The 115,343-nt window shown below is 66.0% G+C and carries 92 protein-coding genes, 1 tRNA gene and 5 pseudogenes; 64 read left to right on the forward strand and 34 right to left on the reverse strand.

From position 1 onward, the window contains the following. Positions 1–119: 119 nt before the first annotated feature. From murG to DQP57_RS07255, 10 genes are all read left to right on the forward strand, one after another. The gene (gene murG, locus DQP57_RS07205) at positions 120–1,346 is read left to right on the forward strand and encodes an undecaprenyldiphospho-muramoylpentapeptide beta-N-acetylglucosaminyltransferase (RefSeq protein ID WP_112632360.1); all 1,227 of its coding nucleotides are present in this window, start codon (positions 120–122) and stop codon (positions 1,344–1,346) included. Continuing rightward, positions 1,343–2,809, forward strand: coding sequence for a UDP-N-acetylmuramate--L-alanine ligase (gene murC / locus DQP57_RS07210; RefSeq protein ID WP_112632361.1), 1,467 nt, complete (start codon positions 1,343–1,345; stop codon positions 2,807–2,809). Before murG ends, murC begins: the two co-directional genes overlap by 4 nt. Further along, a complete protein-coding gene (locus DQP57_RS07215; RefSeq protein ID WP_112632362.1) occupies positions 2,806–3,771 on the forward strand; it encodes a cell division protein FtsQ/DivIB in 966 nt (321 codons plus the stop codon). The genes murC and DQP57_RS07215 overlap by 4 nt, the downstream gene beginning before the upstream one ends. Before the next feature lie 273 nt (positions 3,772–4,044). Next, positions 4,045–5,202: a cell division protein FtsZ gene (ftsZ, locus tag DQP57_RS07225; protein ID WP_007770764.1), complete on the forward strand. Its 1,158-nt coding sequence runs from the start codon at positions 4,045–4,047 to the stop codon at positions 5,200–5,202. Positions 5,203–5,281: 79 nt separating this feature from the next. After that, complete coding sequence (gene pgeF / locus DQP57_RS07230; protein ID WP_112632364.1) at positions 5,282–5,989, forward strand: peptidoglycan editing factor PgeF; 708 nt, start codon at positions 5,282–5,284, stop codon at positions 5,987–5,989. A 5-nt stretch (positions 5,990–5,994) separates the two neighbouring features. Next, the gene (locus DQP57_RS07235; RefSeq protein ID WP_112632365.1) at positions 5,995–6,768 is read left to right on the forward strand and encodes a YggS family pyridoxal phosphate-dependent enzyme; all 774 of its coding nucleotides are present in this window, start codon (positions 5,995–5,997) and stop codon (positions 6,766–6,768) included. Between the two features lie 66 nt (positions 6,769–6,834). Further along, positions 6,835–7,482, forward strand: coding sequence for a cell division protein SepF (locus DQP57_RS07240; RefSeq protein WP_066873504.1), 648 nt, complete (start codon positions 6,835–6,837; stop codon positions 7,480–7,482). Positions 7,483–7,649: 167 nt separating this feature from the next. Further along, positions 7,650–7,940: a YggT family protein gene (locus tag DQP57_RS07245; protein ID WP_007770770.1), complete on the forward strand. Its 291-nt coding sequence runs from the start codon at positions 7,650–7,652 to the stop codon at positions 7,938–7,940. Between the two features lie 286 nt (positions 7,941–8,226). Next, positions 8,227–9,030 carry a DivIVA-like cell division protein Wag31 gene (wag31, locus tag DQP57_RS07250; protein ID WP_112632366.1) on the forward strand — a complete coding sequence of 268 codons (804 nt, stop codon included), beginning with the start codon at positions 8,227–8,229 and terminating at the stop codon, positions 9,028–9,030. A gap of 91 nt (positions 9,031–9,121) precedes the next feature. Next, on the forward strand, positions 9,122–9,466 hold the full coding sequence (locus DQP57_RS07255; RefSeq protein ID WP_112632367.1) for a phage holin family protein: 345 nt from the start codon (positions 9,122–9,124) through the stop codon (positions 9,464–9,466). A gap of 26 nt (positions 9,467–9,492) precedes the next feature. On the opposite strand, the pseudogene DQP57_RS07260 reads toward DQP57_RS07255, so the two are convergent. The 5 genes and pseudogenes from DQP57_RS07260 to DQP57_RS07275 all read right to left on the reverse strand — a co-directional run. Continuing rightward, positions 9,493–10,179: pseudogene (locus DQP57_RS07260) on the reverse strand (phosphoribosyltransferase); the annotation flags it as partial. 142 nt (positions 10,180–10,321) lie between these two features. Next, entirely contained in the window at positions 10,322–10,474 is a 153-nt protein-coding gene (locus DQP57_RS26825; protein ID WP_165821768.1) for a hypothetical protein, read from the reverse strand. A 238-nt stretch (positions 10,475–10,712) separates the two neighbouring features. Further along, entirely contained in the window at positions 10,713–11,291 is a 579-nt protein-coding gene (locus DQP57_RS07265) for a carboxymuconolactone decarboxylase family protein (protein WP_112632369.1), read from the reverse strand. Between the two features lie 33 nt (positions 11,292–11,324). Then, on the reverse strand, positions 11,325–12,425 hold the full coding sequence (locus tag DQP57_RS07270) for a zinc-dependent alcohol dehydrogenase (RefSeq protein ID WP_112632370.1): 1,101 nt from the start codon (positions 12,423–12,425) through the stop codon (positions 11,325–11,327). Next, positions 12,422–13,915: an acetyl-CoA acetyltransferase gene (locus DQP57_RS07275; RefSeq protein WP_205869063.1), complete on the reverse strand. Its 1,494-nt coding sequence runs from the start codon at positions 13,913–13,915 to the stop codon at positions 12,422–12,424. The genes DQP57_RS07270 and DQP57_RS07275 overlap by 4 nt, the downstream gene beginning before the upstream one ends. Positions 13,916–14,139: 224 nt before the next feature. On the opposite strand from DQP57_RS07275, the gene DQP57_RS07280 reads away from it, so the two are divergent. The 4 genes from DQP57_RS07280 (at position 14,140) to DQP57_RS07295 (ending at position 16,738) form a co-directional block, all read left to right on the forward strand. Then, positions 14,140–14,664, forward strand: a complete 525-nt coding sequence (locus tag DQP57_RS07280; RefSeq protein ID WP_240631701.1) for a TetR/AcrR family transcriptional regulator — start codon at positions 14,140–14,142, stop codon at positions 14,662–14,664. Positions 14,665–14,717: 53 nt separating this feature from the next. Then, the gene (locus tag DQP57_RS07285; protein ID WP_112632372.1) at positions 14,718–15,155 is read left to right on the forward strand and encodes a PaaI family thioesterase; all 438 of its coding nucleotides are present in this window, start codon (positions 14,718–14,720) and stop codon (positions 15,153–15,155) included. Next, entirely contained in the window at positions 15,155–16,066 is a 912-nt protein-coding gene (locus tag DQP57_RS07290) for an alpha/beta fold hydrolase (RefSeq protein WP_112632373.1), read from the forward strand. The genes DQP57_RS07285 and DQP57_RS07290 overlap by 1 nt, the downstream gene beginning before the upstream one ends. A 90-nt stretch (positions 16,067–16,156) precedes the next feature. Beyond that, positions 16,157–16,738: a TetR/AcrR family transcriptional regulator gene (locus DQP57_RS07295; protein WP_205869064.1), complete on the forward strand. Its 582-nt coding sequence runs from the start codon at positions 16,157–16,159 to the stop codon at positions 16,736–16,738. Between the two features lie 16 nt (positions 16,739–16,754). Here the strand turns inward: DQP57_RS07295 and DQP57_RS07300 are convergent, their stop codons facing one another. From DQP57_RS07300 to DQP57_RS07310, 3 genes are read right to left on the reverse strand one after another with little or no spacing between them, the layout of a single operon-like run. Further along, positions 16,755–17,954, reverse strand: coding sequence for an NAD(P)/FAD-dependent oxidoreductase (locus DQP57_RS07300; protein ID WP_029644203.1), 1,200 nt, complete (start codon positions 17,952–17,954; stop codon positions 16,755–16,757). Further along, complete coding sequence (locus DQP57_RS07305; RefSeq protein ID WP_025239363.1) at positions 17,951–19,339, reverse strand: cytochrome P450; 1,389 nt, start codon at positions 19,337–19,339, stop codon at positions 17,951–17,953. Before DQP57_RS07305 ends, DQP57_RS07300 begins: the two co-directional genes overlap by 4 nt. A 30-nt stretch (positions 19,340–19,369) precedes the next feature. Continuing rightward, entirely contained in the window at positions 19,370–19,690 is a 321-nt protein-coding gene (locus DQP57_RS07310) for a 2Fe-2S iron-sulfur cluster-binding protein (protein WP_005086615.1), read from the reverse strand. Positions 19,691–19,805: 115 nt separating this feature from the next. Here DQP57_RS07310 and DQP57_RS07315 point away from each other — a divergent pair, with 115 nt between their 5' ends. From DQP57_RS07315 to DQP57_RS07370, 11 genes are all read left to right on the forward strand, one after another. Further along, complete coding sequence (locus DQP57_RS07315; RefSeq protein WP_112632375.1) at positions 19,806–20,810, forward strand: helix-turn-helix domain-containing protein; 1,005 nt, start codon at positions 19,806–19,808, stop codon at positions 20,808–20,810. A gap of 281 nt (positions 20,811–21,091) precedes the next feature. Next, a complete protein-coding gene (locus DQP57_RS07325) occupies positions 21,092–22,258 on the forward strand; it encodes a thiolase family protein (protein WP_112632376.1) in 1,167 nt (388 codons plus the stop codon). After that, positions 22,255–22,692 carry a Zn-ribbon domain-containing OB-fold protein gene (locus DQP57_RS07330; RefSeq protein WP_112632377.1) on the forward strand — a complete coding sequence of 146 codons (438 nt, stop codon included), beginning with the start codon at positions 22,255–22,257 and terminating at the stop codon, positions 22,690–22,692. Before DQP57_RS07325 ends, DQP57_RS07330 begins: the two co-directional genes overlap by 4 nt. After that, positions 22,689–23,732: an LLM class flavin-dependent oxidoreductase gene (locus tag DQP57_RS07335; RefSeq protein WP_043410103.1), complete on the forward strand. Its 1,044-nt coding sequence runs from the start codon at positions 22,689–22,691 to the stop codon at positions 23,730–23,732. Before DQP57_RS07330 ends, DQP57_RS07335 begins: the two co-directional genes overlap by 4 nt. Then, on the forward strand, positions 23,725–24,183 hold the full coding sequence (locus DQP57_RS07340; protein WP_011560595.1) for an FAS1-like dehydratase domain-containing protein: 459 nt from the start codon (positions 23,725–23,727) through the stop codon (positions 24,181–24,183). The genes DQP57_RS07335 and DQP57_RS07340 overlap by 8 nt, the downstream gene beginning before the upstream one ends. After that, a complete protein-coding gene (locus DQP57_RS07345) occupies positions 24,180–24,605 on the forward strand; it encodes a dihydroxy-acid dehydratase (RefSeq protein WP_011560594.1) in 426 nt (141 codons plus the stop codon). Before DQP57_RS07340 ends, DQP57_RS07345 begins: the two co-directional genes overlap by 4 nt. A 32-nt stretch (positions 24,606–24,637) precedes the next feature. Then, on the forward strand, positions 24,638–25,129 hold the full coding sequence (locus DQP57_RS07350) for an FAS1-like dehydratase domain-containing protein (RefSeq protein ID WP_017205330.1): 492 nt from the start codon (positions 24,638–24,640) through the stop codon (positions 25,127–25,129). Beyond that, positions 25,126–25,596 carry a MaoC/PaaZ C-terminal domain-containing protein gene (locus DQP57_RS07355; RefSeq protein WP_011560592.1) on the forward strand — a complete coding sequence of 157 codons (471 nt, stop codon included), beginning with the start codon at positions 25,126–25,128 and terminating at the stop codon, positions 25,594–25,596. The genes DQP57_RS07350 and DQP57_RS07355 overlap by 4 nt, the downstream gene beginning before the upstream one ends. A 43-nt stretch (positions 25,597–25,639) precedes the next feature. Then, positions 25,640–26,407 (forward strand): enoyl-CoA hydratase/isomerase family protein, encoded by a 768-nt coding sequence (locus DQP57_RS07360; RefSeq protein ID WP_112632378.1) that lies wholly within the window; start codon positions 25,640–25,642, stop codon positions 26,405–26,407. 1 nt (position 26,408) lies between these two features. Further along, positions 26,409–27,221 (forward strand): TIGR03084 family metal-binding protein, encoded by an 813-nt coding sequence (locus DQP57_RS07365; protein ID WP_067330705.1) that lies wholly within the window; start codon positions 26,409–26,411, stop codon positions 27,219–27,221. After that, on the forward strand, positions 27,218–28,939 hold the full coding sequence (locus DQP57_RS07370) for an acyclic terpene utilization AtuA family protein (RefSeq protein WP_430918385.1): 1,722 nt from the start codon (positions 27,218–27,220) through the stop codon (positions 28,937–28,939). The genes DQP57_RS07365 and DQP57_RS07370 overlap by 4 nt, the downstream gene beginning before the upstream one ends. On the opposite strand, the gene DQP57_RS07375 is transcribed toward DQP57_RS07370, so the two are convergent. The 6 genes from DQP57_RS07375 to DQP57_RS07405 form a co-directional block, all read right to left on the reverse strand. Then, positions 28,936–29,529, reverse strand: a complete 594-nt coding sequence (locus DQP57_RS07375) for a TetR/AcrR family transcriptional regulator (RefSeq protein ID WP_011560588.1) — start codon at positions 29,527–29,529, stop codon at positions 28,936–28,938. The two genes, DQP57_RS07370 and DQP57_RS07375, sit on opposite strands and share 4 nt — an antisense overlap. A gap of 219 nt (positions 29,530–29,748) precedes the next feature. After that, positions 29,749–31,302, reverse strand: a complete 1,554-nt coding sequence (locus DQP57_RS07380) for an acyl-CoA synthetase (protein WP_112632379.1) — start codon at positions 31,300–31,302, stop codon at positions 29,749–29,751. 26 nt (positions 31,303–31,328) lie between these two features. Then, positions 31,329–32,483 carry an acyl-CoA dehydrogenase family protein gene (locus DQP57_RS07385; RefSeq protein ID WP_043410090.1) on the reverse strand — a complete coding sequence of 385 codons (1,155 nt, stop codon included), beginning with the start codon at positions 32,481–32,483 and terminating at the stop codon, positions 31,329–31,331. A gap of 54 nt (positions 32,484–32,537) precedes the next feature. Next, positions 32,538–34,571, reverse strand: a complete 2,034-nt coding sequence (locus DQP57_RS07390) for a biotin carboxylase N-terminal domain-containing protein (RefSeq protein ID WP_205869061.1) — start codon at positions 34,569–34,571, stop codon at positions 32,538–32,540. A gap of 5 nt (positions 34,572–34,576) precedes the next feature. Continuing rightward, on the reverse strand, positions 34,577–36,178 hold the full coding sequence (locus tag DQP57_RS07395) for an acyl-CoA carboxylase subunit beta (RefSeq protein ID WP_112632381.1): 1,602 nt from the start codon (positions 36,176–36,178) through the stop codon (positions 34,577–34,579). A 346-nt stretch (positions 36,179–36,524) separates the two neighbouring features. Further along, complete coding sequence (locus tag DQP57_RS07405; RefSeq protein ID WP_011560584.1) at positions 36,525–37,199, reverse strand: TetR/AcrR family transcriptional regulator; 675 nt, start codon at positions 37,197–37,199, stop codon at positions 36,525–36,527. A gap of 69 nt (positions 37,200–37,268) precedes the next feature. Here DQP57_RS07405 and DQP57_RS07410 point away from each other — a divergent pair, with 69 nt between their 5' ends. After that, positions 37,269–38,138 carry a metal-dependent hydrolase gene (locus tag DQP57_RS07410; RefSeq protein WP_011560583.1) on the forward strand — a complete coding sequence of 290 codons (870 nt, stop codon included), beginning with the start codon at positions 37,269–37,271 and terminating at the stop codon, positions 38,136–38,138. Positions 38,139–38,320: 182 nt separating this feature from the next. Here DQP57_RS07410 and DQP57_RS07415 read toward each other — a convergent pair whose 3' ends face one another. Continuing rightward, positions 38,321–38,884 carry a TetR/AcrR family transcriptional regulator gene (locus DQP57_RS07415; RefSeq protein WP_005131302.1) on the reverse strand — a complete coding sequence of 188 codons (564 nt, stop codon included), beginning with the start codon at positions 38,882–38,884 and terminating at the stop codon, positions 38,321–38,323. Positions 38,885–39,081: 197 nt separating this feature from the next. Here DQP57_RS07415 and DQP57_RS07420 point away from each other — a divergent pair, with 197 nt between their 5' ends. The 15 genes from DQP57_RS07420 (at position 39,082) to DQP57_RS07490 (ending at position 56,677) form a co-directional block, all read left to right on the forward strand. After that, positions 39,082–39,936 (forward strand): SDR family NAD(P)-dependent oxidoreductase, encoded by an 855-nt coding sequence (locus tag DQP57_RS07420; RefSeq protein WP_005086595.1) that lies wholly within the window; start codon positions 39,082–39,084, stop codon positions 39,934–39,936. Positions 39,937–39,949: 13 nt separating this feature from the next. Continuing rightward, entirely contained in the window at positions 39,950–40,873 is a 924-nt protein-coding gene (locus DQP57_RS07425) for a hypothetical protein (RefSeq protein ID WP_005086594.1), read from the forward strand. Beyond that, positions 40,870–42,363, forward strand: coding sequence for a flavin-containing monooxygenase (locus tag DQP57_RS07430; RefSeq protein ID WP_005086592.1), 1,494 nt, complete (start codon positions 40,870–40,872; stop codon positions 42,361–42,363). Before DQP57_RS07425 ends, DQP57_RS07430 begins: the two co-directional genes overlap by 4 nt. A gap of 44 nt (positions 42,364–42,407) precedes the next feature. Then, a complete protein-coding gene (locus tag DQP57_RS07435) occupies positions 42,408–43,925 on the forward strand; it encodes a flavin-containing monooxygenase (protein ID WP_011560579.1) in 1,518 nt (505 codons plus the stop codon). Next, positions 43,922–44,887, forward strand: a complete 966-nt coding sequence (locus DQP57_RS07440) for an alpha/beta hydrolase (RefSeq protein WP_012296509.1) — start codon at positions 43,922–43,924, stop codon at positions 44,885–44,887. The genes DQP57_RS07435 and DQP57_RS07440 overlap by 4 nt, the downstream gene beginning before the upstream one ends. A 76-nt stretch (positions 44,888–44,963) precedes the next feature. Next, the gene (locus DQP57_RS07445; RefSeq protein WP_011856019.1) at positions 44,964–46,493 is read left to right on the forward strand and encodes a flavin-containing monooxygenase; all 1,530 of its coding nucleotides are present in this window, start codon (positions 44,964–44,966) and stop codon (positions 46,491–46,493) included. Positions 46,494–46,608: 115 nt separating this feature from the next. Beyond that, complete coding sequence (locus DQP57_RS07450) at positions 46,609–48,066, forward strand: cytochrome P450 (protein ID WP_112632417.1); 1,458 nt, start codon at positions 46,609–46,611, stop codon at positions 48,064–48,066. Beyond that, positions 48,063–48,716 carry a transglutaminase-like domain-containing protein gene (locus DQP57_RS07455; protein WP_011560574.1) on the forward strand — a complete coding sequence of 218 codons (654 nt, stop codon included), beginning with the start codon at positions 48,063–48,065 and terminating at the stop codon, positions 48,714–48,716. The genes DQP57_RS07450 and DQP57_RS07455 overlap by 4 nt, the downstream gene beginning before the upstream one ends. A 26-nt stretch (positions 48,717–48,742) precedes the next feature. Beyond that, positions 48,743–50,362, forward strand: coding sequence for a fatty acid--CoA ligase (locus tag DQP57_RS07460; protein ID WP_112632383.1), 1,620 nt, complete (start codon positions 48,743–48,745; stop codon positions 50,360–50,362). A gap of 38 nt (positions 50,363–50,400) precedes the next feature. Continuing rightward, on the forward strand, positions 50,401–51,546 hold the full coding sequence (locus DQP57_RS07465) for an acyl-CoA dehydrogenase family protein (protein ID WP_005086582.1): 1,146 nt from the start codon (positions 50,401–50,403) through the stop codon (positions 51,544–51,546). 49 nt (positions 51,547–51,595) lie between these two features. Then, positions 51,596–52,654, forward strand: a complete 1,059-nt coding sequence (locus DQP57_RS07470) for a BtrH N-terminal domain-containing protein (protein ID WP_005086581.1) — start codon at positions 51,596–51,598, stop codon at positions 52,652–52,654. A gap of 91 nt (positions 52,655–52,745) precedes the next feature. Beyond that, positions 52,746–53,156, forward strand: a complete 411-nt coding sequence (locus DQP57_RS07475) for an SCP2 sterol-binding domain-containing protein (protein WP_005110592.1) — start codon at positions 52,746–52,748, stop codon at positions 53,154–53,156. A 148-nt stretch (positions 53,157–53,304) separates the two neighbouring features. Beyond that, the gene (locus tag DQP57_RS07480) at positions 53,305–54,411 is read left to right on the forward strand and encodes an NDMA-dependent alcohol dehydrogenase (protein WP_005086578.1); all 1,107 of its coding nucleotides are present in this window, start codon (positions 53,305–53,307) and stop codon (positions 54,409–54,411) included. Positions 54,412–54,570: 159 nt separating this feature from the next. Then, entirely contained in the window at positions 54,571–55,770 is a 1,200-nt protein-coding gene (locus tag DQP57_RS07485) for an acyl-CoA dehydrogenase family protein (RefSeq protein WP_112632418.1), read from the forward strand. Between the two features lie 370 nt (positions 55,771–56,140). Then, positions 56,141–56,677 (forward strand): HD domain-containing protein, encoded by a 537-nt coding sequence (locus tag DQP57_RS07490; RefSeq protein ID WP_005116484.1) that lies wholly within the window; start codon positions 56,141–56,143, stop codon positions 56,675–56,677. A 10-nt stretch (positions 56,678–56,687) separates the two neighbouring features. Here DQP57_RS07490 and DQP57_RS07495 read toward each other — a convergent pair whose 3' ends face one another. Further along, positions 56,688–57,155 (reverse strand): NUDIX hydrolase, encoded by a 468-nt coding sequence (locus DQP57_RS07495; protein WP_005086575.1) that lies wholly within the window; start codon positions 57,153–57,155, stop codon positions 56,688–56,690. A 5-nt stretch (positions 57,156–57,160) separates the two neighbouring features. Beyond that, positions 57,161–57,961: a hypothetical protein gene (locus DQP57_RS07500; RefSeq protein WP_112632384.1), complete on the reverse strand. Its 801-nt coding sequence runs from the start codon at positions 57,959–57,961 to the stop codon at positions 57,161–57,163. Positions 57,962–58,215: 254 nt separating this feature from the next. Here DQP57_RS07500 and DQP57_RS07505 point away from each other — a divergent pair, with 254 nt between their 5' ends. The 4 genes and pseudogenes from DQP57_RS07505 (at position 58,216) to DQP57_RS07525 (ending at position 63,425) form a co-directional block, all read left to right on the forward strand. Beyond that, entirely contained in the window at positions 58,216–58,560 is a 345-nt protein-coding gene (locus tag DQP57_RS07505; protein ID WP_005086573.1) for a hypothetical protein, read from the forward strand. A 104-nt stretch (positions 58,561–58,664) separates the two neighbouring features. Next, positions 58,665–60,110: an FtsK/SpoIIIE domain-containing protein gene (locus tag DQP57_RS07515; protein ID WP_112632385.1), complete on the forward strand. Its 1,446-nt coding sequence runs from the start codon at positions 58,665–58,667 to the stop codon at positions 60,108–60,110. After that, a pseudogene (locus DQP57_RS07520) lies at positions 60,103–61,592 on the forward strand (replication initiator). The gene DQP57_RS07515 and the pseudogene DQP57_RS07520 overlap by 8 nt, the downstream one beginning before the upstream one ends. A gap of 186 nt (positions 61,593–61,778) precedes the next feature. Beyond that, positions 61,779–63,425 (forward strand): recombinase family protein, encoded by a 1,647-nt coding sequence (locus DQP57_RS07525; protein WP_112632386.1) that lies wholly within the window; start codon positions 61,779–61,781, stop codon positions 63,423–63,425. On the opposite strand, the gene DQP57_RS07530 is transcribed toward DQP57_RS07525, so the two are convergent. Further along, positions 63,407–63,492 (reverse strand) — tRNA-Leu (locus tag DQP57_RS07530). The genes DQP57_RS07525 and DQP57_RS07530 overlap by 19 nt on opposite strands. 112 nt (positions 63,493–63,604) lie before the next feature. On the opposite strand from DQP57_RS07530, the gene DQP57_RS07535 reads away from it, so the two are divergent. The 3 genes and pseudogenes from DQP57_RS07535 (at position 63,605) to DQP57_RS07545 (ending at position 67,028) form a co-directional block, all read left to right on the forward strand. Beyond that, on the forward strand, positions 63,605–64,978 hold the full coding sequence (locus tag DQP57_RS07535) for a M20/M25/M40 family metallo-hydrolase (RefSeq protein ID WP_430918405.1): 1,374 nt from the start codon (positions 63,605–63,607) through the stop codon (positions 64,976–64,978). A 36-nt stretch (positions 64,979–65,014) separates the two neighbouring features. Next, positions 65,015–65,545 (forward strand): YbhB/YbcL family Raf kinase inhibitor-like protein, encoded by a 531-nt coding sequence (locus DQP57_RS07540; RefSeq protein WP_112632387.1) that lies wholly within the window; start codon positions 65,015–65,017, stop codon positions 65,543–65,545. Between the two features lie 125 nt (positions 65,546–65,670). Beyond that, positions 65,671–67,028, forward strand: a pseudogene (locus tag DQP57_RS07545) (HNH endonuclease signature motif containing protein). Positions 67,029–67,194: 166 nt separating this feature from the next. Here the strand turns inward: DQP57_RS07545 and DQP57_RS07550 are convergent. The 6 genes from DQP57_RS07550 to DQP57_RS07575 all read right to left on the reverse strand — a co-directional run bounded on the left by DQP57_RS07550 (position 67,195) and on the right by DQP57_RS07575 (position 72,863). Further along, positions 67,195–67,734 carry a GreA/GreB family elongation factor gene (locus DQP57_RS07550; RefSeq protein WP_112632388.1) on the reverse strand — a complete coding sequence of 180 codons (540 nt, stop codon included), beginning with the start codon at positions 67,732–67,734 and terminating at the stop codon, positions 67,195–67,197. Positions 67,735–68,025: 291 nt separating this feature from the next. Beyond that, positions 68,026–68,553, reverse strand: coding sequence for an Rv1733c family protein (locus DQP57_RS07555; RefSeq protein ID WP_240631698.1), 528 nt, complete (start codon positions 68,551–68,553; stop codon positions 68,026–68,028). A 282-nt stretch (positions 68,554–68,835) separates the two neighbouring features. Next, positions 68,836–70,359, reverse strand: coding sequence for a PucR family transcriptional regulator (locus DQP57_RS07560; RefSeq protein ID WP_112632390.1), 1,524 nt, complete (start codon positions 70,357–70,359; stop codon positions 68,836–68,838). 67 nt (positions 70,360–70,426) lie between these two features. Beyond that, positions 70,427–71,497: a quinone-dependent dihydroorotate dehydrogenase gene (locus DQP57_RS07565; RefSeq protein ID WP_112632391.1), complete on the reverse strand. Its 1,071-nt coding sequence runs from the start codon at positions 71,495–71,497 to the stop codon at positions 70,427–70,429. A 32-nt stretch (positions 71,498–71,529) separates the two neighbouring features. After that, positions 71,530–71,799: a DUF5703 family protein gene (locus tag DQP57_RS07570; RefSeq protein WP_112632392.1), complete on the reverse strand. Its 270-nt coding sequence runs from the start codon at positions 71,797–71,799 to the stop codon at positions 71,530–71,532. Then, positions 71,796–72,863, reverse strand: a complete 1,068-nt coding sequence (locus DQP57_RS07575; protein WP_112632393.1) for a YncE family protein — start codon at positions 72,861–72,863, stop codon at positions 71,796–71,798. Before DQP57_RS07575 ends, DQP57_RS07570 begins: the two co-directional genes overlap by 4 nt. 132 nt (positions 72,864–72,995) lie before the next feature. Between DQP57_RS07575 and DQP57_RS07580 the strand changes: the two genes are divergently transcribed. The 6 genes from DQP57_RS07580 (at position 72,996) to mshC (ending at position 77,815) form a co-directional block, all read left to right on the forward strand. Then, the gene (locus DQP57_RS07580; protein WP_112632394.1) at positions 72,996–73,298 is read left to right on the forward strand and encodes a hypothetical protein; all 303 of its coding nucleotides are present in this window, start codon (positions 72,996–72,998) and stop codon (positions 73,296–73,298) included. 40 nt (positions 73,299–73,338) lie between these two features. Then, on the forward strand, positions 73,339–74,100 hold the full coding sequence (locus DQP57_RS07585; protein ID WP_112632395.1) for a histidine phosphatase family protein: 762 nt from the start codon (positions 73,339–73,341) through the stop codon (positions 74,098–74,100). A 72-nt stretch (positions 74,101–74,172) separates the two neighbouring features. After that, positions 74,173–74,760: a DUF3090 domain-containing protein gene (locus tag DQP57_RS07590; protein ID WP_007770786.1), complete on the forward strand. Its 588-nt coding sequence runs from the start codon at positions 74,173–74,175 to the stop codon at positions 74,758–74,760. After that, positions 74,744–75,559 carry an SCO1664 family protein gene (locus tag DQP57_RS07595; protein WP_346427294.1) on the forward strand — a complete coding sequence of 272 codons (816 nt, stop codon included), beginning with the start codon at positions 74,744–74,746 and terminating at the stop codon, positions 75,557–75,559. Before DQP57_RS07590 ends, DQP57_RS07595 begins: the two co-directional genes overlap by 17 nt. 196 nt (positions 75,560–75,755) lie before the next feature. Further along, positions 75,756–76,460, forward strand: coding sequence for a 3'(2'),5'-bisphosphate nucleotidase CysQ (locus DQP57_RS07600; protein ID WP_430918428.1), 705 nt, complete (start codon positions 75,756–75,758; stop codon positions 76,458–76,460). 119 nt (positions 76,461–76,579) lie between these two features. After that, positions 76,580–77,815, forward strand: coding sequence for a cysteine--1-D-myo-inosityl 2-amino-2-deoxy-alpha-D-glucopyranoside ligase (mshC, locus tag DQP57_RS07605; RefSeq protein WP_112632397.1), 1,236 nt, complete (start codon positions 76,580–76,582; stop codon positions 77,813–77,815). A 22-nt stretch (positions 77,816–77,837) separates the two neighbouring features. On the opposite strand, the gene DQP57_RS07610 is transcribed toward mshC, so the two are convergent. The 3 genes from DQP57_RS07610 to DQP57_RS07620 are packed head-to-tail and all read right to left on the reverse strand — an operon-like array spanning position 77,838 to position 79,961. Next, positions 77,838–79,082 (reverse strand): DUF6545 domain-containing protein, encoded by a 1,245-nt coding sequence (locus DQP57_RS07610; RefSeq protein ID WP_112632398.1) that lies wholly within the window; start codon positions 79,080–79,082, stop codon positions 77,838–77,840. Next, positions 79,079–79,591, reverse strand: a complete 513-nt coding sequence (locus tag DQP57_RS07615) for a hypothetical protein (RefSeq protein ID WP_240631699.1) — start codon at positions 79,589–79,591, stop codon at positions 79,079–79,081. Before DQP57_RS07615 ends, DQP57_RS07610 begins: the two co-directional genes overlap by 4 nt. Continuing rightward, on the reverse strand, positions 79,560–79,961 hold the full coding sequence (locus DQP57_RS07620) for a helix-turn-helix domain-containing protein (protein ID WP_240631702.1): 402 nt from the start codon (positions 79,959–79,961) through the stop codon (positions 79,560–79,562). Before DQP57_RS07620 ends, DQP57_RS07615 begins: the two co-directional genes overlap by 32 nt. A gap of 1,178 nt (positions 79,962–81,139) precedes the next feature. On the opposite strand from DQP57_RS07620, the gene DQP57_RS07625 reads away from it, so the two are divergent. From DQP57_RS07625 to DQP57_RS07645, 5 genes are all read left to right on the forward strand, one after another. Then, positions 81,140–83,815 (forward strand): helix-turn-helix transcriptional regulator, encoded by a 2,676-nt coding sequence (locus DQP57_RS07625; protein WP_240631703.1) that lies wholly within the window; start codon positions 81,140–81,142, stop codon positions 83,813–83,815. 460 nt (positions 83,816–84,275) lie between these two features. Continuing rightward, on the forward strand, positions 84,276–86,888 hold the full coding sequence (locus DQP57_RS07630) for a LuxR C-terminal-related transcriptional regulator (protein WP_112632423.1): 2,613 nt from the start codon (positions 84,276–84,278) through the stop codon (positions 86,886–86,888). Positions 86,889–87,515: 627 nt separating this feature from the next. Next, positions 87,516–89,246, forward strand: coding sequence for a thiamine pyrophosphate-binding protein (locus DQP57_RS07635; RefSeq protein WP_112632400.1), 1,731 nt, complete (start codon positions 87,516–87,518; stop codon positions 89,244–89,246). Between the two features lie 74 nt (positions 89,247–89,320). Then, positions 89,321–100,450, forward strand: a complete 11,130-nt coding sequence (locus tag DQP57_RS07640; RefSeq protein ID WP_112632401.1) for a non-ribosomal peptide synthetase — start codon at positions 89,321–89,323, stop codon at positions 100,448–100,450. Between the two features lie 27 nt (positions 100,451–100,477). After that, positions 100,478–101,416 (forward strand): alpha/beta hydrolase family protein, encoded by a 939-nt coding sequence (locus DQP57_RS07645; RefSeq protein WP_112632402.1) that lies wholly within the window; start codon positions 100,478–100,480, stop codon positions 101,414–101,416. Here the strand turns inward: DQP57_RS07645 and DQP57_RS07650 are convergent. From DQP57_RS07650 to DQP57_RS26570, 3 genes are all read right to left on the reverse strand, one after another. After that, positions 101,312–102,643, reverse strand: coding sequence for a cytochrome P450 (locus DQP57_RS07650; RefSeq protein ID WP_112632403.1), 1,332 nt, complete (start codon positions 102,641–102,643; stop codon positions 101,312–101,314). The two genes, DQP57_RS07645 and DQP57_RS07650, sit on opposite strands and share 105 nt — an antisense overlap. Before the next feature lie 57 nt (positions 102,644–102,700). Further along, positions 102,701–102,913, reverse strand: coding sequence for an MbtH family protein (locus DQP57_RS07655; protein WP_112632404.1), 213 nt, complete (start codon positions 102,911–102,913; stop codon positions 102,701–102,703). A 65-nt stretch (positions 102,914–102,978) separates the two neighbouring features. After that, positions 102,979–103,446, reverse strand: a complete 468-nt coding sequence (locus tag DQP57_RS26570; RefSeq protein ID WP_133259226.1) for a hypothetical protein — start codon at positions 103,444–103,446, stop codon at positions 102,979–102,981. Between the two features lie 316 nt (positions 103,447–103,762). On the opposite strand from DQP57_RS26570, the gene DQP57_RS07660 reads away from it, so the two are divergent. Continuing rightward, positions 103,763–104,641 (forward strand): SDR family oxidoreductase, encoded by an 879-nt coding sequence (locus DQP57_RS07660; RefSeq protein ID WP_112632405.1) that lies wholly within the window; start codon positions 103,763–103,765, stop codon positions 104,639–104,641. Here DQP57_RS07660 and DQP57_RS07665 read toward each other — a convergent pair. Both DQP57_RS07665 and DQP57_RS07670 read right to left on the reverse strand, forming a co-directional pair. After that, positions 104,638–106,119 (reverse strand): amino acid permease, encoded by a 1,482-nt coding sequence (locus tag DQP57_RS07665; RefSeq protein ID WP_112632406.1) that lies wholly within the window; start codon positions 106,117–106,119, stop codon positions 104,638–104,640. The two genes, DQP57_RS07660 and DQP57_RS07665, sit on opposite strands and share 4 nt — an antisense overlap. Before the next feature lie 80 nt (positions 106,120–106,199). Continuing rightward, complete coding sequence (locus DQP57_RS07670) at positions 106,200–107,102, reverse strand: PAC2 family protein (protein WP_205869062.1); 903 nt, start codon at positions 107,100–107,102, stop codon at positions 106,200–106,202. A 496-nt stretch (positions 107,103–107,598) separates the two neighbouring features. Here DQP57_RS07670 and metH point away from each other — a divergent pair, with 496 nt between their 5' ends. Beyond that, positions 107,599–111,402, forward strand: a complete 3,804-nt coding sequence (gene metH / locus DQP57_RS07675; protein WP_112632408.1) for a methionine synthase — start codon at positions 107,599–107,601, stop codon at positions 111,400–111,402. Here the strand turns inward: metH and malQ are convergent. Together malQ and DQP57_RS07685 are read right to left on the reverse strand one after the other, a co-directional pair. After that, on the reverse strand, positions 111,384–113,387 hold the full coding sequence (malQ, locus tag DQP57_RS07680; protein WP_112632409.1) for a 4-alpha-glucanotransferase: 2,004 nt from the start codon (positions 113,385–113,387) through the stop codon (positions 111,384–111,386). The two genes, metH and malQ, sit on opposite strands and share 19 nt — an antisense overlap. Positions 113,388–113,500: 113 nt before the next feature. Further along, positions 113,501–113,596, reverse strand: a pseudogene (locus DQP57_RS07685) (mannan-binding protein); the annotation flags it as partial. Between the two features lie 20 nt (positions 113,597–113,616). On the opposite strand from DQP57_RS07685, the pseudogene DQP57_RS07690 reads away from it, so the two are divergent. The 3 genes and pseudogenes from DQP57_RS07690 (at position 113,617) to hisG (ending at position 115,311) form a co-directional block, all read left to right on the forward strand. Then, a pseudogene (locus DQP57_RS07690) lies at positions 113,617–114,117 on the forward strand (TetR family transcriptional regulator). A gap of 55 nt (positions 114,118–114,172) precedes the next feature. After that, on the forward strand, positions 114,173–114,454 hold the full coding sequence (locus tag DQP57_RS07695) for a phosphoribosyl-ATP diphosphatase (protein ID WP_112632410.1): 282 nt from the start codon (positions 114,173–114,175) through the stop codon (positions 114,452–114,454). Positions 114,455–114,456: 2 nt separating this feature from the next. After that, complete coding sequence (gene hisG, locus DQP57_RS07700; protein WP_112632424.1) at positions 114,457–115,311, forward strand: ATP phosphoribosyltransferase; 855 nt, start codon at positions 114,457–114,459, stop codon at positions 115,309–115,311. Positions 115,312–115,343 lie beyond the last annotated feature (32 nt).

The raw sequence follows: 115,343 nt of genomic DNA on the forward strand, positions 1-115,343 counted from the left end.
ACTGGGGGCAGCGCTCGATCACGGGCGAGGCATCATGGATCTGGCCAGCGCCGCGTCAGCCAGGCGGCCGGCCAGCGTCAGCCACGACGCGCACGCGCACTGGAAGGTCAGCGTTACGGGTGAACGACACGGTCAACAAGCCGACCGGCGGGCGGGGGGCAGACCCCTTGCCCGCCGGTGCCGCGTTGCCCTCTTTTAGGCCCCTGTCGGTCGTGCTGGCCGGCGGGGGAACGGCCGGTCACGTCGAACCCGCGATGGCCGTCGCCGACGCGCTGAGCGCCCTGGATCCGCAGGTCAGGATCACCGCGCTGGGCACCGCCCGCGGGCTGGAGACCAGGCTGGTGCCCGAGCGCGGTTATGACCTCGAGCTGATCACGCCGGTGCCGCTGCCGCGCAAACCCAGCGGCGACCTGGCCCGGCTGCCCTCGCGGGTGTGGCGGGCCGTCCGCGAGACCCGCGCCGTGCTCCGGGCGGTCGACGCCGACGTGGTGATCGGCTTCGGCGGGTACGTGGCGCTGCCGGCCTACCTCGCCGCCCGCGGCGTCTCGCCGCGCCAACCCCGGGTCCCGGTGGTGATCCACGAGGCCAACGCCAGCGCCGGACTGGCCAACCGGGTGGGCGCCCGCAGCGCCGTGCGGGTGCTTTCCGCGGTGGCCGATTGCGGCCTGCCCCGCGCCGAGGTGGTCGGGGTGCCGGTGCGCGAGGCCATCACCTCGCTGGACCGCGCGGCGTTGCGCGCCGAGGCGCGCAGGTATTTCGGCTTCGCCGACGACGCGCGGGTGCTGCTGGTGTTCGGCGGCTCGCAGGGCGCGGCCTCGCTGAACCGGGCCGTGTCCGGCGCGGCCGCCGAGCTCGCCGCCGCCGGCGTGGCCGTCCTGCATGCGCACGGCCCCAAGAACACGCTGGAGTTGCGCGACCCTGCGCCGGGCGACCCGCCCTACGTTGCGGTGCCCTACCTCGACCGGATGGATCTGGCCTATTCCGCCGCCGACCTGGTGATCTGCCGGTCCGGGGCCATGACGGTCGCCGAGGTGTCGGCGGTGGGCCTGCCGGCCATCTACGTGCCGCTGCCGATCGGTAACGGCGAGCAACGGCTCAACGCGCTGCCGGTGGTCAACGCCGGCGGCGGCATGATCGTCGCCGACGCCGACCTGACGCCGGAGCTGGTGGCCCGCGAGGTAGCGGGGCTCATGGGCGACCCGCCGCGGCTGGCGGCCATGACCGCCGCCGCCGCGCTGGTGGGGCATCCCGACGCGGCGCGCCGGGTGGCCCAGGCGGCGCTGGACATCGCCAGGAAGGCGCAGCTCGGCCGCCCGAGCGACCGGCCGGCCGGGGGAAGCCGGTGAACACCCCGCAGCTGCCCCCCGAGCTGCAGCGGGTGCACATGGTCGGCATCGGGGGGGCCGGCATGTCGGGCATCGCCCGCATCCTGCTCGACCGCGGCGGCCTGGTGTCCGGCTCGGACGCCAAGGAGTCGCGCGGCATCCACGCGCTGCGCGCCCGGGGCGCGCAGATCAACATCGGCCACGACGCCTCCGCCCTGGACCTGTTGCCCGGCGGCGCCACCGCGGTCATCACCACCCACGCCGCCATCCCGAAGACCAACCCCGAGCTCGTCGAGGCCCGCCGGCGCGGCATCCCGGTGATCCTGCGGCCGGCCGTGCTGGCCAAGCTGATGGACGGCCGCACCACGCTGATGGTCACCGGCACCCACGGCAAGACGACGACGACGTCGATGCTGATCGTGGCGCTGCAGCACTGCGGACGCGACCCGTCCTTCGCGGTCGGCGGCGAGATGGGGGAGGCCGGCACCAACGCTCACCACGGCAGCGGCGACTGCTTCGTCGCCGAGGCCGACGAAAGCGACGGCTCGCTGCTCGAGTACACCCCCAACGTCGCCGTGGTCACCAACATCGAGACCGATCACCTGGACTTCTACGGCAGCGCCGACGCCTATGTCGCCGTGTTCGACGCCTTCGTCGAGCGGCTGGCCCCGGGCGGGGCGCTGGTGGTGTGCGTCGACGACCCGGGGGCCGAGTCGTTGGCCAGGCGCACCGCCGAGCTGGGCATCCGGGTGCTGCGGTACGGGTCCCCGCGCTCCGGCGACGAACTCGCCGCCACGTTGTTGTCGTGGCAACAGCAGGGCACCGAGGCCGTCGCGCAGATCCGGCTGGCCCCCGAACTGGACCCGGAGCAACACCCGCGGGTGATGCGGCTGTCGGTGCCCGGCCGCCACATGGCGCTCAACGCGATGGGTGCGCTGCTGGCGGCGCTCGAGATCGGCGCGCCTGCCGACGCCGTGCTGGACGGCCTGGCCGGCTTCGAGGGCGTGCGCCGCCGGTTCGAACTGGTGGGCAGCGCGGCGTCGGTGCGGGTGTTCGACGACTACGCTCACCACCCCACGGAGATCGTCGCCACGCTGGCTGCGGTCCGCACCCTGCTCGAGCAGAGCGGTGACGGCCGCAGCATCGCGGTGTTCCAGCCCCATTTGTATTCGCGCACAAAGGCTTTCGCGGAGGAGTTCGGGCGAGCTCTGGACGCCGCGGACCAAGTCTTCGTTCTCGACGTCTATGGCGCTCGCGAACAGCCCCTGGCCGGCGTCAGCGGGGCCAGCGTCGCCGAGCACGTCACCGTGCCGGTGAGCTATCTGCCGCACTTCTCCGCGGCCGCCGAACAAGTGGCCGCCGTGGCCGCGCCCGGTGACGTCATCGTCACCATGGGCGCCGGCGACGTGACCCTGCTCGGGCCCGAGATCGTGACGGCGCTGCGGGTGCGGGCCAACCGCGGGGCGCCCGGGGCGTTGCGATGACCGAGCCCGACGACCCCGTCCCGACCGACGTGGCGGGCGAGCGGGCCGAAGCCCAGCCCGACGGCGACGACGCGGTCACCGAGCCGCTCGTCACCGACGCGGCCGGCCCCCAGCCCGATCAGGGGGCCGATCAGGCCGAGGTCGAGGGACCACGCCGGCGCGCCCGTCGGGAACGGGCCGAACGCCGCGCCGCACAGGCCCGCGCCACCGCCATCGAAGAGGCGCGCCGCGAGGCGAAGCGCCGGGCCAGCGGACTGGGCAGCGAGCCCTACCCCCCTAAACAACCGGCGCGTGGCGTCGTTCGGGGCCTGAAGATGCTGCTGGCCACCGTCCTGCTGGTCATCGTGGGCATCGGGCTGGCCCTGATCCTCTACTTCACGCCGGCGATGTCGGCGCGCAACATCGTCGTCGTGGGCACCGGGGTGGTCACCCGGGAGGAGGTCCTGGACGCGGCGAAAGTGCGGCCAGGGACCCCGCTGTTGCAGATCAACACCAGCCAGGTGGCCGACCGGGTGGCGGCGATCCGGCGGGTGGCCAGCGCGCGGGTGCAACGCCAGTATCCGTCGGCGCTGCGGATCACCATCGTGGAGCGAGTTCCGGTGGCGGTCAAGGACTTTCCCGACGGCCCCCATCTCTTCGACCGCGACGGCGTGGACTTCGCGACGGGGCCGCCGCCCCCGGCGCTGCCGTACCTCGATGTCGCCGACCCGGGACCGAACGATCCGGCGACCAAGGCCGCCCTGCAGGTGCTGACCGCGCTGCGGCCCGAGGTCGAGGGCCAGGTCGGCCGGATCGCGGCGCCCTCGGTGGCCTCGATCACGCTGACGCTCGGCGACGGCCGGGTGGTGATCTGGGGGACCACCGACCGCACCGACGAGAAGGCCGAGAAGCTGGCCGCGCTGTTGACCCAGCCCGGCAAGACCTACGACGTCTCCAGCCCGGACCTGCCGACGGTCAAGTAGCGATCTTCGTCACGTCGCGCGGCACGATGCGCCGTCGAGCAGCGCTCACGCCGCCCCGGCGCTGCAAAATTGCCCAAAATTTGCGGAGCGCGTGTCGGCGCGCCTGCGGGGTTAGGGCGCGCCGTACCCATACCGTTCTGGTTGCGCGTTACTACTTGACATAACTCTAACTCTATGGTTGAGGTTGAGGGTTTGCCGGGAAGGGACGCGAACGTCCGGAGGAGCCCACCGCCGGGAGAGCTGAGCCAAGCCCATCAGGGAGGAAGACGAATGATGACCCCCCCGCATAACTACCTGGCCGTGATCAAGGTCGTGGGTATCGGTGGCGGCGGCGTCAACGCCGTCAACCGGATGATCGAACAAGGCCTCAAAGGCGTGGAGTTCATCGCGATCAACACCGACGCACAGGCGCTGTTGATGAGCGATGCCGACGTCAAACTCGACGTCGGGCGCGAGTCCACGCGCGGCCTCGGAGCCGGGGCGGACCCCGAGGTCGGCCGCAAGGCCGCCGAGGACGCCAAGGACGAGATCGAGGAGCTGCTGCGCGGCGCCGACATGGTGTTCGTCACCGCCGGCGAGGGCGGTGGCACCGGGACCGGCGGCGCGCCCGTCGTCGCCAGCATCGCGCGCAAGCTGGGCGCGTTGACCGTCGGCGTGGTCACCCGGCCGTTCTCGTTCGAGGGCAAGCGGCGCGGCAACCAGGCCGAGAGCGGCATCTCGGCGCTGCGCGAGAGCTGCGACACCCTGATCGTGATCCCCAACGACCGGCTGCTGCAGATGGGCGACGCCGCGGTGTCACTGATGGACGCCTTCCGCAGCGCCGACGAGGTGCTGCTCAACGGTGTGCAGGGCATCACCGACCTGATCACCACGCCGGGCCTGATCAACGTGGACTTCGCCGACGTCAAGGGCATCATGTCCGGGGCGGGCACGGCCCTGATGGGTATCGGATCCGCGCGCGGCGAGGGCCGCTCGCTCAAGGCCGCCGAGATCGCCATCAACTCGCCGCTGCTGGAAGCCTCGATGGAGGGCGCACATGGCGTGCTGATGTCGATCGCCGGTGGCAGCGACCTCGGTCTGTTCGAGATCAACGAGGCGGCCTCGCTGGTGCAGGACGCCGCCCACCAGGACGCCAACATCATCTTCGGCACCGTGATCGACGACTCGCTGGGCGACGAGGTGCGCGTCACCGTCATCGCCGCGGGCTTCGACGCCGCCGGCGCCGGCCGCAAACCCGTCATCGGGGGCAGCGCCGACAAGGAAGAAAAGGGCGGCGCGCACCGGATCGAGTCGGCGAAGGCGGGCAAGCTCACCTCGACGCTGTTCGAACCGGTCGACGCGGTCAGCGTGCCGGTCCACACCAACGGCTCGACCCTGAATATCGGCGGCGATGACGACGACGTCGACGTGCCGCCCTTCATGCGCCGCTGAGAACATGCCGGTGACCCTGGACCCCCGGCCGCGACGGTCGGGGCCGCCTGGCCGACACGGAATTTCGGATACTGGTCACGTGAGCGTTCGCATTCGGCGGGTGACCACCACCCGCGCCGGTGGGGTCTCGAAGCCGCCCTTCGACACCTTCAACCTGGGTGACCACGTCGGGGACGACCCCGCGGCGGTGGCCGACAACCGGGCCCGGCTGGCCGCCGCCATCGGCCTGCGCGGCAGTCGCGTTGTGTGGATGAACCAGGTCCACGGTGACCGGGTCGAGGTGGTCGACGGGGCCCGCGACACCGCGGTCGACAACACCGACGCGTTGGTGACCCGCACCGCACGACTGGCGCTGGCGGTGGTGACCGCCGATTGCGTGCCGGTGTTGATGGCCGACGCGCGGGCCGGTGTGGCCGCGGCGGTGCACGCCGGCCGGGTCGGCGCCCAGCGCGGGGTGGTGGCCCGCACGGTGGAGACGATGCTGGGGCTCGGCGCGCGGCCCGAAGACATATCGGCCCTGCTGGGCCCGGCGGTCAGCGGCCGCAACTACGAAGTGCCTGCGGCGATGGCCGACGAGGTCGAGGCGGCGTTGCCGGGTAGCCGCACCACCACCGCGGCGGGCACGCCCGGACTGGATCTGCGTGCCGGAATCGCTTGCCAGCTAAGGGATTTGGGCGTAACGGCCATCGACATCGATCCGCGATGCACGGTGGACGACCCGGCGTTGTTCAGTCACCGCCGGGACGCGCCGACCGGGCGGCTGGCCTCACTGGTCTGGATGGAGTGACTGCGATGGCGGCCCCGGACACTGGAAGCGACCGCGAATCGGAATTGACTCACGCATTGGCGTCGGTGCGCTCACGCCTTGCCGCGGCGGCCGAAGCGGCGGGCCGCAATGTCGGCGATATCGAAGTTCTGCCCATTACCAAATACTTCCCAGCAACCGATGTGGTGACTTTGTCGCGATTGGGTTGTCGCGCCGTCGGCGAATCGCGGGACCAGGAAGCGACGGCGAAAGTGGCCGAAGTCACCCGGCTGCTCGCGGCGCCCGCGCGGGCGGGCGTGGGAAATCCGCGTTGGCACATGGTGGGTCACATCCAGCGGAACAAGGCCCGGTCTGTGGCGCGCTGGGCGCACACCGCGCACTCGGTCGACAGCACGCACCTGGTGACCGCGCTCGACAAGGGGGTGGCCGCGGCGCTTTCCGACGGCCGTCGCACCGACCCGATGCGGATCTACGTCCAGGTCAGCCTCGACGGCGACGAGTCGCGCGGCGGCATCGACATTTCCCGGCCGGGAGCCGTCGATCAGGTGTGCGACCGGGTCGAGGATTCCAAGAACCTGGACCTGGTCGGGCTGATGGGGATTCCGCCGCTGGACTCGGACCCCGAAGAGGCGTTTGACCGGCTCCGATCCGAGCATCGGCGGGTTCTCGAGTCCCACCGCAACGCCGTCGGGCTGTCCGCCGGCATGTCGAACGACTTCGAAATCGCCGTCAAACACGGTTCGACATGTGTGCGTGTCGGTACCGCGCTAATGGGCCCGCGGCGGTTACCGTCACCGTAAGTAGTCACTGCAGTAACAGCTTTATCACTAACACCAGTACTCCCAGGGGCTAGAAGGGTCAACGCAATGAGCACACTGCACAAAGTCAAGGCCTATTTCGGTATGGCCCCAATGGACGACTACGAGGACGAGTATTACGACGACCACGCCCCCTCCCGTGGTTTCCCGCGCCCGCGATTTGACGACGGATACGGTCGTTACGAGCAAGACGACTACGACGATCCGCGCCGCGAGCCCGCCGACTACCCGCCGCCCGCCGGCTATCGCGGCGGCTACGGAGACGAACCGCGCTACGGCGCCGTCCACCCCCGCGAGTTCGACCGCGCCGAGCGGGGCGGCGGCCCGCGCTTCGGGTCGTGGTTGCGCAACTCCACCCGCGGCGCGCTGGCGATGGACCCGCGCCGGATGGCGATGATGTTCGAAGAGGGCCACCCGCTGTCGAAGATCACCACGCTGCGGCCCAAGGACTACAGCGAGGCCCGCACCATCGGCGAGCGTTTCCGCGACGGCACCCCGGTGATCATGGACCTGGTGTCGATGGACAACGCCGACGCCAAGCGGCTCGTCGACTTCGCGGCCGGCCTGGCCTTCGCCCTGCGCGGCTCGTTCGACAAGGTCGCGACCAAGGTGTTCCTGCTGTCGCCCGCCGACGTGGACGTGTCCCCGGAGGAGCGCCGCCGGATCGCCGAAACCGGTTTCTACGCTTACCAATAGGCGCATCCGCCGCCCCGATCCGCAGCGGTCGTTCGGTTTCTCGAGGGACCGCAGGGGCGACGTGAGCTAAGGACTCTTACTCGGAGTCGGTACGCTGGCAGGCGCCGCGCTGATCCACGGCGCTTGGCATCGCTTAGCTTCTCATCGGTAAGGTCGGGGCACTTCAGTTGGTGTTGTTCTTTCAGATCCTCGGGTTTGCGCTGTTCATCTTCTGGCTGCTGCTCATCGCCCGGGTCGTCGTCGAGTTCATCCGCTCGTTCAGCCGGGACTGGCATCCCACCGGCATCACCGTCGTGGTGCTCGAGATCATCCTGTCGATCACCGATCCGCCGGTGAAGTTGCTGCGCCGGCTGATCCCGCAACTCACCATCGGGGCGGTCCGCTTCGACCTGTCGATCATGGTGCTGTTGCTCGTCGCGTTCATCGGCATGCAGCTGGCGTTCGGCGCCGCCGCCTAGGCCACGGGACGCCTCGGTCGAGGCCGCGCCTCCGGCCCGTCGGGGTCAATCCATTCCGCCCCGGAGACGGTTCGGACACGTTTTAGCGTCGGTGTGGTACCCGCCATTTAAAATTTCTAAGGTTTCGGATTTTATTGCCCTCAATGTTTGAAATTGGCTCTTATTTATTGGGCTAATCAGCAACGGTCGCGCCTGGTGTGACAGGATGGACGGCAGTTGCACTACGGCTACCACTGCGTTCTACACTTTCCAGAACGTTCGACAGGGAACTTGAGGGGACGAAACAATGCCGCTTACACCAGCCGACGTCCACAATGTGGCGTTCAGTAAGCCACCGATCGGCAAGCGGGGCTACAACGAAGACGAGGTGGATGCCTTCCTCGATCTGGTGGAAGCCGAGCTGACGCGGCTCATCGAAGAGAACAGCGATCTGCGCCAGCGCATCGAAGAGCTGGACCACGAGCTGGCCTCCGGCGGTGGCTCGGCCACCCCGGCCGCGGCCGCCGCCCCCACCCAGGCGATTCCCGTGCGCGAGCCCGAACCGGAACCGGCCAAGCCGGCGCCGGCCGCGGCCCCGGCCGCCGCGGTCAACAACGAGGAACAGGCCATGAAGGCCGCTCGGGTGCTGACGCTGGCGCAGGACACCGCCGACCGCCTGACCACCACCGCCAAGACCGAGTCGGAAAAGATGCTGGCCGACGCCCGCGCCAATGCCGACCAGATCCTCAGCGAGGCCCGCAGCACCGCCGAGACCACCGTCGCCGAGGCCCGGCAGCGCGCCGACGCGATGCTCGCCGACGCGCAGACCCGTTCGGAAACCCAGTTGCGGCAGGCTCAGGAGAAGGCCGACGCCCTGCAGGCCGACGCCGAGCGCAAGCACTCCGAGATCATGGGCACCATCAACCAGCAGCGCACCGTCCTGGAAGGCCGCCTCGAGCAGCTGCGCACCTTCGAGCGCGAATACCGCACCCGGCTCAAGACCTACCTGGAATCGCAGCTGGAGGAACTCGGGCAGCGCGGATCCGCGGCACCCGTGGACTCCAGCGCGGACGCGGGCAGCTTCGACCAGTTCAACCGGGGCAACAACTAGCCGTTCGGGCGTGCCGGTCGCTCGCCGAGCTTCGGGGTTGGCACACTAGGTCATGAAACCGCGGTCCCGCTCGTCGCTTGGAGGATGACTGATGCTCATCATTGCGCTGGTCCTGGCCCTGATCGGGCTCGTCGCGTTGGTGTTCGCGGTCGTCACGAGCAACGAGCTGGTGGCCTGGGTCTGCATCGCCGCCAGCGTGGTGGGCGTGGTGTTGTTGATCCTCGACGCGCTGCGGGAACGCCAGCGGGGTGAGTTGGGCGGCGGCGAAGCCCAGGACGCCGACGAGGCCCCGGTCGACGACGAAGGCTACGTCGACTACCCCGAGGAGGCCCCGGGCGAGGGCGAACCGGCGGCGACGGGGGAGCCCGCGCAGGCCGCGCAGACCGAAGAGTCCAGGGTCCCGTCCGACGGCCACGGCGACGAGCCCGCCAAGTAACTTCCTGTCCCGGCCGCGGTTGCGCGTTACCGCGCTCCGCCGGTCGGCGTGCCCAGCAGCTCGCGCACCTCGTCGTCGCTGATCTGGTGGAAGTCGTCGTAGACCTGGCCGACCGCTTCGAAGCCGGGCGGCATCGTCAAGCACACCACGTCGTCGGCCTCCCGCGCGAGTTCGCCGCAGGTCGACGCCGGTCCCACCGGGACGGCGACCACGATCGACTTCGGGCCTGCGGCCCGGATGGCGCGCACGGCGGCGAGCATGCTTGCGCCCGTTGCGATTCCGTCGTCGACCAGGACGACGATCCTGCCGCGCAGGTCGGCCATCGGGCGACCACCCCGGTAGGCGTGTTCGCGCCGCAGCAGTTCGGCCGCCTCGCTGTCGATCACCTCGCGCACCTGCTCGTCGGTGATGTGCAGGCCGCGCACCACGTCGTCGTTCATCACCACGCCGCCACCGCTGGCCAAGGCGCCCATCGCCAGCTCTGACCACTGCGGCACCCCGAGCTTGCGGACCAGGAAGACGTCGAGCGGAGCCCCGAGGGCCGCGGCGATCTCCCACGCCACCGGCACGCCGCCGCGGGCCAACCCGAAGACCAGCACATCACTCCGGCCGCGGTAGGCCGCCAGCTCCTGCCCCAGCGCGCGTCCGGCCTCGCGCCGGTCGACGAACGTCTTCGGGGATGTCCGCCGGATAAAGCCACTCGATCGGTTCATGCGTTCACACTCCCGGCTGCTGGGCCTGTCTCCAGGCTACGTGCGGTGGCCCGCGCGCGGTGGCAGAGTTCGGGTGGGCGGCCGGGGCAGGCACCACCGAAAGGATCTGCGAGATGAGACGGCGCTACGGCACCTACACGGCCTACAGCATCGCCTGCGCGATCGTCTGGGCGGTCATTTTGGCGGTGGTTGCCACGGCGGGCGACGCCACCTCCCGGCACACGTTTCTGCTGGTGTGCGGCGGGTGGGCCATCGGATGGCTGTCGGCGACGATCGCCAGGGGCGTCCCCGCCACCGAAGCGGCATCTGCGGCAGTGAGTTATGAGGGTGTGATCGCGGCTTCGCCGCTCTCAGTCGGGTGTGATCGTGGCTTCGCCGCTCAACACCCTCCATCGGCTCGGAAATGCACGCAAGCGCATTTCTCTCGCCGCAGTCGGGTGTCCGAGGGGGGACTTGTCCGTCTACGACACGGGTCGTGGTCTGGAGATTGGGGCGCTGACCGCTTCGGTCAAGCACCGGTCCACGTTTTTCGCTCAATCGCCACGCCGAGGAGCTCGCCCATCGGGCGGCCAGCCGTCGGTACCGGACTCAAGCGGAATATTCAGGGATCGAAGCAGGATCGAAAAGAGCCGCCAATTGGCGATTGCTCCGACAAGTTCGACCAAAACCGCGTGATCGCTATTGAATGCCTTCTGGCACCCTGCCCAGTTTTCCTCGGAGATGACCCCGTCGCGTACCACATCATCGGTCGCTGCGAGGACCACACGCTCGACTGGCCCGAGGCTTTCGGAATTCTGCCAGTCGCGCACCGCCAGGAGATCATGCTCAGGCACGCCGAGCAGTGTGGCGATTCGCCAATGTTGAGTCCATTCGTATTCGGAGCCAGTGATCCAGCCGATGCGCATGATGACCAGCTCGCGTAGCCGCGCGTCAAGGGAACCGCGGAATAGTAACGCGTCTAGCAGCCCGTACAGCGCAACCGCCACACGCGGCTGATGAAGTGCCACGCGGAATACCGACAGGTCTGCCAACTCTTCGGGCAACCCACATTCGGCAGCACGCAGCCGGGCCTGCTCGCGGTCGAGCATCGGTACGCGTTCCGCCATGGTCACGGGTGGCCCTCTCTGTTGAACCTCTGCATGCCGTCAGCGAGTGGGCAAGAAGACGTTGTGCAGCGCCGCACTTGATCGGGCATTTTCATCTGCAAGCGAATTGAGCAGCGGCGCGAGCCCAGCGAATCCGGTTGATTCTCTGGTGATGCGGTCGAACGGCCAGCGGCCTTCAGCGAGAATCTCGAGGGCTGCCCGGTAGGCGGGATACTCCACGCCGAGTGCGCCTACGACGCGTAATTCTTTATATATCAACAAGTCTGGTTCAAACCGGGGCGCGCCGCCTCCTCCGCGGGTGCCGGCCACCACGACTGTGCCGCCCGGTCTGGCAAGGTCGACGGCATCGGCGAATGCGGAGGGTGCTTTGGCGGTGACGTCGACGACCACGTCGGCAAGCCGTCCGCCTGTTTCACGCTGGAGCGCTGTCACTGCATTGTCCTGCGATACATCGATGGGCAGGTCGACACCGAATGATCTGGCTATGGCCAGTCGTTGTTCGTCGCGTGGGCCGACGCCGGTCATCGCGACGACCGCGGCTCCCGCCTCTTTGGCCGCCACGGCCGCGCAGATTCCGCGGATGCCGGGCCCCAGGATCGCTACGACGTCCCCCGCCTTGGTATCGGGAAGAGTTGCCCCCCATTGGATACCGGCCCCGAGAGGGTTGAACAACGTGGCGAGAACGGGATCCATGTCTTCGGCAATCGGGAGTAGCATCGCGTCCCACGGAAGCTCCACATGGGTGGCGTATCCGCCCCATAAGCCCGCGCCGATCTCCACGTCGACGAACCCGAACATGGTGGCGATGCCGTTCACCGCGCACCGCCGGTATTCGCCACGGCGACACTCGGGGCAGACTCGGCAGGACCGGAACACCTCGACGGCCACGCGCTGGCCGGCTTGTACACCCCAGCGTTGGCTGGCCGAGGTGCCGACGTGTTCGACGATGCCGACGATTTCGTGACCTGGAACGAATGAGAAGCCGGCAGGCAGGTGTCCGGTGAACTGTTCGTGATCCGTTCCGCACAGACCGCATGCTTCAACTCGCAGTATCGCACCCCGATCGCCGACGTCGGGGACGGTGATCTGGCGCCGCTGCAGACTCCGCGGTCCCGTCAACACCATCGCCTCGGCGATCATGGAAGCTCAAACCCGCTGAACGACCCTGTTGTTCGGAGGCTAACCGTTTTGCCGACGTACATCTCACTCGCCATCGCCTCGGCGATCTGCGGATCATCGCTGCGCGCGACAACTCTTCGCCCGTCAGACAGGTGCGCGATGATCGGAGTCCATCGAGGTTGCCCGTCTCGGTCGTAGACGACGGTGTATCCGTCCACTGTCGCGCAACCGGCCGCCTCGTCGACGCCTGCGACACCCAACCTCAATGAATCGATCTGAGCTTGCTCGACCGCCGTGTCGAGCAGTCGCCACCCGGTTGGTGGCGGGGTGGCCGACCACAGACCGACCGAATGCTTCGTCGAATACCACCCGAGGCCAGTGACGAGTCCGACATCGGTTGGGTCGCGTCTGCACCGTCGGACCATCTCAACGATCGAGTGGCTGACGTAATTGTTTCCGGGACCGCCGTGATAAGGCAGGCCTCCGGTTACTGTGAGGCCTCTGTCGTCGAGGGGGTCCAAGTCGAGAGCCTCGGCAGCCATCTCAACTGCCGACGGGAAGCAGGAGTAGAGGTCGAACCACCGAATGTCGTCGGTGGTCAACCGGCCCGCATTGAGAGCCTTCCGTGCCGCTACCTCGATACCCGATGAGCGACTGAGGTCTGGCCGTTCCACGGGGAAGTACACGTCGTTGCAGGTCGCTGCTGACCAGGGAAAGACCCAACGATCGCGCGCGACGCCCAATTCGTCCGCCACGTCGGCCGCCATGAGAATGAAGGCGGCAGCCATGTCGACGGACATGATGCTGTTGAGCAGCTTGGGATAGGGCAAGCAGACCATGCGGTTTTCCGCGGTGACTTCGCTGAGTTCGGTGGCACTTCGTGCGCGTGGGAACCAGGCCTGTTGGGGATGGCGTGCCGCCTCGGCTGTGAACGGTGCCATCAGCGTGCCCAGCCACTCCCGTTGAGCATCGAAGTCGCGGCCGTGGCGCGCGGCGATCGCGGACTCGAAGATGGGATACACCTCGTGCGGCCAACTCAGACCCACCGACAATTCGGCTTGACTCAGCCCGGGGCGGGCGTCGCCCAGGGATTCGTCGCCGGAGCGGGGCGGGGGCGGCGAGTCGAGAAGTGCCCTGCCCTGAAGCTTGCGCGCGGAATGCCCGCTCTCCGCCCCGACGACCAGGATGACATCTGCGCGGCCTTCGGCTATTTCGCCACCCAACACCTCGACGAGATACTGCGGGGTGTTTCCGCCGACTGGACAGCTGATGCGGCGGGCGGGACTGATGCGCATCGCTTCGGCGATCCTGCTGGCGGGATTGTCGCGTGGTATGACCAGGATGCCGGGAGTCGCGACGGTGTCGATGCGCCGCTCGACCGCACGACCTGCGTCTCTGACCGCGCGGAGTGCAGCCTCCACTGCCAAGTCGATCGGGTCCACGAAGTCGTCCCCGCGATGGGTCACTTCGCCCACGCCGACGACCACCGGGTTACGCGCTCCTACCAGCATCTGCATCCGCATCGGCCCGCGCACAGGGCCGCCGGGCTGGCTTGAGACACAAAGGCGATGGTGTCATGTATCTGGGCAAGTCACAATGGTGAGTGCGCCCCTCGCGGCATACTGGCCGTGTGTCGACAAAGTTGTTGAGATGGGGTGCCGCCGCGCCGTCAGATCGTGGTTCGGCTCGCGACCGGTTGCTCGATGCTGCCGAGCGGTGCCTCGAGAGTTGCGGTGTGGTGGGCACGACCATGGAGGACATCGGCAGAACAGCGGGTGTGTCCAGGGCAACGGTGTATCGCTACTTCCCCAGTCGGGAGGCGGTGATGTCGGGTGTCATCATTCGCGCAGCCGAGCGCTATCTCGACCGCATAAGCCCGCGGATCGCGGCGCACGCCGACCTGGGTTCCGCGCTCGTCGATTTCGTGGAATACACAGTTGAGGCCGCGCGCCGCGAAGAGATCATCGGATTGTTGTTCGGCAGCGACGAGGAACTCGCCGGCGTGGGTGTCGCGGCGGGCACCTCGACGTCCCTCTTCGAAATCGTCACCGAATTTCTGCGTCCCATCTTCACCAGACACTGGAGTTGCGTGGAACCGGGCGTCTCCGTCGACGACGCCGCCGAGTGGGTTGTCCGCACGATACTGAGCCTGCTGACTGTTCGAGGGCCGCGGGAGCGCAGTCGTGACGGGCTCCGGGCGTTTCTTTCGCGGTTTCTCCTTCCCGCGATCCTGGCCGGTGACCACCGTCGACCGGTGTGACAACTATGGCTTAATGTCTCAACAGCAGCTGAAGTAGGAGGCCAGAAGTGTCTGTGCAATTCACCACGTTCAACGAAGAGGTCGCTGAGCAACTAAAGAGCGCAGCAGAAACCACGGGCGGGTTGGCCGGTTACCTCGGCTTCCGGCACACGGAATTCACTGCGGGACGGCTCGTTGCGGAGATGGACGCACGCGACGACCTGAAGACGCCTTTCGGCAACTTGCATGGGGGCTGCTTATCGGCCATGGTCGACCACTGCCTCGGAGTGGTGTTTTATCCCGTGATTCCGATGGGATCCTGGGTCGCGACGACGGAGTTCAAACTGAATTTGCTTCGTCCTGTCTCCAGTGGCACTTGTGTAGCCACGGCGGAGATCATCTCGCTGGGCAGAACCAGCGGTGTGGCGCGGATCGACATCAGCAACGACGGCAGAGCGGTGTGTGCGGCCCAGGGCACCGTCACCGTCGTCGCACCGAAGACGAACTCCTGATGTCTGCACACAGAGCAGGTGATTCGTCGGCCCCGGTCGTCGAGCGCGTGCCCACGGCGGACGGACTGTCGCTGGCGGTCGACCTCTACCGGTGTGACGCGCCGCGGGCGGTTGTGTTGCTCCTTCACGGCGGCGGTCAGAGCCGACAGGCCTGGGACGTCACCGCCCAACGCTTGCATCAGCGGGGCTACACGGTTGCCGCGTACGACACCAGGGGACACGGGGACAGCGACTGGGACCCCGACGGACGCTATGACATGGACCGGCTGGGGTCCGACCTGCTGGCCGTGCGCTCCTACGCCGATTCCGGCCGCCCCGTCGCCGCGATCGGCGCCTCTCTGGGCGGCTTGACCATTCTCGGCACACACTTGCTCGCCCCGCCACAGCTATGGCAGGCCGTCGTCCTGGTTGACGTCACGCCGCGAATGGAGATGGACGGCGCCCGACGAGTCGTAGCGTTCATGTCGGCACACCCCGAAGGTTTCGACAGCCTCGAGTCGGCCGCTGACGTGATCGCCGCCTACAACCCGCACCGCCCCCGCCCCGACAACCTCAACGGCCTCCGAAAAGTTCTCCAACGTCGCGAAGACGGTCGCTGGGTCTGGCGATGGGATCCAGCGTTCGTGACGTCGAATTTCCAGTTCCTCCAAGGTGATCCAGACGACGGCGCTAAAGACTTCGACATGATGAGCGCCTTCCTTCTCGATGGCGCCCGCCGGGTAACCGCGCCAACGCTGCTGGTCCGGGGCCTGCTATCTGACATGGTCTCCGAAGAGACAGTAAAGCATTTCCTCACCGTCGTTCCGCACGCGCAAACCGTTGACGTGTCGGGCGCGGGACACATGATCGCCGGCGACAACAACGACGCATTCTCGACGGCGGTCGTCGAATTCCTCGACAGGACCATATGAACCCTGCTGTCGGTCGACTGCCCTTGTAGGGCTGGCGCCTATCCTGCTCCTATGCCAACTGAACCGGTGCGGATGTCTTTCCGCCGGCATGTGCGCGAACAGGTTTTGAGGGCGACACGAGAACTCACCATCGAGAAGGGCTGGGATCAGGTCCGGATGAGCGAGGTTGCCGAATCGGTCGGCGTTTCCCGCCCGACGTTGTACAAAGAGTTCGGCGACAAACAGGGGCTCGGTGACGCGCTCGTGGTCTCAGAGGGCCAGCGCTTTGTGGAAGGCATTCGTGCCGTCCTTGCCGAACATGCGGGCGACGTGCAGGGCGGCATCACCGCAGCGGTGCAGTTCACCCTCTGTGAAGCAGAAGACAGCCCGCTCCTCAAGGCAGTTCTGACGTCCAACCCCTCGGCGAAGGATCGCGGTGGCTCGTCGTCTACGGGGGTCCTCCCACTTCTGCCGACATCGGCTTCCCTGCTTGCACTCTGTTCCGGGGCCCTGATCACCTGGTTCAACGACCACTTCGACGATCTCGATCCCGAAGACGTTGAGGAGGTCGCAGATGTTCTGGTGCGACTGACAGTGAGTCATGTTGTACTCCCAGCCGCGGACATCGCCACCACCGGTGAGCGGATCTCCCGCGTAGCACTCAGGTACCTGGGAGTTGTCCACAGTTTGTAACCAGCAAGCTCTCGTGTCAGATCGAGCCGGCGAGGAGCTCTGAGCGGTCAACTCGGAGCTGCTGGCTGATGGCCCGCTTACTGGACATGAAATCGCGAGGACGATTGACGCAGTCGGCGGCGATGAGTTCGCCCTCGCGGAAGTAGAAGCAGCTGAAGTCACGCTCACGCGACGGGTCACCACTGAGCAACACTTCGTCGTACCCGGCGTTGAGACCTGCAATCTGGAGTTTGAGATCGTACTGGTCGGACCAGAACCACGGAAGCGCAGCGATTGCGCTGTGTTTTCCGCAGATTGTCGCCGCAGCGATCTTGGCCTGCTCGCCGGCGCTCGATACGGATTCCAAACGAATACGCGAGCCGTATCGAGCCATGGTGTGGCTGGTGCAGTCGCCGGCGGCCACGATGTCGGGGTCGCTGGTGCGGGCCTGGTCGTCGATCACGATGCCGTTGTCGACGGATAATCCTGCGGCCGAGGCGAGCTCGGTGTTCGGCACCACACCGACGCCGACGATGACCAAGTCGGCGGGGATCGGTTCGCCGTCAGCCAGCACCACCTCCTGCACCCCACCGTTACCGAAGAAGGCTTCGACGAGAGCGTGTGTTCGGATCTCCACTCCCTCGCCGTTGTGGATTCGGGTGTAAAACGCGGAAACCTCCGGCGCGGTGACCCGTTCGAGTACACGCTCGGTTGCCTCGAGGACGGTGACGTTCATGCCGAGCGAACACAGCGAGGCCGCCGTTTCCAACCCGATGTAACCGCCGCCCACGATCACAACCCTCCGACCCGGTGTAGCGGCGGCACGGATCAACTCGACGTCTGCAGCGGTACGCAGGTAGTGAATTCCGGGAAGATCCACCCCTGGTGTGGGGAGTCGTCTGGCCCTTGCACCGGTGCACAACGCGAGCTTGGTGTACGTCAGCGTGTCGCCGGTGCTCAGAGACACACGCTTGGCACTCCGGTGGATCGCCTCCACGGTCGCATTCAAGAGTCGAATGTGCTGCTTTTCGTAGAAATCAGCGCCGCGAATCAGGAGGTCGTCGAGGCCGTTCTTGCCGGCCAGGTATCCCTTCGACAACGGAGGCCGGTGGTAGGGCAGTCCCCCCTCGTCGCCGATGAGCACGACCTCCCCAGACCACCCCTCCCTTCGAAGATTAGCTGCCAACTGCGCGCCGGCGTGGCTCGCGCCGACGATCACCGCTCGTTCGGGAGTCACGCACTTGGCCTGGGAGTGAGGCGAACCATCAGCTTGCTGATACCCCTGACGAAATTCGATTGCACATACTCGGGTTCGCCGACCACCTCGATGTTCTCAAAGCGAGGGAGCAATTCCTCCCACAGGATTCGAAGCTGCAACTCAGCAAGTCGGTTTCCCATGCACCTGTGCACGCCGAACCCGAACGAGATGTGATTGCGGGCGTTGCTCCTATCGATGATCAACTCATCGGCCCGCTCGAAGACACGCTCATCGCGGTTACCAGAGGCGTACCACATCACGACCTTGTCGCCCTTGCGGATGAATTGCCCGTTCAACATGATGTCTTTTTTCGCGACTCGGCGCATGTACGCCAACGGGGTCTGCCAGCGAATGATCTCGGATACCATGTTGGGAATCAGGTCAGGGTTCGCCTTCAACTTCTCGAACTGATCGGGGAACTGGTTCAAGGCGAGAACCCCTCCGCTCATCGAGTTGCGAGTCGTGTCGTTTCCCCCGACGATCAGCAGTACCAAATTGCCGAGGAATTCCATCGGGCGGTCGATGAGATCCTTAGTGTCCTCGTTGGCCTGCAGCATCGTGATCAGATCGAAGCCCGGTCGCTCCCCGTTGGCGGTACGGGCCGCCTTGTCATGCCAGAGAGCGCTGAGCCCCTTCGCCATGTCGACCATGCCACGAAACACTCTGTCGTTGTCGGAAGGACCACCATTGGCTTGCTCCATGGAGGTGGCGAGGTCCGACCATTCCACGAGCTTGTGCCGCTGTTCGTACGGGAAGTCCAGCAGGGTCGCGAGCATGCGCGCTGTCAGTTCGATGGAGACGTGGTGCACCCAATTGAACGGCTGATCCACCGGTAGATCGTCCAGCACTTCCTGGACACGCGAGCGGATCAGCCCCTCCATCTCGCGCAGGTTCTTCGGCGCGACAACCCCTTGGACGGAAGCGCGCTGCAAGTCGTGTTGTGGCGGATCCATCGCGATGAACATGGCGATGTCCATAAAGCGAGGCGGTCTCCCGATGATGATGAACGGCTCTGCGGAGAAAGCCTCGTGGTTCTTGTCGACGGCGATGATGTCCGCGTGGCGGGTCACCGACCAGAATGGGCCGAACGGACTGTGAGCCTGGTAGTGCACCGGCGCCTCGTTGCGCACGCGTTCGAAGTAGGACTTCCAGCGGCCTTGGCGGTAGAGGAACGGGTTGCTGAGATCGATGTCGGCGATATCGATGTCCTCGACCGGAGGAATGGGCGTCTCGGTGAAGATCTTCTTACCATTGGTTCCGGTTACCCACCGGCGTGTCTTGTCGTAGAGGTGTGCGCCGCGGATTTGCAGCTCCAGAGGCACGGCAGACTGGGCTTTGGCGGCCACTGCCGCGGGAATACTCATTATTGTTTCCTCCAAATCCATGGCGTTGTTTCAGAGCTGGAACTCAGGTAGCTCGACCGTCAAGCCATCCCATGCCTCGGAGGCGGCCATCTGGCAGGACAGCCTCGACGTCCGCTGACGCTCGGGGTTCATCGCGAGCATCTCCTCTTCGTTGGCGCCGCAGAGTCCCACCGTGTCCGACCACTCGGGAGCGACGATCACGTGGCACGTTCCGCATGCGGCTTCCCCTCCACAATCGCCGTCGATGCCGGGCACCGCGTTGTTGACCGCAATCTGCATCAAGGACTGCCCTTCGGCCAAGGGGGCTTCGTACTTCTCGCCGTCATGAGAGACGAAGGTGACGACTGCCATGACTAACTCTCCTCAATCTGGAACTTCATCTTTTTAGTGTTGTCGCGCGTGACCAGCGTCGCTAGGCTCGCAGGAGTCAAAGAGTTGTGTTTTTAGCTCACGCGCAGGGAGGCACGTGAAACTCGACGACTCGGGTATGCCAGCGCTGGCTTTCCTGCAGATGCTGGACAGTGAGGCGCTGGGGCATGACGCCAGCATTGCGCTGCGCAGCATCATGGTTCGCGAGCACGTCACCGAGTCGATGTTGGTGGGCCGCGACGCGCAGGTCCCCTTACGGTGGTTCAAGGAGATATATTCCGATTTCGATTGTGATCAGGGAACCCGTCTGGGTTTCGCGTTCGCTGAACACGCCAAACTGACGTCCTTTGGGGCACTCAGTGTTCCCTTGGTCAGCGCGGGCTCGGTAGCCGAGGTTGTCGAGTTGCTTGCTTATCTGCCGGTGATCACCACAGCCCTCAGCCCGACGTTCCATTCGACGGAACGCGGCCTCACGATCGGGCTCACCGGTCGCACCGGTGACGCGGGCCTGAACTGCCTGGCCGTCACCTACGGTGGGCTGGCGCTGTTGCGTCTGCTCGACATGCTCGCGGGTGCCGTACCGAATATTGAACTGCATCTGAGTCATTCAGCACCGGAGTCGTGGGTTCTTCATGACGAAGTGTTGGCGGGTCGGATCTTCTTCGACGCCCCCAGCTCGTTCGTCCACGTTCCCGCGGCTTCGCTCGAGGAGGTCTGTCGATTCTCCGATCCTGTGGCGTACCGGATTGCCGTCACCGATTTGCAGCGAACTCTCGATCAACGACGTGACACGTCGGTCTCCGAAAAAGTAAGGGACCTGCTCGAGAAAGATCCCGGAAAAACGAACATCAGCCGGACGGCGGGCGAGCTCTCGATATCCCCGAGCACGTTGAAGCGGCGCCTCAGCGAAGAGGGGACCACCTTTCGAGAATTACGTCAGTCGTTCTTGCAGGAGCGAGCAATTCTGCGACTTCTCGACAGATCGGTGTCTGTAAGCGAGATCGCGGCAGAACTCGGGTACGCGGACCTCACGAACTTCACACATGCCTTCAAACGGTGGACCGGTCGGTCACCGCGCCACTTCAGAAAAACGCGCGACTGAGCGCGCAAGGTTCCGCCCGGGCGCGTGCCGGCGTCCACCGGAACCAGCGGGCTTCGCGATCGGCCTCATCTGTCACCTGGACATCGTCGAGAAACGACACGATCGGCGCGGGTTTCGGTCATCGCAGCACCCTCTTGGGAAGAGGCGCAACGACATCCAGAGAATCCATACCGCGCTGGCGGCGGGTGCGGGCGGGGGGTGACGCGGACCCCCTAGTCACGCTATGCTAACCGTCGTTCACGTCGGGACCGGCGTTGAACGCGTGGTCGGAAGGAGTCCGGATGCCACACGACCAGCCGGCCATCATCGGTGCCGCCGAACTCGCTCCAGGAAGAAACGTTCCGTACACCTCCACTGAATTGCATGTGCGCGCCGCGGTCGCGGCTCTCGCCGACGCAGGGGTGGTCCCAGACGAGGTCGACGGTCTCGTGTGCGCCGGGCCGATGACGAACGAGGGTTCGATCTTCCTGTCCGAGGACCTCATGGACTATCTCGGGCTGCACAACCTGAAACTTCAGATGACCTGTCAGCTTGGCGGCGGGACCCATCTGGCCATGACGCGCATGGCGAGTAACGTCATCGCCCGGGGCGAGGCCGAGACGGTGCTGGTCGTGTCGGCGGGCAAGTTTCCACCGATCCGCGATGGCGGGCGCGAACTGATGGCGCTGGTGTGTGACCACGCGTTCGAGATGCCCTACGGACCGTCCGTGCCGGCGCTGTACGGTTTGATCGCGCAGGCCTGGATGCACGAGACGGGACAGGGCAAGGCGGACATCGCCGAGGTCACCGCGTCGCAGGACCGGTGGGCCGCGCTGAATCCCGCGGCGATCGCGCACCGCTCACAACGCCTGACTGTGGAGGACGTGCTGGCGTCCCGCCCGATCGCCGGGCCGTTCCACTTCTACCACTGCTCGATTCCCTGCGAGGGCGGTGGCGCGCTCGTGCTGGGCTCGGCCCGCCGGGCTCGCGCGGGCAAGCACCGGCCGGTCCACCTGCTCGGCTTCGGAGAGGGTCACACCCACGGTTTTCTGACCTCGCTGGCCCGGCCGGGTCGTACCGGGGCCGCCCGTTCTGGTCCGATGGCCTTCGAGCGCTCCGGACGGGCGCCGGCCGACATCGACATCGCCTTGCTCTACGACGCCTTCGCCTCCAACCCGGCGATGATCCTTGAGGAGGCGGGTTTCGTGAAGCCCGGCGGGGCAGGCGATTTCTACCGTGACGGCTGCGCCGATCCGGGCGGCGACCTGCCGGTGAACACCGACGGCGGCCTAATCCGGTTCGGGCACACCGGGACCTCCTCTGGCATTTCGCAGATCCTTGAGGGTTACTGGCAGTTGTCCGGTCGCGCCGAGGGCCGTCAGGTGCCCGGGGCGGATACCGCGTTCGTGCACAGCTACGGCTCGATGCTGTGCAGTCACGTCAGCATGGTGATGGAGGGAGCGTCATGACCGCAGCTTCGAGTTCTCTCGACGGTCTACACGATCCTGAGGCGCTGCCGCCGCTGACCGATGTCAACCGTCCCTACTTCGCAGCAGCGGCCCGCGGTGTACTCGTCTTCCAGCGGTGCGCGAACGACCACCCTTTCCTCTACCCGCGGCTGGTGTGTCCCGTCTGCCATGACGGTGAGTTGGCCTGGGAGACCGCGGCGGGTACTGGTGAGATCGTCAGTTTCGCGCCGGTGTACCGCCCCCCGTGGGACTCGTTCCCGCGCAGCGAGCCGTACGTCGTCGTGCTCGTTCGTCTGGACGAGGGGCCGCAGTTGTTGGCCAGTCTCGAGGGCGTGGCCCCAGATGAAGTTGCGATCGGGACGAGAGTGCGCGCAGTGTTCGAGCGGGTGAACGAGGACCTTGGGCTGGTCCGATTCAGGCTGGCGGCGTCGTGACCACGTACGGGGTCTCGGTGCTCGGCGCGGACTTGGCCACCCTTGTCGAGACCGCCGAGGCTACCGACCTCGCCGGCTTCGACGCCGCCTGGGCCTCGGAGTTCTACTCGCGCTCCGGCTCGATCTCGATGGCCGCGATGGCCGCGCGCACAAAGCGCTGCCGCATCGGGTCGTCGATCCTGTATGGCGTCGGGCGCAGCCCGCTCGTGCTCGCCACCGAGGCGCGTGACCTCGACGAGCTTTCAGGCGGGCGCGTCGTACTCGGGCTCGGCAACGGCACACGCCGCATGATGAGCGACTGGCACGGCGTGGAGGACACCTCCGCTCCCGCTCTGCGCATGGAGGAGCTGGTCCCGCTCGTGCGTCGGATCTGGAACCTGCACGAGGGCCCCGTGCGCCATGAGGGGCGCTTCTACCGGATGAATCTCGTCCCAACCGGCGACGTCGCGCCGCCGAAGCGAGCGATCCCGATCATCACCGCGGGCGTGCGTCCGCGGATGTGCGAGGTGGCAGGGCGCGTAGCCGACGGGTTGGCTGGTCATCCGCTGTTCACCACGACCTACGTCGAGGAGGTCGCCCGCCCAGCCGTCGTGCGCGGTGCGGAGCGGGCCGGACGCGATCCCGCCGACATTGAGATCGTCTCGATGGTCATCTGCGCGGTGCACGACGACCCACAGATCGCACGTCGTGAGGCCGCGCAGCAGATCGCGTTCTACTCCTCGGTGAAGACCTACGAGCACGTGCTCGACGTCAGCGGTTTCGCCAGGCAGGGAGCGGCCATCCGCGACGCGTTCGCACGGCGTGACCTGCCGGCCATGTTCGCCGCGGTCACCGACGACATGATCGACGCGATGGCGGTGGCCGGCACCGCCGCCGAGGTCCGAGAAGGGCTGCGCCGCTACGAGGGCGTGCTGGACCACATCGTTCTCTACTCACCCTCGATTGGTCTCGCGCCCGAGCGCATCGCCGAGAACCTCGGCAGCCTCATTCGCGATTGTGCGCCGGCCTTCGCCGGCGGGAAAGGTGACCAGAGTGGCTGACGCATCGCTCATCGGGACGCAACTCGGGAGGACCACGTTTCCCGTCGACCGGTCCAAAGTGCGCGAGTTCGCACTTTCGCTCGGCGACCGCGACCCGATCTACCAGGACGTCGCGGCCGCCCGCGCCGCCGGCTTCGGCGCGATCCCCGCTCCTCCGACCTTCGTCGTCTCCTCGGCTCACTGGCGCGCCGACGACGACATGTTCGGCGCCCTCGGGCTCGACCTGCGACGCGTACTGCACGGTGAGTGCGGCTGGGAGTATTTCGCGCCGGTGTTCGTCGGCGACGAGCTCACCGAGACTCGTCGGGTGTCGAACGTGACCAGCCGCGAGGGGAAGCGCGGCGGCATCATGACAATCGTGACGATCGAGACCGACTTCACCAACCAGCGCGACGAACTCGTCGTGCGCCAGACCGACGTCTTGATCGAAACCGGAGGCTCCACCCAATGACGACATCCCCCGCGCCGGTGGCGTTGGCCATCGGCGACGAGATGCCGACCTCACAGTTCGGCCCGCTGACGCGCTCGCACATCGTTCGCTACGCCGGCTCCGGCGGCGACTTCAACCCGATCCACCACGACGAAGAGTTCGCCCGCGCGGCCGGCATGCCCGGTGTGTTCGGCATGGGACTGCTGCACGGCGGTGTGCTCGCGCAGCGGCTGACCGCCTGGGTGGGGCTGGCCAACATCCGCTCGTTCCGCATCCGGTTCACCGGTCAGGTATGGCCCGGTGACCTGCTCAGCTTCGGCGGCAGGGTCACCGGCGTGCGCGAGGCCGGAGGGCAGCAGGTGGCAGACCTCGAACTCGTGGTCACGCGCCAGACCGGCGAACCCGCGATAAAGGGGAGCGCCGTCGTGCAGGTGACCCGGTGAGCGCGCCAACGAGCGACGTCACCGGCCTCGGGATGACGTTCGGGACCTTCGACGAAGGCCGGGCGTGGGTCGGTCATCGCTCCGAACCGCGGCATGCGTGGTTCCCGATCGACCGCTCGATGGTGTTGTACTACTGCTCGCTCGTCGAGGACGCGAACCCCCGTTACTGGGAGGGTGAGGACTGCCCGCCCGGGCTGCTGATGAGCCTCGGCTTCGCGCCGCAGTGGGTGCCCGGGTACCTAGCGCGTGCCGACATGATGTTCGCGCTCAGCGTCCCGTTGCCGGGCCACCACATCATCAACGCCTCGACGACGACGGAGTTCGAACGCCGGCCCCGGGTAGGCGATCACGTGTCGATCGTGGAGGAGATCGCCTCGATCTCCGAGCCCAAGACGACGCGGGTGGGCACCGGTGTGTTCATCACCACGGTGAGCACCTTCTCCGACCAGCACGGTGAGGTCATCGGCCGCAACACCAACGTGCTCTTCCGATACGACACCGCCGATAGTGAAGGCGCATCATGAACGACTCCACCGAGCGCAGCATGGTCCGCGTCCCCGTGCGGTTCGAGGACATCGCCGTCGGCGACACCCTGACGCCCGTCTCGATCGAGATCAGCTACAAGCGCATCTGCATGAACGCGGCTTCGACATGGGACTGGTTCCCCGGTCACCACGACCCCGACTACGCGCGCAGCCAGGGCCAGCGCACGATCTACCTGTCAACCCTCTTCTTCCATGGCTTCATCGACCGCGGCCTCAACGAATGGGCCGGACCCGACGCGCTCATCCGGCGCCGCAGAATCTCAATGATCCGGTCGATCTATCCGGGCCAGACCGCAACCCTGAGCGGCAAGGTCGTGGCCAAACGCGACGATGGCGGACGGCGCCTCGTCGACCTCGAGTTGCTCGTCTCGAGCGAAGATGGTCCGTGCGTGCCGAGTGAAGCCACCGTTGAGCTGGCCGACCCGTTTGTCGAGGTGCCGGGGTGAGCTGCCACTCACATGCGAGGCGACGGTGAGGGACGGAGGCTCGGTGGCCGAGCAACCGGTTCGCTACGAGGTCGTCGACAGCGTGGCCTGGCTGACGATCAACCGGCCCGAGGCGCGCAACGCGCTGAACAACGCTGTGCGCACGGGGCTTTTCGACGCGGTACGCCGCTTCAATGACGACGACGCGGCGAAGGTGCTCGTCCTCACCGGCGTGGGCGATAAGGCGTTCTGCGCCGGCGGGGACTTGAAGGAGATGGCGCAGAACGCGCTCAAGGTGCCCCCGAAGGACTTCGCTCCGCAGTTCGGCCGCAACATCGATGTCGCGAAGCCGACGATCGCGGCCGTCAACGGTGTCGCGTTCGCCGGGGGCTTCCTGCTCGCGCAGCAGTGCGACCTGGTCGTGGCTGCCGAACACGCGACCTTCGCCGTCAGCGAGGTCAAAGTCGGCCGCGGGTCGCCGTGGGCGGCACCGCTATCGTGGCTGGTGCCCCCACGCGTTGCCATGCAGATCCTGCTGACCGGCGACCCGATCACCGCCGAGCGCGCCCACCAGGTCGGCTTAGTCAATGAGGTGGTGCCGGCCGATCAGTTGCGCGAGCGTACCCAGCAGTTGGCGCTCAGCATCGCCGCGAACGCACCGCTATCGGTGCTTGCGTCCAAGCGCACCGTGTACCTCTCGGCACAGCACCACCTCGCCGCCGCCTACGACCTGGCCGACGAGATATGGGAGCCGGTCTATCTGAGCGACGACGCGCAGGAAGGCCCGACGGCGTTCCGCGAGAAGCGCGCACCACAGTGGAAGGGACGCTGACATGGCGGTGACCATGCAGTCGGTAATCGCCGACATCGAAGCCGAAACGGCCGCGTTGCGCGAACTCATCGCACCGCTGCCCGAAGGTCCGCGCGGCTGGGACGCGCCGACTCCGGCCGTGGGCTGGGCGATCCGCGACCAGATCAGCCATCTGGCGTTCTTCGACGACGTGGCGGTGCGCTCGGCCACCGACCCCGACGGTTTCAGCAGCGACTACCTGCCGATGATGGCCGACGGAAGCATCTCACCCGACGTCATCGCTGAGCGCTGCCGTCAAATGCCGGCTGCCGACCTGCTCGCGTGGTTCGACACGTCGCGTGCAGCCCTCGTTGCGGCGTTCGCGGACATTGCCCCGGCGACCCGCCTGCCGTGGTTCGGGCCGCCGATGAGCGCGGTCTCGTCGCTGACAGCGCGACTCATGGAGACCTGGGCGCACGGCCAGGACATCGTCGACGCGCTCGGCGCGACCCGCGAGGCCACGGCACGGCTGCGGCACGTGGCCCACATCGGGGTGGGTGCGCGCGCTTTCAGCTACCTGGCCAACGGTCGGGACCTCCCCGCGGACCCGGTACGCGTCGAGCTGACCGCTCCGGACGGCAGCGTCTGGACGTGGGGGCCAGCCGACGCCGCCAACCGCGTGAGCGGGCCGGCGCTGGACTTTTGCCTGTTGGTGACCCAACGCCGCCACCGCGACGACACCGCTTTGGTCGCCGACGGACCGCTGGCCGACCAGTGGCTCGCGATCGCCCAGGCCTTCGCGGGGCCCCCTGGCGGCGGGCGCGTGGCGGGCCAGTTCGCAGGGGGTCAGCGGTGAGCGTCCCGGTTCGCATCGGCAACTGCTCCGGCTTTTACGGCGACCGCATCGCCGCAGCCCGCGAGATGGTCGAGGGCGGACCGATCGACGTCCTGTGCGGTGACTATCTGGCCGAGCTGACCATGCTCATCCTGGCCAAGGCCCAGGCCAAAGACCCGTCCGGCGGGTACGCGCGGACTTTCCTCACCCAAATGGAACAGGTGCTGGGCACCTGTCTCGATCGTGGCATCAAGGTCGTCGCGAACGCGGGCGGGCTGAATCCCGCCGGCTTGGCCGCCGCGTTGCGCGAGCTGTCCGCACGTCTCGGCCTCACCGCGCGCGTCGCGCACGTCGAGGGCGACGACCTACGTGGCGACCTCCACGCAATCACGCCGCCCGTCGGCGACATCAAACCGGTATCGGCCAACGCCTACCTCGGCGCCTGGGGCATCACCGAGGCGCTGCGTTCGGGCGCCGACGTCGTCGTGACCGGCCGGGTCACCGACGCATCCCTGGTGGTCGGTCCAGCTGCCTGGTGGCACAGCTGGGCGCCCGAGGACTGGGATCGGCTCGCGGGCGCGGTCGTCGCCGGGCACGTGATCGAGTGCGGCCCTCAGGCGACAGGCGGCAACTACGCGTTCCTCGACGAGATCACCGACCGCCGCTACCCGGGGTTTCCGATCGCCGAGGTCGCCGAGGACGGCTCTTCGGTGATCACGAAGCATCCCGGCACGGGGGGATTGGTCTCAGTCGGCACGGTCACCGCCCAGCTGCTCTACGAGATCGCTGAACCTGCCTACCTCGGCCCCGACGTCGTCGCCCACTTCGACACCATCCGGCTGGCTCAACAGGATGAGCACCGCGTCGCGATCAGCGGTACGAAAGGCAGTCCGCCGCCGGACACGTTGAAGGTGGCGTTGAATGAGGTGGGCGGCTTCCGTAACACGATGACTGGTGCTCACCGGCCTCGACATCGAGGCCAAGGCGGCCTGCGCCGAACAGCAGCTCTTCGACGTTCTCGGCGGACGCGACGCCTTCGACGAAGTCGACGTGAGGCTGTTGCGTTTCGACGTCTCCGATGCACCGACGAACGAGCAAGCCTGCGCGCACCTGCGTGTGACGGTGAAGGACGCCGACCCGCGCAAGGTGGGCCGAGCATTCTCCGGGGGGTCATGGAGATCGCCCTGGCTGGTTTCGCCGGCTTCCACACCACCACGCCACCGTCCTCGGAGACCGCCTTCGGCGTCTACCGGCCGGCCTACATAGCGCGCTCGGCCCTCACGCACGTACTCGTCGACGCCGACGGCACACGGCACGAGATCCCTGACCCGCCGACCGGTGCGGTCCCGCCGGCTGGGATCGCCCCGCCCGCGAAGCTGCCGGTGCCGTCCGGGCCGACACGTCGCGCGCCGCTCGGGTCGGTACTCGGCGCGCGGTCCGGAGACAAGGGCGGCAACGCTAACCTCGGCGTGTGGGCACAGGATGACCCTGGGTACGCGTGGGCGTGCGACTACTTCAGCGTCGAGCGGCTGCGCACACTGCTCGGGCCGGAGACGGCGCACCTGCCCATCGAGCGCTTCGAACTGCCGAACCTGCGCGCGCTCAACGTGGTGGTGCACGGCTTGCTCGGTGACGGGGTGGCCTCGTCGACCCGGCCGGACGCGCAGGCCAAGGGGCTCGGGGAATACGTGCGGTCCCGCATGGTGGACATTCCCCAGTCGCTGCTCGACACACACTAAATCCGGTGCGGGGCGCCGTCTACCTGCTGTGTAACCGCGCGGCTGAACAGCGCCGCAACGGCCGCGGCGGCCAGCATCGCCTCAATCGTCGCGTCGTCCAGCGACGCCGGCATGTACGCGGACGCGTTGAGCAATGACAGCACGGCGGCGACCAGGCCCTGTGCGCGCTCACGGTCCAGATCGCCCCGTGCTCGTACGAGCGCGTCGACCCAGAAGGACTCGTACCTGTGCTGTCGGCGTCGCAGGGCACGGGTCGCCAGCGGCGACAGCGAGCGGTGCTCGCGGGCGTAGACGGCCAACAGGCCGCGTCGTCGCGCGCCGAAGGCCGCGTGTAGGTCGACAAGGGCGTGCAGGACCTCCGTCGGTGTGCCGGCGTTGGTGGCGCGCCGGGCGCCGGCCAGCAGCTCAGTCATGGCGGCGTCGCATAACTCGCGCAGGATCGCGTCCTTGTTCTGAAAGTGCCGGTAGACGGCCGGCCCGCTCACCCCTGCTGCGGCACCGATGTCGTCGATGCCCACGGCGTGAAAGCCTTGCCGCGCGAACAGGTCGGCGGCGGCCTCGAGGAGCAGTTTGCGGCGCAAACCGGCCACTTTCAGGCCTCCTGTCGATTTGTGGTTACGTTGTTCGCCGTCCGATCCGCTGGGCCGGGCTGGGATCCTACCGGCGCTGGGGTTGCCTGCGTCGGCACCCGCCGCACCAAATCAAGGGAGGTGAACGAAACCGCTAGCCCCCGCCGATGCTGTCGCATCCTCTTCTCAGTTCATGATTTAGGGGCCCTGCTTCGAACCCGCGATGTGCAGCGGCACGACTCAGCGCAAAACGACTCCGCCCTCGATGCCCGTGAACTGCGCGCGCAGCTCGGTCTTGAGCAGCTTGCCGGTGGCGTTGCGCGGCAGTTCGGCGACGAAGTGCACGTCACGCGGACACTTGAAGTGCGCCAGCCGCTCCCGGCACCACGCCACGATCTCCTCGGCGCTCGGTGCCTGTGTTGCCGGGTCGGCGACGACGATCGCGACGACGCGTTCGCCCCACTTTGAGTCCTTGCCGCCGATCACGGCGGCGTCGAGTACCGCCGGGTGGCGGAAGAGAACTTGCTCGACCTCGATCGGGTAGACGTTCTCGCCGCCGGAGATGATCATGTCCTTCTTGCGGTCGACGAGGGTGATGAAGCCCTCGGCGTCCATGCGCCCGAGGTCGCCCGTGTGGAACCAGCCCCCGCGTAACGCCTCGGTGCTCGCCTCGGCCTTCATCCAGTAGCCGGTGAACACATTCGGGCCGCGCACGATTAGTTCGCCCACGGTGTCGGTCGCGACGTCGCGGTCGTCGTCGTCGACGATGCGGGCGTCGACATGCATTGCGACGCGGCCGATCGACCCGGCCCGCTTGCTGATGTTCTCGGCGTCTAGGACGGTCACCAGGGGAGCGGTCTCGGTCATGCCGAAGCCCTCGGTGAAGGGCACGCCTCGCTCGCGCATGAAGTCGATGACCGTGAGAGGGACGGGCGACCCGCCGCCCATGGCGAAACGCAGCGCAGACAGGTTGAAGGAGTCGAAGTCGGACACCTGTGTGAGAGCGGTCCACATGGCCGGCACCATGAACTGAACCGTGACGTGGTGGTCGGCCATCGCCTGCAGCGTAGCTCGCGGCTCGAAGGACGGCATGATGACGCTGGTGCCGCCGACGTAGAGCAGCGGCAGGGTGTGTACTCCCAGCCCGCCGATGTGGAACATCGGCGCCACCGCGACGGTGACGTCCTCGCCCCGCAGGCCGATGTCGGTGCCGAGGACGTTGATCGCGTTCCATAGCAGGTTGTCGTGGGTGAGGATCGCGCCCTTGGGTCGGCCCGTCGTCCCCGACGTGTACATGATGAACGCGGGGTCGCTGCCGTCGACGTCACCGTTGAGCGGTTCGAGCGCGGCGCCCGAGACGACGTCTTCGTAGCCGAGCTCGCCCGGCGCCGGCACCCCACCGGCGCGCACGACATGGCGCACGCGGACTCCGGACTCGGTGACGGCGCTCCTGGCCTGCGCGGCGAACGGCTCGTGGAAGACCAGAACATCGGCGCCTGAGTCGGCCAGGATGTAGCCGATCTCGGGTCCGGCAAGGCGCACGTTGAGCGGAACTGCAAGTGCGCCCATTTTGGCGCAGCCCAGCAGCACCTCGATGAACTCGGTCGAATTGACCAGCAGCATCGCGACCCGATCGCCCTTGCGCACGCCGAGGGCGATGAGTGCGGCGGCGACCTGGTTGGTGCGCCGATCGAGGTCGGCGTAGGTGATGTGCGCGCCGTTGCTGATCAACGCGGTGCGCCCGCCGTTGAGGAAGGCGCGCCGGGTCACCCACTGACCGATGCCGAGTTGCATGCGATTCCCTTTCATTCCGCGGCGACTCAGTAGGACGCGGGCAGTTTCAGGCTGTGCTGCGCCACGAAGTTGAGGATCATTTCGCGGCTGATCGGCGCGGTGCGCATGAGCCGGGCCGGACCCCACAACGTGGCGAGGCCGTACTCGGTGGCCATGCCGTTGCCGCCGTGGGTCTGAATCGCCTGGTCGAGCGCCAGGATGCCCGCCTCGGCTGCGGCATATTTCGCCATGTTCGACGCCTCACCCGACCCCGGATCGCCGGCGTCGTGCAGGGCGGCGGCACGCTGAGTCATCAACCGGGCCAGCTCAACCTGGATCTTGGCGTGGGCGAGCGGGTGCGATACGCCCTGGTGCGAGCCGATCGGCGCTCCCCACACGTGGCGGTTGCGGGCGTAATCGGCGGCTTTATCCAGCGCGTAGCGACCGATGCCGTTGCCGAGCGCCGCCCCCATGATTCGCTCCGGGTTCAGGCCCATGAAGACCTGGCGCAGGCCCTCGTTCTCCGCGCCGATAAGGTTGGCGGCCGGCACGCGGACGTCATCGAAGAATAGAGTGAACTGCTTCTCTGGAGTGACCGCCTGCACCGGGATGAGTGACTTGGTGAGCCCGCGGACATCGGTGGGCACGACGAGCAAGCTGAGTAGTCCGCGACCACTGTCGTTGGTAGACGTTCGGGTGACGACCAGGATCGCTTCGGCTTCGTCGACACCAGAAATGTAGTACTTGGTGCCGTTGATGACCCAGTCGTCGCCGTCGCGTTTCGCGGTCGTGGAGATGTTGTGCGAGTTCGAGCCCGCGTCCGGCTCGGTGATCGCGAATGCCATGATCGTCTCGCCGCTGGCGATGCCCGGCAGCCACTGCTGCTTGAGTTCCTCACTGCCGAATGCCTGGATGATCGTGCCGCAGATGGTCGGCGAGACGACGGTCATCAGCAGCGGGCAGCCCGCCGCGGCGAGCTCCTCACCGACGATCTGCATGTCGTAGATGCCGCCGCCGCCGCCGCCGTACTGCTCGGAAAGGTTCACCCCGAGGAAGCCCTGTTTGCCCACGGCCTGCCACAGCTCGGTGCTCTTCGCGCCGGCCAGCGACTTTTCCAGGTAGTACTCGTGTCCGAAGTCCTTGGCGATCTCGGCGACCGCCTTGCGCAGGTCCTGACGTTCCTCTGTCTCGTGCAATTCCATGACACTCCTCACATCGGTATCGACGCGCCACCGATCGGGAGCGCGCCGGGTTCATTAGAGCTCGGTGGCGTCCGACGCCACTTCACCGCCGTCCACCGCCTCGACCACGGCGAGGACGTCACCGCTCGAGACCTGATGGCCGACCTGGACCGGCAGGGCGCTCAGCACCCCGTCAATCGGGCTCGCGACGGTGTGCTCCATCTTCATCGCCTCCAGGACGACAAGGGTTTGGCCCGCCGAGACCGTCTCGCCCTCGGCGACTGGCAGTCGGACCACCGAACCCGGCATCGGCGCGGTGAGCGACCCGGGCGGGTTCAGAGTGCTCGGGTCGACGAAGCGTGGCGCCAGCCGCAGGGCGGAGTAGCCGGCGACCGAGTCGAGGTGGGCAACATCGCCGTCGAGGACGACATCATAAGTGCGGCGCACCCCGTCGACGCGCAGCACCACCCGCTCGCTACTGCCCTCGACAACCTCGACGTCGGCCAACGGCTCGTCGTCGACCTGCAGGCAGGTCCCTGTCGAACCTAACGTGTACCCGACGCGCACTTCGCGCCCACCCTGGGTCTGCCAGGTTGTGGTCTGCGGCTGCGAAGGGTTGTTGCGCCAGCCGGCGGGCAACGTGGCCTGCAGAGTTGCGACGGCACGCCGCGCGGCCACCCCGGCCACGGTCGCCGCGACGGCGTGCAGGCGCTCGGACTGCGTGTCTGGGAGGGCAGCGCCGAGTTGGGCGACGTCGTGTCGGTCAAGGAACCCAGTGTCGGTGCCCCGCCCGGCGAACTCGTCATGGCGCAGGACGCGAACAAGCAGGTTGCGATTGGTGGTCACGCCGTGAATACGGGCGCCGGCCAGCGCCGCCGAGAGGCTGGCAAGTGCCTCGTCGCGCGTTGGTGCCCACGCGATGACCTTGGCCAGCAGCGAATCGTAGTAATGACTGATGACCGAACCGGCACGAAAACCCGAGTCAACCCGCACGCCGGCAAGCGCCGGGACATCCAAGGTGCGCAGGGTGCCGGTACAGGGCCGGTAGTCATCGGCCGGATCCTCGGCGCACAGACGGGCCTCGACCGCGTGACCGCGAATTCGCGGGTTGTGCATCTCCTCAGGCAGCGGGCGGCCCATGGCTACGAGCAGCTGGGCACGCACCAGGTCGAGGCCGGTGATCAGCTCGGTAACCGGGTGCTCGACCTGCAGCCGGGTGTTCATCTCGAGGAAGGCGAAGGAGTCGGCTTTGCCATCCTGAGCGGCGTCGTAGACGAACTCGACCGTCCCGGCGCCTACGTAGCCGACGGCGCGCGCGGCGGCGATGGCGGCCTCGCTCATCCGAGCGCGCAACGCGTCGTCGACGACCGGTGACGGCGCCTCCTCGATCACCTTCTGGTGTCGACGCTGCACGGAGCACTCGCGCTCGAACAGAGAGACGACGTTTCCGTGCGTGTCGGCCATGATCTGGATCTCGACGTGGCGTGGGCGCTGGACGTAACGCTCGAGGAAGACGGTGCCGTCGGCGAACGCGGCGGCGGCCTCACGCGAAGCGGAGGTGACCGCTTCGTCGAGCTCGTCCGGCGACGCGACAATGCGCATGCCTCGGCCACCGCCGCCGGCGCTGGCCTTGACCAGCACGGGGTAGCCGACGTCGGCGGCCAGCTTCGCCAGCTGCTCGGCCGATAGCCCCGTCGTGTCGCCACCGGGCAGCACAGGCACCCCCGCGTCGGACATCGTCTTCTTGGCCTGCAGCTTCGAGCCCATCGCGTCGATCGCCCCGGGCGGCGGACCGATGAAGACGAGGTCGGCGGCGGCACAGGCGCGCGCGAACCCGGCGTTTTCCGAAAGGAAGCCGTAGCCGGGGTGTACTGCGTCCGCGCCGGTGAGCGAGGCAGCGGCGATGATCCGGTGGATGTCGAGGTAGGTCTCGGCGGCAGACGAGCCGGGAAGGTGCACGGCCTCGTCGGCGTCGGCGACGTGCCACGCGTCGGCGTCGGCGTCGGAATAGACCGCGACGGTGGCGATCCCGAGATCGCGGCAAGTGCGGAACACCCGCCGCGCGATCTCGCCACGGTTGGCGACCAGGACCTTGCGGATCTTGGGCATCGCCATCACATCCGGAACACGCCGTAGCCACGCTGGCCACGGACCTCGCCGTTGTGGATCACCGACAGGCAGAACCCGAGAACGGTCCGCGTATCGCGGGGATCGATGATCCCGTCGTCGTAAAGTCGGCCGCTGTTGGCCAGTGCGACGGATTCGCGCTCGATCTGTTCCTCGACGGCGGCGCGCATCTGGGCGTCGGCCTCCTCGTCGAAGGGCAGCCCGCGGTCGACGGCGGACTCGCGCGCCACGATGGACAGCACTCCGGCCAGTTGCGCCGGACCCATCACGGCCGACTTCGAGTTAGGCCAAGCGAATAGGAAACGCGGCGAGTACGATCGCCCGCACATGCCGTAGTTCCCGGCACCGTAGGACGCACCCATGGTGATGGTCACGTGCGGAACTGTGCTGTTGGACACGGCGTTGATCATCTTGGCGCCGTCCTTGATGATGCCGCCCTGCTCGTACTCGGCACCGACCATGAAACCGGTGGTGTTCTGCAGGAAGATGAGGGGGGTGTCGATCTGATTCGCCAGTTGGATGAACTGCGAACCCTTCTCGGCCTCCTCACTGAACAGGATGCCCCGTGCGTTGGCGAGGATGCCGACCGGGAAGCCGTGGATCGAGGCCCAGCCGGTGACGAGTGACGTGCCGTAGAGAGGTTTGAACTCGTCGAAGGCCGAGCCGTCGACCACTCGGGCGATGACGTCGCGGGGGTCGAAGGGCACCTTCGGATCGACCGACGCGATGCCGAGCAGCTGATCGGGGTCGTGCACCGGCGGGTGCGGCGGCGTGGTGGGTCCGGGGCCGCTCTTCCGCCAGTTGAGCCGCGCCATGATGCGACGGCCGATGCGGATCGCATCCTGCTCGTCCTCGGCCATGTAATCGGCCAGCCCCGAGGTGCGGGCGTGCATGTCGGCGCCGCCGAGCGACTCGTCATCGGAGACCTCGCCCGTGGCCATCTTGACCAGCGGCGGACCGCCGAGGAACACCTTGGAACGGTTGCGCACCATCACGACGTAGTCGCACATGCCCGGGACGTACGCACCTCCCGCGGTCGAGTTGCCGAAGACCAAGGCCAGTGTCGGCAGCCCCGCTGCGCTGTGCTGTGTCAAGTCGTGGAACAGCTGTCCGCCGGGCACGAAGATCTCTGCCTGTGTGGGCAGGTCGGCGCCGCCAGACTCGACGATGTTGATGATGGGCAGTCGGTTCTCCCGCGCGATGGCCATGCCGCGGAACACCTTGCGGAAGGTATAGGGGTTCGATGCGCCGCCGCGGACGGTGGGGTCGTTGGCGATGATCATCGACTCGATGCCCTCGACCACGCCGATGCCTACCACCACGCTACCGCCGACGGGGAACTTACTGCCCCAGGCGGCGAAGGGGCATAGTTCGAGGAACGCCGTGTGGGGGTCGAGCATCAGCTCGATGCGCTCGCGGACAAGCAGCTTGCCCCGCTTACGGTGGCGCGCAACGTATTTCGCGCCGCCGCCGCCGTTGACCAGCGCCAGTTGCTCCGCGATGGTGTCGAGTTGCGCGCTCAGTCCTTCGCGGTTCTTGAGATAGCCGGGCGCGGTGTCGTCGACCCGATCGGGCAGGACCTGTACCAAAGTTTTCCCTCCAAGCGAGCATCGACGTCGATCTACTAGGCGCTGATGTTAGCCGCAATTAACATCAGGTGACAACGGTGCGGGGCAGGCGTCGGATTTGTTCCGCGCCATGGTTCCGTCGAATGGCGAGGGATCGAAGCGGTGCGTTTCGCTGCAGATCGAGCGATCGAAGGAATTGACTGGGGAGGGACGGCACACAGGGCCCGTGGGAGGTCGTATCGAGTTCCTCGTCCGGCGCGCGTGGAGTCTACGGTTCGCGATCTCGGGTGAACACCCGCAGCGATTGTCAGTGTCGCGCCATGCCCTTCAGCCAACCGAGTAGTGCATAACGCCGGTCGGCCAGAATTTATCGGGTCTCCTCGGCTTTGGCCAGCGGCGGAGCGGCCTGATCAGGCGCCTGTCCGAGGGTATATAGGCCGAGAATGCCGAGAAAACCCGCACAGTGCTCGATGAGCATTTCAGTCGAGAGGTTCAGTTGTCCATCTATCCAGCGACGGAGTATCTCGAACAGGCCCCCGACACCGTAGGTAGCGGCGAGATCTGCGACCTGGAGCACATCGCTGGGTATATCGAGGTGCAAGCGGGCCTCTCTGAGCACCAGCTCCGCAAAATCGGTCATCAGATCGCTTCGCAGCTGCCGAAGGAGGGGTTCTGCGCCCGACTCGACAAACAGTATGCGGGCCATGCGGGGATCGTTCTCGATCACCTGAACCAGGGCCTTGATCGGAGCGTAAGCCAGTTCTTGAGGAGCAACCGTGTCGTCCGGAATGGCGCTGGTTATCACCGCTTGGAAGGTAGTGGAGATCTTGGCAAATACCGCACGCAAGAGCGCGTCTCGATCGCGAAACTGTTGGTAGAAGTACCGGCTCGTCACTCCTGATTTCGCACACACGGCGGTCACGGTGCACGCGGTAGCTCCGTGGGTGCCCATGATTGAGACCGCGGCATCAATCAACATCACGCGACGCTGTGCATCGCGTTGAGTTGCGGACAGCCCGCCATAGACACGTGCTGGACTCATGTCCTACAGTCTGGCAGTCTTATCTGACAAGGCATAAAGTCAGATCCAAACTTCGAGGAAGGACCTCAAATGTCGGACGATCAAGCCCCGACCCCGACCCGGGTGCTGCCAAAACCCAGGCGCGTTCGGTTTCCGATGCCGACCTCCACGAAGCGGCAACATTTTGTCGATGGCGACCTGGTGATGAGCCATTTCATCTCGGTGCTTTCTGCGACGTTCCCGGAAGGCGAGGATTTCTTCATCCGCTCGGTCAGGAACTTCCAGAGTTCCATCGACGATCCCCAACTAGAGACAGCGGTCAAGGGTTTCATCGGACAAGAGGCCACACATCGACACCAGCATCGTCTCCTAAACGAGCGACTCCAGGTCATGGGTTATCCGACCGCGCGAATCGACCGTCATGTCGGACGCTTGATCAAGCGATTGGAACGGCGCTTTTCGCCGGAAATGCGGCTGTCCATGACCTCCGCGTTGGAGCACTACACCGCTACGCTGGCAGAAATCATTCTTACCAGCGAAGACGCCCAGAAGCTCATCGGCCAGACAGAGGTTCGACCGATTCTGCTGTGGCATGCCTTCGAGGAGTCGGAGCACAAAGCGGTTGCCTTTGATGTCTATCGGCTGGTGGGAGCAACCGAGCGCACCCGTGTACGGGGCATGCGGATCGCTTCAGTAATTCTGTTCGGCGAGCTCATTCTGCAGACTGCCTTGTCTATGGCCGCTGATAGAGCCTCATATAACCCGGTCACCCTGGTGCGCAGTCTGTACCGCTTTAGTCGCACCCCGATGTTCACCGCCGATGCGCTGCGGCGTTTCCGTTCCTACAATCGCCCGGGTTTCCATCCTGATGATTGGGACAGCGCCGCGGTCCTGGAGCATTGGAGCAAAGAACTGTTCGACCAAGACGGTTCACAGCGAGTTATCGCTTCGTCGGGATAGCAAAGATGCGGAAGTGCGGCGACGCAGGAGCACCGTTCCTGCGTCGCTCCTTCCGAACAGGGTGCGACGCGTCGGTGACTCACGGATTCGGTGCTCGGTGGCCGGTGAAGGTGGCGGTCGGACCCGCAAATGCGGTTCGCAGCGATCGCCACGGGGCTGGCTGGCCCTGTTGTGAGCCTCGATCAGTCGCTGATGACATAGCGTTGAGCCAGGGTTTCAGCAAGTCTGCTGGTGTGCGCGACCACTTCTTTCTCGGTCACCGCAAGCAAACCGGAGTGCCAGGCGGTGATGACTTCGACGAATCCCCCGACAGCGATCAGGGTGTCCATGCGAAGGGCTATCTCGTCGGCATCTTGTCGGAGGTGTGGCCGGCTTGCCTCAACGACCAACTGCGTTGCTTCCTGTAGCGCCACGGCGCGGCGGTCTTGTAGCGGTGAGCTACCGACATGCTGAGCGAGGAGGATGCGTGCCCGGCCGGGATCGCGTGCGATCCGGTCGACCACGATGGTGATCGCCGCGGTGATGGTTTCGATCGGCGGCCGATTCGCACGCTCGTTGAAGAGCGCGGCGACCTCGCCGAGCATGTCATTGCGGACGCCATCCCACGCAGCAACGAGCAGCTCATCGCGCGTCTTGAAGCCCTCGTAGAAGTATCGATCGTTCAGCCCTGTGCGGGCGCATACGCCGCGCATAGTGACCGCGGCCCAACCGCTCTCACTCCAAATCTCGGTTGCGGCCTCGATCAATTGCTGCCGTCGCTCGGCACGACGCTCGGCCCCGGTCCGACCACCCCAGCGCTTGTTTCTCGACCGCACCTCTCCATCTTGACAAGGTGCTCGTTCCACCACCAAACTGGTGGCATGCGACACCAATGGTGGCTGGTGCCCCCAGATGAGAGTTTCCCCACAGCAGACGTCCATGTCGCGACCCGAAAGGCAGACGGATGAGATTGCTGCCCTTCGGCGGCGCACCAGGCAGAACGCACCGCGCCGATGCAGTCGTCACGGGCGCAGGAAGCGGTATCGGCCGCGCATTCGCCGTGGAGCTTGCGCGCCGAGGTGGACGCGTGGTGTGCGCCGACAAAGATCCCGTCACTGCAAAAGAGTCGGCAGAGTTGGTGAGGCAGGCTGGCGGCGAGGGCTTCGACATCGCATGCGATGTCACCGATCTTGAGCAGGTCCGCAACCTCGCTGATGTGAGCGAAGACTGGTTCGAGAAGGCTGCGAGCCTCGTCATCAACAACGCCGGAATCGGTGCGGGCGGCAACCGCATCGGCGCGACGTCGATCGAGGACTGGAACGCGGCGATTTCTGTCAACCTCTGGGGCGTTATCTACGGCTGCGAGACTTTTGTGCCTCGGCTCCGCAGCAATGGGCATGGCGGAGTCATCAATGTGGCGTCGGCAGCGAGCTTTGGCTCGGCCCCTCGGATGGCGGCTTACAACGTGAGCAAGGCCGGGGTGCTCGCTCTGTCGGAGACATTGGCGGCCGAACTGAGCGGTACTGACATCAACGTCACAGTGCTTTGCCCCACCTTCGTGAAGACGAACATCGTCAACAATCCTCAAATCGACGAGGCGGCTGCAAGACTCGCGGCCAACCTGATGAAATGGACCGGCATTTCGCCACAGCACGTTGCTCGAACGACGTTGAACGCGCACGATCGCGGACAAATTTATGTAGTACCCCAACTCGATGCCAAAGTCTTGTGGCAACTCAAGAGAGCCCTACCCGGCCCCTTTACTCGCACGCTGGGCCTCGTGGAGCGCATGGCCTCATGGAACGATTCAGCCGAGTAGAGGAGCAGGGAAAATGGCTTTCGCATACAGTGACATGCTCGAGACAATCAAAAACAAGCAATGGGCTCTTGCCGATATCGATTGGAACGCCCCTGGCGCGGAACTGATCACCGATGAACAGCGTCCCAAACTCAAGCAATTCATGTCCGACGTGGTGTGGATTGAGCATGTTGGAGCACGTGCCTTCGCCGCGATGGCTCCAAAGGCGCCATTCGAAGCGCTCGGAGACATTTACCGTTACTTTCACGCCGAGGAGCAGCGTCACGCCAATGCCGAACTTGCCTTGATGCGTCGCTGGGGCATGCTCGAGGAAGGCGAGAAACCGGTCCCGAACAAGAATATTCGGCTGGTCATCGAATGGCTGGACCGTTATGCGGAAGCCCTGCCCCTGACCGTCATCGGGGCCGCGATTCCGGCACTGGAGACTGCGCTCGATGGAGCGCTGCTGAAGTTTCTCCTCGATGAGGTTGACGACCCTGTGTGCGGGGAGGTGTTCAACAAGGTCAACAGCGACGAATCAAGGCATCTCGCGGTTGGCTTCCAGGTCTTGAATGACCTGGGCGCCAGCCCGATGCGAATCCACGCCATTCAAACTGCGGGTGCTCTTGTCGACCCGCGAATTCTCACCGGCGCTTTGCTGTATATCCCGCTCCTGACGCGCATGTTGATGAATCTCAACGCTATGGGTCTGTCCGAGGAGAAGTTATACAACGCAGTGACGCGGTATGCCAATGTCGGCGATCGCAGTGAGCATACGCGGAGGGTGCCCGGCTATCACATCTTGAAGGCGCACATGTCGTCGTCCATCAAGCGGTCCCAGCCTCTGCACTTCGTGTCTCAGCGCCTTGGCAATGCGATCGATGTTTTCCCTGTTCAGATTTTCGGTCGGCCGCCATCCTGGACGGACGAACTGACCTACGAACCGGTTGCCAAATGACAGGCACCACGACGACGTTGATCGTCGGCGCCGGGTTCGCAGGCATCGGTGCGGCGATCAGACTGCTTCAAGAGGGCACGGATGACTTGGTCATCCTGGAACGGTCAGATCGCGTCGGAGGCACCTGGCGAGACAATACTTATCCCGGTGCGGCCTGCGATATTCCCTCGCTTCTCTACTCCTACTCGTTCGAGCCGAATCCGGGCTGGACTCGTACCTACTCGGGGAGCGCTGAGATCCTCGAATATATCGACGATATGGTCGCCAAGTACGATCTTGCCCGGTTCATCCAGTTTGATACCGACGTGACTGCCTTGGAATTCGATGAGAGTGCCGGCATCTGGATGGCCGACACGGCAGATGGAAAGCGGTATCACACCCGGTCAGTTGTGATGGCCAGTGGACCACTTGCCAACGCCAGCTTTCCCGATATTCGGGGTATTGACTCGTACGGTGGAAAAAAGATCCACAGCGCTCGATGGGACCATGGCTACGATCTCGGCGGTAAGAGGGTTGCAGTCATCGGGACAGGCGCGAGCGCGGTTCAGATCATTCCCGAGCTCGTAAAGTCGGCTGCCTCGGTCAAAGTCTTCCAGAGAACGCCCGGCTGGGTGTTGCCCAGGGTGAACTTCAGGCATCCGGCCTGGGCGCGTTCGACCTTCACACACCTGCCGGTGAGCGAACAAGCGCTCCGCGACGCGTGGTTTTGGGCCCACGAAGTGATGGCAGTGGGTATGGTCTGGAACACCGCCGCGACGTCCGCGATACAGCTGGCGGCCAAGGCTCATCTCCGTCGGCAGGTGAAAGACTCCTGGTTGAGACGTCAGTTGACGCCCCATTTCAGGCCTGGATGCAAGCGCATGCTCATGACCAGTGATTATTACCCTGCGCTACAGGCGGATAACTGCAAGCTGATCAGCTGGCCGATCGCCACATTGTCACCCAACGGTGTTCGGACCGCCGACGGTGTCGAGCACGAAGTGGACTGTATCGTATTTGCCACTGGCTTCGATGTGGCCAAACGTGGCACCCCGTTCCCGATTAGCGGCCTCGGCGGTCGGAAGCTCGGCGATGAATGGTCTCAGGGGACATTTGCCTTCAAGAGCGTGAGCGTGGCCGGGTATCCGAACTTATTCTTCACTTTCGGACCGAATTCGGGGCCAGGCCACAACTCGGCGCTCGTATATATGGAGGCTGCAATTGACTATATAGTCAAGGCGATCAAGCTCCTTCAGCAAAATGACATCGGCACTTTGGATGTGAGGGAGGATCGTCAGGACCGCTATCACTCCGAAATTCAGCGCCGCCTTCGACGAACGACTTGGAATTCGGGGTGCAGCAGTTGGTATTTGACCGAGGACGGCTACAACGGCACGATGTACCCAGGTTTCGCGACCCAGTTTATGAGAGAACTATCCCGCTTGGATCCTCATGATTACGTGATAACCCGGCGCGACGATACACACGTCGAGCTGACGCAATCACTCTGAATACAAGTTTGCAAGGCTGACCGTCAGAACGGTGAAATACAGGAATGGATCGCAAGTCCGACCGTAATTACGAGATAATTATCATAGGAGCTGGATTTTCCGGCATCGGGTCTGGCATTAGCTTGATGAAGGCGGGATTTACCGACTTCTTGATGGTTGATGACGCCGATGGCGTAGGTGGTACGTGGCACTGGAACACCTACCCGGGTATCGCTGTCGATATACCGTCGTTCAGTTATCAATTCTCATACGAAATGCGGCCCTCTTGGTCGCGCACGTACGCCCACGGCAATGAGCTCAAAGCCTATGCCGAGCGATGTGTTGAAAAGTATCGGCTCTGGGACCATATTCGTTTCAACACAACCATTACCGAGGCTTGTTTCGACGAGAACGCAACACGGTGGCATTTGACCAGTGCCAATGGTGAGGAGTTCACGGCACGCTTCGTGATAAATTGCTCCGGCGTTCTCAGTCGGCCAAAGTGGCCTGAAATCAAGGGGGTGCGAGATTTCGCCGGCGTTACGCTCCACACGGCTAGATGGGACAATGCCAAAGATCTCAGCGGGAAGAGGGTTGCAGTAATCGGTACCGGTGCATCGGCGGTGCAACTGATACCCGAAGTCGCAAAGAAAGCAGAGAGTCTGACGGTATTTCAGCGAACTCCAATTTATTGTCTGCCGAAGCCAGACTTCCCCATACCGACGTGGGGTGGAAGGCTTCTACATTTCCTGCCGGGGGCACAATTGGCGACCCGGACCGCCAGCCAGGCGTTCGTGGAAATCACTTTCCCAATCGCCGCTCACTTTCATACGGTGATACCGTTCGCCGATGTCATGGAGAGCGCCGCAAAGCGGTACATGCGGCGTGAGGTCCATGACCCGACGACGAGAGAACAACTCATTCCGCGCTACTCGTTGGGCTGTAAACGACCCAGCTTCCACAATTCCTATCTCGCAACGTACAACCGGTCCAACGTTTCGCTCGAGACGAGCGGCATAACCCATATCGACCATGCATCCGTCCATACTCGAGACGGCAAAGCTCATCCCATTGACGTCTTGATCCTGGCCACCGGCTTCAAAGTGATGGAGTCGGGCAACATGCCAACTTACGTATTGAAGGGACGCGGCGGGCTGGAGCAGGCTACATGGTGGGACGAGCATCGACTGCAGGCCTTCGAAGGGGTGAGCGTCCCGGGATTTCCGAATCATTTCAACATCTTCGGCCCGTACGGCTACAACGGTTCCTCGTACTTCACGCTCATCGAGGCGCAGAGTCGGCACATCGTCCGGTGTCTTCGTCGCGCGCGGGCGCTGGGTGCTAACTGCGTGGAGGTCAAGAAGGAGGCGAACGACCGTTATTTCGCCGAAGTGCTAAGGCGGCGTCACAGACAGGTTTTCTGGCAGCCGAGCTGTTCCAATGCCAACAGCTACTACTTCGACAGGCACGGTGACGTTCCACTCCGTCCATCAACGACTCTGGAGACCTATTGGCGGAGCCGCACCTTTCGCCTCTCGGACTACCGATTCGAGAATCGGCCCGAAGAGGTGTGTCCCCGGTGACCAGAATGGATGCCCCTGACTGGCAGCCCAGTCTTGCCAGTCATCTCGTCGCGATGTCCTCGCGAACCACGCTGCGGCCACTGGCGCAGCTGATGCCATCAAACGCCTACGGACTTGCGGTGATGGATCGCGTGCTTCGAACAGCGCTCGTAGCCTCACGGCCTCGGCGCGGCGTCACAGTGCGCAAGGTTGACACTGTATTCGCCGGAGGCCCGGTTCGTGGGGACTGGATCACCACGCCTGCCATTAATCCGCATGCCAACCCTTTGCTGTACATCCACGGCGGCGCCTATTCTATGTGCTCGCCGGAGACGCACCGCGGTCTTCTTGGTGAACTCGCCTCGGCGAGCGGGCGCCCCATCTTCGCAGTGAAGTATCGTCTTGCCCCGCGGTATCCCTATCCCGCAGCCGCGGACGATGCGCTGAATGCGTATCGCTGGCTTACCAGCGGAGGGTCCCCGGGTTCTTGTCAGCGCACCGTCGCGGTTGCCGGCGATTCAGCGGGCGGTCAGCTCACGATGGCCACGGCCTTGGGCGCACGTGCAGTTGGATTGCCGCTCCCTGATGCGATGCTGCTGATGTCTCCCGTCCTGGATCTCAGGTGCGAACTTGCCAGAGCGCGTGAAATTCGCCGCCGGGATCCTTTTGCCTCCGCTCAATCAGCGGCGCGCGCTCTTGACCTCTACGTAGGTGGCGCAGATCGCGGAGATCCGCGCCTCAGCGTGCTTGACGCGGACCTCACCTCGATGCCGCCGATCCTCATTCAGGTGGGCGGGAGAGAAATGTTGATCGATGACTCGCGCCGTCTCGCCGAGCGACTTCAATCAGCTGGATCCCACGTCGAGATCCAGGTATACCGGGGACAGATCCATGTATTCCAGGCTATGTTCCGGATTCTTCCCGAAGCCCGAGACGCGATTCATCGAGCGGGACGCTTCCTTGAAGCCTCGGAAGTCAGGTGAAAGTGTCCGAACAGGCAATGCTCCTACACCTACACCACCTCGACCGCCGCAGCGTGAAGTCAGTCGTCTCTGCCTCATGAGCAGCAACTTCGCGACGGCCTGTCGCGCATACGATCCGTCGATCGTGATCATCGGGGCCGGCTTCGCCGGGGTTGCGATGGCCCACCGGCTGAAGAAGGACGGGTTCACGAACTTCACGATCCTGGAAAAGGCTGCAGACATCGGGGGTGTTTGGCGTGACAACACCTATCCGGGAGCGGCCTGCGACGTGCCGTCAGCGTTGTACTCACTCTCGTACAAGCCCAATCCTCGTTGGTCACGGCGATATGCCGAGCAACCCGAGATACTCAAGTACCTCCAACAACTCGTGGAGAGTGGCGGACTGGCCGCGCATCTGCGTACCCAGACCGAAGTTGTCGCAATGACCTTCGATGACCAGCTAGGGCGTTGGACCCTGGTTACGAACTCGAACGAGACAATAACCTGCGATGTCGTCGTCTCGGCCGTGGGTCAGCTCTCCTTGCCCCACGTACCCGTTATTGCCGACGCAGACACCTTCCAGGGGCCGCGCTTTCATTCGGCGCGTTGGGACCGATCGGTTTCGCTTCGCGGCAAGCAAGTAGCCGTCATCGGCACAGGAGCTAGTGCCATCCAATTCGTGCCACACATCGCCCAGGAGGCGGAGCATGTCACGCTATATCAGCGCACGGCTCCGTGGATCTTGCCGAAGTGGGACAGCAGGTATGGAGTCCTTCACGACAGGGTGAGCGAGTTATTGCCGATGGCGCTGCGCCTCGAGCGTTTCGCGGTATGGCTAATTTTCGAGTTGCTCGCTGTGACGCTAGTCGACGCGAAGCCCCTCTCACGCGTCCTCGGTGCGATCGCGCGCCGCCACCTACATCGGCAGGTTGCTAGCCCATCTTTGCGCGAGCAATTGATGCCTTCGGACGCGCCAGGGTGCAAGCGAGTGCTGTTCTCGAATGATTACTATCCAGCAATCGCGAGTGATCGCGTGTCGTTGGTGCCGAAGGCTATCGCAGAGCTCTGCGACAACGGTGTCAAGACCGTGGATGGAGAGTTTCGTCCTGCAGATGTCGTGATCTACGGAACCGGGTTTCGCGCCACCGATTTTCTCGCCCCGATGTCCGTGCGCGGCTCTCGCGGAGTCTCCTTGGCCGAGGTGTGGAAGACCCAGGCGTACGCATATCTGGGCATCACTGTCCCCATGTTCCCGAACCTGTTCCTGCTTTATGGTCCCAACACGAATGTGGGCTCGGGGTCGATCCTCTACATGATCGAGTCACAAGTCCGTCACATCGCAACGCTCATCAAAGCCGTGGCTGCTCATCCGGGTCATGCGATCGATGTCAGGACGGAGAGCGCGCAACGCTACAACACGCGCTTGAGAAGGCGACTACGGAGGTCGGTGTGGGCGCTGTGTGCGAGCTGGTATCGAACCTCGAGCGGGGAAATCCCGACGAACTGGCCGGGGCCTACCTTGGTTTATCGACTCCTTACCCGGAAGCCGCACAGCGGCGATTACGTCTTGAGAAACGTCGGGCGTCTAAAGGTCGGAGACCCTGCAGAACCGAGCCTGGCCGACTAAGGGCACGAGACGCGCACTTAACCGCTAGGCCAATAATGTCTAGATATTGACATCAATGGCATCTTTGTAAAGACTGGTGGACGCCGTCAAAGCGGCCCAGCGTCCAGGAGGAACCATGACGAATCACCTTCTCGCACCTGCGCACCACGTGAAGGAGCGGTTGTCCTCTGTGATCATGGTCCCCGCGCCTCACGCCGTCGACGACAGATGGCGTCGATGGAGCCGGGACTGGCCGGTTCGTGAACTGGCACCGGCACCCGCGGGCAATGGATTGAAAGCCGTCCGGGGGGATGCCGGACTGCCCTTCGTAGGTCACACGCTCGACTACATCCGATTCGGCTCGGATTTCAGTCGAGAGCGCTACGACCGTCTGGGTTCGGTGTCGTGGATGGGCGCGTTCGGCACCAAGATGGTGGTCATCGCCGGCCCTGACGCCACTCGAGAGGCGTTCACGAGCGAAGCGAAGGCATTCTCTCAGGATGGCTGGTCCTTCCTGATCGACGCCTTCTTCCATCGCGGTTTGATGCTCATGAGCTTCGACGAGCACTTGATGCACCGGCGCATCATGCAGGAGGCGTTTACGCGTCCGCGCCTGACCGGATACGTCGAACAGGTAACGCCATGCGTTCGCTCGGCAGTGCCTGCGTGGCCGGTGGGCCCGTCGGTTCGAATCTACCCACTGTTGAAGGAACTCACCCTCGACATCGCTACCGACGTCTTCATGGGCGGCCGCGGCAAGGACGAGAGCGATGCTGTCAACAAGGCGTTCGTCGCTACGGTCCGGGCGGCGAGTTCCCTTGTGCGTGCTCCGCTTCCGGGAACCAGATTCCGCGCTGGTGTGCAAGGGCGGCGCGTTTTGGAGGACTACTTCTTCCGGCATCTGCCGGCCGCGCGAGCCGGTGAAACGGAGGATCTGTTCGCTGCTCTCTGTCAAGCCACGACCGAAGACGGGGAGCGGTTTTCCGACGAGGATGTGGTGAATCACATGATCTTCTTGATGATGGCGGCCCACGACACCTCGACGATCACCACCACAGCGGTCACCTATTTCCTTGCCAAGTATCCGCAGTGGCAGGAGGCTGCGGCTGCGGAAGCCGCGGCCATCGGTGACGGGTTGCCGGACATCGAGGCCCTGGAGAAGATGACGGTCATCGACCTCGTGATCAAGGAAGCGCTCAGACTGCTTGCACCTGTTCCGCTGGTGATGCGCAAGACGGTTCGAGATGTCGCCATCGATGGATATCACATCCCCTCGAACACGTTATGCGCTATAACGCCTGCCGTGAATCACTTCGATCGAACGATCTGGAGTGATCCGGAGCGGTTCGATCCCTCACGTTTCGACGAGCCTCGGCGCGAAGACCAACACCACCGATTCGCCTGGGTTCCGTTCGGAGGTGGAGCGCACAAGTGCATCGGCATGCAATTCGGGACGCTCGAGGTCAAAGCAATCCTGCACAGGATGCTGCGTTCGTTCACTTGGAAGGTTCCGGAGAACTATCACGTCCGATGGGACAACACCTCGCTGCCCATTCCGGTGGACGGACTTCCGTTGGAGATGAAGCGCCGATGACCGTCGACCACAGCCCCTACCTCGAACCCACGGAGTTTCTTGACTGGCAACAAGATTCGGTACGTGACTTCGTGTCATCGGCGATCCGTGGTGCCTGCGGCGACACCGAGAAGGCCATCGCCATCTTCACCGCGGTCCGTGACTCCATTTGGTACGACCCCTACACGGTGACCGACAACCCGCACGCGTATCGCGCCAGCACCGTCGCGACCGCAGAACGGGCCTACTGCGTCCCGAAGGCCGTGCTCTTGACTGCAGCGTGCCGAGCGGCGGGAATCCCGGCGCGGCTGGGGTTCGCCGACGTCCGAAACCACCTCCAGACCAAGGCATTGCGCGAGCGGATGGGTGGTAGCGACGTTTTCGTCTACCACGGCTACAGTCTCATGTTCCTCAACGGTGCGTGGGTAAAGGCCACCCCGGCGTTCAATCGCGAGCTGTGCGCACGCTTCGGTGTCTCGCCGATCGAATTCGACGGCCGTAGCGACGCGCTACTCCATGGTTTCACCGCTGACGGCACCCAGCACATGGAGTATCTGCGCGACCGGGGAGCCTACGACGATCTACCCCTAGCAGACATCCTGCAAGCACTGAGAACGCATTACGGCACATTCATCGATCAGCCGAACAGCCGTCCCGACCTCTTCGCCTGAAAGGGCACTACACGATGCAAAGCACAATGCAAAATGTTCCGCTCACGGTGTCGGCGATCGTCCAGCATGCGGCAGCCATACACGGTGACAGCGAGGTCGTCACTCCGACCGGAAATGGATATCGGAGAACGCCTTACCGCATTGTGCTGGCGCGAGTGGCTCGCCTTGCCAATGCGCTGCGCAGTCTTGGCGTCACGGCAGACCAACGCGTGGCCACCTTCCAGTGGAGCAACCAGGAACATCTGGAGGCCTACTGTGCGATTCCCTCCATGGGCGCGGTCCTGCACACGCTCAACATTCGTTTGGCCCCAGAGCAACTGGCGTACATCGCCAATCACGCGAGCGATCAGATCGTCCTAGTCGACGCTTCGGTTGCCCCGTTGTTGGCGCGCGCGCTCCCAGCGATGGCGTCGGTGCACACCGTCATCGTCACCGGAGAGGGCGACCTTGCCCCGCTACAGGGATGCGGGAAGACCGTTCTGCGTTACGAGGAAGTGCTTGCCGGCCAAGAAGAATCATTTGACTGGCCTGAGCTCGACGAGCTGTCCGCCGCGGCCATGTGTTATACGAGCGGTACCACCGGAGATCCCAAAGGCGTCGTCTACAGCCACCGTTCGACGTACCTTCACTCCCTGACCGCCTGCACAGCTAACGCTTTGTCAGTCAGCGAGGCCGACCGTGTTCTGGCCATCGTCCCAATGTTTCACGCCAATGCGTGGGGGCTTATTTACGCAGCGTTGATGTCCGGTGCGGATCTCGTACTGCCTGACCGGTATCTCCAAGCCGAACCGTTGGTGTCGATCATCGAAGACACCAGACCGACCTTGGCCGGTGCAGTGCCGACGATCTGGAACGATGTCGACCGATATCTGGATTCGCACCCTGAGCGGGACATTTCTTCGTTACGGCTGGTCGCGTGCGGGGGGTCTGCTGTTCCGCTTTCGTTGATGCGGGCATTCGAAGAGAAGTACGACGTGCCCATTGTGCAGGCCTGGGGTATGACCGAAACCTCTCCGTTGGCGACCGTTGCACGTCCGGTTCACAGAGCCGACGCGACGCGGCGCTGGGAGCTGCGCGCATCCCAGGGCCGACCGATCTGCGGTGTCGAAATCCGGTTGCGGGACGACGACGGGAAAGACGTGCCGTGGGACGGGCAATCAGTTGGGGAGATCCAGGCGCGCGGTCCCTGGATCACCGGGTCCTATTTCGGAAACAACGATACGGAGAAGTTCGACGAAGGATGGCTGCGTACCGGTGATGTGGGCAAGATCGACGCCGAGGGCTATCTGACACTGACCGACCGCTCGAAAGACGTCATCAAGTCGGGTGGCGAATGGATCTCCTCGGTGGAGCTGGAAAACACGCTGATCGGCCACCCTGCCGTGTACGAAGCGGCGGTAGTCGGCGTCGCGGACGATAAATGGCAGGAAAGGCCGTTGGCGCTTGTCGTCGTCCACCCCGGAACCGACGTTGACATTGACCAACTCCGATCGTTCCTTGCGGACAAAGTCGCCAAATGGTGGATTCCCGATCGATGGAGCTTCGTGTCCGATATTCCGAGGACGAGCGTCGGAAAGTACGACAAAAAGGCCATCCGTGCGCGCCACTCTGCCGGCGAATACCTCATCGAAATCGAAACGTCATAACGTCAAATCCCTGGAATTCCAACAGTCGGAAGGTAATCATGTCCTCACCAATCTCTCCCTGGATGAATGCCGAATTACTCGAGCTTCGTGACCTCGCTGCGAAGTTCTTCTCGGCCGAATTGGCGCCGCATGCGAACCGCTTTGCAGACCAGCACCACGTCGACCGAGAACTGTGGAACCGAGCAGGCGAGCTGGGCCTGCTCTGCATGTCTATACCTGAGGAATACGGCGGAGGCGGTGGCACTTTCGCGCACGAAGCGGTCGTGCTTGAAGAGCAGGCCCGCATAGGTGACAGCTCATGGGGCGCGGGACTGCACAGCGGAATCGTCGCCCACTACATCCTGCAGTACGCGACTGAAGAGCTGCGCGCGCAGTGGCTTCCCAAGATGGCGTCCGGTGAAATGATCGGGGCGATCGCCATGACAGAACCGGGGACCGGGTCCGATCTGCAGAGCGTCAAGACAAAAGCCCTCCTGGACGGTGACGAGTACGTGATCACCGGCTCCAAGACTTTCATCACCAACGGCCAACAGGCCGACCTCATCATCGTTGTTGCCAAGACAGATCCGAGCCAGGGCGCTGCGGGCATCTCTTTGATCGTTGTCGAGGCTGACCGGGCGGGATTCCGGCGCGGCAAGGTTCTCGACAAAATCGGCCAGCGCGGCCAGGACACCTCCGAGTTGTTCTTCGATGAAGTGAGAGTTCCGCGCTCGCATCTACTGGGCCAGTCTGAGGGACAGGGCTTCATTCAGCTGATGACGCAGCTGCCACAAGAGCGACTCATCGTCGCGGTGGGGGCTGTCGCAGCGATGGAACTTGCCCTGGAGCAGACGCTCAAGTACACGCGTGAGCGGGAGGCGTTCGGTCGGCCTGTCTTTGGCTTTCAGAACACCAAGTTCACGCTGGCTGAAGCCGCGACAGAAACGCGCATCGCACGAGTGTTCCTCGACTACTGCATCGACCTGCACCTTGCGGGTCAACTCGACGTGCAGACCGTCGCCATGGCGAAGTGGTGGACCACTGAGCGAGCGATGAAGGTACTCGATGACTGTATGCAGCTTCACGGCGGATATGGCTACATGACCGAGTACCCCATCTCGAGGTTGTGGGTGGATCAGCGCGTGCAAAAAATCTATGCCGGCACGAACGAGGTGATGAAGGAAATCATCTCGCGTTCCCTATGACTCAGAGGAGTTGCCGCCCGCACGTTAGTCATCTAGAGGAGGAGGACTGATGGCATCGATGGTGGTGCCGTATCGCCACGACATGGGCGGCCACTGCGGATCGGGGGCTCTTCGGGATTTGACCGAATGGGCCGGGATCCGTTGGGGTGATGACACCCCGGACGAAGGCATCGTGTTTGCTCTCGGCGGGGCCCTCGACTTCTCGTATGTTCGCTCGGCCCACCTACGTCCACCGATCTACCTCGTTGGACGCAGCGCGGACCTCGAAGACGAATACTTGACCCGGTTGGGCGCGCGCTTCGAGTGTCGTTCGACAGACGACCCCGATCTCGGGTGGAAATGGGTGACCGAACAGATCGATGCCGGTACGCCGGTCATGGTGTGGACTGACATCGCCGAATTGCCCTATCTGAGAACGCGTCTGAGTATGAGCCGGCACGATGTCGTGATCGTAGGGTACGACGACGACGAGGAACTCGCCTTCGTGGTCGATAACGATCGCGATACACCTCAAGCCGTGCCTTACGAGAATCTACGGAAGGCGCGGGCATCGACGGGATTTCCCGTCCCCACGCGGCACACCACCTACGTAGTCGAGTGGCCCGGCGCGGCACCAGATCTCGGCAATGCTGCCCGGTCGGCCTTCCGTAGGTCCGCGGACGCGATGCAGGGTTCGTGTGTGAGCGCGCCGATCACCGAGGACTCCGATTGTGAAATTCAGGTGCGTGGGCTACCAGGGGTATCGACTTTTGTGGAGGATCTCAAGCGGTGGCCGAAGATCTTTGACGACGACACCCTCGACGGAGCCTTGTTTGCGCTGAGCGCCTTCATCGAAAAAGCCGGAACCGGAGGCGGTCTGTTCCGAGATCTGCAAGCACGTGGATGTCGGCGCGTCGCTGAAGAGTTGAGTTTCGAACCTGCGTTTAAAGCAGCGGAGGCTGCAAAGACCGCATCTGAGTTGTGGACCGCGGTTGCGCACGCCGCTTATGACCGCGGTGCAGATCCGCACCGAAGAGCGAGCGGCGCCGCGTCCGTGGCTGCGCAATTGCCGACAGCCGAACGTCGACTCGCGGAGGCGCTGAGGGAGGCAGGAGATCTACTCCTATGAGTTCTGATTGCTTCGGAGCAAGCCGAACTGGTTGCGACCCAGCAGATTTATTTGAGCGCTTTGAATTGTGTCATAAGAAGGGAGAATCACGATGGCTGTCTTCGCTGATGCGGAAGAGGTTTACCGCTACCTCGCCGGCATCTTTCGACGAGGTTTGGAGAACGAAGACCTTGCGAACAGACTTGCCGGGTCCGGGGTGGTGTTACGGATCCACTACACCGATCCGGATGCGGTAGTAACCGTGGATATGCCGGAGAAGGTCGTAGAGACCGGCGCGGACAGTGGCGTTACACCGAATGTCGAATTGTTCATGTCCGCGGATACCGGCAACAGGTTCTGGTTGGGGAAGGTGAACTTGACCATGGCGATGGCGAAAGGAACTGTACGAGCGAAAGGTCCTGTCACCAAACTGATCAAGCTCATACCGCAGGCAAAGAACCTCTTTCCGGAATACCGGGCAATCCTTGAGGCCGACAAGCGTCACGACCTGCTCAATGTGTGATGTCGGTGCGGTACCGCGCCCGGGCCCGGGTGAGCGGCGCGGGCCTCTGGGCGATGTGCCCGGAGATCATCCAGGACAGTTCGCGCGACCACCGTGCGCGGTCGGGATAACTACTCGAGAAGCGTAATTCGATAGAAGGGACTTCAACATGAAGACACGTGCGGCTGTTTTGTGGGGCTTGGAGCAGAAGTGGGAGGTCGAAGAAGTCGATTTGGATCCGCCAGGTCCCGGGGAGGTCCTCGTGCGGCTGGCGGCCACCGGCTTGTGCCATTCCGACGAACATCTGGTGACCGGCGACCTCCCGATCCCATTGCCGGTAGTGGGGGGTCATGAGGGTGCTGGCACAGTCGTGGAGTGCGGCGAAGGGGTTGAGGAACTGTCCGAAGGTGATTCTGTCATCTTGACCTTCCTTCCCTCGTGTGGGCGCTGCTCGTACTGCGCGCGCGGCATGGGCAATCTCTGTGAGTTGGGAGCGGCGCTCATGATGGGACCGCAGATCGACGGCACCTATCGCTTTCACGCACGAGGCGAGGACGTCGGGCAGATGTGTTTGCTCGGGACGTTTTCCGAGTACACAGTGGTGCCGCAGGCGTCCGTGGTCAAGATTGACGGCGGAATCCCCCTGGATCGGGCAGCCTTGATCGGTTGCGGCGTCACGACCGGTTACGGATCTGCGGTGCGGACTGGGGAGGTGCGCGCCGGGGACACCGTCGTGGTAGTGGGAGCGGGCGGAATCGGAATGAATGCGATTCAGGGCGCGCGAATCGCGGGAGCGCTGGCGATTGTGGCGGTCGATCCGGTGAAGTTCAAGCGAGAGCAAGCGAGCGGGTTCGGTGCGACGCACACCGCGGCCTCGATGGATGAAGCTTGGTCGCTGGTCAGCGATATGACGCTGGGCAAGCTGGCTGATGTCTGCATCCTCACCACCGATGTGGCTGAGGCCTCCTACACCGCGGAAGCGCTGGCCTTGGTCGGAAAGCGCGGGCGCGTCGTGGTCACGGCCATCGGGCACCCCGACGACTCATCGATCTCAGGATCACTGCTTGAAATGACGCTTTACGAGAAGCAGATTCGTGGCGCTTTGTATGGCTCATCCAATGCGCCGCACGATATTCCGCGACTGGTCGAGCTGTACTCCGCTGGGTTGTTGAAGCTCGATGAGTTGGTCACCCGCGAATACTCCCTCGACCAAATCAATGAGGGCTACGAGGATATGCGTTCAGGAAAAAACATCCGAGGGCTGGTCCGGTTCTGAAGAGCATCATGCCCACTGCTGGTCTTCATGTCCTTGCGTCGCTGCAGATCATGCGGCCGGGCCGCTTGGGTGGTTGGCGTCGCGTCCTTCTTTCCCGTCGTGAGGACGGCAAGCATCAGACACCTCATAGATCATTTATCACATTCTCTGGAGGCTGAGATGACGGACGCTGGCACGACCACGGCAAGCGGGGATGGGGCTGCTCGTTTCGCTATCGCCCCGGAGGTGTGGACCACGCCGGAGCGACGAGCGCTGAGCCAAATGGCGCGGTCTTTCGTGGAACGTGAAATCGCGCCGAAGCTAGCGGAATGGGAGCACGTGGGTGAGATTCCGCGCGACCTGCATCTCAATGCTGCCGAGGTGGGGCTTCTCGGAATCGGGTTCCCGGAAGAAGTCGGCGGCAGCGGCGGCAATGCGATTGACTCTGCACTGGTCACTGAGGCCATCCTGGCCGCAGGCGGGTCCACTGGCGTCTGCGCCGCCTTGTTCACCCATGGCATTGCCCTTCCCCACATTGCCGCCAATGGCTCCGACGCCCTGATTGAACGATATGTCCGTCCGACGCTCGCAGGAAAGATGATCGGCTCGCTGGGCGTTACCGAGCCTGGGGCAGGTTCAGATGTCGCGAATATGCGCACACGCGCAGTGCGCGACGGCGACACCTACGTGGTCAACGGAGCAAAGACGTTCATCACCAGCGGAGTTCGGGCGGACTTCGTTACTACGGCGGTACGCACCGGCGGACCGGGTTACGGTGGAGTTTCATTGCTCGTGATCGACAAGAATTCGCCTGGATTCGAAGTGTCCCGCCGGTTGGACAAGATGGGATGGCGATGTAGCGACACCGCCGAGTTGTCTTTCGTCGACGTTCGCGTACCGGCTGAGAACCTGGTGGGGGCAGCAAACAGCGGGTTTTTGCAGATCATGCAGCAATTTCAGGCTGAACGGCTCGGCATCGCCGTCCAGGCGTACGCGACGGCGGGTCGGGCTCTCGATCTCGCCAAGAGTTGGGCGCGGGAGCGTGAAACGTTCGGTAGACCCTTGACGGGGCGCCAGGTCATTCGCCATAAGCTCGCGGAGATGGCTCGACAGGTCGACGTGGCGTGCACCTATACCCGTGCGGTCATGCAGAGGTGGCTAGCGGGGGAGGATGTCGTTGCCGAGGTGTCGATGGCCAAGAACACCGCTGTGTATGCGTGCGACTACGTGGTCAATGAGGCGGTTCAGATCTTTGGTGGGATGGGCTACATGCGTGAGTCTGAGATCGAGAGACACTACCGAGACTGCCGGATTCTCGGAATAGGCGGCGGCACCAACGAAATCATGAATGAGATCATTGCCAAACGTATCGGACTCTAGTTCTTGATACCAGTAAAGAAAGTTCTCACATCGCAGGTCAACGACGGTCAGGCGGCTGTTGGTCCAGCCTGCCGCTCGCGGCGTCTCGATGCGGCGAGGAGCGAGGGCAGCTGCGCTTCGTCGTGATGCCAGAGCTGTGGTGGCCTGCGACTTAGTTCCGGCGCCGGTCGTGGGTGCATGTGTGCGTGGCGGCGGACGGAGGGCGAAGCGCAGGGAGCGGCGCGGACGGGAGCGCCAGCGGACGGGAGCAGAGCGAGCGTAGCGAAGCCTGCAGGTAGCCGCCGTTCCTCGCAGATCCTGGCCTCCAGGATCTACGTCATAAGCTGCGAGGGGGCTGCGTCATGGTGCTGTGGCTCGTAAGCTGGCGGCTGTGAGCGGGGTTCTGACGCAGCGTGCACGGCGCGAGACCGAGACGCGGCTGGCTGAGCAGCCGCGGCGGTTGGCGCATGTCCGGGGCGTCGCGGCGACTGCCGAGCGGTTGAGTCGGCGTTTCGATCCCCAGACAGCGGACTGTCTGGTCGCAGCGGCGTGGCTGCACGATATCGGTTACGCATCGTCGTTGCGCCGGACCGGGTTTCATCCGCTCGATGGAGCGGAGTACGTGCGAGCGGCCGGCTTCGGGGAGCTGGCCGCCTCCTTGGTGGCCTTTCATACCGGAGCGCACGCGGAGGCTGCCGAGCGGGGCTTGTCAGGCTTATCCGCGTTCAGTGATCCGCCCAGCGATTTCCTTGATGTGCTGACTTTTTGCGATCTGACGACCGGACCTGACGGGGCGCCGATATCACCGCGCGATCGGTTACGCGACGTGCTGTCGCGTTATGGATCCGAGGACCCGGTGCACCGGGCGGTCGACGCGGGCCGCGACGAATTGTTGGCGGCCGTCCGGCGAGTACGCGACTGGCTATAAACCCAGCCGGTTAGCCGAGGTAGGGGCCGTCGCGGTGTTGCAGGTAGTGCTCGATGCGCAGCCTCATCGACGGATGCATATCCAGGTTAGGGATCTCGTCGGGTGCAGTCCAGGCGATGTCCGTGCTTTCGTGGTCGATGGCAAGGGTGCCGCCGAGCACCGTGGTGGTGAACAGGAGCGAGAATTGCTGGCGGACTTCGCCATCGGTGAACGCGACCACGTGGCGGGGATTGGTGTAGACACCGACCAGACCCGTGACTTTGACGTCAAGCCCGGTTTCCTCTTTGACTTCCCGCACGGCGGTGTCGGCGATAGTTTCGCCGATGTCGTGGCCGCCGCCCGGTAGCGCCCACAGGGTGTTGTCGCGGCGTTTGATCAGCAGAATGCGACCGTGTTCGTCGGTGACGATGGCCGAGGCCGACGGAACGACACTGTTGGGCGCCGGGGCGTTGGGGTCGTTGTAGTAGTCGGTGCGCATCGGGGTCAGCCTTTCGAGGTCAGCGGTCTGGCATGGTCCCAGACCTGGGTGAAAGCGTCTTCAAGGGTGGCCCAGAGCCGTGGCTCGTGGTGACGTGACAGAACCAGCACAGGGTTGTTGCGCCCGGCTGAGCCGTAGATGTGGAAGTTGACGATCATGGCGTCATCGACCCGAAAGATCGACGTGTAGAGCGCGGTGTCGTGGGTGCGGATGTCCAGCCCCGGGGTGCCGGCGTGAGGGGCGAGCAGTTCCACGGACGTGCGGCAGCGGGCGATGACGGCCTCGCCGATCCCTTCCTCCTCGCCGCGCAGGATCGTGGTGGGGGTGTCGGGGTCCCCGACGAGAAACCGCACCGTCACACCGCGGGCGGCGGCGGCGAGCAGGGTGTCGAGGAATCCGTCGAGGGTTTCGAACAGGAACGTGGCCGCCAGGACGAGGATGTCGATGCCGGTGGTGGCGTCGGCGAAATGCTGCTGCCACATGGTGATGGGTAGCTGGGTGCGGCTGGCATACAGGGTCGCGGTGAACGGCCCACCCGCAGACGCTGTTGCCACTGCGCTCGCGGTGGAGGGTGGGTACTGGTTGGGCCACAGGTCATGCGGGGTGCAGTCGAGCACCTCGCTGGCTCTGTGGGCGTTGTGTTCGCGAATTCTGTAGTCGCTATCGGCCAGCCAGCGTCGCACCGACTTGATATCGACACCCACCGCGGTGGCGAACCGCTGCGAGGACAGACCTTTGGCGTGTAGCCGCTGCACGAGGCGATCGTTGGGAGTGATGGCGGCCTCGGTGCCGTCCTGCTCGTCCATCGTGCCAGCGCACATCTTCCCGTGTCGTCCGTATCCATCCCTCAGCGCGTGGTGTCTAGTTTGCCATGCGACTGCCGCCACCCGGCGGCGATAGTGCCGGTGTGATGTCCGTGGGTATGTCCGGGCCGTGTCCGAAATGCCCGTGGATGTGTCGGAAATGTCGGCATATGTCTCTCGCAACGTCCGTGATGTCCACGTGAACTGAGTCCAGCGCCGGACCGGCGTCAACAGCTCACGAAAGGACCAGTAGGACAATGCGTTTGAGAATCGATACGTCTGGGACTCGTTTTATCGTCACCCGCGCTCCTGAGCCACGGCTGAACTTCGAAACCGGCGCCCCGAAAGTCGACACCGCCACCGGGATGCCGATGTACGCCACCCAGGTCCTCGCGCTGGATGACTCCGGCGGCGAAGTGCTCATTGTCACTGTGGCAGGAGACCCCAAAGTGACAGTCACGCAGCCTGTTTCGGTAGTTGGTCTGGTGGCCATCCCGTGGGCCCAAGGTGATCGCAGCGGGGTGGCGTTCCGTGCTGATGCCCTCACCGCCGCCACCGCCAGTGGTGCTGCGCCGAGTGAGCAGACACGCCCGCAGAAGTAACAACCCCCAAGCGGGTGTGGGGTGCGGTGAGCAGATCATCGCACCCCGCCACCCCGACACCCCGGGCATTGCTGTTGACCACACGCTCACGGAGGGCATCTCTCATGACATCGAACAAGAAGAACACCACCAACAGTGGATCAGGCGATGACGACTGGTTCGGAGAACTGGTCATGTCGCTGTTCACCGCATCCGGGTATGTGCTGTGGTGGGCGGTGCTGTTCCCGGCGATCAGCGTGCCCATCATCGCCAGCCTCGTCCTTGCTATCAGCCACGGCCCACGCGTGGGCCTGATCTGCGCGATCGTGTGCAGTGCCGGGTATGCGGGCTGGGCCTGGCTCCAACCGGGGTCATTTCGCGCCTGGGTGACCGAACCGGTACGGCGGCGCTGGCTCACGTGGTCGCGCTACACCCGCACCTGGGAATCGATCTGCACCTTGCACGGCCTGACCGCCACCCTCGGCGGACGCACTCTCACTCCCACCCTGCGCACGGTGACGATCGGTAAAACCACCGATGTGCTCGTGGTGCGGATCGTCACCGGCCAGTCCGTGGCAGATTGGCATAAACAGTCCGACGCGCTGGCCGCCGCGTGGCGCGCCGGCCGCATCAGCATCACCGCCATCTCGCCCGGCGAACTGCGCATCACGTTAATGCGCGCAGACGTGCTGGCTGAACCGATCGCCCTGCCCATGCCAACCCCGGCCACCCCGGTCGATCTGGTGTCGGTGCGGGTCGGGATCACCGAAACGCGACATTGGTGGCAGGTGCCGCTGCTCGGTCACCACGTGCTGATCGCCGGGGCAACCGGCGCAGGCAAAGGCTCAGTGCTGTGGTCGTTGATCGCCGGCATTGCCCCCGCGGTGAAGACCGGGCTGGTCGGGTTGTGTGTCATCGACCCCAAAGGCGGCATGGAACTCGGTGCCGGAGCACCCCTGTTCACCGTGTTCACCCACGACGCCACCGACACCACCCTGGAGTTGCTACGCCAGCTCGTCACGGTGATGCACGCCCGGGCGAATCGTCTGCGCGGCCACACCCGCCTACACACCCCCACGACGTCGGAGCCGTTGTTCGTTGCGGTGATCGATGAGATCGCCGCACTGACCGCATACGTGACCGACCGCAAGGTCCGCACCGAAATCGAACAACTCCTGGGCCTGCTGCTCTCCCAAGGCCGCGCAGTCGGCATCAGCGTGGTCGCCGCGGTCCAAGACCCGGCCAAAGACACCCTGCCGGTACGGCAGCTGTTCACGGTGCGGATCGGGTTGCGGCTGACCGAAGCCACCCAAACCACCATGGTCCTCGGCCAAGGGGCGCGCGATGCCGGGGCAGAATGCGACCGCATCCCCGACACCACCCCCGGGGTGGGCTACATGATGGTTGACGGCACCGCCCACGCCCAGCGGGTGCGGGCCTTTCACGTCACCGACCACGACATTACCGCCCTGGCCAGCCGGTTCCGCCGAACCGCGAGGCGACCGAACAAGCCCCACCAGCCACACAACACCGATACCGGCCACACCGCGAGTGAGGGCAGCGGTGAATAGCTCCACGACATCGGCGCAGCTTGTCCTACCGGGTGTTCCGGATACAGCTGACACCGCCCGGGTGGTCGAGCAGATGGTGCGGCGCGCCGCCTCGATGGGATACGAATCCTGGTGGCGACGAGCAGAATCCGTCGGATTCTGCGCCCACCCCATCCAGCTGATCGGTGCCGATGAGTACGGGCGTCAGCGGGTGGTATGGACGCGCTGCAACAACCGTCGCGCCCACATCTGCCCCTCCTGCTCGGATCTCTACCCCGCGACACCTGGCAACTCGTGCACGCCGGTGCCGCTGGCGGTCACCACGGCATGCCCACCACGGTGGCCGATCATCCGCAAGTGTTTGTCACTCTCACCGCACCGAGCTTCGGGGCCGTCCACACCGCCACGAAGTCACGGGAGAAGGCAGCGCAGGTGTGCCGCGACCAGCACCGGGTCGGCGGCTACCGACGCTGCCCGCATGGAAAACAATTGTGGTGCAGCATGTCCCATGATCATGGCGACGAGCGGGTCGGCCAGCCGCTGTGTCCGGAGTGCTACGACTATGCCGGGCATGTGCTGTTCACGTGGCACCTGCCCGAACTGTGGCGACGCTTCACCATCACCCTGCGGCGCGCCCTACGCAAAAGCCTGAAAGCCGCCGGAGTTGACCCGGATACGGTGCGAGTGAGCTTCATCAAGATCGTCGAACTGCAAGCCCGCGCTATCCCACACATCCACGCACTGATCCGCCTGGATCCCCACGACGACCTTGACCGCCCCGGGTGGGAATCACCTATCGGTGCAGTCGAACTCGCTAGGGTCATCCAGTACGCCATCCGCACCGTCACACTCACCGTCAACGACCCGACAGCCGATGGCGGTGGGCAGACGATACGGTTCGGCACACAGATCGACACCCAACCGCTAACCGCATCGGTGGATCCGCCGCCAAATGAGCACAATTCAGGCTCAGGCCGGTCCATGTCTAGCCGGCTGGTGGCGCGCTATCTCGCCAAGTATGTCACCAAATCCTTGGCAGCCCTCGGAATCAGCGCACGCCGCCTATCTACGGAAGCCATACCCGACCTGGACGTGTCCGAGCATGTGCGGACCATCCTGACCACCATCAGCGATCTCGCGGACAAAGGACTGTCCGGCATCGGGCGGTGGTTGCACACCCTCGGATTCCGCGGCCACATCACCAGCAAATCCCGCCGTTATTCGACTACCATGACCGTGCTGCGCGAACAGCGCGCCATTTGGACGCGTGAGGAAAGCTCGAAAAGCACTGCATACCAATACGATCCCGACTGTGACTTCGCCGGTGGCGATGATCTGGTGGCGTGGGAGTTTGACCGTGCCGGCCCCGGCAGCCTCGGCGATCGCAGTCTCGTCTATTCCGCGGCCCTCCAACGTATTCACATCCGCCGCATCGGACTAGTGGAAGCCCGTCGCCACACACGCAGCCAGCATTGGGATCCACCAGGGGCAAGCGATGGCTGAACGATGCCCAACCCCACATGCTCGCTCCGAATGTGACGCTCGAATTAATGCACCGAGCATGTCAGAGGGAGGTGTTCAAATTGACCTGCCGAACCGGAATCGGCTTCCGCGCGAGGCCAACCGCGCGCTGGTAAACGTCATACTGGCTGTGCGGGACCGGACCCGCGGATCACGAAGGGAAGTGGCATGAGCCTCAGGTTCGCTTTCTATGGCCGAGTGAGTACCGAGGACGCTCAAGATCCCGAGGCGAGCCGCAGCTGGCAGAAACGTCGTGCCATCGATCTGATCACTCCGCATGGCGGAGTCCTCGCTGTCGACTACTTCGATATAGGTCAAAGCCGTTCGCTTCCCTGGAAACGCAGACCGGAGGCTTCACGTCTGCTTGCAGATGTCACTTCTCGTGACCGTGGCTTCGATGCCGTGGTGATCGGGGAACCTGCTCGCGCGTTCTACGGACCGCAATTTGCGCTCACTTTCCCGGTGCTCACGCACTACGGGGTTGGCCTATGGGTGCCTGAAGTCGGCGGAGCGGTTGATCCCGGATCCGAGGCACACGACCTCGTGATGACGCTCTTCGGCGGTATGAGCAAGGGAGAACGCGCACGAATCCAGATGCGCGTCCGTACCGCGATGTCGGCACTCGCGCAGGACACAACCAGATACCTCGGCGGTCGCCCACCGTACGGGTATCGACTCGTCGATGCCGGCCCGCATCCCAACCCTGCCAAGGCAAGTCTTGGGCAGCGGCTCCATCGTCTCGAACCCGACCCCGCGACATGTTCGGTCGTCGAGCGGATCTACCGCATGTACGCCGATGGTGCTGGCTTGCGCTTCATCGCACAGCAGCTCACCGACGATGGAGTGCCATCACCAAGCCAATATGACCCGGAGCGGAACCGGCACCGTGATCCGCGCGGATGGTCCCATTCGGCGATCCGCGCAATCCTCGACAACCCGGCGTACCGCGGTATTCGTGTGTGGGGCAAGCAGGAGAAATACGAGGTCTTGGTCAACCCCGACGATGTCGCTGCCGGGTACGAGACTCGCATGCGGTGGCGTGACGAGGTCGACTGGATCGCACCTGACCGGCGAACGCACGAAGCGCTGATCACTGACGAGCTGGCGCGGGCTGTCCGACTTCGGATGCAGGCGCGGCGGGGTCCGGGTCTTGTGTGTAGCAGAGAATCGACGGTGCCATATGCGCTGCGCGGGCTGCTGTTCTGTGCCGCATGTGGACGCCGCATGCAGGGTGCCGCCCGACCAGGGAAGCAAACAACGCGCATCCTCTACCGATGTGAGCTGGGCAAGTCGCGTTCCGTACCTGTGGACCTGAGTGACCATCCGCGCACCGTCTATCTTCGGGAAGACGAGGTGACCGCACGACTGGACGAATGGATCGCCACCCTGGCCGATCCAGAAGACCTCGCCCGCGGGCAGGAGATGGACCCCTCGGCGAGAACTGGCCACGCCGCCTTGCAGCGCGAGCTGAGCGAGGTCAATAGCAAGGTTGCCGCCTTGGTCGCGGCCGTGGAGTCTGGTGTGGCCGTTGAGGACTTGACTGCTGCGTTGCGTCGTCGCACGGCCGAGCGCGACGAGCTGAGGGCACGTCTTGAGCGCACGGAGCGGCCCCATGTCATGTCTGCCGCACAGATCAGCCAGCTGGTCGAAGAATTGGGCGGGCTGTCGGCCATCCTCGGTGCGGCAACCGGGGCGGAACGCGCTCAGGTGTACGCAAGCTTGGGTCTGCGTCTTGATTACGATCCGCACCTGCGGCGAGTCACGGCGACAGCCGACCTGAGTCGTGTCGCCGGATGTGTCCGAGGGGGGACTTGAACCCCCACGCCCATTAGTAGGGCACTAGCACCTCAAGCTAGCGCGTCTGCCATTCCGCCACTCGGACAAGGCCAAACCAGCATGGGTTGGCAGCTAAGGCTATCGGATCGTCGACCGCGAACCCAATCCAGCTCCCGCAGACGTGTCGACGATCGGCATCGAGCCGTCCGGCCGCCGCAATGGTAGGAAAGGTGGTTGTGACCATTCAGAGCGGGGCGACCGAGGAGCCAACCAACCCGAGCGACGACGTGGTCGAGGTGGTCAGCAAGTTGATCCGGTTCGACACCACCAACACCGGCGAACCGGAGACGACCAAGGGGGAGGCCGACTGCGCGCAGTGGGTCGCCGAGCAGCTCGCCGAGGTCGGCTACGCGCCGCACTACGTCGAATCCGGCGCCCCGGGCCGCGGCAACGTGTTCGTCCGGCTACCGGGTGCGGACAGGTCGCGGGGCGGCCTGTTGATTCACGGGCACCTGGACGTGGTCCCGGCCGAACCGACCGAATGGAGCGTGCACCCGTTCTCCGGAGCGGTGAAAGACGGCTTTGTCTGGGGTCGCGGCGCGATCGACATGAAGGACATGGTCGGCATGATGATCGTGGTGGCCCGCCACCTGAAGCGGGCGGGCATCGTGCCGCCGCGCGATCTGATCTTCGCGTTCCTCGCCGACGAAGAACACGGCGGGACCTTCGGAGCGCAGTGGCTGGTCGACAATCGACCGGAGCTCTTTGACGGGGTCACCGAGGCGATCGGTGAGGTGGGCGGGTTCTCGCTCACGGTGCCGCGCCGGGACGGCGGCGAACGTCGGCTCTACCTGATCGAGACGGCCGAGAAGGGGCTCTCGTGGATGAAGCTCACCGCCCGGGGCGCGGCCGGGCACGGGTCGATGGTGCATGACCAGAACGCGGTCACGGCCGTCGCCGAGGCCGTCGCCCGCCTGGGCCGCCACCAGTTTCCGCTCGTGGTGACCGACGCGGTCGCGCAGTTTCTCGCCGCGGTCAGCGAGGAGACCGGGCTCACCTTCGACACCGAATCGGGGGACCTGCGCGGAGCGGTCGACAAGCTGGGACCGATGGCCCGCATGCTCAAGGCCGTCCTGCACGACACCGCGAACCCCACCATGCTCAAGGCGGGATACAAGGCCAACGTCGTGCCGGCCGTCGCCGAGGCGGTGGTGGACTGCCGGATCCTGCCCGGCCGCAAGGCGGCGTTCGAGGCCGAGATCGACGAGCTGCTCGGGCCGGACGTGACGCGCGAGTGGATCAAGGATTTCTCGTCGTACGAGACCAGCTTCGACGGCGACCTCGTCGACGCCATGAACGCCGCCGTGCTGGCGTTCGACCCGGACGCCCGCACCGTGCCGTATATGCTTTCCGGCGGCACCGATGCAAAGTCGTTTGCGCGCTTGGGTATTCGTTGTTTCGGCTTCAGCCCGCTGCGGTTGCCGCCGGACCTGGATTTCACCGCGTTGTTCCACGGTGTCGATGAGCGGGTACCCATCGATGCGCTGCGGTTCGGCACCGACGTGCTGGCCCACTTCCTGACCCACTGCTAGATGACAGACGCAAGCCGATCACACGAGAGGACCGCCATGAGCACTGCTCCTGACCCGTACGCATCGTTGCCCAAGCTGCCGACCTTCACGCTGACCTCGCAATCGGTCACCGACGGCCAGCCGCTGGACAAGCCGCAAGTCAGCGGAATCATGGGCGCGGGCGGCGAAGACGTCAGCCCCCAGCTGAGCTGGTCGGGCTTCCCGGACGAGACCCGTAGCTTCGCCGTCACCGTCTACGACCCCGACGCCCCGACGGCCTCCGGGTTCTGGCACTGGGCCGTGGCCAACCTGCCTGCCGACGTCACCGAGCTGCCCGCCGGCGCCGGGGACGGCAGCAACCTGCCGGGTGATGCGCTGACGCTGGTGAACGACGCCGGGCAGCGCCGCTACATCGGGGCCGCGCCGCCGGCGGGCCATGGCCCGCACCGGTACTACATCGCCGTGCACGCCGTGGACACCGAAAAGCTGGACCTGCCCGAGGACGCCAGCCCGGCCTTCCTCGGGTTCAACCTGTTCCAGCACGCCATCGCGCGGGCGGTCATCCACGCCACCTACGAACAGAAGTAGGTCGGGGGGCTTTCGGGCCCACATCACTTGCGCCACTTTCGTCTCGGCGGTTTCACCGTGGCGATTGTTGTCGGTGGGCGGTCGTAGTATTCGAACATGCGTTCGATGATGGCCGGGCGGTGCTGATGACGGTGACCGACCGCGAGGAGCTTCAGCAGGACATCGAAGCGCTGTGCGCTCTGGCCTCTCGCTTTGCAGAGCACTCGTATGGGGCGCTGACCAACCCGGAACGCTTGCGAATGTTGGAGAGACTCGAATGCGTAACGCGCAGACTCCAAGCGCCAAGTCATCAGCTCATCAATCAGATTGGTGCGCAATGGGATTCAACGGAGTCGGGTGGCAGGCTGTCCTGGGTGCTGGCCGATCGCCTGCACCTCACCCGGGCCGAAGCCGGCCGCCGGATCGCTGAGGCCGCCGACCTGGGTCCGCGCCGGGCGCTGACGGGCGAGCCGTTGGCGCCGATGCTGCCCGCCACGGCGGCGGCCCAGCGCGACGGGGCGATCGGCGCCGACCACGTGGCGGTGATCCGTCGGCTTTTCCACCAGCTGCCCGAGTCCGTCGACGTCGAGACGCGTGAGCACGCCGAGAGACAGCTGGCGGCCAAGGCGACCGAATTCCGTCCCGATCAGCTCGCCAAGCTCGCGCGCCGCCTGATGGACTGCCAACCCCGACGGCAGCTACAGCGACGAGGATCGAGCGCGGGCGCGCGGGCTGGTGCTCGGCAATCAGCAAGCCGACGGCATGTCGCGCCTGAGTGGATGGTTGACGCCGGAGGCGCGCGCCGGTTGGGAGGCGGTACTGGCCAAACTGGCGGCGCCCGGGATGTGCAATCCCGACGACGACACGCCGGTCGTGGACGGCGCCCCGTCAGAACAGGCGGTGCAGCACGACAGCCGCACCCCCGCTCAGCGCAACCACGACGGGCTCAACGCGGCGCTGCGAGCTGTGCTGGCCAGCGGAGAGTTGGGACAGCACAACGGATTACCGGCCAGCATCATCGTGACCACCACCCTTGGCGAGCTCGAAGCCGCGGCGGGGAGGGGTTTGACCGGTGGCGGCACCATGCTGCCGATGTCGGATGTGATCCGCCTGAGCCGCCACGCCCACCACTACCTGGCGATCTTCGACAAGGGCAAGGCGCTGGCGCTTTACCACACCAAGCGGCTGGCATCACCCGGCCAACGAATTGTCTTGTACGCCAAGGATCGCGGGTGTTCGCATCCCGGCTGCGACGTGTCCGGCTATTACTGCGAGGTCCACCACGTCGCCGATTGCCAAGACGTACCGCACCGACATCGACCAGCTCACGTTGGCCTGCGGACCACACCACCGGCTCCTTGAGAAGGGCTGGACCACCCGAAAACGCGCGAACGGCGATACCGAATGGATACCGCCGCCGCATCTCGAGCGTGGGCAACCGCGCACCAACACCTTCCATCACCCGGGATGTGCTGAGCGAGGGGGACGGCGCCGCCTGACCTAGTCCGGCGTGCGGGTCGCCGAGCCGACGGCCTCGCCGAGCGAGGCAAAGCCGATCCAGGCGAGATGTTCGGCGGCGGCTCACATGCGTCCGTACGCGAGCGCCATGATTAGGCCCAAACCCGCTAGCAGGAGAAACATTATCGTCACCGGGTCGATGACTTCGAAGATCAAGTGCTCACGCCCGAATAGACGGGGTCGGCAGCGATGCGCGACCGAGCGTTGCCCCGCGGATGGGCTGTCGGTGGCTCGTCGACTTGCGCTCGGTGCATGTCATATGGCACAGACTCAAGCAGCGTCACCAGTCGTCCCGTTTCATCGGGAATTGAGTAGATGCGCTTCTCGCCCGGACGCGCGCCGGCTATCGCGCGGCCCAGGGGCGACGCCATGGAGTAGACCTTGATGTTGGCGCCCTCGCTGCCTCGCCTGCCGAGTAGAAAAGTCTCGGTCTCGCCGGTGCCGTCGTAGCGGATGGTCAATACCATCCCCGGTTCGGCGATAAAGTCACCGGCGGGATCCTCGCCGATGACGGCCTTGGACAACAGCTTTTGAATCTTACGTATACGCCGTTGGAGCGCTACGCGATTCCCGTCGAAGTCCATTGCGTCGTCAGGAGTTTCAACGATGAGCCCCGATCGCAGCGCGTTGAGTTTGTTGCGCAGGCGGACGTATTGCTGGCGTGTCATCCAGATGGGCTTGGCGCCGGTCATGTCGAGTGGTGTCCTTTCGTGTGACGGGGAGCGTCGTCAGGGGCGGGCCGATGTGGGCAGCCGCCACTGACGACTCGGACGCCCACGGTGGGCGAAATTCCGATGCGGTTCAAAGCTTTTCGTGTAGCCGTTAATTCCATGGTGGCCTGCGCCGGCACGATCGTGTTTGCCGTAAACCGACAACGGCAGTGCGCGGCGTTGTCACGCGCCCACAACGCCGCCGCCGCGGGCGCCTCGCGGAGGCTCACGCGGCAATTGGGATGGGTTGGGGATTGAAGGTGGCCGCGCCGCTTATTGTCGCTCGACGAGGCGATCGAAGCTCTGTTGCCATCGGTCGTAGCGCAGCCGGTCGAGGGTGACCCGTGCGCGGGCGAACAGGGCCACAGCCACAAGGCTCACGCCCCACCATGTCGCCACTGCGATGGCCAGCGCGTCATCGCGGGCGGTGTTGAGCGGTCGGGCAACCGGAAGGCCCTGGTCGTCTACCCAGATCTCGATATCGTCGCCGATCTTGGCCGTCAGCGGCGCGGAAACGTCGCCGGTGCGTTCGGTCCCGCCGGCGAACCATCGGGCGGGGACCGTCACCGTGGGGCTATCAAGGTTGCGGCGCGGGTGACTGTCTCCGGTGACCGTTGCGGTCACCGGGCGGCGAGTCTGGACCTGCTCGGCATAGAGACGGCTTCGAGAATCGTGGACCGCGGTGCCCACGGCGGCGCCGATGGGCAGGGCGATCAGTGACATCGCCACGGCGAACACCAAAATCAGCGCCTCTACCCGGTCTGTGGTGCGTATCAGCGGGTTACGACCGAACAGCCGCACCAACAGCCTCCGCGGCACGGGCACGGTGAATGCCTCCATCGCGGCGTCATCGTCTGGTTGGCGGTCGGCCCTCCGTTGATGATCGGACTCCGGGGTGGACATCGAGTTTCCTATCGAATGGTCGGTGTGGGCTGAGGTAGCGCAAGGCGGGCTGAACCAACCTGAGTCAAGCCCGGCCTCTGAGTGAGCTATCTTCATGATGGTTCAGATGGCTGGCGCGGGCTTTGCCGCAACAAGACAACTGCGCTGGCGCGCATTGTCGGGCATCGACATTGCCCGATGTCAATCGGTGTCGATGGCCGCGAGTTCTATCATCATGGCCAGCCGCTTTCGGGCATCGTTCAACGGCAGGTTGGTGATCTCGGCCATCTTGCGCAGCCGGTAACGCACGGTGTTTTCGTGCACTCCCAGCCGCTCGCCGGCTTCGGCGGGATCGCCCTGGGCCTCCAGCCACGCACGCAGCGTGGCCACGTAGTCCGTGCCGTTGGCGCGATCATGCCGGCCCAGCTCGGCCACCGGGCCACGGGATGGGGACCGCCCCGAGCGCGCCGCCGTGCGTAACCGCTGCAGCAGGATGTCAGCCCATGACTCGTCATAAACCGGAGGCGTAGCGGCGGGTGACATCTCATGCAGCGAAAGGCATTCCTCGGCTTCCCGGCGCGCAGCGGCGAGGTCTGTCACGTCGGCCGCGCCACTTACGCCGGCCAACACCCTCATGTGTTCGGGCAGGGCCGCCCGCAGACCGGTCACCCAGCGGAGCGCCGCGTCGGCCTGCCCACTCGGTAGCAGCGTGTAAACGATATTGCCCGCCAAAGCGCTGCGGCCCGGCCGAGACCAGCCGAAGCCGGTGGTGGCGCGCTCGAACGCCAACAATAAAGCGGCATCGCGTTCTTGGCCGATGAACGCCTGCAGCGCAATAACTCTCAAATCGTCGAGCGGCAGACCCAGCCGGCTCGCGACCATGGGGGCATCAGCAGTGCCTTCCAGCAACTGGATCACCAGTTCGGATTCGACTTGGCGCTCCAAGTCGGCGCTGGCTCGTGACCGTAGAAGATGCAGGGCCACGGTATGGGCACCCTCGGCTAAGGCGCTGCGCGCCGCTTCGTCCAGCGGCGCCGAACAGGCGACCCATACCGACCCGATCAGCTCTCCTCCGGAGAGCACGGCGACCACCATGCGGCCGATCAAGCCATGTTCGGAATCCTCGGGGACGAACAGCGGCTCGTCAGAGACCCCCAGGTGTGCGAATACGCCCCGCGTATCGAAATATGCCCGCAGCCGCTCCGGTGTCTGCCGCTCCAGGATGGTCTGCACCCGTGCCGGATCGGCATGTTGCTGCAGCTTCGAATACGCCAATACGCGCAACAGCCGATCGTGAATCACAACTGAACTGCCGATTGCGTCCGCCAGGCTATCGGCGAGCGCGAACAGATCCGTTGGGCCACGACCGGATTCAGTCTCACGGCCCTCCAGCACGAGTCCGTAGACGACCATAGCGAGCTCGCTCCACGTGACCGCCTCGTCGACCACCATGATCGCGCCGACCCCGGGGCCACTGTCAGACGCGACAGGCCCCTGCCCGTCGCGCACCAACACCACCACAGCACGCGCCGAAGCTGCCCACTGTGCCGCTTCGCGAACCGAGCCGGCACCGATGGCCAGCAGTACATCGCCTACCACCGCACGGTCCGGCGCGGCGTCGTGGATCACCACGCTGCGCAGTTCAGTCGATCTGGGCACCGACGACCACCGCAATCGGACGCCGTAACCACCCAGCACATTCACCAGGCGGTCCAACGTGATCACCAGCCGCTCCTCATGCCGAACTGGTGCCCAGCCTAACCAGGAGTCAAGCGAGACGGAGCCGCATGACCTAGTCCGGCGTACGGGTCGCCGAGCCCACGGCATCGCTGAGCGAGGCAAAGCCGCCGTCGTGCAGCCGCTGCGCGATGCCGTCGTGAATCTGCTTGGCCCACAAGCCGCCTCCGTAGATGAAGCCGGTGTAGCCCTGCAGCAGCGACGCGCCCGCGGTGATCCGCTCCCAGGCGTCGTCCGCCGTCTCGACGCCCCCGACGCTGATCAGCACCAGGCGATCACCCACCCGTCCGTAGAGCCGGCGTAACACTTCCACGGCGCGCCGTGCCACGGGCGGTCCGGAGATGCCACCGGGACCCAGCTCGTCGATGCCGGGCGTCCGCAAGCCCTGCCGCGACACGGTGGTGTTGGTGGCGACGATGCCGGCCAGGCCCAGTTCGACTGCCAGGTCCGCGATCTCGTCGACGTCGGAATCGGAAAGGTCCGGCGCGATCTTCACCAGCACCGGTGTGGATGTCTCGGCGAGCACCGCCGCAAGGATGGGTCGCAGCGTCTGGACCGCTTGCAGGTCACGCAGCCCGGGCGTGTTCGGCGAGCTGACATTGACCACGAGGTAGGACGCCAGGGGGCCGACCAGCCGGGCGCTCGCCCGGTAATCGTCGACGGCCTCGTCGGCCGGCGTCACCTTCGTCTTGCCGATATTGACCCCGATCGGCACCTCGGGCCGCTGCCGCGCGAGCCGCGTCGCCAGCGCGCCGGCGCCGAGGTTGTTGAAGCCCATCCGGTTCAGCAGGGCCCGGTCGGCCGGCAGCCGGAACATGCGGGGGGCCGGATTGCCGGGCTGCGGGTGGGCCGTGACCGTCCCGACCTCCGCGTGCCCGAAGCCCAGCGCGCCCCAGGTGAGCAGGCCCAGGCCGTCCTTGTCGAAGCCGGCGGCCAGCCCCAGTGGGCCGGCAAAGCGCACCCCGAACACCGTGCTGGCCAGCGCCGGATCCGTCGGAGCCAGCAACCGGTGCAACAACCGCCGCGTCCACCCGGTCGCGGTGACACCACGCAACACCGCGAACGCCAGTGTGTGAATCCGCTCGGGCGGGATCACGAAAAACAGCTGTCGCAGCACGCCGTACATCCGGTGCCCGCGCTCGCGTGGCCGGACGGCCGTCACAGTTCCGGCTGGTCGGGCCGTCGCCCCTCGGAGCCGGCGCCGTCCAGACGAGACTTTTTGCGGCGCAACAATACTCGCCTACTGCCGTCGGTGTAGAGCCGCACCCTGGTCAACTCCCAGCCGCGGTATTCGGCCTCGATGGACAAGCGGGTGGACGCGCTGACGCGGGTGACGTCCGGCGGCAAACGCAACGGCGCCCATTCGTATTCGTCGGACATCTCGGTGTCCCAGCCCGCGGGCAGCCGGCTCCGCCGCGCCGCGGTCAACGCGTGCCCGCCGCGTGCTCGATGACCTGAACTCCCGCACCGGAACCCGACACCACGTACAGGGTGCCTGACGCTTCGTCGAAGGCCAGTGAGTTCGGTTGCTGCACGGTCGGGTAACGCACCTTTTCGACGGGAATTCCGGTGGACAAATCGTAACCAATGACGATATTGGAAACGGTCTGCGAAACCCAGGCTAACGCGCGGGAACCGACCAGGCCGTACGGCGCCTGCCCAACCGGGTAGGCCTGGCGCAGAATCAGCGGGTCCACGCCGTACACCAGCAGCTGGCCGCCGCGGGTGTCGGCGACCAACACCCGTCCCGCCGGATCGGCGGACATGGTGGTGGCGCCCCGGCCCGCGCGCAGCGCCTGCTCGGCATGACCGTCGGCGCCCATCGTCGTCACCGACGTCTGGCCGCGGTCCAGCACCACCGTCGTATTGCCTTGTGTGGCAAGGACATCGACGCGCGCAAAGATCTTGTTGCGGTTGGCGACGGTCGCGCTGGTGACGGTGCCCGGCGTCTGAGAGGCAAGGGTGTAGACGGCGCCGTCGGCGCTGCCCAGCACCAGCTTGCCGTCGGCGCGCTGGGCCACCGCGGTGAATTCGGTCTGGGAGGCGTCGGCGACGGCCACCTGAGTCACCCGACCGGTAAGCAGCTCGACCGCGAAGTAGCCGCCGCGGGCTGCCAGGTAGGCGGTTCCGCGGCCGTCATCGGCCAACGCGGTCGCCGGCCCCGGCAACTCGACCACGCGAGGCGTGACCTGCGCGTCACCGAAGACGGTGATGCTGGCCGGGGCGGCCGGGTCGGGGCCCGGCGTCAGGACGGCCAGCTGATGCGTGCCGCCGTCGAAGACCGCCGCCGCGGCGTGACCGGCCAGCGGACGCACCGCGCCGGCCGGCTGCTGGGACGCGGGTGGCGACACGGCGGCGTGCGCCGGTTCGATGGTGTGCGGGGCGCCAGCGAGCGGATTGGATGAGCATCCGGCTATCGCCCACAGCGAAACCGCGAGAGTCGTCAGACCGCCCCGAACTGCGCGTATCCGGCGCGACGGTCGTGACAGCAATTCATTTCCCTCACGGTGTGGCGGCGGAACGCAAGCGGAACACAAGCGGAACCCAAATTCTAAGGAACGCTGTCGCCTCCACAGGGGCCACGCCGCCTGCATCCGACCCTACCGGCGAGGTATGGTCGGCTCATGGCCGTCACCGCTGACCGTCATTTGACGCAGAAAGAGTTTGCTGTCGAGGACATGTCGACAGGCATTGCCGCTAGCGGATACGGACAAGTCGGTGATGGACGGAGCTTTTCGTTCCACATCGAGAACCGATCCCTGGTCGTCGAGATTTACCGGCCCCGCCTGGCGGGGCCCGTTCCGCAGGCCGATGAGGTGGTTGCCACGGCGGTCCGCGACGTGGTCGACATCGACCTGACCGACGAGCGCAGCCTGAGCGCTGCGGTGCGCGACTCCATAGCGCACGCGGTGCCGGTCTCGCGCTAGTCATTGAGGGGCCCGTCCAACGGGTACCGTCGTGGTCGATATGACCGTCATCCTGTTACGGCACGGCCGCTCGAGTTCGAACACGGCCGGCGTCCTCGCCGGTCGCTCCGAGGGCGTCGACCTCGATGACAAGGGCCGCGAACAAGCCGACGGCCTGATCGATCGGATCGGCGATCTGCCGATCCGGGCGCTGATCAGTTCGCCGCTGCTGCGCTGCCGGCGCACCCTGGAACCGTTGGCCGACGCGCTGTGCCTGACGCCGCTCGTCGACGATCGGCTTGCCGAGGTGGACTACGGCGAATGGACGGGCCGCAAGATCGGCGACCTGGTCAGCGAACCGCTGTGGAAGGTCGTGCAGGCGCACCCCAGCGCGGCGGTGTTCCCCGGCGGCGAGGGCCTGGCGCAGGTGCAGGCCCGGGCCGTGGCCGCCGTGCGCGAGCACGACCGCCGCCTGGCCGCCGAAGCCGGGGAGGAGGGCCGCGGCGACGTGCTGTGGGTCGCTTGCACTCACGGGGATGTCATCAAGGCGGTCATCGCCGACGCGTACGGCCTGCACCTGGACGGCTTCCAGCGCGTCACCGCCGACCCGGCGTCGGTCAGTGTGATCCGCTACACCGAACTGCGCCCGTTTGTGTTGCACGTCAACCACACCGGCGCTCGTCTGTCCGCGTCCTTGCGCGCCGGGCCCCCGGCGAAGGAAGAGGCAAAGCCCGAAACCGGCCCCGGGTCCAACGGGGAGGCGCAGCAACCGGCCGCGGGAGTGCCGTCCAGCGACGCGGTGGTCGGCGGTTCCACGGATTAATACGGATTAATCCGGCGGCTGGCACCATCGGATCGCACGGCGACGGCAACTGCCGGTATTTTGGGAAGTGCCATGGCCCGCGCAATTCATGTCTTCCGCACACCCGACCGCTTCGTGGCCGGGACCGTTGGCCAGCCCGGAAATCGCACGTTTTACATCCAGGCTGTGCACGACGCCCGCGTGGTGTCGGTGATATTGGAGAAACAGCAGGTGGCGGTGCTCTCCGAGCGCATCGGTGCGCTGCTGCTGGAGGTGAACCGCAGGTTCGGCACGCCCGTTCCACCGGAGCCCGCCGAGATCGAGGACCTCGATCCGCTGGTCACCCCCGTCGACGCCGAGTTCCGGGTCGGAACCATGGGCCTGGGCTGGGATTCGGAGGCCCAGACCGTGGTGGTCGAGCTGCTGGCGGTCACCGACGCCGAGTTCGACGCCTCGGTGGTGCTCGACGACACCGAGGAGGGTCCCGACGCGGTCCGGGTGTTCTTGACGCCGGAGTCGGCGCGCCAGTTCGCCACCCGCTCCAATCGCGTCATCTCCGCGGGGCGGCCGCCGTGTCCGCTGTGCGACGAACCACTGGACCCGGAGGGCCATATCTGCGCGCGCGCCAACGGATATCGGCGCAGTGCGCTGCTCGGGCCTGACGATGACCCCGAGGTCTGACGACCGTGAGGTGTTGCGCGACGGCGAGCTGACGGTCATCGGACGGATCCGCTCGGCCAGCAACGGCACCTTCCTGTGTGAGTCGACGCTTGGTGAGTCAAGCGTGCACTGCGTCTACAAGCCCGTCGCGGGGGAGGCGCCGCTATGGGATTTCCCGGACGGGACGCTGGCCGGCCGCGAGCGGGCCGCGTATCTGGTGTCGGCGAAATTGGGCTGGAATATCGTGCCCTACACCATCATTCGGCACGGCCCGGCGGGTCCGGGAATGTTGCAGAAATGGGTGCAGCAACCCGGCGACGCCGTGGACACCGAGCCGCGGCCGGGGCCGGATCTGGTCGACCTGTTTCCCGCCGGCACCAAGCAGCCGGGCTATCTGCCGGTGCTGCGCGCCCTCGACTACGCGGGCGACGAGGTCGTCCTGATGCACGCCGACGACATTCGCCTGTGGCGGATGGCGGTGTTCGACGTGCTGGTCAACAACGCCGACCGCAAGGGGGGCCACGTGCTGCGCGACCTCGACGGCCACATCTTCGGTGTCGACCACGGCGTGTGCCTGCACGTCGAGGACAAACTGCGCACGGTGCTGTGGGGGTGGGCCGGTAAGCCGATCGACGATCACACCCTGGAAGCCGTGGCCGGACTGGCGGACGCGCTCGACGATCATTTCGGCGACGAGCTGACCGAGCACATCACCCGGGCCGAAGTGCGTGCGCTGCGCGCCCGCGCGCACGCGCTGCTGGACCGCCCGGTGATGCCCGGACCCAACCGGCATCGCCCCATCCCGTGGCCGGCCTTCTAGCGGTGATCGCAAGCGCGGCGCAGCCGGGCGCAGCGGGTTGCCGGCATAGGTCGCAGCCGCCCGCCGCCATCGGTGCGGGCCGCGGCACGCCGTCGGCGATACTGAACCAGTGAGCAACCGCGCGGACGATCTGGCTGACCCGACCGATGCCGCGCTGGCCGCCGATCTCGCCGCCGAAGCGGGGGAGTTGCTGCTGATGGTCCGTGACGAAGTCGGCTTCGGGTATCCCTGGGCGCTGGGCGACGCTGGCGACAGCCTGGCGAACGCCTTGATCCTGCGGCGACTGCACGCGGAGCGGCCCGACGACGCGGTGCTCAGCGAGGAGGCCTACGACGACCTGTCTCGCCTCAACCACGACCGCGTGTGGATCATCGACCCGCTAGACGGCACCCGGGAGTTCTCCACGCCGGGCCGCGACGACTGGGCGGTACACATCGCGCTGTGGCAGCGGCCCAGTAACGGCCAGCGCGAAATCACCGACGCGGCGGTGTCGTTGCCGGCCCGCGGCAACATCGTCTACCGCAGCGACACCGTGACCGCGGATTCCGCGCGCGTCGGCGTCAGCGACACCATCCGCATCGCCGTCAGCGCCACCCGTCCTCCCGCGGTGCTGCACCGGATGCGGCAGACGCTGCCGATCCAGCCCGTCGCGATCGGCTCGGCGGGGGCGAAGGCGATGGCCATCATCGACGGGGACGTCGACGCCTACGTGCACGCGGGCGGCCAGTGGGAGTGGGATTCGGCGGCCCCCGCCGGGGTGGTGATGGCCGCCGGCATGCACGCGTCGCGGCTCGATGGGTCGCCGATGCGCTACAACCAGCTCGACCCGTATCTGCCCGACTTCGTGATGTGCCGCGCCGAGTTGGCGCCCATCCTGCTGGGCGCCATCCGCGGCACCTAACGGCGATAGGCCGGCTGCGGCCGGGCCGGCGCGTCAGCCTTTGGCCGAGAGCGGCCGGTCCGTGTATTCGACGAGGCTGCCTTTCGGGCGGCTGTCGTCGCCCGCCTAGGCTGATTGCCATGCAGTCGTGGTCTTCCCCAGAGGTCCCCGTGTTGCCGGGGCGCGGCCCGGAGCTTCGGCTGTATGACACGTCGGACCGACAGGTGCGTCCCGTGGCGGCCGGATCGACCGCCACGATGTATGTCTGCGGCATCACCCCGTACGACGCGACCCATCTGGGCCACGCGGCAACCTATCTGGCGTTCGACCTCATCTACCGGCAGTGGCTGGATCTCGGCCACGAGGTCCACTACGTGCAGAACGTCACCGACGTCGACGATCCGCTGCTCGAGCGCGCCGAGCGGGACGGCATCGACTGGCGCGACTTGGCCGCGCGTGAGGTGTCGCTGTTCCGCGAAGACATGGCGGCGCTGCGCGTCCTGGCCCCCCGCGAGTACGTCGGGGCGACCGAGGCCATCGCGGAGGTCGTCGAACTCGTCGAGAAGATGCTCGCGTCGGGCGCGGCGTACGCGGTCGACGGCGAATACCCGGACATCTACTACCGCGCCGACGCCACGCGCCAGTTCGGCTACGAATCCGGCTATGACCGCGACACCATGCTGCGACTGTTCGCCGAGCGCGGCGGCGACCCGCAACGGTCCGGCAAAACCGACCAGCTCGACGCCCTGCTGTGGCGGGCCGCGCGGCCGGGGGAGCCGAGCTGGCCCTCGCCGTTCGGCCCCGGGCGCCCGGGCTGGCACGTCGAGTGCGCGGCGATCGCGCTCAGCCGCATCGGCAGTGGCTTGGACATTCAGGGTGGGGGCAGCGACCTGATCTTCCCGCATCACGAATTCACCGCCGCGCACGCCGAATGTGTCCGCGGCGAGCGGAGATTCGCGCGCCACTACGTGCACGCCGGCATGATCGGCTGGGACGGGCACAAGATGTCCAAGAGCCGGGGCAACCTGGTCCTGGTGTCCCAGCTGCGCGCGCAGGGTGTCGAGCCGGCGGCCATCCGGCTCGGGCTGCTCGCCGGGCACTACCGCGGGGACCGGTATTGGAGCGACCAGGTGCTCGACGAGGCCGTCGCCCGGCTGCTCCGTTGGCGTCGCGCCAGCGGGCTACCGGCCGGGCCGGACGCCACCGACGTGATCGCGCGGGTGCGCCAATACCTGGCCGACGATCTCAACACTCCCAAAGCCCTTGCTGCGCTTGATGGTTGGGTCACCGACGCGCTGGACTACGGGGGTCACGACGCCGAGGCGCCCCGGCGGGTGGCTGCGGCGATCGATGCGCTATTGGGCGTGGCCGTCTAGCCCGGGCGGGACATGCGCTGGGTCACGCAGGCTGGCCGCTTCCCAGGCTGGTTCCCTCCGCGATGACCCCTTCGGTTGCCGCATGTTCGGCTGCCACATGTTCGGTTGCCGCATGTTGGGCCGCTGTCCACCATTTCGCCAGTGCCGACAGATCGGCGGCTTCCTCGTAGAGGTTGGTGGACCGGGAATTGACCACCAAGGCTTGGTCGGGCGTCGCGGGGCTGTCCCCTGCGGTCTTGGCCTCGGCCGCGCGCGCCAGCTCGAAAGCGTCTGTCGCCGAAGCGCGTTCGTCGGCCGGCACGGAATATGTCCGGAAGAAACGCGCCAGCTCGTCTTCAGAGGTAGTGCGGACATAGTGGCGCAGCTGCAGGATCGCGTCGCGGATTTCGATGACGGTCTGGTGCAGCTGCAGCGTGGTCTTTTGAAACCGGCGGTCGTCGTGCTCGAGGTCGAAACTGCTTTCCGGGACCACGGTCGTCATGCTGAGCCGCAGCGGCTGCAGACTTCTCCACATGCGGCTGACGCGGTCGAGTCCAAGAAAGGAATGCAGCCGCACGGCGAGCGGAACCGCGCCGAAGAGATACACGATGACGGCCATCCACAGGACTTCGAATCCGTGCACCCGCATCCGGAACCGCACGGTGTCGGTCCAGCCGAGCTGGTCGCTCACCGCCAACACCAGCGCCTCCAGGCAGGCTGCGGCCGTCAGGGCGACGGCAAGCACCCCGGCGGCCGCCAGCAGCAATTCGCGCGTGTCGGTGGCCCTGAGCAGCTCCGCGCCGAACATCCACAGCAACCGCACCACCAGGGTGACGAGGATGGTCAGGTACAGGCTCAACGCCAACACCGCATCCCAGCCGCCGGCCACCTCGAACGGCTGACCCGCGACGCGAGCACGGGTGCCCACGGCCAGGAAAGCCGCGGACAGCGCAACGGCGGCCACGCGGTAATAGCGGTGACTGCGACGCGTCGCCTCCGGTGAGATCCGGTTCCACAGCATGGTGAAGCCGATGAATTCAGCGTCCGCCAATATCATTGCGACGCAGGACAATTGCTGGGCGGTGGTCACGCTCATGAGGGCGCCTGTAGACAACATCGCTTCCACCCGGCGCTCGCGCAGCAGCTGCGCGAGCAGCAGCCAGGCCATCACGTTGTTGAAGTAGGTCTGGTACAGGTTCGCCTTGCACCACCGGAACCGCGCCGCAAGAAGCATCGCCATGATCGTGATCACGGGCCACGCGACGATACCCGGGATGATGGAGGTCATTGGCGACGAAAGAAGGCGCTGCGCATCATCGAGCGACGCTCGGTAGCCTCCGCGGCGGCGATCAGCAACAGGGAAGCGAACATCTCCGCGTCGCGCTCCTGATCACTCGCGTAGTCGCCACGACCCAATACCGCGCGGACCGTTTCGGGATCGATGTCGGGCAGGGCCTGGCGGCACACCCTGTATTCGGGCGCCTCGTCGAAGCCGTCACCGCCACATCGACCGTGACCCAACAAGATGTGCCCGATCTCGTGGCCCACGATCTGGTCGATGTGGTAGTCCGTGGTGCCGACCTCATGCAGGATCAGGTCTTCGTCATCGCAGGCCAGCCAAATTCCGCAGGGGCTGTCCGCTAGCGTCGCGGTGTCCGTCGGGACCAGCCTGATGGCGCGACCGCGCATCTGGCCCAAGTTCTCGATGAAAACGTTCCGGTCCCACGGCACCGGAATCGGGAGGTCGCGCGTCAGCGCGAGTATGTCAGCGTTCGAGGCCGCCATCTCGTTGGTCATCTCTCTGCGAAGAAATCGGGGGCAGCCGTTCAAGCTCGCGGAGGTGGTCGACGATCGCCGCCAGGCTGTTGAGGGCCTGGGGTGTCAGCCCCGATGCGCGCGCCGCCAGATCGCGCACGCCGTTATCACGCAATGCCTGTAGAAGATTCAGTTGCGCGTCGATCGCCGGGTCGGTGCCGCGATCGATCAGATAGGACGGCGGCACGCCGAAGAAATCGGCGATCGCCCTCAAATGCGCGACAGTGGGATTCGTCTTTATGCCGCTTCTGAGCTGCCAGAGGTACGCCGGGCTGATCGGGACGCCGGTCTTGTCGGTGATCGCCGCCGCGGCCGCGGCGTTGGACAACGGAGGCGTGCCGGCCTTGCGCATGAGCTCGAACAGCTTGTTCAGCCGGGCCGCCAGCTCGCCGTCGTTGGATCCGTTGGCTGTGACGCCATCGGCTGCCAATGCACTCTCGTTTCATCTGATCTCTGGCGGTGTGTACTCATGTTACAGGGCGGTCCTCCTCGACGGTCCCGAAACGCTACTCGCGAAAACTTTTCGGTGCGCGGCTGCGACCTCGGCGTCTGTGGATGGTGAAGCGCTTCATCTCGGTTATGCACAGGCGCGCGGCGTTCCGTCTTGCATTTTCATCAGTGTACGGTTGAATTTCCGGCGTGTACTGGCGTATACAATTCGCCGCGGCGTGTGCCCGGCCGGGTGTGGCGATCGACGTGCGGCGCGGTTCGCCTACGGACCCGGCTTTGCTGGTGAACGACGAGGGGCGGGCACCAGAGCGCCGGGTCCGCCTTCCCGCGGGGAGGCTGGGGATTTCGAAGGTCTTCCCTGCTGGGTTAGGGCCTCGTCCGAATCGGCGAAGCGTGGCGAAGCGCGATAGACCAGGGTGTCGGAGGCCGTCCGCAAGAACGGCAAACTCGACCGCCGCTTCGATGGCGGCGCTGACCCGTTGTCGACGTCGCGTAGGAAGGGACCCCCTCGGACGCAGATGTGGCACTGAGACGTGAATTCCAGGGGTGCCGACACCGGTCCGGCGGTGTTAGCTATGGCTGCGATGCGGGGCCAAAAATTTGTTCTGCGCGTATGCTCGGTGGTCGGCCAGAAGCGGGACCAGCTGTGGATAAGAGTTTGCTATGAGCCCCCCGTTGATCCGCCGTTCGAACCTATGAAACACCTGTATAACCTGGATATTAATTTACACGGGTGTCGAATCGCGGCGGGTCGAAACAATTTGCTGCCAGGTGCAGATTGGCGTATATTTTTCGGTAATTGCTGGACTGCAGAAGGGATGAGTCCGGTGCACACGACGAGCGGGCGCGCAGGGCCGTCAGTGAACGGTCGGCTGCGTCGCTACCCGCGTCGTGATCATCGTCGGCCACAAGAGCGTCGTGTGGCCGTTACCGCTTGGGCTGGTTGCCGGCCCATCTGGACTTTGGAACGCTATCCACTGGCTACCGCCCTGGCTTTGCGAAACGCCAAGGCGCCGGTGCTCGCTCGCTAAAAATTAGGGTTTTCTGGTGTCGGGGGAAGTCGGGTCCACGTGGCCCATTGTGGGGCGAGATCTGGAGTTGCGGCGGTCTCTGGCGGCCCTGAGTAACGGCGAATTTCACGGGGTGGCGCTGGTCGGCGACAGCGGGGTGGGCAAGTCGACGCTGGCGCGCATGCTGGCGAAAACGGTTGAATCAGCCGGCCGGACAGTGCGATTCGCGCTCGGCACTCAAACGGGCTACGCAGTGCCGCTCGGCGCGTTCTCTCGCTCGGTCAGCCTCGGGGTGACCCACGAACCGGCGGTCATGCTGGCCGCTGCGCACAAGACGCTGGCTCAAGAGAAGAACCTGGTGGTGGTTGTCGACGACGCGCAGCTGCTCGATCCGTTGTCGGCCACGTTGGTCAATCAGCTGGCGGCCGGGCGCAGCGCGCGACTGATCGTGACGATCCGGTCCGGTGAGCCAGTCTCGGATGCGGTGACAGCGTTGTTGAAGGAACGCATATTGCTCACCGTTCACGTCGATCCGTTCACCCGCGAGCAGACCGCCCTGCTGGCCGGGGCGGTGCTGGACGGTCCCGTCGATTTCCCACTGGTCGACGAGCTGTTCGAGCGCAGCGCGGGAAATCCGTTGCTACTGCGCGGTTTCCTGGCCGCCGGCCAAGAAAGTGGCGCGCTGGTTCGGACCCAAGAGGGCTGGCAACTTCGGGGACCGTTGTGCGCCGACCGCGAACTGCGCGACGCGTTGGAGTTTCGGCTGCAATCCCTGAGTCCGGACGAGTTGGAGGTGGTCGAGATCCTTGCCACCGCCGAGCGGCTGAAGTGGGAGGTCCTGCGGGACATCTGCGATGCGGAGGCGCTGGCGAGCCTGGAGCGGCGCGGTCTGATCCAGTTGGTCGCCGACGGGTCCCACGCGGTGGCGCAGTTGAGTCACCCCATGCTCGGTGAAGCGGCGACCCGGCATGCCGGGATGGTGCGCGCGAGGCAAGTCAACGGCAAGCTGGCGCGGGCCCTGCAGAAGCACGAGCGGGCCGGGGGACGCGTGCTCAGGTTGCCCGGCCTGCAAGGCCGAATCCGGTTGGCGCAGTTCATGATGCGCAGCGACCTGGAGCCCGACCTCGACGTGGTCACCGAGGCCGCCGCGGACGCGTTGGCGATGTCGAATGTGGTGCTGGGCGAGGACCTGGCGAGGTTCGCGCTCGATCGCGGCGGTGGGGTGCCGGCCGCCTTGGTGCTTGCCGAGGCGGTGTGTTGGCAGGGCCGCGGCGAGGAGGCCGATTCCGTGCTCATCGACGCCGAACCCGACGGCGGGGACGAATGGCTGGTAGCGCGCTGGGGCTGCCTGCGCGCTGCGAACCTGTACTGGGGCTGCGCAGACGCCGAAGCCGCAACCCGGGCCCTCGATGACGTGAAAAAGCGGGTGACCTCCGAGGCGGGCATGCAGCTGATCGACGCGCTGGAGCTGTCCATGGGCTACTTCCGAGGCGACGTCGAGACGACCATCGCGCTTGGTCCAGCCCTATGCGAGTCCGATTTACTACCGATTGCGACGGTGTGGGCTGCCTTCCCCACCTGCGGCGCCCTGGCGGCGGCCGGCCGATTCTCTGACGTCAGCAGGGTGGCCGACGTCGGGTTGCATGCGGCCACGCTGTGCGGCCTGGGGCCGCATCAGTTCAACATCGGGATGGCCGAGGTCATGGCCGCGATCGCCGCAGGCAACGATCGCACGGCCGAGCGCGCCTACAAGCGTTATTCCGCGATGGCCAACGGCCTTCCAGAACTGGAGGCCATGGTGAACGCGATGCTGGGCCTCGTGCACGTCGCACGCGGCGAGCTCGCGTCCGCGTGCGCGGCGTTCGTCAAATCGCAGGCGGTGATCGCTGAGGGGTTTCCGTCGCCGTGGTTGGTCCTGGTGGCCGCCCGCCATGCGCAGGCCGAGGGCGGGCGGGGGGACAATGCCGCGGCGGCGGCGGCGCTGCGGCGCGCGGAGAAGGCCTACGGACCGCATGTTGCGGTGTTCTTGCCCGAACTCGAGCTCGCCCGGGCCTGGGAGCGGGTGTCCGCCGGCGACACCACGGGTGCCCAGGCGCATGCGCTGCGCGCGGCACAAACCGCGCGAGTCGCCGGGATGCACGCCGTCGAACTACAGGCGCGCCATGCCGCCGTGCGTTTCGGCGATCGTTCGCAGGCCACGCGGCTGGAGCAGCTCGCCCGCATCCTGAACACCACGTTGGCCGAGGCGGTCGCCGACCATGCCCGCGGGCTGGCGCGGCACGACGGCGATCTGCTCGACGCCGCGGCACATCGGTTCGCTGACCTTGGCGCGTTTGCCTTCGCCGCCGACGCGTCGGCTCAGGCCGCCGGCGAACACGCCCGCCGTGGCGACCGCACGAAGAAATACGACTCCTCCACCCGCGCACACGCGCTGGCCAGTCAATGCGGTCTACGCACCCCGTCGGTCGACGCGTCGGCTCGCCCGCTTCCGTTCAGCGGCCGCGAACGCCAGATCGTGATGCTGGTCGCGGCCGGCCTGTCCAACCGGCAGATCGCCGATCGGCTGGTCATCTCGGTACGCACGGTGGAGGGACACCTGTACCGGATTTTCACCAAACTCGGCATCAACAATCGCGACCAACTCATCTGCCTTACCCGCAAGGAGCCGTCCGCGCGAGGCGAGTTGTCACTTGGTGACGACGAGTCCCTGGGTTACGGACGCCACGACCACCCCCGGACCGGCTGACTCTCCATAGATAATCTATGAATTTCGGCGGGCCGCCACTCTATCTCTGCGCAGGCACCACTCGACTTAGCTGTGGATTCCGATGATGCCTGCTTGAGGGGCCATACGCTCCCGCCCATGAGAGGTATTCGGAAGCGCACAGTCGCGATCGTCGACCACGATGTCGACCCATCCGCGGTCACGGTTTTGCCACGACAGCCGCTCACAGTCGAGGGCCGGCCCGCATCGGGCTGCCTGGCCGTGACCTTGGCGTCGCTTGAGAATTTCAGGCTTTATCTGGCGGCAGCGAGTTCAGCCTTCATGTAGCGAACGGCGAGCTCGGACCGTCTCGTCGGGCAGACGAGAGCGGCACCGGCTCGCTGTAGTCGACGAGCGCACCGGTATCGGCCGCCTTGTCGGCGGCGTCGGTGGGAGTGGGGAAACTTTGACGCACCGGGTGAATGAATCGACGTGGCCCATCGTGGGCCGCGATGCCGAGTTCCGGCGATCACTGGCGGCGCTCAGCAACGGGGACTTCAGCGGGGTGGCCCTGGTCGGCGACAGCGGGGTGGGCAAGTCGACGCTGGCGCGGATGCTGGCGAAGACGGTCGAGTCGGCCGGCCGCACGGTGCGATTCGCCCTGGGCACCCAAACAGGTTGCGCCCTGCCGCTCGGCGCGTTTTCTCGCGTGGTGAGTCTCGGCGTGGGACACGAACCGGCGATCATGCTGGCCGCCGCGCACAACACCTTGGGGCAGGACAAGAACCTGGTGGTGGTGGTGGTCGACGACGCGCAGCTGCTCGATCCGTTGTCGGCCACCTTGGTCAACCAGCTGGCGGCCGGTCGCAGCGCACGGTTGATCGTGACGATCCGGTCGGGGGAACCGGTCTCGGATGCGGTGACCGCGCTGTTGAAAGAACGGCTGCTGCTGACCGTGCACATCGATCCGTTCACCCGCGAGCAGACCGCCCTGTTGGCGGGTGCGGTGTTGGGGGGCCCAGTCGAGTCGGGATTGGTCGACGAGCTGTTCGAGCGCAGCGCGGGAAATCTGTTGCTACTGCGTGGTTTTCTGGCCGCAGGACGGGAAAGTGGGGCGCTGGTTCACACGGAGGAGGGTTGGCAACTGCGAGGTCCGTTGCGCGCCGACCGCGAGCTGCACGACGCGTTGGACTTCCGGCTGCAATCGCTGAGTCCAGCGGAGCTGGAGGTGGTGGAGATTTTGGCCACCGCCGAGCTGCTGGAATTGGAGATCCTGCGTGAAATCTGCGATGCCGATGCAATGGCACACCTGGAACGCCGCGGCCTGATCCAGTTGGTCGCCGATGGATCCCACACCCTGGTGCAACTCAACCACCCCATGCTCAGTGAGGCGGCGACCCGACGCGCCGGGATGGTGCGCTCGCGACAAATCAACGGCCTCTTGGCGAAAACCCTTCGAAGGCATCTGCGGACAGCGGGCCGGCGCTCGCAGTTGCCCGATCTGCGGGGCCGGATCCAGCTGGCGCAGTTCATGATGCGGAGCGACCTCGATCCCGACCTGAGTGTGGCCGTCAAGGCGGCCGCCGACGCGTTGGCGATGTCGAACGTGGTGCTGGGCGAGGAGTTGGCCAGGTTTGCGGTCGATCGTGGCGGTGGCCTGCCGGCCGCGTTGGTGCTCGCCGAGGCGGTGAGTTGGCAAGGTCGCGGCGAGGAAGCCGAAGCCATCCTGCTGGACGTCGACGTCGACGTCGATGATGCCGACGAGTGGTCGGTCGCCCGGTGGGGGTGTCTACGAGCCGCCAACCTGGCGTGGGGGTGTGGTGACGCGGAAACCGCGGGGCGAGTACTGAGCGACGTGAAGCAGCGTGTTGCGTGCGAGGGGGGCCTGCATCTCATCAACGCCCTGGAGGTTTCTATCGGGTTCTTCTGCGGTGATGTTGCGAGCACGATCGAAGCCGGGCCGGCGCTGTGCGAGTCCGATGTCATGCCCATGGCGACCGTGTGGGCGGCCGTCGCGACCTGCGGTGCCTTGATGGCCGCCGGACGGTTTGCCGAAGTCGGCCCCATAGCCGAGGCGGGACTGCGCGCGACCGCGCTCTGCAAAGCCGGATCGCAACGGTTCGCCATCGGGGTCGCCGAGGTCATGGTCGCGGCCGCTTCCGGTGACTATCCCGCGGCCGAGCGGATCCACAAGCGCTATGCCGCGATGGCCATCGGCATCCCGGCGGCCGAGGCCATGGTCGACGCCATGCTCGGGCTCGTGCAGGTCACCCGCGGTGAGCTGCCGGCGGCCTGCGCTACCCTCGACCGCTCGATCTCCGAACTGTCCCAAGGTTTTCCGTCGCCGTGGTTGCTGGTGGTGGCCGCCCTGCACGCGCAGGCCGAAGGGGCGCGGGGCGAGAGTGCGGCGGCCGCGGCGGCGCTGCGGCGCGCGGAGAAAGTCTACGGCCCGCATGTTGGCGTGTTCTTGCCCGAACTCGAGCTCGCCCGGGCCTGGGAGCGGGCGGCGGCCGGGGACCCGGCGGCCGCCCAGGCGCACGCGCTGCAAGCGGCGGAGACCGCACGAGCGGCCGGGATGAACGTGGCGGAGATGCGGGCACGCCATGCCGCCGTGCGCTTCGGCGACCGTTCGCAGGCCACCCGCTTGGCGGAGCTCGTCGAGACGTTGAACACTCCATCGGCGCGGGCCGTCGCCGACCATGCCCGCGGCCTGGCGCAACACGACGGCGACCTGCTCGACGCCGCGGCACACCGGTTCGCTGACCTCGGCGGTCTGGCGTTTGCCGCCGACGCGTCGGCTCAGGCCGCGGGCGAGCACGCCCGCGCGGGCGACCGTCGCAAGGAGGTCGAATCGTCGACCTGGGCACACGCCCTGGCCAGCCGATGCGGGTCGCGGACACCCGCGCTCGAGGCCGCCGCGCGTCCCCTTCCGTTCAGTGGCCGCGAACGCCAGATTGTGCTGCTGGTCGCGGCCGGTCTGTCCAACCGGCAGATCGCCGATCGGCTGGTGATCTCGGTGCGCACGGTCGAGGGCCATTTGTACCGCCTTTTCACCAAATTGGGCATCAACAATCGCGACGAACTCATCCGCCTGATGAGCCGAGATGCGTCGTGACCGAACGCGCTATTTGGGCGTTCGGGTGGGGCCAGATCTGATCGCTCCAGCGGCTGCTGTGTAATCCACCCGAGCGTGCGGGTCCGCCCCAGGTCGTTCGCAAACCGAAAGACATTCCCTTGCAAGCGGATAGCGTCCGTGCCGCACGCCGGGCGTCCGGCACGGATAACCCGTCTTGCGCTCGTCGGTGAGCGTTTGAGCACTCGGTGACCACTGGTCAAAAACGCCGTTACCAATCCGTTACGCACTGCGCGGCCGATGACTACTCGATCTGTGCGCGCGTACCACTTGAGTCGAATCAATCGGTCCATGACAGTTGTTCGAGCAAACTTAAGCTCCCGCACATGACATCATGCCTGGCGGGCATGGCCGGTTGGACTCCCGCGATTGTGGACTACGACCGGATCTCCAAAAACCCGCCAAAGCCGTTGCACCGGGCGGCCGTTGGGGCCGGCACCGGGGCCGGCGCAACCATACCGATGCTGCCCACTGCCGCATGGCGCACGCGCGCAACTCTCGTCGCCGCAAGCGCGGGCCTGCATCACGGACGTTCACGCATGTGCAAATTCCTCCACCGGGCCGGGGCGAGCACGCAATACACCTACGCCGTTTCTAGAGGTTGAAATCATGTCTCACAGCCACCGCGTGGTCGACCATATCGTCGGGCATCTCGCGTCAATCGGGGTCGACTACATATTCGGCGTCGACGGCGGCAACATCGAGGACCTGTACGACGCCGCATTCTTGCATTCGGACATCGACGCGGTGCTGGCCAAACAGGAGTTCTCGGCCGCCGCGATGGCCGACGGATACAGCCGCAGCCGCGGTGGCTTTGGTGTGGTGGCGACGTGCGGCGGAGGCGCGCTGAACCTTGTTGCCGGGCTTGGGGAATTGTTCACCAGTCGCATGCCGCTATTGGCGCTGGTGGGCCAGCCACCGACCACGATGGATGGTCGCGGCAGCTTCCAGGACACGAGCGGTCGCAACGGTTCGCTGAACGCCGAGGCGCTGTTCTCCGAGGTGTCGGTCTTCTGCCGCCGGGTGCAGACCCCCGCCGACATCGCCTCGGCATTGCCCGCCGCCGTGGCAGCGGCGCGCACGGGTGGCCCGGCGGTGTTGTTGCTGCCCAAAGACATTCAGCAATCGCAGGTAAGCATCAATGGCTTCATGCCTGAACACGGAATCGAGCGGCCGCGAGACATCGGCGATCCGCGTCCGATCGTGGGAGCGCTGCGCCGGGTGAGCGGTCCGGTGACGATCATCGCCGGTGAGCAGGTGGTCCGCGACGACGCGCGCGCCGAACTGGCATCCTTGCGGGCCGTGCTGCGCGCGCGGGTGGCATGCGTGCCCCACGCCAAGGACGCCGCAGGCACACCGGGTTTCGGGTTGTCGTCGGCGCTTGGCGTCACCGGCGTCATGGGCCACCCGGGTGTGGTGGAAGCGGTGGCGGATAGCGCGTTGTGCCTGGTGGTGGGCACCCGGCTACCGGTGACAGCCCGCGCCGGCCTGGACGCTGCCCTGGCCGCCGTGCCCACCATCTCGATCGGGTCGGTACCGCCGTACGTCGCGTGTACCCACGTCCACACCGACGACCTGCAGGCCTCGCTGCGAATGTTGACCAGCGCGCTGACCGGCCGCGAGCGGCCAACCGGGATTCGAGTGCCGGATGCGGTATCCAGCACCGAGTTGACGCCGCCGCGGTTCGACGGTCCCGGTGTGCGTTACCGCGAAGCGATGGGCATGCTCGACCGCCTGTTGCCCGACGGCGCGGACATCGTGGTCGACGTCGGCAACAGCGGCGCCGCGGCCGTCCACTATCTACCGGTTCGGCGCGGGGGCCGGTTCGCGGTCGCCCACGGCATGGGTTACAGCTTTGGCGCCGGCATCGGAATGGCGTTGGGGCGTACCAAGTTCGGGCGACAGACCGGGCGCGTCGTGGTGCTAGCCGGGGACGGCGCCTTCTTCATGCACGGCATGGAGGTGCATACCGCAGTGCAATACCGGTTACCGGTGACGTTCGTCTTGTTCAACAACAACGCCCGCGCCATGTGCGCAATGAGCGAAAAGTTGTTCTACGGAAATCGGCACAGTTACAACACCTTCACGACGAGTCGGCTCGGGGCCGGCCTCGCTGCGATGTTCCCACAGCTTCCAGCGGTTGACGTCAGCGACGTCGACGGCTTCAGCGCCGCCATGCATTCGGCGCTGGAGGCCGATGGACCGTCGGTGATCAGCGTCGAATGCGCCGCCGGCGAAATTCCTCCTCTCTCGACGTTTCTCGGGCCTGTGACGTCGGAACCTGTTGCTTGCCAAGGTGTCACGAAGGAGAACAGAACCGATGTCGTCTTCAGCGCTTGACGACATCGCCGCCCGTATCGGCACCAGCGCACTTTCAACGCCTACATCAGCCTAACTAGGAGTACGTCGCGATCATGCTCAATTACGGTACGCAAAACGACCTGCTGGGACCGTTGACCGCAGCTCAGCGGTCGATCTGGACTGCTCAACTGCTGCAGCCCGAAGTCTCTTACAACTTTGCCGGCTACGTCGTGATCGACCACGATGTCGACGCCGAAAGGCTCAGCGATGCCTGCCAAGCGGCCACGAGCCGGTTCGGAACACCTTGCGCGAGGCCGTCTTTGGATGACGGCGAGCTGGTCTTCATCGTCGACCGCTCGCTTCCGCAGACCTTGCGCTGCATCGACCTGCGCACCGAGCGCGACCCGGTGGCCGCCGCTCGCGGCTGGATGCAAGACGACTACCGCCGGCCGTTCGATCCGCTGCGCGACCGCCTTTGTGACTTGGCGCTGCTGCGGATCACCGACGAATTGTCGTACTTCTACTTGCGCACCCACCACGTTCTCTTCGACGGGTTCGGGGCGAACAACTTCATCCGCTACATCGCCGCCGTGTACACGGGTTCGGTTTCCGACACCACCGACGTCGTCGACTTCTCCGAGTTTGCGCTGATCCGTGACGCGGAACTGAAGTACCAGGAGTCGTCGCGCTGCGCTGCCGATGCCGAGTACTGGAAGGCCGTCATGCGCGAGCCTTTGGAGGTCACCGACCTGGCAGGTACGCGCAGGCTCGCGCCGCCGCGCCACCCCGTCGTGCACGAACTGGTGTGCAAGCACCGCGTGTCCGACGACGGGCGCGGCCAGTTCGATGTCGCACGGGCGATCGCGACGGTGGCGGTTTTCATCGCGAAAACGACGGGGCGGCAGAACGTCTCGATGTCGTTGGCGGTTTCGGGACGCACGACCGCGGCGCTGAAACGGTGTGCCGGCATGATGTCGAACCTGTTGCCGCTGCGCGTCAGCGTCGACGACGGCGAAAGCATGGCCGCGCTGACCGATCGGGTCGGCAAGGACTTGATCGGTGCGCTGCGCCATCAGCAATTCCGGCGCTGGCCGGATCTGATTGCCGATACGGCCCCTCTGGACATGAACGTCGAGTTCGGGCCGGTGATCAACGTGATGGCCTTCGCCGAGCCGCTTCGTTTCGGACCGTCGGAAGCGACCTTCGAGGTCTTCAACTTCCCCGTACAGGACGTCGCGTTCAACATCTATCCGCGGACGGTCGACGGCAGGCCGCGAATTCAGTTCGCGTGGAACCCGGATCGCTACACCGCCGACGAAATGGCCAGGCACATCCGTCGTCTGGAATTGCTCCTCGACCGCCTACTCGTACCCGATGCCTCGGTGACGGTGGGACGGGTGTCGGTGCTGGATCGCGGTGAGCGCGATCTGGTGTTGTCGGGCTGGTCCGGGTTCGGGCTGCGCGCTCCGGTCGGGGTGGCGCCGCAGTTGTTGGCCGTGGCGGTGGCCGCGGATCCAGACGCGGTGGCGGTGCTCGACGGTGTTCGGCAGGTGTCCTATCGCGAACTGGACGAATGGTCAACGCGGTTGGCGCGGGTGCTGATCGAGGCTGGGGTCGGCCCCGAGCGCGCGGTCGGCGTGGCGATGGATCGCTGCGCGGAGTTGCTGGTGGCCTGGTGGGCGGTGGCCAAGGCCGGCGGCGTCTATGTTCCGGTCGATCGTTCCCACCCGGTGGAGCGGATCGCCACGGTGCTCGACGCGGTGGACGCCGTGTGCATGGTGACCTGCGGCACCGACACCGTGGCCGGGGCCGGGACGCGCCCGGTGCTGCGCATCGACGGCATGGACCTGTCCGGACGGTGCGCCAAGCCCATCACCGACGCCGACCGGCGCGGGAAACTCGAGGTCGGCAACACCGCCTACGTCATGTTCACGTCGGGGTCCACCGGCACGCCCAAGGGCGTAGTGGTCAGTCACGCCGGCCTGGTGGGATTGGCTGCGGCGCAATGCAAGGTGTACGGGTTGGGCGCGCAATCGCGGGTGCTGATGGTGGCCGCGCCGACGTTCGACGCGTCGATCTTCGATGTGTTGTGGGCGGTCGGCTCGGGGGCGACGTTGGTGGTTGCCCCGCCGCAGGCCTACGGCGGCGAGGCGCTGACCGCATTGCTGGACGAGCAGCGGGTCAGCGCGGCGGTGGTGACGCCCACGGTGCTGGCCTCGCTGGATCGGTCCCGGCTCGACGAGGTGGACACGCTGGTAACCACGGGAGAGGCCTGCCCGCCGGAGTTGGTGGCCGCCTGGGCACCGGGCCGGCGGATGTTCAACGGCTACGGACCTTCCGAGGCCACCATCTGCGCCACCTCCACCGCGCCGCTGTCGGCGGGGCAGCCGGTCACCATCGGCGCGCCGATTCCCGGCATGTGCGCGCTGGTGCTCGACGCACGGCTCAACCCCGCCCCGATCGGGGTGGCCGGCGAGCTCTATCTGAGCGGACCCGCGCTGGCGCACGGCTATCTCGGCCGCCTGGGGTTGACCGCCGAACGGTTTGTGGCCAACCCCTACGGCGATGCCGGGGGGCGGATGTATCGCACCGGCGATCTGGTGCGCTGGACGTCGGCCGGTTCCCTGGACTATCTCGGCCGAGCCGACGCCCAGATCAAGCTGCGCGGGCAGCGCATCGAACTTGGCGAAATCGAAAACACCCTGCTGGCCTGCCCGCAGGTCGGCCAGGCCGCCGCCACCGTGCACCGCGGCCCCACCGGCGACCGCCTGATCGGCTACGTCAGCGGCATGCCCGAGCCCGACCCGATCGTCGTCCGTCAGCGGCTGAGCGCGCGGCTGCCCGAATACATGGTGCCGGCCGAGATCGTGGTGCTCGACAAGTTGCCCCTGACCTCCTCGGGCAAAGTCGACCGGCGGGCCCTGCCTGCCCCGGTCGCCGCCGCCGCACCCTTCCGGGCCCCGGACACCGAGACGGAAAAGGTCATCGCCGAGGCGTTTGCCGACGTGTTGGGCGCGGACCGGGTCGGGCTCGACGACGACTTCTTCGCCCTCGGCGGGGATTCGATGACCGCCACCCGGGTGAGCGCGCGCCTACAGCTGGCACTGGGCAGGGAAGTGCCGGTGCGTTATCTGTTCGACGCGTCCACGGTCGCCACGCTCGCCGACTATCTGCACCGGCATCGTGGCGGCGCCGCACGCGCACCGTTGCAGGTGATGCCGCGCCCGGAGCGCGTTCCGCTGTCGTTCGCCCAAAGCCGGCTGTGGTTCCTGGACCGGTTCGAGGGCGGGGGCGCGACCTACAACATGCCGATCGCCTTCCGGATCAACGGGGCGCTGGATGTCGAGGCGCTGGGAGCGGCCCTCGATGACGTCATCGCCCGCCACGAATCCCTGCGCACCATATTTCCCGACGTCGACGGTGCGCCGTTCCAGCAGGTGTTGCCCGCCCGGGCGGGGATGTGGCGGCGCGGGGGCGCGGCGGTGGTGTCCGTGCCGGAGTCCGACGCGCTGCAGGAGCTGTTGACGCTGGTGGCGTACCGATTCGACCTGTCCGCCGAAATCCCGATCCGGGCCCAGATCTATTCCGTGGGACCCGAGCAGTATCTGGTGGGAATTGTCGTGCACCACATCACCTATGACGGGTGGTCACTGCCGCCGTTGGCCCGCGATGTGGCCGAGGCCTATCGGGCACGCCGGCAGGGCCTGGCCCCGCAGTGGGCGCCGCTGGCCGTGCAGTATGTCGACTACACGCTGTGGCAGCGCGCGCACCTGGGCGATCTCGACGACAGCGACAGCCCCATCGCCGCGCAGCTCGACTACTGGAAACACACGCTGGCCGGCATGCCCGAACGCCTGGCGCTGCCCACCGACCGGCCCTACCCGGCGGTGGCCGATTACCGCGGCGCCAGTGTGCCGGTCGACTGGCCGGCCGAGCTGCAGCGACGGGTGCGCGGGGTGGCCGGCGAGTACAACGCGACCAGCTTCATGGTGGTTCAGGCCGCCCTGGCGGTGTTGTTGGCCAAGCTCAGCGCCAGCAGCGACGTGGCGGTCGGGTTCTTGATCGCCGGCCGGCGCGACCCGGCACTGGATGAGCTGGTCGGCTATTTCATCAACACCTTGGTGCTGCGTGTCGACCTGGCCGGTGATCCCACCTTCGTCGAACTGCTGGCCCGGGTGCGCCAGCGCGGCCTGGCCGCCTTCGAACACCAGGACGTGCCCTTCGAGGTGCTCGTCGAGCGGCTGAACCCCACCCGAAGCGCGACCCATCACCCGCTGTTCCAGGTCGTGTTGTCCTGGCAGAACTTCGCCGGGCAGGACGACCCCGCCGCGGCGTTGGCCCTAGGCGACGTGCAGATCACGCCGCTGCCGGGCTCGCGGCGGGTCGTCGACGACACCCGGATGGATCTGGTGTTCTCCCTCGGCGAACGCTGGACCGAGGACGGCGAGCCGGCCGGCATCGGGGGCACGGTTGACTTCCGCACGGACGTGTTCGACGCGACCACCATCGAGACGCTGATCGAGCGGCTCCGATCGGTTTTGACCGCGCTGACCACCGATCCCGCGCGGCGGCTCTCGTCGGTGGACGTACTGGATGCCGGCGAGCACGCCGACATGGATGCCTGGGGCAACAGGGCGGTTTTGACCGAGCCCGCGGACACGTCGGTGTCGATCCCGGTGGTGTTCGCCGAGCAGGTGGCGCGCGCGCCGGAGGCGGTGGCGCTCAGCTGTGGGCGGCGTTCGTGGACCTACCGCGAGGTCGAGGAGGCCGCTAACCGGTGGGCGCACGTTCTGGTCAGCCACGGTGTCGGGCGGGGCCAGTGTGTGGCGCTGCTGTTGCCCCGCTCGGCCGAGGCGGTCGTGGCGATCCTGGCGGTGTTGAAGACCGGTGCGGCGTATCTGCCGATCGACCCGATGCATCCCGACAGCCGGGTCCGCTTCATGGTGGACGACGCCGGGCCGATCGTCGCGCTCACCACCGCCGGGCTGGCCGACCGGCTGGACGGGTGCGACCTGTTGGTCATCGACGTCGACGACCCACGCATCACGAGCTACCCGAGCGCGCGGCTGCTGGCGGCGGCTCCAGACGACATCGCCTACTTCATCTACACCTCGGGCACCACCGGCGCGCCCAAGGGGGTGCCGATCACCCACCGCAATGTCATCCGGCTGCTGCAGTCGCTGGACGCCGAGATGGCGCCGGGACAGGTGTGGACGCAGTGTCATTCCCTGGCCTTCGACTACTCGGTATGGGAAATCTGGGGCGCGCTGCTGCGCGGAGCGCGACTGGTGGTAGTGCCCGAGTCGGTGACCCGCTCACCAAAAGACTTGCACGCCTTGCTCGTTGCCGAACAGGTTAACGTGCTGAGTCAAACCCCCTCGGCGTTCTACGCACTGCAAACCGCCGACGCCCTGTCCCCGGAACTGGGCAGGCAGCTCAAATTGGAGACGGTGGTGTTCGGCGGGGAAGCGCTTGAACCGCAACGTCTTCGGACATGGCTGCACGACCACGCGGGACTGCCGCGTCTGATCAACATGTATGGCATCACCGAGACCACGGTGCACGCCTCGTTCCGGGAGATCGTCGCGGCCGACACCGACACCGCCGCGAGCCCGGTCGGGCGGCCGCTGTCACACCTGGCCTTCTTTGTGCTGGATGCGTGGTTGCGGCCGGCGCCGGCGGGCGTGGTCGGCGAGCTGTACGTGGCTGGTTCCGGTGTGGGACTTGGGTATTGGCGGCGGCCCGGCCTGACCGCGGCGCGGTTCGTGGCCTGTCCGTTTGTGGGCTCGGGAACTCGGATGTATCGGACCGGGGACCTGGTGTGCTGGGGTCCCGACGGGCAACTGCGGTATGTGGGGCGCGCCGATGAGCAGGTCAAGATCCGCGGGTATCGCATCGAGCTCGGCGAGATCGAGACCGTCCTCGCCGCATACCCGGGGGTGGCGCAGGCCGCGGTGATCGCCCACGCGACCAGCTCCGGCGCGAGTCCGGCCGAGCGGGTCAGCGACAAGCGATTGGTGGGCTATGTCGTGCTGAACCGAACGATCCCGACCGGGGAAGGCGATGAGTCGGCGATCGAACGCGTCGCCGAGCTACGCCGCTTTGTGGCCGGCCGGCTGCCCGAATACATGGTGCCGGCGGCGATCATGGTGGTGGAGTCGCTGCCGTTGACGGTCAACGGCAAACTCGACCGGCGGGCGCTGCCTGCGCCGGAATTCGTTACCGCGGAGGGCTATCGGGCGCCGCGTGATCAACGAGAACGGGTGTTGGCCGCACTGTTCGGCGAGGTGCTCGGGGTGGCGCGGGTCGGCATCGACGAGTCGTTCTTCGACCTCGGCGGGCATTCGCTGTCGGCGACCCGGCTGATCGCGCGGATCCGGACCGAACTGGGTGCCGAGGTTCCGATCCAGGCGTTGTTCGACGCGTCCACCGTGGCCGGATTGGCCGAGTGGATGAACGCGCACGCGGGGGAGCGGGCGAGGCCGGCGTTGACGGCACAGCAGCGGCCCCCGATGGTGCCGTTGTCCTACGCGCAGAGCCGGTTGTGGTTCATCGACCGGTTCCAGGGCGGCGCCGCGACCTACAACATCCCGATCGCCTTCCGGATCGTCGGGGCACTAGATGTCGAGGCTCTGGGCGCGGCCTTCGACGATGTCATCGCCCGCCACGAATCGCTGCGCACCATCTATCCCGACGTCGACGGCGTGCCGTTCCAGCACGTGTTGCCCGCCCAGGCGGGGATGTGGCGGCGCGGCGACGCGACGGTGGTGTCCGTGCCCGAGCAGAACTTGCTCGGCGAGTTGGCGGCGCTGCTGGGGTATCGCTTCGACCTGTCGTCGGAAGTCCCGATTCGCGCGCAGGTCTATTCGGTGGGACCCGACCATTATGTGGTGGGAATTGTGGTGCACCACATCGCCTTTGACGGGTGGTCCATGGTTCCGATGGTCCGTGATGTGGCGCAGGCCTATCAAGCGCGGCGGAACGGCACCGCCCCGGGGTGGGCGCCGCTGGCTGCGCAGTACGTCGATTACACGCTGTGGCAACGGGATTGGCTGGGCGCCGAGTCCGACCCCGACAGTGTGATCGCCGAGCAGTTGCGGTACTGGCGACAGGAATTGGCCGATGTGCCCGAGGCGGTGTCACTGCCGGCCGATCGGCCACGCCCGCCGGTGCCCAGTTACCGCGGTGATGCGGTGGAACTGCGCATCGAACCGCAGCTGTGGGCGGGGGTCAAAGCCGTGGCGGCGGCGCACAACGCGACGGTCTCGATGGTCCTGCAGGCGGCGTTGGCGATGCTGCTGCACCGCGTCGGCGCCGGCGAGGACGTGGTGATCGGCGCGACGATCGCCGGGCGGCTCGATGAGGCACTCGATGATCTGGTCGGCTTCTTCGTCAACTCGTGGGCGCTGCGAGTGGGGGTCAGGTCGGGCCACCGGTTCAGCGAGGTGCTCCAGCAGGTGCGGCAGAAGGCGCTGGACGCCTATGGCAACCAGGAAGTTCCGTTCGAACTGCTGGTCGAGCAGCTCAACCCGGTGCGCTCCACCGCGCATCACCCGCTGTTCCAGGTGGCTTTGGTCTTCCAGAACAACGCGCGCCCCGACACGGTGGCGATCGACGGGCTCAGCGTCGAGCCGCTCGCGGCGGAAGTCCACACCGCCAAGTTCGAGCTGGATTTCAGCATCGCCGAAGTGCCCACTGAGGACCCGGCCGCCCCGATGGCCGCCGGGACGGTGACGTATGCCACCGATCTGTTCGATCGGGTCACCGTCGAGCGGTTGGTCACCTGGTTCGGGCGGGTGATCGAGGCGGTGGTCGCCGATGCCGCGGTGGCGGTGGGAGACGTGGCACTGCTGGATCGCGATGAGCTCGAACTGCTGACGGGCTGGTCCGGTGCCGGCGCGCTGGACGCGCCGGCGGGGCTGGGCCCGCAGCTGTTGGCCGCGGCGGTGGCCGCCGATGCGGACGCGGTGGCGGTGGTCGACGGTGCGCGGCAGGTGTCCTACCGCGAACTGGACGTGTGGTCGACGCGGTTGGCCCGGGTGCTGATCGAGGCGGGGATCGGTCCCGAGCGCGCGGTCGGCGTGGCGATGGATCGCTGCGCGGAGTTGGTGGTGGCCTGGTGGGCGGTGCTCAAGGCGGGCGGCGTGTACGTGCCGCTGAATCGGGCGCATCCCGGCGAGCGGATCGCCACGGTGCTCGACGCGGTGGACGCCGTGTGCGTGCTGACCTGCGGCGCCGACACCGTGGCCGGGGCCGGGGCACGCCCGGTGGTGCGCCTCGACGGCATGGACCTGTCCGGGCGGTGCGCCAAGCCCATTACCAACGTTGATCGGCTGGCGCCGTTGGCGGTGGATGACACCGCGTACGTGATATTCACCTCCGGGTCCACCGGTGCCCCCAAGGGGGTGGCGGTCAGCCACGCCGGTCTACTGGGCGTGGCGGCGGCGCAGCGCGAGGCGTTCGGGTTGGGCGCCGAAGCCCGGATGCTGATGGTGGCCGCACCAACCTTCGATGCGTCGATCTTCGAGTGGTTGTGGGCGGCGGCGTCGCGCGCGACGTTGGTGGTGGCGCCCCCGGACGCGTACGCCGGTGCGGCCCTGACCGAGTTGCTGCGCGACCAGCGGGTCAGCGCGGCGCTGGTGACCCCGACGGTGCTGGCTTCACTGGATCGGGATCGGCTGGACGGACTCGAGACGCTGATCACGGGCGGGGAGGCGTGCCAGGCGGAGTTGGTGGCCGCCTGGGCGCCGGGCCGGCGCATGTTCAACGCCTATGGGCCTTCCGAGACCACCATCTGGGTCACCTATGCGCCGCTGTCGGCGGGGCGGCCTGTCAGCATCGGCGCACCGATCGCCGGGGTGCGTGCGTTGGTGCTCGATGCACGCCTCAAACCCGCGCCGATCGGGGTGGCGGGCGAACTGTATGTGGCCGGACCCGTGCTCGCCCACGGTTATGTGAAGCGGTCGGAGTTGACCGCGGAACGGTTCGTGGCCAACCCATTTGGGGACGCCGGCGAACGCATGTATCGCACCGGTGATCTGGTGCGCTGGACCTCGGCCGGCGTGCTGGAGTACCTGGGCCGCGTCGATGCGCAGATCAAGCTGCGCGGGCAGCGCATCGAACTCGGCGAGATCGAAAGCACGCTGCTGGCCTGCCCGCGGGTCACCCAGGCCGCGACCACCGTGCACCGCGGCCCCACCGGGGACCGCCTCGTCGGCTACGTCAGCGGCGTGCCGCAACCCGATCCCGCGGTCCTGCGTGAGCAGGTGGGCGCGCGGTTGCCCGATTACATGGTGCCGGCAGAAATCGTGGTGCTCGAAGAGTTTCCGTTGACCTCCTCGGGCAAAGTCGATCGTCGGGCGCTGCCGGCACCCGTGCTTGCCGCCGCCCCCTTCCGGGCCCCGGAAACCGAGACGGAAAAAATCGTCGCCGAGGTGTTCGCTCAGGTGCTGGGCGTGGACCGGGTCGGCCTCGACGACGACTTCTTCGCCCTCGGCGGCAATTCGATGATCGCCATCCAGTTGAGCACGCGGTTGCAGCAGGCGCTGGGCCGGGAAGTGCCGGTGCGCTATCTGTTCGATGCGTCCACCGTCGCCGGTCTTGCCGATTATCTGCATCGCGATCCCGGCTGCGAAGAAACCGTTTCCGTGCAAGAAGTGGTTCCGGTCCAAACCCTGAAAAAGGGTACCGGCGTTCCGCTGTTCTGCATTCACCCCGGGGGCGGGGTGAGCTGGCTCTATCAGGCGCTCGGCAATTACGTGGAGTGCCCGATCATCGGGATTCAACAGGTTCCCGATGGCGAAGAGGCCGAGCCCCGGTCAATTCGCGATATGGCGAACAACTACGCCGACCGAATTCAACGAGTTCATCCGGCCGGGCCCTACAACCTTCTCGGTTGGTCTTTCGGGGGCGTGGTCGCCCATCAAATCGCCATCGAGTTGCAGCGGCGCGGATGCGACATCAACTGCCTGATCCTGCTGGATGCACAACCCAGAACGGACGATCTACCCGAAGAGGATCTCCATGACTGGACCAGGCACATCGAAGCGCTGCGCTTCTATCGGATCGGCGGCCAAGAACAGGCTGAGGCGGTGACCTTCGAGCACATCGAAGCGCTGATCCGCGAACGGGGCGCCGCGGAATTCGCCGCGGAGTTCCCGCGCTACCAGCAGGTTCTGGATCTGTTCATTCGAAACATCAACAGCGACATCGAATTGGCTCAACGGCACGAGCCCGGTGTTTTCAATGGCGATGCGATCGTCTTTTCCGCTACGCGTGGCGAGACCAATCAGTCTCTGCTGCAAAGTTGGCGACCTTACGTTGCCGGCGACATCACCGAGCACGCGGTCGACTGTACGCACCAAGAGATGCTCACAACCGAATCGCTCAGCATGTACGGCAAACAACTCAAAGATTCATTGGAACAAGTTCGATCTGGCGAGGTCTGCCAGCCCCTCGATTGTGAGCGGCCCGGCGAACTCGAGCGGTTCGGGGAACGGAGGGGCACGTTGAGTACCGGCACGAGCACGATGGACGTCGTTCCCGGCGTCTGCCCATTCAGGCATCTGCAAGACCCGGCAGACGACATCGAGGCGACAGAGCCACAGGCCAAGCTGGCCTATGCGGATTACCTGCACATCGACGAGCTGCTGGGCGCGGTTCAGCCGTTGTTTGGGGACGGCGACCCCGTCGTCTGGGGCGACGAGAGGTACTTTCTGATCATCCACCAAGCCTCCGAGCTGTGGGTGTCGCAGATCTTGGTCGACCTCGACCTTGCCCTCGAGTCCGCCCGCCGTTCGGACTTCGACCGGGCGATCGGCCGGGTGAAACGCGCCAACGCCCTGCTCGAGCTGGTCGTGACGACGCAGAACGCCCTGCAACACCTTGCCGTGGACGATTTTCACCGGTTCCGGCCCCGGTTGCAGGGCATGAGCGCCGGGCAGTCGGCCCAGTTCACCACCATCCTGGCCGGCGTGCGCTACGCGCCCCTGGCGGCACTGCTCGAGATCGTTGCCGACCGGAGCAACGGCGACAGGCGCACCCGCCGGCAACGCCTGCACCTCGGAGCGCACCTCGACGTGTTCATCGCGGGCCTCATGCGCTGGCGGCTGGCGCACCTGGACGTGGTCAGCCCCTTCGTCGGGGACACCCGGGGGACGGGCGGCAGCGTGGGGATCGGCTTCCTGATCGACCGGCTCTTCGAGGGTTCCAGCCCCGCACCGGACCGAATGTTCAGCTGCTAGGCGAGTGGACCGCCACCGCGAGCCGACATGACCGTCGTGCGCTACGGCAGCCATCCGAGTCAATACGGCGAGCTCAGCCTTCCCGACGAGCCGGGGCCCTGGCCGGTCGCCGTGATCATCCATGGCGGGTTCTGGCGGACGGCTTACGGCGCCGACCTCGGCGCCGAGCTGGCCGCGGATCTGGTGCAGCACGGGTTCGCCGCCTGGAACCTCGAATACCGCAGGGTGGGCGACGACCCGGACCGCGGGGGTGGTGGTTGGCCGTCGACCTGTCTCGACGTTGCCGCCGCCGTCGACCTGCTTGCCGCGGACGGGCAGACCGTGGCGGCCGGGCGCCTCGATCTGTCGCGAGTCATCGCGATCGGGCATTCCGCGGGAGGCCACCTGGCCGGCTGGCTGGCCGGTCGAGGGTCAATGCCCGCCGGCGCCCCCGGGGCCTCGCCCCTGGTGCCGCTGACCGGCTTCCTCAGCCAGGCCGGAGTCCTGGATCTCGGTTTCGGCATGAAGGAGAACACGGGACGCGGAGCCATCCGAAAGTTCTTGGGCGCCTTGTCCAATGGCCCCGACGACGACACCGATACCGACACCGACACCCGGCTGGCGAGTCCGTGCGCCATGCTCCCCACCGGGGTCCCCTCGGTGTGCGTGCACGGCACGGCCGACGACGATGTGCCTCTGCGCCAGTCGCAGCGCTTCGTTGCCGCGGCGCGTCGGGCGGGCGACGACTCCCGTCTGCTGGTGCTACCCGGAGCCGATCACTACTCGCTCATCGATGTGACGTCCCCGTCCTGGGCGGTCTGCCGCGCGGCGGTGCGGGAGCTGGCGCGCCCGCGGCGACGGCCTCGGGAAGCGTCGTTGACGTCACTCCACCCGAGCGGCCCGCACGGTGGCGCCCCTGCCGGGAACGAGGCCGACCTCCAGGCGGATGGGTTCGTCGCGCGGGTCGACGGCGGTGAGGTCTACTGAACGCAGCACCGTCGCCAGGATGTGCGTGACTTCGAAGATGGCCAGCCGATCGCCCAGGCAGCGGTGTTCCCCGCCGCCGAACGGGATGAGTTCGTAGGAGCTGGGGCGGTGCTGCAGAAAGCGTTCTGGCCGAAACGCTTTCGGCTCCTCGTAGAGGTCCGGATGCCGGTGCACGGACTGGATGACGGCCATGATCGTCGTCCCGCCCGGAAAGTAGTGCCCGGCCAAGCTGAGCGGGCGGGGCACGAACCGCGAGACGAACATGAACGGCGGTCGCAATCGCAGGGTTTCCTGCACCACCGCGTTGAGATAGGTGAGCTCGGTGCCACGGCGCACCTCCGCGGTGGCCGCGGCGAGCGCGTGCGGCGTGCGGACCAGTCTTTCGATCACCCAGCTCACCAATGTCGCCGGGGGGTCGTAGCCGCCGATCATGATCCCGACCACCTGGTCGCGGATCTCCTTGTCCGACAGCGCATTACCGTCCGCGCGCAGCAAGGAATCAACGACGTCGTGGTACTCGAGCTCGGGGTGGCGCCGGCGGTGGGCGATCTCGTCGTACACCAGCTCGTCGCAGCGCCGCAGCTCGCGCTGAAACCGCGGCCACAACCGCAGCCCGCCGACCGAACGCAGGGTCGAGCGAATCGCGACCTGTCCGGACGCCGCCGTGCCGAGCAAGGCGCGCCACGCCGATTTCCACTGCGGCATCGTCGAATCGGGCACGGACAACACGACTTTCAAGATCGCTTCGAGTGACAGCTCGAGCATCCGCGGGTACACCGCCACCGTCGGTTCGTCCGCCCAGCCGTGGACCTCGTGCTCTGTTCGGGTCACGATGAACTCTTGCCACCGGGTCAGCGCGTCACCGCGCAACCGCGGCACCATCAACTTGCGCAACCGGCGGTGGTCGGGGCCGTCCACCAGGAAGACCGATCGGTCGCCCCAGAACGGATCCATGACGCGATGGGGCTGTGGGGCATTGGCGTCGTCGGCTGCCGCGGTGAACAGCGGCTTGATCAGCGCCGGATCCCGCACAAAAGCGACTTTGGCTCCGACGAGCCGAGATATCGGCGGGGGAGGAGACAGCCAGACTACGTCGCCGTACCGGTCGAACAGGTCGTCGAAGGCGGTGTCACCGCGTCGCGGCAGTGTCCACGCGAACTTGAACATCCCCGCGAGCCCGGGTCCCGCCGGGGTGGCGGCGCGCGCGATGCGCTGGGTTTCTACCATCGCCGAGCTCCTCACCCTCCCTGCGGCGCTGACGCCGACTGCGCGCCTACGCGATGCTCATCGCTCGAATGCGCCGCCCAGACTTTTCGGCCGAATGTCGGTCCAGTTCTGTTCGATGTAGTCCAGACATGCGGCGCGGTTCGCATCGCCGTACGCGACTCGCCAGCCGGCCGGGACATCGGCGAAGGCCGGCCACAGGCTGTGCTGCTCTTCGTCGTTGACCAACACCAAAAAGTCGTAATTGTCGTCGTCGAATGGATTAATGCTCATCGGTTCTCCTGACCGTCTCTACTGCCGGTTTCTCGCTTGTTTGACGGGAGAACTCGATGACGCCGTCATTGGGTTTCATCCATGGTCATGTTTGCCGCGCCCCAATACTTTCCAATCGGACGCCAGCAGAACTGATTGCTGCCCTGCCGGTGCCAGAGATAGGTGTCGATCTCACCCAAACTGGCGCGCATCACGAACTTCCACATTGATCGCTCCGGTGGAATTGACTTTTTGTGCATTGTTCCTCCCCTTCGGAAAGTGGAACCGGCCAGCCGACCTGGTTGGCCCCCCGTCGCGCGCCGGTGGACCGCAATGGCTCCAGCGGTTACGCATCCCCAAAAAGCGGCGGTGAATTTCGGGCTGCCGGCCCGCAACCCGCAGAACCGCCACTCCCTCAGGCTTTTCACGGCCCGCTCGTAAAAGCCGGAATTGTCGGCATGGTCAAACGCGAGCTTGCCCGGATAGCGCTCGGTCGGGAGCCGCAAATGGTCAACCAACGTCACCGACAGTGGGACCAAGGTGTCGATTGTCATTTGGCGGTCGCCCCGCCGCATGCACGACTACGTGTCATGTCCGGAGCTTATGGTCGCCGGTACCGCTATTGGGGAGCGTGCGAGCCGAATAGAGTAGTCCGGGCGCGCAGTTAGGGTAGTCGGAACGAATTAACGCCCGCCGGGAGCGCGTCAAGCCGGATGTCATCCTGCGCGGAATTCGACAAGGGCCTATCAAATACCCACATTGTCGCTGGGGTCAATTCCGTCCGCCGCCGTACCGGCAATCCGCCGTGCGCTCCGGACCGAACAGCGTGCAGGCGGGTGCCTCGAATGCTCGCACGGTACGTTGGCGACCATGACGTCGCTGCAGGAAAAAGTCGTTTTCATCACCGGCGGTGCCCGGGGGATCGGGGCCGAGACCGCTCGTCGGCTGTGCGCCCAGGGCGCCAACCTCGTCCTGACCGATCTCAACGAAGCCGACCTGAAAGCCCTCGCGGCCGAACTCGGCGAAGAACGGGTGTTGACGGCCGTCGCCGACGTGCGTGACCTGTCCGCGATGGAGGCCGCCGCCGCCAGCGCCGTGGAACGATTCGGCGGCATCGACGTGGTGGTGGCCAACGCCGGCATCGCCAGCTACGGGTCGGTGGCGCAGGTCGACCCGGAAGCGTTCAAACGGGTGCTCGACATCAACGTGCTCGGCGTCTTTCACACCGTGCGCGCCACGCTGCCCGCGTTGACCGAGCGCCGCGGCTACGTGCTCATCGTCTCGTCGCTGGCCGCCTACACGGCCTGTCCCGGGCTGGCGCCGTACAACGCCTCCAAGGCCGGCGTCGAGCTGCTGGCCAATGCGCTGCGGCTGGAGGTCGCCCACCTGGGCGTCACGGTCGGCTCGGCGCACATGTCCTGGATCAACACCGCCCTGGTTCGTGACACCCAGTCCGACCTGCCGGCGTTCAACCAGTTGCTGGCCAGCTTCCCGTGGCCGCTGAACAAGACGACGACCGTCGACAAGTGCGCGGCGGCCTTCGTCAAGGGCATCCAGCGCCGCCGCACCCGCGTCTACTGCCCGCGCTGGGTGGCGCTGTTCCGTTGGGTCAAGCCGGTGCTGTCGAGCCCGGTGGGCGAAATGCCCCTGCACAAATCCACCGCAGAGCTGCTGCCCCAGCTGGACGCCCAAGTCGCCGCGCTGGGCCGCTCCACCAGCGCCTACAACCGCGACCTCGGCAGGTCCTAGCCGGCCGGGGCGGCGTGTTGGGACGCGACGGCCGCCACCCGGCGGCGCACCAGGAACCATCCGGCGCTCAGCGCCGGGATGACCACCACCACCGTCGCGATGGTCCAGGTGCCGGTCTCCTTGTCGAACGCCATCATGACCAGCACGCCGGCCAGGAACGCCAGGGTGAGATACCCCGAGTACGGGGCCCATGGCATCCGGAATCGCGGCCGTTCCAGCTGCCCGGCCTTCGCCAGCCGGTAGAAGCGCAGCTGACACAGCACGATGGTGGCCCAGCACGCGATGATTCCGGGCGCCACGATGTTGAGCACGATCTCGAAGGCTTCGCCGGGGTTGACGGCGTTCAGGGCGATGCCGAGCAGGCAGATGGCGGCCGCCATCGCGATGCCGACGAAGGGCACCCCGTTCTTCGACATCCGGGTCGCGAACCGGGGGCCGCTGCCGCTGGACGCCATCGAATGCATGATCCGGCCGGTGGAATACAGCCCGGCGTTCAGGCTCGACAGGGCGGCGGTGAGCACCACGATGTTCATCAGGTCCCCGGCGCCGTGGAAACCGATCTTGGAAAAGAAAGTGACGAAAGGACTTTCGGTTGCCTTGTAGGAGGTGTAGGGCAGCAGCAAGGTCAGCAGGGCGACCGACCCGACGTAAAAGATCGCGATGCGCGCGATCACCGAATTGATCGCGCGGGGCATCACCTTCTCCGGGCCGACCGTCTCCCCGGCGGCTGTCCCCACCAATTCGATTGCGGCATAGGCGAATACGACTCCCGATGTGGTCAGCAGGACCGCCAGCACGCCGGAGGGAAACAGGCCGCCGTGGTGGGTCCACAGGCTCAGCCCGGTGCTGTGGCCGTCGATCCGATAGCGTCCCGCCAGAAAGACGATCCCGACCACCAGGAAGGCCATCAGCGCGAGAACCTTGACCAGTGCCGCCCAGAATTCGAGTTCACCGAACCACTCCACGGAGATCAGGTTCATCGACAACACGACGATGAGCGCGAGCAGCGCCAACACCCACTGGGGGATCGATTCGAAGGCCGTCCACCGGCGCAGGTAGGTGGCGATCGCGGTGGTGTCGACGATGGCCGTCATCGACCACCCCAGGAAATACATCCAGCCAATCGCGTAGGCGGCCTTCTCGCCGAAGAACTCTCGCGAATACGACACGAACGAGCCCGACGACGGTCGATGCAACACCAACTCGCCCAGCGCCCGCAGAATCAGGAACACGAAAACGCCGCACACGGCGTAGACCAAGAACATCCCGGGGCCGCCCTTGGCCAGCCGGCCCCCGGCGCCCAGGAACAGCCCGGAGCCGATCGCGCCGCCGATGCCGATCATCTGCACTTGGCGGGCCTTGAGTCCCTTGCGATAGCCGGCGTCCTCGCCGGCTGAGCCGGCTACCGGGCTTGGGCCGGCCGCAGGAGCGGGGTCGGCAACGGGATTCGGGTTGCCATCGTCGGGCAACGCGGCCATGAAACGTCCAATCGGTAGGTCGCGACGCGATGCTTCCGTAGTTGATCGGTCGACGGCAAGTTCGCCGACGGGTGCGCGGGTTAGCGCCCGAAGCCGGGGCGACGACGGCGCAGGTAACGCTCGAACTCGGCGGCCAGCGCGTCGCCGTCGATCTTGCCCAGGGCGTCGTTCATGTCGACTTCGGCGTCGCCACGTTGCTCGAGCGACAGCACATACTCGGTGAGGTCCTCGTCCTCGGCCGTCATCTCGGTGACCGCCTGCTCCCATTCCTCGGCGTCCGTCGGCAGGTCGGCCAGCGGCACCTCGATGTCGAGGACGTCCTCGACGCGGCGCAGCAGGGCCACCGTCGCCTTCGGGTTCGGCGGCTGCGAGACGTAGTGCGGCACCGCCGCCCAGAACGTCACCGCGGGAATCCCGGCGGCCACGCAGGAGTCCTGAAACACCCCGGCGATGCCGGTCGGCCCCTCGTAGCGGCTCTCCTCGAGGCCGAAGCGCTTCGCCGACTCGGGGGAGTAGGCCGCGCCCGACACCGGGACCGGCCGGGTGTGGGGGGTGTCGGCCAGCAGCGCGCCCAGGATCACCACGGTGTCCACGTTGAGCTTGTCGGCGATGGCCACCAGTTCCGCGCAGAACGTGCGCCAGCGCATGTTGGGTTCGACCCCGTGCATCAACACGACATCGCGGTCGCTGCCGGGCGGGCGGCAGTGCGAGATTCGCATCGCCGGCCACACCAGTTCGCGGGTCACCCCGTCGACCTGCCGGATCACCGGGCGATTCACCTGGTAGTCGTAGTAGGCCTCGTCGTCGATCTCCAGGATCGGGTCCGCTTCCCAGATGGCCTCGAGGTGTTCGAGCGCGTCGCTGGCCGCATCGCCGGCGTCGTTCCAACCCTCGAACGCGGCCACGACGACGGTGTGATGCAGTTCGGGCAACGCAGCTTGACCACTAGGGGGGCCAAAGGGAGGGCCGTCGGGCGGGGTCACAGAATTAGCGTACGGCTTTCCGCCCGGCGACGATGCGGACCGTGGGCGGTCCGAGGCGGAGGTCCCCCCGCTTGCGGGGGCGAGTCGGGCAAGTGGACGCGCCCGGCGACGATGCGGACCGTGGGCGGTCGGTTGCGGAGTCGGGCATGTTCGGCCGCGGTGGCCAAGGCGTGCCGGGCCGATTGGCGCTCAACCGGGGGCTTTGCATAGGACGACTATTCTTATGGCATGACCGCCGCTGACGATCAGACCCCGGACGGCATCAACAACCGGCGTCGACGCGGTCGAGACGAAATACGTTCGGCTGCGATTTCGTTAACCTGGGTAATTACTACGTCGCCGGCAGGCTGCGCGAGCTGTCGATAGCGGCGATGGGTTGGGCGTCCGGGCGTCGATCGGGTGACGACGTAGACTTCTTTGGTCGAGAGGCGTTGCAACGGATACGGGTTTGCGCCGGTATCCGCCACGCTCGGCAGAGTCAAGGACGCCTTCCGCTATGGAAGGAGTGCACGTGACCGCCGTTGAGACGAAAACTTCCGCGACGAAAACTTCCGCGTCGAGCACCTTCGCGCCGAACATCCGTCCGGACTGCACCGACGAGCTGACGGCAGCGCTGCGCCAGCGGATCGTGGTGATCGACGGCGCGATGGGGACCGCGATCCAGCGCGACCGGCCGGACGAGGCCGGCTATCGCGGCGACCGGTTCACGGAGTGGCCGACCGCCCTGCAGGGCAACAACGACCTGCTCAACCTGACGCAGCCACAGATCATCGAGGGGATCCACCGCGAGTACCTCGATGCGGGCGCCGACATCCTGGAAACCAACACGTTCAACGCGAACGCGATCTCGCTGTCCGACTACGACATGGCGGAGCTGGCCTACGAGCTGAACTACGCGGGCGCCGCGCTGGCGCGCAAGGCCGCCGACGAATACAGCACCCCGGACAAGCCCCGCTACGTCGCGGGCGCGATCGGGCCGACCACCCGGACCGCGTCGATCTCGCCGGACGTCAACGACCCCGGGGCCCGCAACGTCTCCTACGACCAGCTGGTCACCGCCTACCTGGAGGCCGCCAACGGCCTGGTCGACGGCGGTGCGGACCTGCTCATCATCGAGACGATCTTCGACTCGCTGAACGCCAAGGCGGCGGTGTTCGCCGTCGAGACCCTGTTCGAGGAGCGCGGCCGCCGCTGGCCGTTGATCATCTCGGGCACCATCACCGACGCCTCCGGGCGGACGTTGTCCGGTCAGGTCACCGAGGCCTTCTGGAACGCGATCAGGCACGCGAAGCCGATCGCGGTCGGGCTGAACTGTGCCCTGGGTGCGCCGGAGATGCGGCCCTACATCGCCGAGATGGCGCGGATCGCGGACACGTTCGTCTCCTGCTACCCGAACGCCGGGCTGCCCAACGCCTTCGGCGAATACGACGAAACCCCGGAGCGTCAGGCCGGCTACATCGCCGACTTCGCCGACGCCGGCTTGGTCAACCTGGTCGGCGGCTGCTGCGGCACCGCGCCTCCGCACATCGCAGAGATCGCCAAGGTCGTCGAGGGCAAAACGCCGCGCGAGGTGCCGAAAATCGAGGTGGCCACCCGACTTTCGGGCCTGGAGCCGCTCAACATCACCGACGACTCCCTGTTCGTGAACATCGGTGAGCGCACCAACATCACCGGCTCCGCCCGGTTCCGCAACCTGATCAAGGCCGAGGATTACGACACCGCGCTGTCGGTCGCCCTGCAGCAGGTGGAGGCGGGTGCGCAGGTCATCGACATCAACATGGACGAGGGCATGATCGACGGCGTCGCCGCGATGGACCGGTTCACCAAGCTGATCGCGGCCGAACCCGACATCAGCCGCGTCCCGGTGATGATCGACTCCTCCAAGTGGGAGGTCATCGAGGCGGGCCTGAAGAACGTGCAGGGCAAGCCGATCGTCAACTCGATCTCCATGAAGGAGGGCGAGGAGAAGTTCATCCGCGAGGCACGGCTGTGCCGCAAGTATGGCGCGGCCGTCGTCGTGATGGCCTTCGACGAGCAGGGACAGGCCGACAACCTGGAGCGCCGCAAGGAGATCTGCGGACGCGCCTACCGGATCCTGACCGAACAGGTCGGCTTCCCGGCCGAGGACATCATCTTCGACCCGAACTGCTTCGCGCTGGCCACCGGCATCGAGGAGCACGCCACCTACGGGATCGACTTCATCGAGGCCTGCGCCTGGATCAAGGAGAACCTGCCCGGGGTGCACATCTCCGGCGGCATCTCGAACGTGTCGTTCTCGTTCCGGGGTAACAACCCCGTCCGCGAGGCGATCCACGCGGTGTTCCTGTATCACGCCATCAAGGCCGGCCTGGACATGGGCATCGTCAACGCCGGCGCGCTGGTGCCCTACGACTCGATCGACCCCGAACTGCGGGACCGCATCGAGGATGTCGTGCTGAACCGTCGCGAGGACGCGGCCGAACGGCTGCTGGAAATCGCCGAGCGATTCAACAGCTCGGAGAAGTCCGAGGATCCGGCGGCGGCCGAGTGGCGCGGCCTGCCGGTTCGCGAGCGGATCACGCACGCGTTGGTCAAGGGCATCGACGCGCACGTCGACGACGACACCGAGGAATTGCGGGCCGAGATCGCCGCCGCCGGCGGCCGCCCGATCGAGGTGATCGAGGGCCCGCTGATGGACGGCATGAACGTTGTCGGTGACCTCTTCGGCTCGGGCAAGATGTTTTTGCCCCAGGTCGTGAAGTCGGCCCGGGTGATGAAGAAGGCCGTCGCCTACCTGTTGCCGTTCATCGAGAAAGAGAAAGAGGAGAACGGCACCGCCGCGAGCAAGGACACCAACGGCACGATCGTGATGGCGACGGTGAAGGGCGACGTCCACGACATCGGCAAGAACATCGTCGGGGTCGTCTTGCAGTGCAACAACTTCGAGGTGATCGACCTCGGAGTGATGGTGCCGGCGAGCAAGATCCTGGACGCGGCGAAGGAGCACGACGCCGACATCATCGGGCTGTCCGGGCTGATCACCCCCTCTTTGGACGAGATGAGCAACTTCGCCGTCGAGATGGAACGCGAGGGCCTGGAGATCCCGCTGCTGATCGGCGGCGCGACCACCTCGCGCGCCCACACGGCCGTGAAGATCTCGCCGCGCCGCAGCGGGCCGGTGGTGTGGGTCAAGGACGCGTCCCGGTCGGTGCCGGTCGCCGCCGCGCTCCTCGATCCCAAGCAGCGCGGTCCCCTGCTGGAGGCCACCGAGAAGGACTACGCGTCCCTGCGCGAGCGGCACGCCCAGAAGAACGAGCGGCCGACGTTGCCGCTGGAAAAGGCGCGGGCCAACCGGACGCCGATCGAGTGGGACGGCTACACGCCGCCGGTGCCCGCTATCGGTGTGGGAATACGTGAATTTTTGGACTACGACCTGGCCGAGCTGCGCGAATACATCGACTGGCAGCCGTTTTTCAATGCCTGGGAGATGAAGGGCCGCTTCCCCGACATCCTCAACAACCCGGCCTCGGGCGAGGCGGCCCGCAAGCTGTACGACGACGCGCAGGAGATGCTCGACACCCTGATCAAGGAGAAGTGGCTGACCGCCAACGGGGTGATCGGGTTCTTCCCCGCGAACGCGGTCGGCTCGGGTGTCGAAGACATCGAGGTGTACACCGACGACACCCGCAGCGAGGTGCTGACGACGTTGCACCACCTGCGTCAGCAGGGTGAGCACCGGGAGGGAATCCCGAACCGGTCGCTGGCCGACTACGTCGCGCCCAAGGACAGCGGGCTGGCCGACTACGTGGGCGCCTTCGCCGTCACCGCGGGGCTCGGCAGCCAGGAGAAGATCGCGGAGTTCAAGGCGGCGCTCGACGACTACAGCGCGATCCTGCTGGAGTCGGTCGCCGACCGGCTGGCCGAGGCGTTCGCCGAGCGGATGCACCAACGGGTCCGCAAGGAGTTCTGGGGATACCAGCCGGACGAGCAGCTGGACAACGACGCACTCATCGACGAGAAGTACCGGGGCATCCGGCCCGCCCCCGGCTACCCCGCCTGCCCCGAGCACACCGAGAAGGCGACGCTCTGGACGTTGATGGACGTGAAGGAGCGGACCGGCATCGAGTTGACCGATTCGATGGCGATGTGGCCCGGCGCCGCCGTCAGCGGCTGGTATTTCTCGCACCCGCAGTCGCAGTACTTCGTGGTCGGCCGGATGGCCCAGGACCAGGTCGCCGACTACGCGAAGCGCAAGGGCTGGACGCTGCCCGAAGCCGAGCGCTGGCTGGCCCCCAACCTCGGCTACAACCCGGAGGACTGAGCTCCGGGTTCGGCCTGGAACGCGGCGGTGATCGCGGCGACGCGCGGGTCGGCGCGCAGCTGCTCGAGTGTCACCGGCAGTGGCAGCCGCCAATTCGGGTATTCGTCGATGGTGCCGGGCAGATTCGGTTGTCGCGGCTCGGCGACGATGTCGTAGGGCGAGATCAACTTCAACCTGCTCGGGGTCGCCGCCAGGAAACGGTGCATCGCGACGATGATGTCGTTCTCAGTGGGATCGGCCCGCAGCAGGCCTTCGGCGCGCAGCAAGGCCAGCCACTCGGCTTTTTCCTTGTCGGCCGAAGCCCGTTCGGCCGGCACATCATCAAGCAGCCCTAGCTCCGCGCGCACCCGCACGTGTTCGCCTCGCAAGAAGCCGGCCGCTGTGGGCAAATCGTGCGTGGAAAGGCTGGCGGCGGCGCGTTGCGGCCACCTGGACGACGGGAGCAGCGGTTGTTCGGGCGCCGCCTCGTCGCGGGTGAACCAGGATACCGCGCAGCCGAGCATTCCGTTGTCGCCCAAAGCTTTCGTGACCTCCGGCTCGACGGTGCCCAGGTCCTCGCCCACCACGGTCGCCCCCGCTCGCTGGGCTTCCAACGCGAGCACGGCAAGCATGACGTCGGCGTCATAGTGGACGTAGGTGCCCCGGTCGGCGGACTCGCCCGGCGGTATCCACCAGAGCCGCCACAAGCCCGCCACGTGGTCGATTCGCAGGCCGTCCGCGTGAACGAGTATGGCGCGCAGCATGTCTCGCAGTGCGCCGTACCCCGTCGCCGCGAGCCGGTCGGGCCGCCACGGTGGCAGCCCCCAGTCTTGGCCGCGCGGGGTGAAATTGTCTGGGGGAGCGCCGACGTGAACTCCGGCGGCCAGCATGTCGGCGAGGGCCCACGCGTCGGCACCGTCGGAGTCGACGCCGACCGGCAAGTCGTGCAACACGCCCAACGCCATACCGGCTCTTCGCGCGGCGCTGCGGACTTCGCCGAGCTGTTCGGCGCAGCGATGCTGTACCCAGGCGTGGAAGGCGACCCGGGGTGCCAGTTCCCGCCGAGCGGCGGTGACGCCCGGTCTGTCGACGCTACGCAAGGATTGGGGCCATTGCGGCCAGCGGCCACCGTGCCGCTCGGCCAGCGCGCAGTAGGTGGCCCAGTCGCCCAGCGCCCTGGACGACGGTGAGTCGTCCAGCGGATTCGGTCGGTTCTGCCCGCGCCAAAGCGCTTCCAACGCTGCGCGTTTCGCGGCCCAGACGAGGTCGTGGTCGATCCGCTCGGTGCCGGACCAAACACGCAGGGCGTCCACTTCGGCGCGGGTCTGCGGGTCGGCCCTACGATAAGCGTCCAGGTCTTCGGTGCGCAGCGCCAACGGGTTGGCGAAACGCCGACTGGAAGGGGTATAGGGGGAGGGTTGAACCGGATGCGTGGGGCCGGGTGAGTTCAGCGGATTGAGCAATACCGCGCCCGCACCGTGCGCTGCCGCGGTCCAGTCGATGAAGTCTCGCAGGTCGCCCAGATCGCCGATGCCCCACGAGCGGTCCGAGCGCAGCGCATACAGCTGCAGCATCCAGCCCCAGGTGACGGGTGTCTGGGGCACCTGCGGCGGGGCCGCTACCAGGGTGACTTGCTGCCCGTCCCGGGTGTGCAGGCGGTACCAGCCCGGCGATAGGTCGGCGGGCAACTCGGCGCGCACGTTGGTCTGGTTGCCGTCCTCGCCGACCAACGTGACCGCTCCGGGAATGGTTCGCGGCCGGCCGCCCACCCGCACGGCGACTGTCGGCGCCAAGGTCCCCATGCGCTTGCGCTCGGCCAGCCGCGCCAATTCACGACGCCGGTCGGCGTCGCTGCCGGCATCGACCTCCAGCAAGGCGAGCACCCGGACCACCACGTCCGCATCGACCTCGACCGGTTCGCGTCGCTCGTTTCGGTAGGAGGTAGCCACCCCGTGGGCCGCGGCCAGCTGTCGCAAGTCCTCTGGCACCGGTTTGGGTGTGGCCATCAGACGGTTCGCGATTCGGACACGACGGGGCGGATCGGTGAGTTGCTGCGAAGAGGCGGGCGCACTTCGGCAAAATACCCGCCCTGGGCCGACTTACACGGGCACTCACACGCTCAGATCCGCAACACCGAACCCAGCGCCGACAGCGGGATGTGGGCCTGCGCGGTGCCGCCGTCCATGTACCACTGCGGCAGCCCGGGGGAGAAGTTGGCACGTCCTCAGCAAACATATCGTTGCGTACCGACGCCGTGCTGAGCTGATTCCCCAGATCCAGCAGACCGCCTACCGGCTTTTCGCCGAGCGCGGCTTCGAGGCGGTGACGACCGAGGACATCGCTGCGGCCGCCGGGGGTCTCCATCAGCACGTATTTCCGGTACGCGCCCATTAAGGAGGGTCTGCTGGTCGATCCCGTCCGGGAGGCCGCCGCCGAGATCGTCGGTTCCTACGGCGCCAGACCGGCCCACGAGTCACCGGTCGAGGCGCTGATCCAGCTGTTCGTCACCCACGCCAGAGATGTCAGCGAGGTTGACAACCTCGATACCTGGCGTCTGGCCGTCGCATCGGTGTCGATGCGGTGGCCGACATCCGACCCGCGTTGTTGGTCCACACCAGTTTGGCCACAGTGAAATTCGTCCTCGATGGCTGGCTGACCTCGAACGTCGCCGAGAGCGCGGAGTTCCACGTGCTGCTGGAGCAAGCGCTGCGCCTGACCCTCGCCGGATTCGACTGAGGAAGCCGCGCAGACGCGGCCGGGGCTAAACCGCCGTGACTTTGCTCGCCGCCGCGTGAAACAATCGCTGGCCGTGAAGACCTTCGAGGATCTGTTCGCCGAGCTGGGCGAGCGTGCCCGTACCCGGCCGGCCGGCAGCGCCACGGTCGCCGCGCTCGACGGCGGCGTCCACGGCCTGGGCAAGAAGATCCTCGAGGAAGCCGGCGAAGTGTGGCTGGCCGCCGAGCACGAAAGCGACGAGGCGCTGGCCGAGGAGATCAGCCAGTTGCTCTACTGGACGCAGGTGTTGATGGTGGCCCGCGGGCTGACCCTCGACGACGTGTATCGGAAGCTATGACCATGCTGCGGGTTGCGGTTCCCAACAAGGGCACGCTCAGCGAGCCGGCCAGCGAGATTCTCGCCGAGGCCGGTTACCGGCGTCGCACCGATTCGAAGGACCTGACCGTCATCGACCCGGCGAACCAGGTCGAGTTCTTCTTTCTGCGGCCCAAAGACATTGCCATCTATGTGGGTTCGGGGGAGTTGGATTTCGGCATCACCGGCAGGGACCTGGTCGGCGATTCCGATGCGCCGGTGCGCGAGCGTCTGGCGCTGGGCTTCGGCTCGTCGAGCTTTCGCTACGCCGGACCGGCGGGGCGCGACTGGAAGATCGCCGACCTGGCCGGCAAACGGATCGCCACCGCCTACCCCAACCTGGTGCGAAAAGACTTGGCGGGGCGCGGGATTGACGCGACCGTCATCAGGCTCGACGGCGCGGTGGAGATCTCGGTGCAACTCGGCGTGGCCGACGCCATCGCCGACGTGGTGGGCTCCGGACGCACCCTGAGCCTGCACAACCTGGTGGCCTTCGGTGACCCGCTGTGCGATTCGGAAGCGGTACTGATCGAAAGCGACCACAGCAGCAACGCCGGGACGCAGGCGGCGCGCGATCAGCTGGTGGCGCGGATCCAGGGCGTGGTGTTCGGCCAGCAATACCTGATGCTCGACTACGACTGCCCCCGGTCGGTGCTGGACAAGGCCACGGCGATCACGCCGGGGCTGGAGTCGCCCACCATCGCACCCCTGGCCGACCCTGACTGGGTTGCCATCCGCGCGCTGGTTCCGCGTCGGGGCGTCAACGAGATCATGGACGAGCTGGCCGCCATCGGCGCCAAGGCGATCCTGGCGTCCGATATCAGGTTCTGCCGGTTCTGATTCGCACACGGTGTAAGACCCGCGGCTGTGTT

Source organism: Mycobacterium colombiense (assembly GCF_003284935.1).
Lineage (GTDB): Bacteria > Actinomycetota > Actinomycetes > Mycobacteriales > Mycobacteriaceae > Mycobacterium > Mycobacterium arosiense_A.

Coding starts and splice junctions, on each gene's coding strand:
- DQP57_RS07215 (WP_112632362.1), top strand. CDS start 2,806: ATGACCGAGCCCGACGACCCCGTCCCGACCGACGTGGCGGGCGAGCGG.
- ftsZ (WP_007770764.1), top strand. CDS start 4,045: ATGACCCCCCCGCATAACTACCTGGCCGTGATCAAGGTCGTGGGTATC.
- DQP57_RS07235 (WP_112632365.1), top strand. CDS start 5,995: ATGGCGGCCCCGGACACTGGAAGCGACCGCGAATCGGAATTGACTCAC.
- DQP57_RS07240 (WP_066873504.1), top strand. CDS start 6,835: ATGAGCACACTGCACAAAGTCAAGGCCTATTTCGGTATGGCCCCAATG.
- wag31 (WP_112632366.1), top strand. CDS start 8,227: ATGCCGCTTACACCAGCCGACGTCCACAATGTGGCGTTCAGTAAGCCA.
- DQP57_RS07255 (WP_112632367.1), top strand. CDS start 9,122: ATGCTCATCATTGCGCTGGTCCTGGCCCTGATCGGGCTCGTCGCGTTG.
- DQP57_RS07270 (WP_112632370.1), bottom strand. CDS start 12,425: ATGATCGCCGAGGCGATGGTGTTGACGGGACCGCGGAGTCTGCAGCGG.
- DQP57_RS07275 (WP_205869063.1), bottom strand. CDS start 13,915: ATGCTGGTAGGAGCGCGTAACCCGGTGGTCGTCGGCGTGGGCGAAGTG.
- DQP57_RS07290 (WP_112632373.1), top strand. CDS start 15,155: ATGTCTGCACACAGAGCAGGTGATTCGTCGGCCCCGGTCGTCGAGCGC.
- DQP57_RS07305 (WP_025239363.1), bottom strand. CDS start 19,339: ATGAGTATTCCCGCGGCAGTGGCCGCCAAAGCCCAGTCTGCCGTGCCT.
- DQP57_RS07310 (WP_005086615.1), bottom strand. CDS start 19,690: ATGGCAGTCGTCACCTTCGTCTCTCATGACGGCGAGAAGTACGAAGCC.
- DQP57_RS07325 (WP_112632376.1), top strand. CDS start 21,092: ATGCCACACGACCAGCCGGCCATCATCGGTGCCGCCGAACTCGCTCCA.
- DQP57_RS07330 (WP_112632377.1), top strand. CDS start 22,255: ATGACCGCAGCTTCGAGTTCTCTCGACGGTCTACACGATCCTGAGGCG.
- DQP57_RS07345 (WP_011560594.1), top strand. CDS start 24,180: ATGACGACATCCCCCGCGCCGGTGGCGTTGGCCATCGGCGACGAGATG.
- DQP57_RS07350 (WP_017205330.1), top strand. CDS start 24,638: ATGACGTTCGGGACCTTCGACGAAGGCCGGGCGTGGGTCGGTCATCGC.
- DQP57_RS07355 (WP_011560592.1), top strand. CDS start 25,126: ATGAACGACTCCACCGAGCGCAGCATGGTCCGCGTCCCCGTGCGGTTC.
- DQP57_RS07365 (WP_067330705.1), top strand. CDS start 26,409: ATGGCGGTGACCATGCAGTCGGTAATCGCCGACATCGAAGCCGAAACG.
- DQP57_RS07380 (WP_112632379.1), bottom strand. CDS start 31,302: ATGCAACTCGGCATCGGTCAGTGGGTGACCCGGCGCGCCTTCCTCAAC.
- DQP57_RS07385 (WP_043410090.1), bottom strand. CDS start 32,483: ATGGAATTGCACGAGACAGAGGAACGTCAGGACCTGCGCAAGGCGGTC.
- DQP57_RS07390 (WP_205869061.1), bottom strand. CDS start 34,571: ATGCCCAAGATCCGCAAGGTCCTGGTCGCCAACCGTGGCGAGATCGCG.
- DQP57_RS07405 (WP_011560584.1), bottom strand. CDS start 37,199: ATGAGTCCAGCACGTGTCTATGGCGGGCTGTCCGCAACTCAACGCGAT.
- DQP57_RS07410 (WP_011560583.1), top strand. CDS start 37,269: ATGTCGGACGATCAAGCCCCGACCCCGACCCGGGTGCTGCCAAAACCC.
- DQP57_RS07420 (WP_005086595.1), top strand. CDS start 39,082: ATGAGATTGCTGCCCTTCGGCGGCGCACCAGGCAGAACGCACCGCGCC.
- DQP57_RS07425 (WP_005086594.1), top strand. CDS start 39,950: ATGGCTTTCGCATACAGTGACATGCTCGAGACAATCAAAAACAAGCAA.
- DQP57_RS07430 (WP_005086592.1), top strand. CDS start 40,870: ATGACAGGCACCACGACGACGTTGATCGTCGGCGCCGGGTTCGCAGGC.
- DQP57_RS07435 (WP_011560579.1), top strand. CDS start 42,408: ATGGATCGCAAGTCCGACCGTAATTACGAGATAATTATCATAGGAGCT.
- DQP57_RS07445 (WP_011856019.1), top strand. CDS start 44,964: ATGAGCAGCAACTTCGCGACGGCCTGTCGCGCATACGATCCGTCGATC.
- DQP57_RS07450 (WP_112632417.1), top strand. CDS start 46,609: ATGACGAATCACCTTCTCGCACCTGCGCACCACGTGAAGGAGCGGTTG.
- DQP57_RS07455 (WP_011560574.1), top strand. CDS start 48,063: ATGACCGTCGACCACAGCCCCTACCTCGAACCCACGGAGTTTCTTGAC.
- DQP57_RS07460 (WP_112632383.1), top strand. CDS start 48,743: ATGCAAAATGTTCCGCTCACGGTGTCGGCGATCGTCCAGCATGCGGCA.
- DQP57_RS07465 (WP_005086582.1), top strand. CDS start 50,401: ATGTCCTCACCAATCTCTCCCTGGATGAATGCCGAATTACTCGAGCTT.
- DQP57_RS07470 (WP_005086581.1), top strand. CDS start 51,596: ATGGCATCGATGGTGGTGCCGTATCGCCACGACATGGGCGGCCACTGC.
- DQP57_RS07475 (WP_005110592.1), top strand. CDS start 52,746: ATGGCTGTCTTCGCTGATGCGGAAGAGGTTTACCGCTACCTCGCCGGC.
- DQP57_RS07480 (WP_005086578.1), top strand. CDS start 53,305: ATGAAGACACGTGCGGCTGTTTTGTGGGGCTTGGAGCAGAAGTGGGAG.
- DQP57_RS07485 (WP_112632418.1), top strand. CDS start 54,571: ATGACGGACGCTGGCACGACCACGGCAAGCGGGGATGGGGCTGCTCGT.
- DQP57_RS07495 (WP_005086575.1), bottom strand. CDS start 57,155: ATGCGCACCGACTACTACAACGACCCCAACGCCCCGGCGCCCAACAGT.
- DQP57_RS07500 (WP_112632384.1), bottom strand. CDS start 57,961: ATGGACGAGCAGGACGGCACCGAGGCCGCCATCACTCCCAACGATCGC.
- DQP57_RS07505 (WP_005086573.1), top strand. CDS start 58,216: ATGCGTTTGAGAATCGATACGTCTGGGACTCGTTTTATCGTCACCCGC.
- DQP57_RS07515 (WP_112632385.1), top strand. CDS start 58,665: ATGACATCGAACAAGAAGAACACCACCAACAGTGGATCAGGCGATGAC.
- DQP57_RS07525 (WP_112632386.1), top strand. CDS start 61,779: ATGAGCCTCAGGTTCGCTTTCTATGGCCGAGTGAGTACCGAGGACGCT.
- DQP57_RS07535 (WP_430918405.1), top strand. CDS start 63,605: ATGGTAGGAAAGGTGGTTGTGACCATTCAGAGCGGGGCGACCGAGGAG.
- DQP57_RS07540 (WP_112632387.1), top strand. CDS start 65,015: ATGAGCACTGCTCCTGACCCGTACGCATCGTTGCCCAAGCTGCCGACC.
- DQP57_RS07550 (WP_112632388.1), bottom strand. CDS start 67,734: ATGACCGGCGCCAAGCCCATCTGGATGACACGCCAGCAATACGTCCGC.
- DQP57_RS07565 (WP_112632391.1), bottom strand. CDS start 71,497: ATGTACGGCGTGCTGCGACAGCTGTTTTTCGTGATCCCGCCCGAGCGG.
- DQP57_RS07580 (WP_112632394.1), top strand. CDS start 72,996: ATGGCCGTCACCGCTGACCGTCATTTGACGCAGAAAGAGTTTGCTGTC.
- DQP57_RS07585 (WP_112632395.1), top strand. CDS start 73,339: ATGACCGTCATCCTGTTACGGCACGGCCGCTCGAGTTCGAACACGGCC.
- DQP57_RS07590 (WP_007770786.1), top strand. CDS start 74,173: ATGGCCCGCGCAATTCATGTCTTCCGCACACCCGACCGCTTCGTGGCC.
- DQP57_RS07595 (WP_346427294.1), top strand. CDS start 74,744: ATGACCCCGAGGTCTGACGACCGTGAGGTGTTGCGCGACGGCGAGCTG.
- DQP57_RS07600 (WP_430918428.1), top strand. CDS start 75,756: ATGGTCCGTGACGAAGTCGGCTTCGGGTATCCCTGGGCGCTGGGCGAC.
- mshC (WP_112632397.1), top strand. CDS start 76,580: ATGCAGTCGTGGTCTTCCCCAGAGGTCCCCGTGTTGCCGGGGCGCGGC.
- DQP57_RS07610 (WP_112632398.1), bottom strand. CDS start 79,082: ATGACCTCCATCATCCCGGGTATCGTCGCGTGGCCCGTGATCACGATC.
- DQP57_RS07615 (WP_240631699.1), bottom strand. CDS start 79,591: ATGACCAACGAGATGGCGGCCTCGAACGCTGACATACTCGCGCTGACG.
- DQP57_RS07620 (WP_240631702.1), bottom strand. CDS start 79,961: ATGCGCAAGGCCGGCACGCCTCCGTTGTCCAACGCCGCGGCCGCGGCG.
- DQP57_RS07635 (WP_112632400.1), top strand. CDS start 87,516: ATGTCTCACAGCCACCGCGTGGTCGACCATATCGTCGGGCATCTCGCG.
- DQP57_RS07640 (WP_112632401.1), top strand. CDS start 89,321: ATGCTCAATTACGGTACGCAAAACGACCTGCTGGGACCGTTGACCGCA.
- DQP57_RS07645 (WP_112632402.1), top strand. CDS start 100,478: ATGACCGTCGTGCGCTACGGCAGCCATCCGAGTCAATACGGCGAGCTC.
- DQP57_RS07650 (WP_112632403.1), bottom strand. CDS start 102,643: ATGGTAGAAACCCAGCGCATCGCGCGCGCCGCCACCCCGGCGGGACCC.
- DQP57_RS07655 (WP_112632404.1), bottom strand. CDS start 102,913: ATGAGCATTAATCCATTCGACGACGACAATTACGACTTTTTGGTGTTG.
- DQP57_RS26570 (WP_133259226.1), bottom strand. CDS start 103,446: ATGACAATCGACACCTTGGTCCCACTGTCGGTGACGTTGGTTGACCAT.
- DQP57_RS07660 (WP_112632405.1), top strand. CDS start 103,763: ATGACGTCGCTGCAGGAAAAAGTCGTTTTCATCACCGGCGGTGCCCGG.
- DQP57_RS07665 (WP_112632406.1), bottom strand. CDS start 106,119: ATGGCCGCGTTGCCCGACGATGGCAACCCGAATCCCGTTGCCGACCCC.
- metH (WP_112632408.1), top strand. CDS start 107,599: ATGGAAGGAGTGCACGTGACCGCCGTTGAGACGAAAACTTCCGCGACG.
- malQ (WP_112632409.1), bottom strand. CDS start 113,387: ATGGCCACACCCAAACCGGTGCCAGAGGACTTGCGACAGCTGGCCGCG.
- hisG (WP_112632424.1), top strand. CDS start 114,457: ATGCTGCGGGTTGCGGTTCCCAACAAGGGCACGCTCAGCGAGCCGGCC.